Here is a 115,343-nt window from a genome sequence, read left to right on the forward strand (position 1 = left end):
CGTTGTTCCGTGAGAACATCGGCTAGAGGCCGTTACGAGAACGGTGCGTGTCCGGAAGGTGTTTGCCGTTATGGGCTTAGTCGTCAGACTTGGTCTTCTTGGCGGTACCTGTTTCGCGGCGGAACACAGCGACGACGTCGTCGACAGGGACCACAAATAGCTGGTTGTCGGTCTCGAAATCGACCGGAATCGCGTCCTTGGGGTGGAACAAGATCTTGTCGTACTGACGAAGTGGGAAGTCTTCGTTGTTTTCGATCTGGGCGGAAATCGCCACGATTCGACCGGTGATCGTGGGGATCTCGGCCTGATCCGGCAGCGCAATGCCCCCTTTGGTGGTCCGTTTCGGTTCGTCCTTGCGGACGAGGACACGGGCACCGATCGGTTCGACATATTCAATCGCTTTGCTGCGGGTCGTTTTGGCCATGAGCTTTGAAAAGTCAGGGATTCCAGAAGACAAGAAAGGACATTCTGCTCAATTGTTCTTAAAGAATGAGGATAAGCAATCCCCCGCAAAGTTCGCAGCTGGTGCGATTGGGTGACTACCGGGCAGATTATATCGATCACAAAGGGAATACAAATAAATCGTAGCCTTGTTTGGGCTTAGGGTGACTCGCTGCTCGAAAATTGCGGAAAACTGCTCGATCCAAGTTCTGCCGATTTCACTGAGCATTTTCGCCTTCATTGAATTCCGCTTGACACGAAATCGCGCCAGAGCCTTGGTTTGGACTTGTCAACGGCGAAGACTTTGGCAAAATAACCAGTTTCCAAAATTACGAAGCTGGTCGTTAGGGAGCATTTGCTCTTTGGCTGGTCTGCTATCGATAAATACGAACCGGCCTAAAGCAGATTTTGCCCGGTCGTCCCAAGACAACACTTACTGACTGCGGAACTAGTTTTCATGGCCGAAACACTCAAAGCCACGAAGCGAGAAAAGACCGGCAAGCTCGCAAACCGTAACCTCCGCCGCGAAGGACAAATTCCAGCGGTGCTTTATGGTGCGGGCCAGGATGTGATTCATTTGGCGCTGTGTGCCGAACAGTTCGAGGCAATTGTTCGCCACGGCGTGAAGAACATTACCCTGGAAGGAGACGTTTCCGAAAGCGTCGTCATGCGAGAGGTCCAGTGGGACACTTTCGGTGTCGAAGTGCTGCACGTCGACTTCTTCCGACCTGGTAACTAAGTCGGTTTGGTTGCCGCGGTTGTGCTGATTGACTGGATGTGATGAAACTCGTCGTCGGGCTCGGAAATCCAGGAAGTAAGTACGACGGAACACGGCATAACGTCGGATTCGACGTGCTGGATGCGTTGGCCAAACGGCATAGTGCTCCAGTTCCCAAAGCCAAGTTCAACGGTCAGTTAACTGAGATAGGCGTCGGTGGTGAGAAGCTTTTTCTTCTCTGGCCCCACACCTACATGAATAAAAGTGGAAACAGCGTTCGTCCTGCGTTCGATTTTTATAAATTGACGCTGGAAGACGTTTTGATTGTCTGCGATGATTTTAATCTTCCTCTGGCCAAATTACGGCTCAAAGGCAAGGGATCCGCAGGCGGACAAAACGGACTGGCCGATGTGATTCAAAAACTCGGCTCGGATGAGGTGCCCCGGCTTCGCGTCGGAATCGGGCCACCACGAGAAGGAGCCGACGTAGCCGGCTATGTCCTGAGCAGCTTTGCGAAGGTCGAAAAGCCGGAAATCGATTTGTGCGTGGAACGTGCCGCTTCGGCGGTCGAAGACTGGGTTGCCCAGGGAATCACGCACACGATGAATCACTACAACGGATAGCAATTCAATTACCAACGTGGTTGGTCGCACGCCCCAGCAAAGCGGCGACTGCCACCCACCGACTATTTTGACGTCGACATTCGAGGAGTAGAAACCTTGGCGGCTTACGTTTACGAGGGGATGTTCATTCTGGACTCCAACCGGTATGGAAAGGATCCCAGTGGGGTCTCCGGTAAAATCAACGCCCTGGTTGAAAAGCTGGGTGGCGAAATCCTGGTTAGCCGTATGTGGGCCGAACAGCGCCTGGCGTACCCGATCAACGGGCAACGTCGTGGCACTTACTGGCTGACCTACTTCCGCCTGGACAGCCTGAAGATGGACGAGTTGAACTACGCATGTAACATCAATGATGACATGCTGCGGTTCCTCTTCATCAAGCAAGATCCACGTCTGGTCGACATGCTGATCGCTCACGCCGAAGGGCATGAGTTCGCTGGCGACGAAGATTCGGACGACAGCGGATCGGACGACTCGGACGAAGAAGAATCGTCGGAAGAAGAACCAGTCGAAGCTGCAGAGTAACTTCTGCACCGACTTGCGTCAGCAATTAACCAGTCGATTTCGATCTAGCCCTGTAGGAGCGTCACCATGGCAAGTTTCAACCGAGTTATTCTGGTCGGGAACCTGACACGGGACATCGATTTACGATATGTCTCCGGGGGCGGAACGGCCGTCACTGAGCTGGGCCTGGCGGTCAATGATCGACGAAAGACTCAATCGGGCGAATGGGTCGATGAAACGACCTTCGTGGATGTTACCCTTTGGGGACGCACCGCGGAAATCGCCAGTGAATACCTGAGCAAGGGCTCGTCCGTTCTGATTGAGGGGCGACTCAAGCTCGATACGTGGGAAACGGACGGCCAAAAGCGGTCCAAGCTCCGTGTCGTTGGTGAAAAGATGCAGATGCTTGGTGGACGTGAAGGACAAGGCGGCGGCGGACCAAGCCGTGGCCCTTCGCGACCGCAGCGTCAGTCGCAGCCTCAAGGAGGCGGCGGCGGTGGTTACAACCAGGCACCTGCCAACGATTACGACTCCTACGACGACGGCAGCTTTGGCGGACCTGGGTCCCAACAAGGTGCTGACGACGACATCCCATTTTAGTGGCTGGCGGTCGACACAAACGTCGACGTCACCCCCGAAGTAAGAAACGATCGCCAAACCACTGGCAATTACTGGAAATAGCAACACCATGCCAACTCGATCTGAAAAGCATCTTGCACGTCCCTGGAAGCGTTTGCCGAAAGGTAAGCACGGCGGTATCGAACTGCTGTTGATTCAATCGGTCGATCACCTCGGTAAGCCAGGTGATGTTGTCGAAGTCCGTCCTGGCTACGCCAACAACTACCTGATTCCGCAGGGCCTCGCCACCGTCGCCACCACCCACCACAAGCGGATGGTTGATAAGCACAAGGCGAAACTGGCCGAGATCGAAAAGTCGCGTTTGGCTGGTTTGCGGGCGATCGCCGATCTGCTCAACCGCCAGAGCGTTACCATCGAAGCCAACGCCAACGACGAAGGTCACCTGTACGGCAGTGTCGGTCAGGTCGAAATTGTCCATGCGTTGAAAGAACAGAACTTCACCGTCACCCCAGATCAGGTTCGCCTGCAGGGTCCGCTGAAAGAACTCGGTTTGTATACCGTCAAGATTCACCTTCATGCCGAAATCGAGTCGGAATTGAAGGTGTGGGTTGTTCCGACCGTCTCGGGCGATTAAGTTTCGCCCCTGAGGTCTGTGTGCGTTTCACGCACTGAGTTAATCGTGCCTCCACGACCGATTCGTTCGGGACCGTATAGCACGCTACGGCAAGTCTCTTGAGCCGACCTAATCATGGCTCGAGGCTTGTTGGTCTTAGTAAGTCGCACTCCCTTTTTTTCCGCCGGTGACGGAGCTCGGTCTGCTCTTTCGATCCAGGGCTGACCTGAAGACATATCCCCCGCGGACATCAAAAAAACTCCTCGGCCTCCCCGAGGAGTTTTTTTGTAGCTGGACCTGGCTATCTTGTGATTTCCGAGTCTTTTGGCCGCGATATCTGGCGAGTGACTGGGAAGGCTCGCCCGGTGCGGTACGATGGTAACCGCGACTCGACAACCTTCTCGCAAATTAATCGACGGAGCATACCCTTTGGCCACTGGCGGCAACAAATCCAAGAAGCGTCGGTTCGACGATCGAGAAGAAGTCACCACGAACATTCTCGATAAGCAACCGCCGTGTAGCATCGAGGCCGAGCAGTGTGTCTTGGGCAGTATCATTCTTCTGCCCGACTGCCTCGACGACGTGATTCTGATTTTGCGTCCGGAAGACTTCTACGACGACGCGAATAAGAAGCTCTTCGAGCACATGATCGATCTGCACAACAGTGGGCGAAAGATCGACGTCACGCTGCTCAGCGAGCATCTACGCGATGCTGGAGATTGGGAGTTCGTTGGCGGTGCGGCTTACCTGGCCAAGGTGGCACGAAGTGTTCCGCATGCCGCCCATGCTGCCAGCTACGCCGAGATCGTTCGTAAGAAGGCAACCAGTCGGAACCTGATCATTGCGGCGACCGATATTCTGCAAGATGCCTACCAGGAAGCAGGCAAGCCGGAAGAACTGATTGGTCGTGCGGAACAGAAAATCTTCTCGATTCTCGACGGTCGCGACAGTCGCAGTATGGCCAGCATGCGAGAAATCGTCACCGAGGCGATGGAACGCATCGATGCGCGATTGCGGGGTGAGGCGAATGAAGATGGCGTGCTCACCGGATTTGCCGACCTGGACGAAATGACCAGCGGTTTTCATGGCAGCCAGCTTCTGATTTTGGCCGCTCGACCGGCGATGGGTAAAACAGCCTTCGCCATGAATATCGCCGAAAATGTTGCCGTGCACGACAAAGTGCCGGTGCTGTTCGTCAGCCTCGAAATGGGTTCGGTCGAACTTTGCGATCGTTTGCTTTGTAGCGTGGCTCGCGTCAACGGTCACCGACTTCGTAACGGCACGCTTAGCCATGAAGACCGTGCTCGTTTGATCGAGAAGTCTTCACTGGTGGGGGAAGCGCCTTTGTTTGTGGACGACTCGCCGAGCCGAACCGTGGCCGAAATCGCGGCCTCAGCCCGACGAATCATTCGTAGCGAACGCCGTCTCGGCTTGATCGTGATCGACTATTTGCAGCTGATTGAACCTGACAATGCCGACGATCCACGTCAGGAACAGGTCGCCAAGATCGCGCGACGATTGAAGGGTTTGGCTCGTGAAATGAATGTGCCGATCCTGTGTCTGGCACAGCTCAATCGTCAGGCCGAAGCCTCGAAGGACAACAAGCCCAAGCTGAGCCACTTGCGTGAATCAGGTGCTATCGAGCAGGATGCCGACGTCGTGATGTTTGTGCACCGTGAAGAGTACTATCACCACGGTGAAGAACGCGAGCAGCACGCCGGTCAGGCCGAAATTATCATCGGTAAGCAGCGTGCAGGCCCCGTGGGCGAAGTGAAATTGACCTGGCTCAAAGACTTCACCCGATTCGAGAATGCCTTCGATCGCGAGCCCGACGATTTCTCGGCGTTCAACCAAGGCGAAGGTGGCTTCTAGTCGCGTGCCCAATTAACCAACGTCCGGTTGCCAGAACGCAGCCGGACGTTTCTATTTCTTGCCTCGGAAGCTGCGGAATTCCTCATCACACTTGCCCAGCACTCAGGCACCCAGCCCCGCCCCCGAAGGGACGTTGCGCAATCCGCCATATTTGGCCGGCAAACTTCTTTCAAATCGGCCAAAAGTAAAGTGCCAAGATGCAGTTTGGCTAAATTGTGTTGTCGCTTGACTTGCGACGTCTGCTGCCAGCCTGCGATGGCCTTGGCAGGCACGAATTCGGGAGATGCCGCGTCTGTGGCACACAAAACACGCTTTTTGGACCAGAAATTGCTTGGTAACGCGAGATATCTTCCCGTGCGATCGGGGGATCCGGAATTATCAGTCCTTTTCTGTTTCGAGAACGGAGTTGTCAGACTATGCCGCATTTCAATCGTCGCTTCAAGGCTTTCACGCTGGTCGAGTTGCTGGTGGTGATTGCGATCATTGGTGTGTTGATCGCGTTGCTTTTACCTGCCGTCCAACAGGCCCGCGAAGCTGCCCGGCGAATGCAGTGTTCGAACAACTTGAAGCAGCTTGGTCTGGCCATTCACAACTACCACGATACGCACGGCTGTTTCCCGATCTCGCACTATCCAACGCCGACGAACCGCAAGCCCGCGAGCTGGATGGTTCGAGTTCTGGCCTTCATGGATCAAGGGGCTGCCGCCGGTCAGATTACCTACGACGACACCGATTTCGCGGCCGATTCGCTCGATCGAAACTGGCAGATCACACAAAACTTGTACATGGAATCGGTCCGCTGTCCTTCGAACCCGATGGATGCGATGCATACCCAGGCAGTTTCCAGTGAAACGCAGAACCTGGGTGCGCCCGCAACGGCCGAATATCAAATTGCCGACTACACCGGCCTAAGCGGCGCCTACAACGCTTCGTCGCCAACTTTCTGGAATGGATACCGCGGTCGCAAGGACTACAACGGCATTTTTGTTGCGGTCGACGACGTGAACGGGGATACCTGTTCATTCCGCCATGTGGCCGACGGCACCAGCAACACGCTGGCAATCGGCGAGCAATCGAACTATTTCCGCTACCTCGATAGCAACGGAGAAATCCAACAGGCCGATCATCGTTCGTGGTTGAGCGATGCCGGTTTGTTCGGCGGCGGTGGTGGTGGATCGAAGTCCGAGGCACGAAGCTATTGGAAAGGTGTTTCGACCATTCGTGCTGGGATCAATGTCGTTGCTCCTGGCGTCAACAATCCATTCGGCGTCGGGCTGATGTACAACCGTCCGCGACACAATACGCCGTTTGTTTCCGCACATCCTGGTGGAGCGATGTTCACAATGACCGATGGCTCGGTGCGTTTCGTTAGCGAACACATCGTATTCAATACCCTAATGGATCTGGCCAACCGCCAAGATGGCCGAGTCCTAGGCGAATACTAATTCGCTGAGGGCCCGTCATGCCTGTCGCTTTGTTGGATACGGAGTTCAATACAACCATGGAACGAATCGCTAGTAGCTTGGTTCTTCTCGTCGCGGTCGCTTTTGCCGGGTGTGGTGCCCACGACGGTCCACAGCTGGCGCCGGTGACCGGAAAAATTACCGTCGATGGCCAACCGCTAGTCGGAGCGACGATGGAGTTCTATCCACAGCAGGTGGGGGCTCCTTCGTATGGTCGCTCCAACGAGAATGGCGAATTCACGCTTCGTTACTCCAACGGTCAGATGGGGGCCGTCCCAGGAGAGCACCGCGTGAATGTGCTCGGCGGTCATGTGAAGGGGAAGGCCGAGAAGAAAAAGAACAACGATCCCAACTTCCAAGAAAATCCAGATCGTCCTCGCAAGGGAAAGCCTTCCCGAAATGATATCCCGGTTACGATCGAGCCCAACGGAAAAGAACCCATTGAAATCGCGTTATAGGCGGTAATTCAGCGAACAACTTGTTCGGCAGCTTTGCAAAAAAGAGCCCTGCGCAATCCCGATTGTGCGGGCTCTTTTTTTGTGGCTTCCCACGCCGAAGGGTGCCCGCACTGGATTTGAGACGTAATGCAATAGGATTGGCCTGAAGTACGCCCTACAATTATGTAGAGACGATATACGGTTTAAGTCGTCGATCCTTGTCGGGTGGACAGGGGCAAGCGTGGTTTTCGGTCGCTGCTTTTCAGCGGGGCCTGGGCAATGAGGACCCAATGGGCGAAGAGTATGGGGCAAAATTTATTGACGTCGAAGAGACGTGTCCCTACCTGCCTGACCGGCTGGCTGTGCTCCCGTTTTATCTAAGCGACTTTCGCTCCGAGCCAGCGGCCTTTGACTTGGTGCTTTCTGAAGGCGTTCGTCGTTCGGGCATTTTCATCTACCACACCGAGTGCCCAGACTGCACGGCCTGCGAACCGATTCGTATTCCGGTCGACGATTTTCAACCTCGCCGCCGCCATCGCCGCGTGCTGAAAAAGGGGGAAGATAATCTGCGAGTCGAGATCGGTGAACCTCGCGTCGACCTGGAAAGGCTTAATCTCTACAACCAACACAAAGTCGGTCGTGGTCTTGGTGAGCCAGGTAGCGAGATCGATATCAAGAGCCTGAAAGAGTTCCTGGGAATCACTTGCTGTGACAGTCGCGAGTTCCGCTACTTTCATCAAGATAAGTTGGTGGGTGTATCGATCGCCGATGTTGGCAAAGAAGCAATGTCGGCCGTCTATTGCTATTTCGATTCGAAGTTGGCTCACCTCAGCATTGGGACCTTTTCGGTCCTCAAGCAAATCGAAGCGTGCCGGGCCTGGGGCCTGAAATATCTGTACCTCGGCTTCTATGTCGCCGGGAACGATCACATGCGTTACAAGGCATCTTACGTTCCTCACGAGCGCCGCATTCGAGGCGTTTGGACGCGGTTTGACGAGCAGGACTGATATCGCAGTCCGCTTTCACAATAGTGGCATCTCGCGAGTCACTTCTATATCCTGGTCGAAGTTTCAAGTTGCCTGGCATCCCTTCGGCAACACCTTTCCATGCATATGCAAGTGTGGTGATCGCAGGTTTCTTCGGCTGGGCATCGATGATGGAAGAGCGCGCACCTGAACTCACTTCGCGGCAGTTTTCGCTAGGAGGCTTCTGGCTTTGGCTGACCCTGGTGCTGTTGCCGCTGGGCATGAACGTGACGTTCGTGCGCATGATGGCTGATGATCAAGGCGTGGCCGAAGCTTGGTACTGGATCGGCTCAATCGAGCAGGCATGGCTGACCGGCTCGTTCTTATTCTGCCTAATCGTTCTGGGGATCGGCATCGTCAAGCATCGCCCGATCGTGATGGAGCCGGGGACCGTCATTCTCTTGGCTGTTGGCATCGCACAACTGCCTAACACCTTAATGGTGACCTACGGCCTGATCTTTAATGCGTCTGATGTTTCGGAGATGCACGACCTGGCGACGGACTATCTGATTTGGGGAGTCCGGATAGCCAACTACCTGAAAACTTTCCTGTTCGTTTGGGCGTGTTGGAAGTTCCGACAAGAATGGCATTGGCTGGTCTGGTTCAGTTGGATGTTTACTTTTCGATTGCTTACATACATGGGGCTATCGGTAATGCGGCCAGTCGTTTTCGGGCACGCTCTGGATGGTGTCTCTCGCTTGATGAATTGGGAGGTTCCTGCCGTGATTCTGGTAATCGCGGTTTGTGTGGACATCAGTAATAAACGAGAACGCACGTGGCTGCATCGTCTCGGAGTGGGGAGTTGGTTCTTGACGTTTCTGATGGCAATTGCGATCAGGTTCATCGTCCTCTAGTCGCCTTGTTGCCAACTGTTTGAAACCAGAGCCCTCGTCAGGCTAAAATGGGAGCCAACCTACCTGCCCCCTCCTTTCTTGCTTGGCCCCACCTCGATGAAAACGCTTGCTTCTTTTGCCGTTTGTGCCGCAATCTTCTCGCTTCTGCTGATCCCGGTGAAAACGGTTTACGCCGAGACCCGTTCCGCCGATGTCATTGTTTATGGTGCTACGCCGGGAGGGTTCTGTGCCGCGATCGCCGCGGCCCGCGAAGGGGCATCGGTCATGCTGATCGAGCCGACATCGCATGTCGGTGGTGTGAATACCGGCGGGCTCAGTTTCAGCGACTCGAACCAGACGGTGCGTTCGACCGTGATGGGTTTATTCGACGAATGGCATCATCGTATCGAAGCCGACTACCAGGCTCGTGGTGTGCAGCTTCCTTACGACGTCAGCGTGAAGAACAACGCCACGTGGACCTATGAACCTCACGTGGCGATGCGCGTCACGATGGCGATGCTCAAGGAAGCCAACGTCGAAGTCCTTCCCAGTCATATCCTTCAGTCGGTCAAAAAAGATGGACCGACGATCATCGAGATGAAGACCGGTCAAGGTGCCTTCACGGCGAAGACTTTCGTCGACGCAACCTACGAGGGCGATCTGTTGGCGGCCGCTGGCGTCGCGTGGACGATCGGCCGGGAAGGTAAAGCGGAATATGGCGAATCGCTCGCCGGGAAACGCTATCCCAAGCAGACGATGAAGTTCTCTGGCTACGACGACGCCGGAAATCTGTTACCGCTCGTGACGACTGATCAGCCAGGCAATGAAGCGGACGGCGACGATCTGGTAATGGTCTATAGCTTCCGGCTGTGTCTGACAGAAGACGAGAACAACCGTGTCGAGATGCCCAAACCAAATCAGTACGATCCGGCCCGGTTCGAGGCACTGCGTCGCTACATTCAATCAGGCGGAACCCAGTACGGGATCGACTTGTATCCGCTGCCAGGCAACAAGTTCGACGGCAACAACTCGATTGGCGGGCAGTTCTCTTTGGGACTGGTTGGGGCCTGCAATGGCTGGAGCGAAACTGATCAAGCGGGCCGTGACAAGATTTTTGAAGCCCATAAACAGTACACCCTCGAGTTCTATCACTTCCTGACGACTGATCCGGCGGTGCCGAAGTCGATTCGTGATCGCTATGCCCGACTTGGTCTGTGTGCCGACGAGTTTCCGGAAACGGATCACTGGCCGCCGCAACTTTATGTTCGCGAAGGTCGCCGGATGGAAGGGATGTACGTCGTGAGTCAGAGCGACATTCTGGAAGCCCCAGAGAAAGCGGATCCAATCGCCGTCTCTTCTTTTCCGATCGACTCGCACGACTGCCAACGGGTCGCGTTTGCCGATGGAACGGTCAAAGATGAAGGAACGATTTTCCCGATTCGCATGCCAGGACGTCGCCATGGTTACGCGTACCATATTCCGTATCGGTCGATCCTGCCGAAAGCAGCGGAGTGCGACAATCTGCTGGTGCCGGTTGCCATGGCGTGCACCCACGTGGGGATCTCGTCCATTCGGGTCGAGCCGACATGGATGATCATCGGACAAAGTGCTGGCATTGCTGCCGCGATGGCGGCCCAGCAACAAAAGCCCGTTCAAGATCTCGACTATCCACAGCTCCGCGAGCAGTTGCTGGCACAAGGTCAGGTCTTGGAGCTGCCGAAGCTGGAAGACCTGCCGTCGCCGCCGATGGCGAAGGTCAATGTTGCTTCAAAGACGCTCGCGGGCGTGGTGCTCGATGATGCTTCGGCCAAGCTGAAAGGGAGCTGGCTGCGGTCGACCAACTTTAAGCCGCATATCGACACCGGCTACCTGCACGATGGTGGCGAGAACAAAGGGACCGCCCAAGCCACGTTTCACTGCAAGGTTCCCAAGAGTGGTAAGTATGCGGTCCGGATGGCCTATTCGCCGCATCCGACCCGCGCCAAGAATGTTCCTCTGATGGTGACCCAGTCGGGTCGCACCACCCAGTTGATGGTCGATCAAACGAGGCCGCTCGCCAATGGGGAAGCATTTCGCACAGTTGGCGAAGTCGAGCTTTCCGCCGAGGCAGAAGTGACGATTGTCGTCGGAACCGAAGGGACCGAGGGCTTCGTAATTCTCGACGCCATCCAGTTGCTGCCAGCCCCCTAGGGGTGGCTTCTCTTAATCGGAAATCTGGGGACAACGGCAGCATCGCTAGCGTCCCGTTTCGCCTGAACCTTCAACTTTTCCGATGCGTATCCCTAAACAGCGCAACTCAAGGGCAATATTCGTCTTGCCAGGAGCATCGCGTTTCAGTATTTCTCCACATTGCGTTCCAAAAGCTCGCCCGAGTTAGGGATGCGATGGTAGGCACGGAAGCCAGCCAGCTTGTTGATAAAGGGATTTACCAAATGCAGTGGACTTGCCACGGGCTATCGAGCACCGTCGTCACGACCGCGCTATTGTGCCTGGGATTGGCCGTAACGCCGTCAAACGCACAAGACATCATGCCGGAATTGGTTGCACCTGCGCCCATTTCGCCATCGAACCCGACGCGCCCTCTGGTGACCGGGATTCGATTGCAAGGGAACAACCAGACGGAAGAAACCCGTATCCGGTCGATGGTCAAAACACGTGTTGGCCGTGAATTCGACCCAGAACAGATCCAATCGGACGTGCGTCGATTGGCCGCCTCGGGACTCTTCCGTGACGTGCAAATTCTGACCGATAAAACGGCGGAAGGAATTGCCGTTACCTTCGTGCTGGAAGAACGTCCTCGCATTGCCTACATCAAGTTTCTGGGCAACGAATCGGTTCGCGACAAAACGCTGCTGAAGAAGTCGGAAATGAAGGTCGAAGGGACCCTCAATAAGTACGTCATCGAAGAAGCACGTCTGAAACTGGAAGACTACTACCACACGCGCGGTCACGGAAAAGCGACCGTCGAGGTTGTCGAAGGGCTCGAGGCCAACGACAAGGGTGTGGTGTTCATGATCCATGAAGGTCCGCTGGCTCGAATCGGTAGCACGACGTTTGTCGGCAATTCGATTGCCTCGGACGGACGTTTGAAAACACAAATCAAAAGCAAGCCCGGCTGGTTCTACATCCTGCAGGGGCAGCTCGATAAGTCGCAAGTCGAACAAGACGTCGATAGCCTGACCGCCTATTACCGAAGCCTCGGCTTCTTTAAGGCGAACGTCAATCGCATGATCAAGTACAGCGACAGCGGCCAATGGGCTTACATCACTTTCGTGATCGACGAAGGCCCACGCTACGAAGTGCGAAACATCTCGTTCGTCGGGCATACCCGCTTCGAGACCGAACAGCTCTTCACCCAAATCAACATGGAGCGTGGCGAGTTCTTCGATCAAAAGAAGATGAACGCCGACATTCGTTCGATCTCGGACCTGTATGGTTCGCAGGGCTACATCCACGCCGACGTGAAAGCGGAACCTCGCTTCCTGGAAACCCCAGGCACGCTGGACCTCGTTTACGACATTCGTGAAGGGGACCAGTACCGCGTCGGTAACATCAACATTGAAATCAGTGGCGACATGCCACACACCAAGCATGCCGTGATTATGAACCGCATGTCGCTGCAGCCTGGTGACATCATCGACATCACCAAGATTCGCGACGACGAACGACGTATCAAAGCGTCGCAGTTGTTTGTGAACGAACCGCATCGAGGCGTGACGCCATCGATCACGGTGGCTCCGCCGGAGTTGAGTGAAGTCGAGACGCAGGTCGCCGAGCGTGGTCGCCAGACCTATCGCGGTCAAAGCCCAGTCGCTGGCGAGCCTCAGTATCGCCAGGTGCAACAGCCATCGGCGCAACCACCTCAGTATCAACAGGCTCAGATGCAGCCTTATGGGCAGCAGCAACAGCCTGTCTATCAGCAGGTTCAGTATCAGAAGCCGCAGGCCTACCAGCCGCAGCCGCAATACCAGGCCCAACCGCAACCGTCGTACTACGAACAGCAACAAGGCTATTCCCAGCCACAAGCTGCTCCAGCGACGACTCAGCGGACAAGCCGCTATTCGCAGCCGACGTACCGGGAAGCTTCAGCAGCGATGCCGCAGCAAAACCCGACTTCCGTTTATTCATCCATGCCGAACAACTAAGAAGCCCTGGTTCAGCTCGATTTCCCCCCCGAGCACCAACGCTGAATGAGGACCACTAGGTGGACAGAAGCGGACAACTGCTGAATATAACCCTGGCGTTAGGGTTCATCGCGTGTGTTTGCACCAGTTGGACGACCGTCTCGGCTCAAACGATGAGTGGCGGTTATGGCCAACAGCAAATGCCCGGATGGGAAAGCCAAAACAACGCCTCGGGATATCCCCAAAGCACACAGAACTGGGATTCATACGGCCGGTCTGCCTACCAGGCGTCTCCCGGCAATCCGAATCAGTATCGCAATGGCATGCCAGCCTCGGGTGCTCCAATTGGCACGGTCGATCCGTATCAACAGCAGTATCCTGGCCAACAGGTGCAGTATCAGCAAGGTTTTCCTTCGCCTGATAATCCGGAAACCGGGATGTACAACGTTGACCCGTCGGGCAATCCGTACGACTCGCCGCCGCTGCCAGCTCCGGTTGGTGGAGGCCCTGGCTATGCTTATCCTCCCGTAAATGGCCGTCCCTTGGGTGGTGCTCGTATCTACGATCCACCGCTGGGCCCCGATGCGATCATCACGCCGAATCCGTATTACGATCCTGGCCGTACGGCTGACTTGACCATCCGAGCTGAAGAAGCCCAGACTGGTCGTTTCCAGTTTGGTGTCGGTATCAACTCGGATGCGGGTGTGAACGGTTCGATCGTGATCGACGAACGCAACTTCGACTGGCGTCGGTTTCCGACCAGCGTCGACGACATTTGGAATGGCCGCGCCTGGCGAGGTGCAGGGCAGGGCTTTCGTATTGAAGCGATGCCAGGTAGCCAGGTCCAGCGTTACATGGTCAGCTTCAGCGAACCGTACTTGTTCAATACCCGCGTCAGCATGAACATGAGCGGTTACTTGTTCAATCGAATCTATCGCGACTGGGACGAACAGCGTATCGGCGGTCGCGTTGGTCTTGGCTATCGTTTGACGCCTGACCTTTCGACGGCGGTCAGTCTGCGAATGGAAGACGTGGGGATCAGCGATCCGCGCGTGAACAACGTTCAAGAGCTGAACGAAGCGGTCGGGCATCACGACTTGTACACGGCCAGTTGGAGCATCACCCACGATACGCGTGACATGGCGTTCTCGCCGACCGAAGGGCACTTGTTCGAGATCAACCTGGAACAAGCCTTTGGCGAGTACGACTACTCCCGCGCGGAAGTCGACTTCCGGCAATACTTCCTGCTGGGCGAACGTCCCGACGGTTCCGGTCGTCATACGCTCGGCTTTTCGACCCGAGCAGGCTTCTCTGGTGCGGAAACGCCAATCTTCGAGAACTTCTACGCGGGTGGTTTCTCGACCTTGCGTGGTTTCGACTTCCGTCGCGTCGGTCCGAAGTCGGGCGACGTGTACGTCGGTGGTCCGTTCCGAGTTCTCGGTTCGGTCGAATACATGTTCCCGATCACTGCCGACGACATGGTCAAAGGCGTGATCTTCACTGACGTTGGTGCGGTGGAAGAGTCGACCAAGATCGTCTGGGATGACTTCGACATCGCCCCAGGTTTCGGTCTCCGAATTTCGGTTCCGGCTCTGGGTCAGGCACCAATTGCCTTGGACTTTGCTTTCCCAGTCAATCGTGCCGATACCGACCAGACTCAGGTCTTCAGCTTCTTCGTCGGTGCCGCTCGTTAATCGAGCGACGCCTGACGGTTTGACTTAGCGGAAGGTCCAGTCGACGTAGGTATTGAAATAGCCGTGATGAAATCCGGCTTGCCGGTAAGGATCTTGAACACCAAACCAGCCATAAGAATAGCGAGTCTTCTGGCGCGGAATTTGAATCGGGGCCGCCGTCGATTCTGGGGCGATGATCCAGTACTGAGCAGGTCCGGCGGCTTGCGCGGATGAACCAGCCAGCGAGCTTGCCAGCAGAGTCAATGCGAATAGCCAGTTACGCATGCTATCACTCCCTCGTTGAGATCTTTCGTGTAGACAATATCGTTGTCGACCATCTACCAGTGATAGCACGCAGCGAAAATCAACCTTCCAGGTCCATTCCCAGGGCATAGATCTCTTCCGCGTTCAAAACCAGGTCGTTGCGACTGAAGAGATACTCGATCGCGGCCCGGTGGATGGCCATCTTCGTCACGCCAACGCCAATCGCGCCGTAGCAAATTTGGCTTCCTTGTTCAGCCGCTTTGTCCTGCGAACCGATCCCTTCCAGTCCGACTGGGGGAACCGCATTCAAATCGATCGCCACTTTTAGATCGGCTGCCTGGCGACGGACTTCTTCAGTCACCAGGGTAACGCCAGCCGCCCCTGCGGCGATCAGCAGTTGAACGCCTTCCAGCGCCGTAGCGACCGATGCGTCGTCGCTAGTTGCCAGAGGTTCTGGCGAGCCGATTTGAACATCGTCGGCGATTTGCTTACAGATCGCGGTGGCCTTTTCCAGCGATCGGGAAGCGAGGCGAACGTTGGCTCCTGCCCGAATCAACAGTCGCGCGGCACGCTGACCGACGGGGCCTGTTCCGCCCAGGACCAAGGCGTTGGCTCCTTCCAGATTCAAGTGACGTCCACCACAGATTACGGCGGCCGAAGCGGTTGTGTTGGCACCGTTGGCATCCAACATGACCGAGACCCGCATTGGGCCATAGAAGCTTTGGGTAACCGATTTCAAGAGTTTCTCGGCTGCGTCGACGTTGGATCCGCCGACATAAATGGCCGAGTGGTTCAATTTGCTGGGGGCACGGGTGAAGATCAGCCCATGCACCAGGCCGGCTACTTGATCTGGCGTGACGCCACCATGACGAAACATTACCTCCGCTCCAGAATCGATCGCCACCACGGAATCGAACGTGCTGGGTTGAACATCGGTATCGAGTTGCAGAAGAATGTTTTTCATGGCGAATTGCTTTCGAGAATAAGAGATATCTGACGCGAATTTTCTTCTATCGAAATTCCGGCCGTAAGCGTGTTCGCGAAGGATGAACTGCAGGCATAAAAAATCCCGCGAGAGCCCAATTCAGGCAAGCACGCGGGACTTGATTTTCAGCGTCAATCGAAGACGTTCGACTAGAAACCGCGGAACGGGTGAGCAGCTTGTTCTTTGCCTGCGATGACTTCGTCAGCGGTTGGCTTGCCGGTCATGGCATTCTTGATCGACTGCAGAGTCGCTTCGTAGTTGTAGTCGTAGATCTTCTTATCGTCCTGGGCTTCCCAGTGGATGAAGACACCACACACGATGACCAGATCTTCGCACTGATCCTTAGGAATCACGCCTTGTTCGACAGCGTCAGCAACAGCCTTGGCGACGGCGGCCTGGGCTGGACCGAACATCTGGACGGCTTGCTTCGAGTTCTTGATCGTAACCTTGGTGATGGTCACGGTGGCTGGCTTTACAGCCAGATTTGGGGTCAACACAGCCAACAGGTTGGAGTGACCGGCAGTTTGATTGACCAGGGCGGAAGCAAACGCATGGCCAACCGGGCCATCCTTCGAACCGATCATCAGATCGATATGAGCGATTTCGTTGCCATCCCCAGCCAGGGCTTCTCCGATATACATCGACATCCGGGTTTCTCCGCTTGTGAACTATGGAAGATTCGGGGTGATACCTGTGTGACAGTTGGTTGCAATACTGCGTCGCACAGGCGATTTCGATCCGTTCAATGTAACGGGGCGTCAGGGCACTCGAAAGCCCCCGAAAATCCCGACAAACCAGGACTTTACGCACGCTACAAGCGAAAACGATAGCAGACTTCGCCCGAATTGCAAGTAGATAAACGGCCCGAAGAATCTGGCTGGTCTGGCCCCTGGCAAAGGAGGGGAGGCATTCGACCAGCAGGGCGTTCGCAAGGCAAGAAAGGAGAAGAGGCCGTCGCGCGGGCAGCGATGCACGACGGCCTCTGGCGGGAAGAATTGTTATCCCACGTGCGACCTATTGAACCAGTCGCAGTGGGCGGTATCCGGCGATCTGCTGGAAGACTTCGGTCAGTTCTTCCGCATACTCTTCCCCGGTCTTTCCACCGGGAATGTTGAAGTGAGATCCCTTGGTGATGTCGGCGACCTGTTGCATCAGGTTCTTATCCGCACCGGCACCCATGCTGATCGTCACGATCACGTAGCCACGGTCTGCAGCGAGGTAAGCTTCTTCGAGCACCGCATTGCGAGCCGCCGAAGAATTCACACCACCGTTGTTCCAGTTGGCCTGACCGTCGGTCATCAGCACGATCATCTTATAGGCACCGGCCCGAGCCCGGACGTCGAGCTCTTCTCGGGCGACCGTCATCCCACCGGCGATGTTCGTGTAGTTGTGATAGTGACCTGCCTGACGCTGATTGGCTTGAGCAATGATGAAGCCATAGTCATCCGCCAGGATCGATTCGAGCACCCCTTCGCCATCGGGGCCGTTGTAGACCGCCAGGCCCATCTGGTCGTCCGAGTCGGCCTGTTGGATGAAGTTGACGAACATCGTCACGGAAGACTTCAAGGCGGTGATCGGCTGGGCACTGGCCTTCCACATGTCTGGCATCTGGCTATTCAGCGAACGCTGATCCAACCAGAAGACGATCAAATTCTGGTAGCCGAACTTATAGCGGAAGCCTTTGGAGTTGTTCTGATTGCTGCCGGACATGCAGTAATCGAGATACGAGTTCCAGTTGCCACCGTACGGATAGTTGACCGTGTCGAGTCCCAGTGCCGCCTCAAAGGTTGAACGCTGGGTGAAGTTGAAGTAGTGAATCTGGTCCGAACCGTCGGCGTTCTTACCACTGTAGACCCAGACTTCGCGAACCTGGCTGCCAGGCGAAAGCGTTGCTTCGCCGCTGCTTGGGTAATAGGTCACGATGTTGTTGTCCGCCCGACGGACTCGCACGCGGTTGTACGACTTGGTCGAGTTGACGACGATCTTGTTGTATTGGTACTCGACAGAGACCTGGGCGTGCGAATCACGCGTTGGAGCTGGTCCTTTGGCGGTAGCCCACTGTGGCGTGAACTCGAGATTGCCGTAGATTGGCGAACCCAGTTCCTCGTACATCTGGTATTGATTGGCCGTCACGTGAGCGGCGCCCAGCGTATTAAATGCGTTGAATTCGCTGTCGTCGTTCATCGAACCCGACAGGTCAAGCACCACCATGATGTCACGTGGCTGATAGGCGGCGGCACTTTCGGCCCGGATGCTGAACGATTCGCGGCCCAGCAAATGCCCAAAGAAAAAGGGCATGTTGTCATATCGCATGCTAACTTTGACGGTCGACGCAGGACGATTTGATGGCACGATTTGCTTCGTGCTATCGTCCCAGTCGCCGTAGCTGACATCCAAGCCTTGCGAGTAGTTGGTCAGGAAGTGCTGCACACTTTCGCTGACTGGCTGGTTGTCGTATTCTTTCCACTGCGTGCCAACTGGGTTGCGAACGAGGTATTCGTGGATGGCGTCGGTCGAAGCGGCTTCGCCATCAATCAGACTTCCGGCACCGGCCAGTGTGGCGGCGTCGACACTACGTTGAAGCTGCGACTGCATGGTATACATGTAGCCGACGTCGATACTGAAGGCGAGCATGGCCATCATGACAATCATCATCACAGCGGCGAGAACGACGATGATGCCTGGCTTGCGGCCGAAACGTACCTGAGACATTTCCTCATCCGGCGAAGCAGATCGGCGAAGCATAAACTCTCTCCTGACAAGTGTGAGAAACTTGGATGGGGTCGCGGCGTACCGGAAGGTTGCCGAGCTGGCCGACTCGGGGGGCGACGCCAGTATTCAAAAGGGTCCGAAACGAGATTTAGGGAGTTCGCTTCCACCCAGTCATGTTGCGTTTTTTCAACAACAGCACCAAGCGGGTTTCTGCGGCAAACCTCTCTTCAGAAGAGAGTGACGAGTGTCCTTGCTAATTGAAAACGTAGGTCATACGGCATTAGGAGGCTGGGATTTTCTTCCAGTTTGCGCGGAATAGGGCGTTGCCATGGAACCAGGCCAGCGAAGAACGATTGGAGTGGTCGGCGCCAGTTGCCGCGCGATGGCAGCTTCGTTGATCCGAGCCGATTATCAAGTCACTGCCGGCGACCTGTTTGCAGACTACGACACCCAGCAATTAGCTGCCGCGACGACGCTCTCCAAATATCCGTGGTCGGCACCAGATTGGCTTAGCAAGACGACGGTTGACGCGTGGTGCTTCACCGGAGGAATCGAGAACTATCCGCGGCTCGTTCAGCGAATGTCGCGGCATGCTCCGCTCTTAGGTGCGACGCCGGACGCACTCCGCAAAGTGCGAGATCCATTTTGGCTGGCTGACGTCGCAAAGCGATATGGATTCCACTTCCCTGAATCAAAACGTCTCGACGAAGCATCGTCTTCAACAGTCTTCAACGAGCCATGGTTGAAGAAGCCATATCGATCGGCCGGAGGACTCCGAATCGAAACGGTGCAGGAGCCGCCAGGTTGTTCTTCGCAGTTCTTTCTGCAACGCCAACTGTCAGGGACACCGATGTCGATGGCGTTGCTTTCCACAAAAAAGAAAGTGCACGTCGTCGGGTTATGTCGATTGCAGATCGGTTTTAACTTCGGTGCCCCTGGGATGTTTCTGTTCGCTGGCGGGGTAACATCGCTGCAGCCAGTCTCGCAAGAACTTAGGGCGATCGCGGAAGCGATCCATGCTGAAGCGAAGATGCTTGGCTTGTGGGGAATCGACTTTCTTCAAACGGACAAGCCAACGGTCCTGGAAGTGAATCCACGTTGGACCGCATCGATGGCCCTGCACGATCGTCGCAGTGCGATCGCCTTGATGGGGATGCACGTGGCGGCGTGCGAAGGAAGGGAAGTCGATGCGTTGTCGTTGTCAGATGACTCGGCCGCTGCGTTTCGGATTTTATATGCGCGGCAGCCGATCGATTTCCGGCAGGAAGTCTTCGAGCAGATTGCCGCAGCGTTTGATCTCTCACGCGAAGCGACCATCGCCGGACCAGAGTTCGCCGACGTTCCTTTCCCAGGCAGTCGGATCGAAACAGGATTCCCGGTGTGTACGCTCTACGCAGATGGAGCCACCGAAGAAGAAGCAGAGGCTTCGTTGGCCGCCAAGATCGAGCGAGTTGAATCGCTGCTCTATTGAGCGTCGCCGCTAGTTCTCGGGATGCGACGAATTTGTGTCGCTGTTCGTTGGAGTGTCCACTTCGGAGTTGCCGGTTTTCCACTGCTTGCCAGCCAGCTTCGGCTCGAACTCTGGGTGACCTGCCAAGCGAGCGATTTCTTTCGCGGCGGCCAGTATCATCGCTTGATCGCTGTCGAACGCTTCGGGATAGATCAATTCGCCCAGGTAAATGTCGACGGTGGCACGCATAAAGAATGGACTGGTCACCGTGCCATTGAAGGGAGCTCCTTCGATATAGACCGGCAGGATCGGTACGCCTGCCTTGCGGGCCAGTAGCGCCGCGCCTGGTCGAACCGGCAATAAAACTTCGTCGGTTTGATTAATTCGACCTTCGAGTAAAACACCAACCCAGCAGCCAGATTGCAGCAAGCGAACCGCTTCGCGGACCGATGCGTTGTCGATGCCACCGCGACGTGTTGGGATCGCTCCGGTCTCATACAAGAACCAGCCGAACCATTTGTTTTCACAATACTCGCGGGCTACCATCCAACGTACGCGGCGTTTGGCGGCTCGGTGGATAAAAAATGGGTCGACGCTGCTACGATGGTTGGCGACGATCACGGCGCCGTCGGTTCGCGATAGCGGAAGTCCGCAGGGGGTCTTAGTCTTCCACACAAATCGCAATAAGATAAAGGCCAGTCGATCCAATAGATACTGAACCATCGTGTACTCGGTCCGCCGGGCCAGCAGCCAAATCGCGGCAAATGCTGCCAGGCCAATCAAGGCAACGATTCCGAGTACGTGTAGAGCGTTCAAGATGCGAAGTTTTGAAGGATAGAACGAGTGCAGATTGGAGTAGTCAGCGACACGCATGGGCACAGCGATTTTGCCCAAGCGGCTGCATACATGCTAGAGACGTTCTCAGTAGAACAAGTTTTGCACTGCGGCGATATCGGGAGCACTGGTGTCGTGCAGGTTTTTTCCACGTGGCCAACGCATTACGTATTTGGCAACACGGACGATGCCCGCGATGTTCTACGTGACGAAATCATGGCGTGTGGTGGCACCTGTCACGAGACGTTCGGTGATTTCCGAATCGATAATCGTCGTATCGGAATGACGCATGGTGACGACGCCGCCTTGCTGATGCGGATGATCCGTTCGCACGACTTCGATTTAATTTGCTCAGGCCACACGCATCAGATGCTGGTGCGTGAGGAAGGCCCCACGCTGGTCTTAAACCCAGGGGCCCTGTATCGAGCACGACGTCATACCATTGCCATCGTCGATCTGAAGACGATGGAGCATGAGATCGTCGAAGTCTAAGCCAAATAGCCGAGCTGCTTAGCTGGCCATTCGAGCGATACGATTGACCGGGGTGAATCCGCCTGCTTCCTGCTGCTGCTTGTACTGCATCAGGTAGGCATCTTCGGTCGTGTCCTCGTAGAAGTCCTTCAGAAGCGAGATCGCTTTGAAGTCGAGGCTGCGGAAAAACTTCTGAGCGTTGAGGTTCGTCTCGCGAACTTCCAACAGAATCTGGCGGCGACGACGGTGGGTCAATTTCGAGACCAGCTTGCCGATCATCTGACGACCCACGCCAAAGCGTCGCATTGAAGGAGCCACTGCCAGGTTCAACAGATGCAGCCGAGTGTTGAGAATCTCGTAGATCATGTAGCCGGCGATGCGATCTTCATGCTCGGCAACCATGCCGATGCAATTTCGCTCGCGAAGGCACTTCACGAACTCTTCTTCGCTCCAGGCATATTCGAAACTGAGACTTTCAATATCGAGAACCTCTTGCATATCGCGGCGAATCATCCAACGGATATGAACAGGTAAGGTTCGTTGACTGACTTGACTCATGCCGGACTCCTTCCGAAATAGCCAAAGCTGAAATTAGCCGAGAGCGTTTATCGCTGATTGCTTGGCTGCCTTCCACTTCTTCGTTGATAGGCATCCTCCTCGCAACCAGCTCGGATTGTCTGTCTGAGGAAGCGGTAACCTATCAGAATTGCGGAAAGGTGCCAAGTCGAAAGAGGCCCCGAATCGCGTGAGGAAATCCGCGAAGGGACGCTAGCTGGTAAGTGGCGTAAACTGCCACGACCATGCCGTTAGTTTCGACCTAAGACAGCAGCCGATCGCATGGGCAAAGAAGCCCATAAAACCGCGGCAATCAACAGCAAGCCAATAAAATGGGGAGGTAAGAACAACCACCAGAATAATCCGGCCAAAACTCCGCAAACTTGTGGATTGCGAACCATCCAATGGCTCGCTTGCTGACCCAGACGATTCAAAATTGGATGCCTGAAGAAGATCAGTCCGATACCCAGTAGTGCGAGCATGCTTGTGGCGATGGGTGGCCAGTACGAATAGCTGCGCGAAGAAGCGACGCGAATCGAAAGTGTGCCGAAAGGATTTGTCTCGCGGAAGTAGTGGAATCGTTCCGAAGCAACTTCATCGGTCGCATCGGTTAAGGAGACCGGTATGGCGCTCGTATTGCTACGATCCGAGACTTCCCAGGTTTCGACATCACTCGCGTTGTCACCCAATAGCGAAGCAATTTGCTCGCGGGTGTTCTCCGGCGATTCGCCTCGCTTGCGAAGCAGTTCCTGATAGTTGAACAACGCAGCGAACGCTTGTTCCATTCGCAACTGATTCCAGCGTTGGATTTCGACTGAGCTGATGCCTGATTGCGTATCGCGAGAAGCATCCTTCAAGCGAAACGCTGAGGTGACTTGTTGTCGGCTCCAGGCCATTCGATCGAGATGCGGCACGTTTTCAATTGTCCACTGCAGCGGCAAGCTGACGCGGAGCAGTTCTTCGGTGCCGTTAGCATCGGTGAGTCGCGGCCGATCGAGATTGAAGTGCAAGTCTTTGTCCGGAATCAACCGGGAGCGGAACGCCAGCTCGACCATCTGCGGTAAGCTGCTCGACTTTAGGGGAATCGTTACGACTCGATCGGCCCGGGGTTCAATGTTCCAGAGCCGGGTATAGTCGACCGAGGCCCCCATCACATCAACGGTTGGTGGCAAAGTGAATTCAACGCTGCCGTTGCCTTGCGGTAAGATTGCGGCACGTATCACGCCGAGTGCGTTCCCCTGGCGGTCGACGTGGATCGTCGTTTCCAGCGAATCGACCAGTGGGTTCCCTGTGGGATTGGCTCGTTGAATCAATTCGCAGGTATAGTCAGGCCGCGTTGCGATCAGCAGTTGATGCGTGTCGGGCGTGTTCGCCGTCAGCCAACGCTCCGAGGGCGTCGTCGCTCGCAGCACTAACGAAGACCAAAGGATCTCTTGCTGGTCCACTTCGCGCGGAATCGCAGCCAGTTGTCGTAAATGTGGCTGGCCAATCAGCAGCAGCGGAGCGAACTGCACACGACGACCTGGCGAGGTCTTCAGCTTGCCACTCCAATCAAACGAGAGGTAACTGCCCAGCTGTTTTTGAGGAACCAAGGTGTAAACAAACGCCGACTTGTCGGGCAGTTCGCGAACATGAACCTCGAAGTCTTCGATCGAGTCAACGTCGAGTTCCACCTCTTTCGGGACGAGCCACTGGAGATAGCCAACGCTGCCGCTTCGAATCTCGAGCTTGCCAACCCAGTTCAACTTCCACGCGCCATCAACGCGGTCGGTGATGGTTAGCATGTCGCCCGAAATGAGCACGTCGTTGGGGATGACTTGCCAGTCAATCGGTAGCGACGAGTCGACCACTTCCCACTGACCAACTTGAACGAGCTCGTCGTTCATTGGGTCTGCCGCTTCATCCTGGAGAGGAATCAAGTTAGTGGTGAGCATCGGGCGAACAAGCACCGAGTGGTCACGCACCAGTTGCACGCGGCAAGACTGGGTGTGAACATCGCGGATCTTAATGGGCGGAAGGCTCACATCGGTTTGATTGACCGGCAGCCATTTACGACCATTGATGGAAAGTTCCTGCAGGCCACTCACGTCGGAAAGAAGCATCACTCCGAGTTCGCCGCTGGCGGCATCGTAGTGCCACTGCGTCGGGCGAAGCAGGCCGTCAACCAGGTAGCCGACCGATTGGATTTCGCAGCCAGGGATCATCTCGACGACGTACTGCTTGGCCTGGCCTGAGTAGGTTTCGATCTGAGCTTTCAGATCGAAGTTGTAGCCATCGGAATCGAACTGCAGGCGATATCGCAAGTCAGCATTGCCGCGCGTCGCAATCGGTCGCGTCGAAATAAGCCAGTCGAGCGGTTCGACCGTAGCCACCGCGACCGCGAAACGGAAGTTCGGCTCGTCCTCGTTCCATTCGCGAAGGAAGTCGTCTTGCGACAAGATGTTGACCCGCGATTGGGCCTGGCTGCCAACTTGCAATTGGCTGTTGGCGGCGACCGCCACCCAGCGTCGTTGCAAGGTTCCATTGGCCACTTCCACATTGGGGAACCGAAGTTGTCCCACCTGTTGCGCCCCATCCAAAGAGAACCGCAAGTCAATCGCGTCGATTGGCGTCGCGCCTTCCAGCAGGTTGATGGCATAGGTTCGCGTGGAAGCGGAAAGACTGTTCGACTTCACTTCCGCAGTCCAGCCGAGTGACTGCTGCATGTCGAGCTTCAGTCGTGAGTCGACGTTCAGCAGGATCGGTCCGATCTGCGGTGAACGGTTGGTCAGCATCAAGCGGACACGTAGCTCGATGTCATCTTCGGTGAACTGCAGGAGGTCGAGTTCGCGGAACTCGAATCGGGCTTGAAGTTCCGAGGAACGCCACTGCAGATCGAAGCCCTCGACCATGCCAAGCGGAATCGTCTGGCGAATGTTGGAAGATTCGAGAGAAATTTCGCGATCGTTGAATTGGATTTTCGGTGAACCCATCCGCATCGAGTCGGCGATCGTTACGGCCGTGCTGACCTGGGGAGGTGTTTCGATGTGCAGGGCCAAGGGCATGTCGCCCGGTTTCGAGACCGGCAACAAGCTCTTGATCACGATCGTGTGTTGCCCAACTTCTTTCAGCGGCAAGACCAGTTCGCCCGTCGTCACGCTGTAAGGATTGGGCAGAATGCTGCTGCTGGCGTCGACTCCAGAGTTAATTTGATCGACCGCCGTGCTCAAGCTGACGCCGAGCTGGGCATCGAAAGGCAGTCGAATGGTTTGGTTTGTCTTGGTGGTCACCACGTTGATGTTGGTAGTGACAGCAATTTCCGACGCCAGCTCGACCGAATCGATCAGCGAAATCTCGTAGCTCATTCCTTCGATAATCGAACGGGGAATGTCGTCATCCGGTTGTTCCGCGACCGCATTCAAACGTTCATAGAATGGAAGGGGCAGATAGGCTTGACCCACAGGCTTGCGGTTGGCATCGATAGGAATCAGCACGGGATAGACCGTCACCGGTCGTGCTGCCTCTTGAGCGGCTACCGGGGCAACGCTCTCGGACATCCAGCCAGCGGCCAGGGCGAGCAAAAGGCTGGTCACGGTCAAAGTGGAACCCGCAGCGTAGGTCGGGGACGAGACCGTGCGAGGACGCATCACCAGGCCTGCGATTCCCCCCAGGGCAATCCCCAGGAAGCTGGCGGATGTGAGCGGTGCGAACAAATCCGGAAGCCAGGGCACTATCGCCACGAGCCCCAACAGGCATGCCACCAAGTTCCGCGGGAAGCGAGGAAACAAGATTGCGCCAATGCAAATCGCTACCACGAACAGGAAAATACTGATCAGGCGTAACGAATCGCGGTGCACAATCCAAAGGGTGCCAGCAGGCAACGCTTGACTGGCTTCAAACGGGACCAGGTTCGGTTCGTCAGGATCGCTCAGGTTTCCCTGGAACATCCCAGACCACAATCCCAGCCGAAGTCGCTCGCCAAAACTTGACCAACGCGGGCTGGGATATTCCATGCGAACCAAGCGGCTGCCAAGCGTAAACGTTGCCTCTTCAGCGGAGGTTGGAAACGACGCGGTCGCGAATGACGGCCGAATCGCGCGCATGAGATAGAGCGTCGCCGGATCGATCTGGTAGTGAACTTCCAGATCGGCCGCCGAAGCTTCGTCGGGAATTTCGATGTCGATCTGCTGGCCATGTTGTTTCCAGCGAGACCAGGGCTGACCTTGCCATTGAATCAGTTCCAGCTCGGCATGTTCCGGCAGGGTAATCGAGGCATGCCCAGGTCCGTGCGAAATGATCGACCATCTCGAAGTCATCCGCTGGCGACCGTCGTTCTCGAGATTGATCGAATGCGTGGTCTTGGTCGCGAAAAGCTCGGGCAAGGTATCGGCCAGTTGCCAGTCGCAAGCGATCAGGCCACGGATGTTTTCGGCCAAGCGTCGGATCTCCAGCGGCCGATATTCGTAACGGGTCAGGTCGCTACCGGGACTTTGCGAACGAGCATCGAGGTAGACCTTTCGCAGCAAGATCGGATCGGCCGTGAGCTGACATGCCTTGGGGCTGGTCAGCGTCAGCATGCCAGACTGAGGCTCCGCGGAAGGAACCGCCAACAGCAGCGGCGAATTAAAATCCCCAGATTGCTGTGGGAAAGTGCCACGCAAGATCAATGGGAAGCTGCTGTCGGACGGAGGCGTCAACTCATAGATGTAATACGGTTCACGCTGGTTCGGATTTTCAGCGGCGGACGTAGTGATCGGTGTCCAGCGAATCGGTTCCAGGTCGGGCGTGGTCCACTTAACCTCGTTCGACCATCGCTGCGTCGACCAGACGAGCAAGGTTTCCGGCAGCAAGCCACTGCCGTTGAGTCGAATCGCGGCGAGTTCCCGGTACGCGTCTTTCTCGATCCGCACCTGAACGTCGATCTCAGCATCATACGTCGCACGCTTACGGGTAACACGAATCAGGTGCTGAAGATCGGATCGCCCGCGAATCTCGAAGGCAGGTGTTTGCCACTTCGAGCCGAACAATCGGATGATCTCGGCAGGGGCATCCTGAATCGCTTTGCGAGCGACTTGCCCTTCCGGTTCCAATCGCAGGTCGAAACCGGCGGCAGGTTTGACGGAGACCCATTCCAGATTCGCCACGCCCGGGGCGAGGGCGAACGGTCGGAAATCGGAAATTCGCAGATTGCCGAAATCATTCTCGCGAGTTCTTCGTAACGAGATCTGTAGATCGGAAATCGCGGAACGATTCTCGACCCGCAGCACACGTTGTTCGTCGCGTGCCGTTTCTTCCCAGCTTACTGCAGACTGGTCGGGAAATTGAACGACCGTTTCGACACGCCAACCAGGCGAAAGCGGCAGTTCGATATGATCGGTCGTTTCGTCGCTGTCGGCGATGTGAATCACGCTGTCCGACTGAATCACCAGGTCATTCACCGTAACCTTGTGCACCAGCGCGGTATGCAGGGACTCGCTTTGGCGAAAGAGCTGCAGCCCGATCTCCGCGTTCTCATCGAACAGTCGGAAGCGAAGGTTCGGCCGACCTAGCGAGTTATGTGGAACGTATTCGACTTCCTGGGCATTCTTCAGAATGCAGTACGAAAGATTGATTCCGGCGTCGAGTTCCGCCGCGACCACATGCGACTCGGTTGGCTGCGAACTAAGCACGACGATCGGCAAGTCGATTCGCGAATAATCGCCAATCACCATCGGGGCCATTCCCTGGATCGAAACGGTCGCCGTTTCAGCCGAAGGGAAGAGTTGCTGGGGAAGCTCCAGCGTTTGCTTACCGTCGGAAAGCTCTTGCAGGTCGAGAGGTTCGATCGCTTTTCGATTGACCGACGCGCCCGTGACCACCATCCCCTTGGGAATGGAGAAGGTCAATGCGCCCTGAGGTGGGGAATGCAACAAGATTTGCGAAGTCACTTCGCACAAGTTGTCGCGAACGTCGTAACGGGTCGACTGCGTTGCCGTGACGGTGTCGCTCTGAAAGAGGCGGTCGCTGGGAACCAGCGAGAAAGCAAGCTTGCCTTCCCATTGCGGGCTCAAATGCCATGTTTTCATGCCTTCCATCGGCGTGGCATCGGCATCGGGAACATCGAGCGTCACTCCCTCACGCAGATCCAGGTGCCACTTCGAGGGAAGGTCGAGATAGAAGTCGACCTGGGGCGCAAAGGTCAGATCGAGATCGATCGTCAGTTCGTCGGTCGATCGTAGCGAAGCCTGGTAGCTCCAATCGAGCGTAAACATCGATTGAAACTCGCGGAGGAAGACACCAACCTGATCTCCGTTGGCACCGACCCATAGATTGGGCATCGTCGATTGTCGTTGCAGCTGATCGTAATAAAAGAGGTTCGTTCCTTTCAATGAAACGAAGCCAGGTTCGGTCGATTCTTTCTCGCCCAGGTCGAACTGGGCCGAGCCTTGAAGTGTTCGCCCTTCGAGCTGGGCTCGATACGTCAAACTGCGAAGCGGCAACGCACGTTGTTCGATTCCCTGGCTGCGCGCGAACTGCGTGATCAGCTTGCCGAAGTCGTCGAGCTGCATTTGCGGCGCGAACTCGAATCCATACCGAGGCCATTCCGTCGGACGATTCTCAGGGACATAGATCTTCTGATATTCGATATCGTTCGGAACGGCTGGCTGCTGAGCGAAGAGCGTGGCAGCGCAGTACAGCATGGCGACGCTTGCCCACGCAAACGCCTTGAATAGGACGCCGTGCTTTTCGCGAAGCCATAAGGTCATCGAGATTGTCCGCTAGAGGCCGCGGTGGCTGGCATGGAGGTCGTCGAGATTCCGGCGGATGGCCCTTGCGACGCCGATGCTGATGTATTTGGAACCGAGGCCTGGCTGTCGCTGGACGAGCGAGCACGTACGGCCGACTTGACCGGAGTTCGCGACGACGCGAGGCGGTAGAGGGCGATGCCGAGGATGGCCAGCATGATGCCGACGATCGACATTTCACCCACCAACATGGCAAAGTCGGGATAGGCAACCGCGACCGCCAAGGCGACGATGGCCGCCACCCCAAAGACCAACACATGCCGCGTTTGCGGAACGTAGAACAGAACCAGCAACGCTGCGAGCGAGAATCCAGAGAACAACAGCATCAAGTAACTGATCTTGGCCGCGCGGATCGGAACGTTCTCGAACGAGCCGATCGTACTGTAGAGGGCACGATTCATTCCCTTTGGCAACTCCGACTTGGCGCTGCTCTTGGCCATCGTTTCCAATTGGTTTTGATTCAACCTAGGCGAACGACGGTAGGCACCATGTTCCCACGACCAGTCCATTTCTTCCGAAAGCCCTGGAGCGGAAAGTACCAGCCAATTGCCAGGGCTGACGATTTGCAGGTAGCTGTAGCCACCTTCACGACCTGGTTGGCTCGTGCCGAGTATCGCATTCGTAATGACCGGTGAACTGACATTCAACGAGGAACTCATGCCATCCCCTTCGCCATACTTGTACCACAGTTCCAGGCGATCTCGGCCTGACTCGTGTCGCTGCGGGATGTCGAGCTGAAGCTTGCTTTCGTTGAGCGTGGCCTGCATCTCGACACCGTTCCAGTAGGCTTCGACATCACTAACGCCACGAGGCAACGTAACCTCCAGGCGAGGTGCCGAGGTGCGGAGTGTGTACGCCGCGCGATCACGTCGATCTTCGGGCGTTAAGGCGACCTGCAACCAATGGAAGTCGACCACGACTCGGTCGTCCGTTTCGGGCGTTAAGAAAGGAGCAGCGAATTCGACCTGACGGGTATCGCCCCCGGGCAACTGGAAGGTCTGCCCTTGATCCGACATCGAAAGGCTTCGCCAGTCTTCGGTGGCTGAAAGGACTTCGACTTCGTGCGGTGCCTGGAAGGTCACTTCCAACGGCTTGAAGTCGACGTCGATGCCATCTTTCGTCAAGTCTTCCGATTTCGGAGACATCAGATCCATCTCGTAATGACCTGATTCCGGAATCGTCTCTCGCAGCGGAGCGTTGTATTCGACCTTGATGCGATAGGGTGGATTGGCTTCGGTCAGCGAGAACTGGATCGTTTGTTCGTCTCCCTGACCGAGAGCCTGACCGGCGACTTCTTTGTCGTTGATCTTGGCGACGGTGACCTGGAAGAAATAGATACTGGTCGGCAGATGAAACACTGCCTTGCTTGGCGAACTGTGGAACGGTTCGTAAAGGAACTCTTGCTGGACCAGGGCGTAGTCTTGTCCTTCGACCAGTTTGACATTCACTTTAGAACCGACGATCAATCGTGGAACAACCGGAGTCAGTTGCAGGCCGAGGCGCAGGTCTTGCTCGGTCGGAGCGGCTCGCAAGATGATGGTGCCACGTTCACCGGAGAGTTCCACCTCTTGACTGCGGCTACGGTCGAGTTGGAAGCCTTGGCTCTTCTCGGACTGGAAGCGGATCTCGAGATCGTTATCGGGGATGGCCGTCACGGTTGCTGAACCGAAGGGCTCTGCCAGAGGCACAATCCAGGGAAGCGAGATCTCGGCCGGATCGACCGTCAGGTGGTCGCGATGGGCACGGACCGTAACGACAATCGTGCGGTAAGGAGCGGTCGTCATCGCCTCGCCACCAGTTTCACCGGTCAGCGGCAACACGAGCTGGTCGGAGGTTCCGTCGGTCGGTTGCCAGGTGGCGGCACCGTTGGTATCGACACGATCGACCGTCCAGCCATTCAAATCGATCAGCAGGTCATCGGTATACGATCGAGGCAGTCGATACGAGAGGGTCGCAACGAGTTGCGAGTCGAGCTTGCCGACGTGCAGTTCGTAATCAGATTTCACACGGGCCGTCGATTGGATCGGCAGGGTGTGCATCACCAATGTGGCGGGTTGTTGGTCATACGAGAAACTAGCTCGGTACGACATGCCATCGGAGCCGCGACCCGATTGCTCCCGCAAATTGCGAGGCGTATACCACTGTACGTGAACGTTCTGCGAGGCGGAGATGCTGAGTGTCCCATCCTGAACGTCGCAACCTACCACGTCGAACTGTCCGACGGTGAATTGGCGTTTGCCACGTTCGCCGGGGACTGGATCGGTTTGCTTGGTGGTAATCGAGATAGTAACCGGGCCCTTGGTCGCTTCATCCAGTTCGACCAACAGCCGATTGCCGAAGGTCTGCCCGGTTGGTTCCATCGCTTTCACGGTGTAGCCAACGGTTGGCGTCGTCGGTGGAACGAATTCCGCGTCGTCGTCGATTTCGACCTCGAACGAGTCGAATGGAATCGTCGTGCTTTCCACTTGCAGGCGAGCCGTCGTCGTCACCAACTGTTCCGTCTCGACATTGGCGAGAAGTTGCCCTTTGACCTTCAGGGTGACCGGCTGTTCCCGCATGGCCTGGTCGTCGAATCGCCAGTTGAACGACAGGGGGCCGCCAGCGAATTCGTACTGATGCATGCTGTGCTCTTCGAGAGGAGTCTCGGTGAGCGTCTTAGGGACCATGCTTCCCTTGTACGAAACATTCGCACCGGGCTGTGGAATATCGAGCGTGACCTGGCACTTGGTATCCGCAGGGAGTGTCGTTTCCAGCGAGGTTTCCTCGCCGCGCGTCGTCAGCGGCAGCAAGGCAACTACCTTCAGCAGAATCGGCTCTGGTTCTAGTGGGGAAAGCAAGGCTTCCTTTGCCACCGGGAACTGGCACCACAATGCGTAACCATCGCTTTTGGTAGTGGCCTGGGGGCGATCGAGAATGATCGGTAGTTCAGGGCTGACTTCGACGTCGGAACGGAAGATCGCGTGATGCAGCCCCAGCGGAATTCGGACCCAGCCAGACGCATGCGGAGTGACTTCATACGTGACATGCAGCAGGGCATTGGTACCCTCGACATCGATACGAGCCGAGACCGTTTCCAGGGAGTACTTCGGCAGGTCTTTCGGATTCGTGTTGCGGTAAACGTCTTTGTACCAGATCCGAAACGAGTCGGCCGGGAAATCGAGGACCCGCTCAAATGGGCCACCTTCTGCGATGCTGCCATCTTTGATCGGAAGCAGGAAGATCTCGGGCCCGCGTTCTTCGATCTTGGTACCGCCAGCCGTTCCTTGGGCTACGGCATTCGATGAGGTGGCTGCCATCAGGATCAGCGCCAACACGAAAATGGCAGATCGAGACGCACGCGTCCAGCAACGGAGGCAGAGCCCCGGCAGTGCGGAACCAGGTTCGCGGCACGCGGCGTTCATGAGTTAAAGAATTGTCCGGATAAGGAGGAGGCGGAATCGACGCCCGAAAGATGAGAGGGCGTTTGCCTGGGACGAGAAAGCTGGTCAGAAATCGGTGTCCAGCATCGGCACAATGGGACTGATATCGTTCTCAGTCGAGTGTCCATTCCAATCGCTCGCGTTTCGTCTCGCCACAAGGCGTCGTAATGTAGTCTATTTAGCCATGACCGCTCGCCCTGGAAGGTTAGCGACTTTGACCTACGAAAACTGCGAAAAAAATTCCAGTCGCACCAATTATAACAGCCGCGACTGTCGGAGTAGTCTTGGGAAGGTGGAAAGATCCCCCAAAGTCTAATAAGTCGAGATTTGGGCCTGCATTTCCTCTTGTAGCTGCGGCGTTGCCGTGGCGACGATCTTGGGGTCGAAGACATCGAATGGCTGCCCCCCAAACCCAAGGACCGTTCCCCCTGCTTCTTCGACCAAAATTGCCCCTGCGGCGACGTCCCAGGGCTTATTAAAGGCGGCCCAATAGGCATCCATGTGCCCGGCCGCGACTGCCGCGAGATTTAAGGCCGCCGATCCGAGTCGACGGATGCCCTGGCATTGGGTCAAGACATTGATGAAATCGTCGATAACGGGGGACCCTTTGGCGACCGTCGTAGGAAAGCTGAACGCAATGAGCGATTCATCCAGTTTCTGAGCCGTGCTCACCTCGATTTTCTCATCGTTCAAAAAGGCCCCGCAGCCCGTTTCCGCCTTGAAGCAGCGGTCGAAGACCGGGTCGTAAACTACGCCAGTGATTACCTTTCCGGCTTCTGCCAGGCCAATAGAAACTGCGTAATTGGGCAAGCCATGAACGTAGTTCATGGTGCCATCAAGTGGGTCGACAACCCAGCAGAAGGGACTGCCCGTTTTTCGCGAAAGGCCAGCGGGACCTTCCTCGCCGAGGAACTCAAAATCAGGAAAATCTGCGGCCAAAATCTCTTCGATTACTTTCTGAGCGGCAAGATCCGCATCCGTAACCAAATCGGACTTCCCTTTTTCGCGAACGTTGAACTTCCCCCGCCACTCGATCAGAACTTCGCCAGCGGCTCGAGCGGCCTTTTCGCAACTTGTTAGATAGGAAGACATTGCGTGTTTTTCCTGGGGCTGAGGTGGGCGAAGCGAATTGAGATTTCGTGGCTGCGTTTTACCATGAATTGAGGGGAATTCCTACTTAGGCCCCCCTGCAGTCTATGGCGATCATCACGTCGTTAATACTGTTTTTGTGGTTCGGTCGGAATCTTTGCAGATTATTGTGGACACCATTCCGATTTTTGGTATCATCTACTACATCATCCACGGAACAGCGGTTAAAAACCGCACATACACGCTTCGCGGAACTCGATTTCGCGGGCAAAATCTGGCCTCTTCTCTGTTCCGGCCCCGTCGACTTACTTTGGTAGGCGACGGGGTTTTTTATTTCTTGTCTGTGGGGTTCCGAGTTTCCGGTCGATGGGAGAAAATCGTCCGCATGAGCAACTCGATCTGGATCTCCGATTACGACGTCATTCACCGCTGCAAGACGCAAAACTTTCAGCTTTCGGTCGCGGCACATCCCAACAAGATGAACGCCAAGTTCGTTTCCCAGCCTAAGAACTGGCAAGTGGCCCAGTGGGACCTGGAGGGGATTGGGCCACGCAGCGAATTCTATGTTCGCGGGCACGATCTGGTCGAACGCTATACCACCACGGACGAACAGCTTACGACCGAGGTTTACTCGCGAATCCTCCCGGACCAGGATGGAGTCGAACTGATTCTATCGCGACAGACTTCGCTACTCGATTCCGATCCGCAGTTGTCGCTGGTGTTTCAGTTTGATGACGCGAATTCGGTCAGCACATTCAGCAGCCGCGAAAGCTGGAATCCTCCCGGGCTCGGCCCCCAGAATTTCGCGTCCCTGTCCGATCCGATGGCGGTGGCGATAGGTTGCCTCGATGCGATTCAATATGCCTTGTTCGTCTATCCGGGCGACTGCGAAGAGATCAGCGTCGAGAGAACCAACGAGGAAACAGTCTTCGTAACCGTGCCGTTGTTTACAACGCATCTGGAAAAGGGTGTCATCCGTCGTTCGCGAATTCAGATGGTTCGTGCCGAGGGTAAGAATGCCATGGTTCAGTTGGCGGCGAAGTACCAGTCCTTCCGCGACTCGGAAATTCCTCTCACCACGTAAGGTGCCGTGAACGAGAAGCCTGAAAACCCGTTCGCTTCTCCGGCAACCGTCGCCGCAAAAGAGTACCGCGAGTTTTACGTGCTCGACCACGAGATCGCCACGCGTGAAAATTTTCAACTGCTGGTGGCGGCTATTCTGGTCGTGCTCTTCAGCACCATCTGGGGTTCGTTCGTTTTCTATGCCTCGGCAACGCTGTCAGGGGCATGGATTGGCAACGCTTTGCTGGCGTTTATGACCTTCAGCTGTGTAGCAACCGTGATGAACCATTGGATGCGGGCGCGTCGCGGATGGCAAAGATTTCCGCTGGTGATCGATGTCGATGGGATCCACGGAAAGTTTGAAGAGGGCGGGGACTGGAAACCAAGACGTTTCCGTTGGAACGAAGTGGTCTCGGTGAAGTTCGTGCCGCGAAACCGGATGGTGGTTTCGACGCTCGATGGTGCCGCCCATACTGCAGACCTTAGCCTGGTCCGTTCCGGAAAATGGCATCAACTGCGTGAAACGCTGAAGTTCTACTCCGACTCGATGGCCAAGCGATCGGCCGATTCTCAGGCGGAAACCAGCGCATAAAAAACGCCCCTGGGACTCGGAGGGAGAATCCCAGGGGCGCGGTCAACTCAATTCAATTTCGACGAAAGGAAGGATTGGGTCGCCTACACGGCGACCGCTTCCAGTTCTTCCATCTCCTTGGCCAGTCGCTTACGGGCGACGTGCAAACGACGCTTGATCGTTCCGATCGGAGCCTCGAACTCGTCGCTCATTTCCCGCAGCGAATGTCCATCGACGTAGAACGCGTGCAGCGTATCTCGGTCGAGTTCACCCAAACGACCCATGCTCACGGCCAGGTTGTCTCGGCGTTCCACTTCCAAGATGGCGTGCAACGGCGTTTCATTTTCTACGCAAACCGAAGCCAAGGCTTCCGGTTCGGTCGCGAAATCATTCGGTCGACGAACAGCTCGGTTGATCGCCATACGGGCAGCGATCGAACGCAACCAACCTGGGAACGCAGCCGGTTCACGCAACTGATCCAGCTTCTGCATTGCCTGGATGAAGACGTCCTGAGCCAGTTCCTGGGCTTCCCAGTAGTGACGCAAACGCTTCAAAGCGATCGCGAAAACGACCGGCTGGAAGATCTCAACCAGCTGACCGAATGCGTCCCGGTCTCCGTCTTGAGCAGCAAGGACCAGACCTTCGATCCGATCCCGATCATCGTTGTACAAGTTTCCGTTCATCATAGTTTCCAGACGTATATATCTAAGGCAGTTCTGGCAAAGTCAGAGTGCATAAAGCGGCAAACGACAGCTATGCACACGGCACGGGGAACCCAAAGCGACGAGTTGAGACCTGGAAACGGATGCGTAAGGAATAAGCGCATCACAGCAGGACAACTCGGGCTCTCGGGGGCCTAGCGTCTCAGAAGCTTCGCAAATTGTGCGGGGACAACCCTTGCGTTCAGGCTTGGGTTTTGTGTCCCTTTAGCTTCTGGGTAAGAGGCCCAGCGACTGCACTGGTAGTAGCAGACGCATCGAGAGCGACATTGACGGGCTACTGCCGGGAAGGCTGCCGCCAAGACATCGCATTGCATCACATGGCACGTCACGTTCCGGACATTCGGTGGTTTGTTTAAACCACGTGGTCGGTCCGTACTGCTGCCATGTATGGCCATAGAGGCGCAAACCGGAGGCGGATGCATTGCGAATAACATCAACGGCGACCACGGCAACGCGGGCGACGACGGCGGCAATATTGGCGCGAATGTTGATGATGTTGGAACGCATTGTTTCATCCTCCTACGCAGTTGCGCGCAGTGAGAGAACTATGAAATGGAAGTTTGAAATCCAAGCACCTTCCAAGTGCGAGGATCATGAATCTTAAATCGCCGAACTCAGCCGGGCAACAACAAAGATTCTCCCAGAGTGCGACAAAAATGCCGTCTGTGGGGATATTGGCTAGATGCCTGGCGGCTTCAAAAGGTTCACGGGGCGGTCAATAAATTGTCTAGAACGCGTCCGTTTTTTCGGCCGAAATTGATTGCGGGAATCCGCAAGGTCTTGTTGCATAACGACTTGCGTGTGTGTGGTGTCTTGGCGGAAATTCAGTGCGAGAACGAGAATTTCTTGCGTCGCCCGTCAAGAGGGCAGTCTAGTTCCACCCAACAAGCCCAAGGTCTGGCGCCCCGCAAATCTGCCAGCATTCCCTTTAGTGGATGCCCATAAGATGCAGCACGATCGGGATGGCAATTGCTGCCACCAGGGCGTGCAGGCCAATCGCGACCCCGGCAAAGGCCCCTGCCTCGTTGCTATCCTGGAAGGCTCGAGCCGTTCCGGCTCCGTGGGCACACATCCCCAGGGCATACCCTTTCCCTGCTTCCGAGAGCTTGCCGAAGATGCGACTGGCCAACGAAAGGACGATAGGGCCGGTCACTGCTCCGCAAAGCCCCGTGAGCATCACTCCGGTTGCAGCCAGCGATCCGGTCCCGCCGAGGCGTTCTCCGACCGCCATCGCAACGGGTGTCGTGACGCTTTTCGGCGCGAACGAGGCAATCAGCAAGGTCCCGGCATCATTGGCATAAAGGCAGACGACCGTAATCAGGATGCTGGTGACTGTCCCGGCGAGCGTGGCACAAAGGATCGGAACGATCGCCGACCAAATACGATGCCGTTGTTCATACAAGGGAACGGCCAGGGCGATCGTCGCCGGGCCTAGCAGGAAGTGGATGAACTGGGTGCCAGCGAAGTAGGTCTTGTAGTCGACTTCAACCAGCGTCAGGCAACCGATGATCATCAACACCGCCAACAGCAACGGATTGAATACCGCCTTGCGGCCAGACCAACGAAAGAGGGCTTCAGCGATTTCGTAGCAAACAAAGGTTAACGCCAGGGCGAAGATGGTGCTGTCGAAACTCATGGGGCCGGTTCCTCGCTGCGCGATCGAAACGAGTCGAATACCACAGCCGAGACAAAGGCGGTCATCCAGGTGCTAACCACGGTCACGATCAGCAGGAAGGGACCGCGGCTGGCAATTTCACCAAAGGTGACCATGATGCCGACGCTTGCCGGCACATAGAACAAAAGCATGTTCCGCAGCAGCGTGTGAGCGAAAGGGGCGATCTTGGCATGCAGCCCCGGGACCAAGCACAACGCGATGAAGAGCAGTACGGCCCCAACCACTGCACCGGGCAGCGGCAGCTGAAAGGTCGCGGAGATCCACTCACCGATTAACTGCGAGACGATTAGCGTCATTAAGGGAAAGAATGCAGATAGATTCATCGGCGAAAGTTGCTGGGAAACCCGTTGGCATTGGTTGCAGCGCATTCTAAGATGGTTGACATGGAAAAACAAGACGATGCGTCTCGTAAGTCAGGGCGGCCTGGACGCCCCCGAAATGAGGCGACCCACCAAGCAGTTCTCGAGGCATCGCTCCGGCTTACCGAGCTGAATGGCTATTCCCGTTTGACAATCGAGGGCATTGCGGCCGAGGCAGGCGTAGGCAAGCAGACGATCTATCGTTGGTGGCCATCGAAGGCGGCGGTCGTGCTCGAAGCGTTCGCCCACGATGCGCGCTCGGTCGTTCGTGTCCGGACGACGGGCGACCTGGAATCAGACCTGGCGGGATTTCTCGGGGAAGTGCATGCCCGCTTCAGTGGTCCGCGTGGAACCGTTTTACGCAGCCTGCTCGCCGAGATGCTGATCGACGGCGAGTTCGCCGAAGAGATGCTTCAGCAGTACCTGATCGGTCGGGTGGACGACATCAAGCTGGTCCTTTCCCAACGCAAGCTTTCCACGAAGCATCGCGAACAAGTTATCGAGATGATCTACGGTGCGATCTGGTTCCGGCTGGTGACACGGCAACCGTTGACCGCAGCCATTGCGAAACGGCTGGCTGCGATGGCGGTCACCATGATCGACGGGCTGCAAGCGACCGAGGCTGTCAGGAAACCAAAGAAGAAGGCGTAGCGATCGACTTCATGGCGAGCGGGCCAGACTCGCAAGAAACAAAAAAGGCTTTCCCAGGGAGATGGTATCCATCGGGAAAGCCTTCTTGTTTTGTCTAGCACTGACTAGCCGACGTGGAAGATCGTTTCCACGTTGCCGCGCAGGAGCTGGGTGCCCAGTTCAACGGCGGCTTCTTCGGACCAGTTGCGGTCGATGACGAAGTTCTCGGCGAGAACCTTCGCCAACACACGCTTGTACATGGCGAACTTCGGCAGCGCGAATTCCATCTTGTACATGTCGCTGTAGTAGCCGATCTGCTTGGTGCGTGGAATCGCTTCCAGGCGAGCCGCACAATCTTGCTGGATGTAGGTCGGCGTGTTGCTGTACCACCAGTGGCCATTGGCAACGACGTTTGGGAAGATCCACGAATAGCTGACCAGTTCCTGATTGGTGACACTGGCCAGAACCGAGATCGGGAAGGTCACGTCGGGGAAGGCGTTCAGCAGATCTTTGTACTGAATCAGCGACACGCGGCTGTCGTACAAGTCTTGGCCTTGGAACACGCCGGCAGGGAACACCTTGCGATTCACGCCGATCATCAGGTCGAACGGAAGCTTGTGCGTGCGGCAGTTTTCAGCCAATGTCCAGAAAATAAAGTTGCTGACGGCACGTTGATCCGCTTCGTCCGCTTCTTCCCCCTTGGCCAGCACGTTTGAGAGGGCGGTTTCGGCACGAGCGTCCGAAATATGAACAGGAGCGAAGCTAGGCGGCAGCGAGATCGCACAAGCCTTGGCGTTCTTGTTGGTGAAGTGCGTGAACAGCTTGCCGATTGCTTCGCGAGCCGTGGCAACGTCGCAGACGTCGACGTCGGTTGCTTCAAACAAACGAACCTTCGTACGAGGATTGGTCAGATGGAAGACCAGGTCGTCGGTTCGTAGGCAAGGGATGTAGCGCGAGGTGTCGAAGCCTTCCAACGGATCGTCGAAATCGTTGGTCAGGAAGACGCTTTCCAGGCGGCTTTCGCGGAAGACCGTTTCGGTCCAATCGTCGGCCGACATCTTCGCTTCTGCCGAGTCGTACAAAGCTTCCCAATTGCTGCTGTCGACCGAATCGCCCTCGAAGCCGAGGAGCTTCTGAGCCATTTCGATGAACCAACTGTATTGAATCGTGTTGGTGATCGGACCGAGGTTTTCGATCAAGCGTCCCACTTTTTCCTTGGGCGAAATCCCTTCCTCTTCAATCCGATCCTTCGGCATGCCTGCCGAATGAGAGAGCTCGGTGTAATAGTGATAGCCCAGAATATCCGCCAGCGTGTGGGAAGACGGGTCGAGCGCACTGATGTGAGTATGGGGATCAATCAGAACAAGCTGGTCGAGTTGCTCGAACAGGCGATTTCGGAGTTCGACAGACATGGCAGGGGCTTAGTCGGGTAAAGGGCTTCAGAATGTTTGAGTCTGTAATCTAGTTTGGTATATCAGATCAGTCGATGGATTTCATGGGGATGGGGCGGAATCTGTGTCGATTCCGCGTCGCAAACGGCATAAAATCCAGACTCTTCGTTCAATTTTGGCCCCCAAGGTGACCACCCGATGGAAAGTCCACAACAGCCTTCTGGATCGATCAATCCGTTCGCATCTCCTTCCGTTGCGGGCGAGATGGTTAACGTTGTGCCTGATGGATATCAGGTCGAGGGGAATCGTATCGTAGGGGGAGAGAAAATCGTCCTTCCGGAAATCTGTGCGAAGTGCTGCGACAAGGGGCACGAGACGCTGAATAGCAAGCGGCGCAAGAAGGACTTGTACTGGATCCATCCGGCCGTCTATATCTTGCTCTTCTTTCAGATAATCATCTTTTTGATCGTGTATCTGATTTTGCGGAAGAAATGCCAGCTCGAGTATTCGCTCTGCCGGTCATGCAGTTCTCGCGTGCGACTGAACTGGTTGTTCTTCACCATCTCGCTGGCCATTGCGATGTCAGGCATTGTCATCGCGATCGTCATGGAAACTCCCTGGCCGATCGTGATTTTCTTCCTGGGACTTTTCGCGATGATCTACTTCGCGGTATGTGCCAACGGGCCGCTTCTCGTGGCGACCTATTCGAATAACAAGTTCTACCTACGTGGTGGTAGCCCTGAGTATCTCGCCGCGATCGATGTTCATGTCGATGCGACATCACCGGTATCGGCCATCCTCGCGGAAGATGGCCGCATGGGGTAGCTCGTCTGCGTGGCGAGTTACAGCTTAGCCGATTCGCGGAATGGAATCGGCTGGCCGCCTCGATAGATGAAGACCTGATACAACTGAGCGATGAAGTTGGCGGCCATCAGCGTTACCACGCCGAGAGCCGGGATGTACCCGACGCAGAAAAGCAGCAGCCCGGCCATCAAGATGAACCAGGCCAGCAGCGAGAAGACGATTGCACCGACCACCATCTCTACCCACATCTTGCGGGCAAAGTCGCGAATCCAAGCCAGGTCGAACGCCGACGAGAAGTCGACCAGAAATCCTGCACGAAGCATCAGTGGTGGCATCGCCAGGAAGTTGATCAGGATCGCCAGCATGATCATCCCGATGTAAAACAGCATGCCGAGGACCATCAGCACGTCGTTTCGCATCGCCTGGGTCATGATCATCACCACCGCGCCGATTATCGAGATTGGCATCGTGCACAAATAGGCAACGAAGAAGACCAGAAAGACCCATGCACCACGCGTCAGGTAGGGACCAAGTCGGTTGAGGTCGACATCGGGGTAGACTTCGGACTTGCCATAGACCCGCGACGCGATCATTTCCATCAAATAGCCAAACGAAACCATCTGGCCAATAATAAAGACGATCGGAGCGATCCCCAGCAGCAGCGAATTGACGATCCAATTGGGGCTTTCAAAGACCCGCGTCAAGCAGCTCATGTAATCGATTGCTGCGAGAGGAACCACATTCTGGCTGTCCGTTACCGGCTGAGGAGCCAGCGATTCGCCTTGGGGGGATTCGTACGGGTTCTCTCCGGAAGTCGACATGCAGTTCACCTGGGCTTCGGTAGTTCGTGCGAAAGAAGCCAGTCGTAAACGTCCGGGTTGGAATAGGTTGCCGACCAGCTATCGTGCTCGACATTGTCATAAATCGTCAGCCGTGCGTCACCTCCATTCTTCTGAATGGCGTCAACTATTTCTTCGCTGCGCACCAGCGGAACGATATCATCGTCTCGACCATGAAAAGCCCAAAGCGGAACTTTGGGAAGCTGACCTAGGTTCAGCAAGTCGCCTCCGCCGCACACAGGAATAACCGCCGCAAACAGCTCTCCATGGGCAGCGGTTAACGCAAACGTGCCATAGCCACCCATGCTCATCCCGGTCAGATAAGTCCGCCGGGGATCGACGGGCAAATCGTCTTGCAGGTGCTGAACCAGTTGAAACAGCCCTTCCAAGTTTTCCCGATCGGCCCACCACTGTTCCGGTGGGCATTGCGGCGAAACCACGATCATCGGGAAGTCTTCTCCCTGATCAATTAGCTTCGGAGGGCCATGCTTGGTGACCAGCTTCAGGTCGGTTCCTCGTTCGCCGGCGCCATGCAAAAATAGAAGCAGAGGCATGGTGGCGTCGGCCTGGAAGTTACTGGGCTGGTAGCAAAGGAACGGAAGCGTTCGCTTGCTACCGGTCGAATCTGTCCAGGTAAACTCGTGCGAAGTCTGGCGCTTGCGGACCGCCTGCATGGTGCTGGTTCCTAGTGAGCCTGGCTGTGGGAAAGCTGCTGTCGTAGCCAATGAACTTCCTGAGCGATTCCCTCGGCGAGTTCGTTGTGCTGTAGTTCCTCCGGCAACACGCCCCATGCGTACGTTTCAACTTCGAAGTGTCGAATGTCGGGATAATTGCGAATCTCGGAGAGGAAATCGAAGATGTGGGCCTGGGTCGTTTTCAGCAGGCCGAACTGATCGAGATAAATCGGCATGTGAAAGTGAATTCGCCAGGTTTCGTCTTGCGGCACCGTTTGCGAGGCGGCTTCCAGGGCGAACGGCAGGTCGTTGTAGTAAGTCAGATTGCCCGCCGCGTCGCGAACGGTCGTCTGATGCATGTAGCGATCTTCCGCAAACTGCGCGACCTCGGCCAGCACCTCGTGGCGTTCGTTTTCGTTAAGATCGGCGAAGCGAATCTCGATGGCGGAAGAGATCTGCACCTTGCCGATCAAGATGCCTGCTTCGGCATACTTACTGAGCACGGTCGACTGATCTTCAAACATTACCGCCGCATGGCAAACGTCATGGCAGACACGCAGGTAACGGCGAATCTGATCCGGATTGCCTGCCGGGAAAAGGCGATTCTGGAAGAACTCGATCACGTCTTCGGTCGTGTCGAGAAGGCAGCCTGGTTCTGGTTCAATGCAGATGTAAATCAGCCGACCTGTTTGTTGTTCGAGCTGTTGCAGGTGATCGACCAGGTTCAGCAGATTGCTGGTGGCCAGCGACCATTGGTCTTCGGTTGGCTGGTCGGCACCCCAGGCCAGCGGCATCGTCGAGATGCTTCCTTCTTCGCCCGGTGCTAGAAGACGATCGAGGATCGTCACCAGGTTCTTGGTGTAGGTAAGGCGTTCGGTCTGCCACCAGGTCGGAAGGTAGACATCGAGCTTGACGATGTTCTTATGGAAGTCGCCGAAGGGAAACCCGTTGAACGTGTAGGGAATCCATTTCCTCGTGCGAAGATGTTCGTCGAAGGCATCCAGCTTGCCTGGTTCGACCAATGCTGCAGCGGTCGAGCTGGAAAGCCATAGCCCAATCCCCAGCGGTTGCTCTTTGCCCAGGATCTCTTGCACGCGAGCTGCGTGATTGTTGAGGTTGGATTCGGTTTGTTCGAGATTCGCACCGGCATGAACGTTGGTGCAATAGCCGGTCCACGATTGAATGGGCATGCGCTTACCTTTGACAGGGAGAGGATTCAGCGATTGAGTGTATCACTTGGATCGCGTTGTTTCAGCGGGGAGCATCAGCAGGGGGATAATCGCTGAAAGCCGTACCAGGGTAGCGACGACGAAATACCAGTTGTAAGCATGGGGATCCGAGCGATCGGCTGTCGAGACGAACCAGTCCGCAATCAGGGGACCGACCAACGCGGTAGCTGCGAAGACTAGACCGGTCCATGCGAAATACAAAGCCAGTGGCGGGGCGGCGCTGCGATCGGATCGGCCATCGACCACCGCAATTGGCAGGGCAACGTTGATAAGGGCATAGGCGATCCAGGCCAGGTTTCCGGCGATGTAGCCTGGTGTTCCAAAGCAAAACATCACCGGGCCAAGGGCTGTGATGACCTGACCGGTGATCATCACCCACTGCCAGCCGACGCGATCGATGGTACTGCCAACCCGGCGGCTGATCAGCGATTGGCCAAGCCGCATTGCCGCGGCGACGCCGAGCGGGACGAGCAGCGAGACTTCGAGCCCGCGATAGGGATAGATCGACAACAACGTCGAGAACAATCCGTTCGCGGCCGAGAACCATGTTCCATAAAGCAGAAACCAACGAGCCCGAGGCCCGGACCAGTGTTGCCAGTCATCCCACAAACTGTGCGTCGGTGGAGCGACTGCCTTCGGTTCCGGTATCGACCAAAGCGGAATTACTGAGACGCCAATCGCAATTGCTCCGTAGACCGCGATAAAGGGATAAGTGATCCACCGCATGTCGACTTCGAACGCATTGCGAAGGATCGCTCCCAGCGTTCCAGCGAACAGATAGCCAATCAGGTTGCCGGCGGTTTGCCAGCGTTCGCGATGCCCGAAGAAGCGACCGCGGATCGTGGGTGGGATTCCCTGCATCAGCCAGGCGATGAAGATGACATGTCCGAAGTATTCGGCCAGGTGATAAAGGCACCAGCAAACCACAATCGCACAAATGGCCGCCGTCGCGCTCGGCCACATATTGGGAACCGCACACAGTGGAAGCAGCAGCAGGAAGAACGTCGACAGCAAGAATGCCGCCGTGCTTGTCTTGCGATAGCCGAAACCGAGCTGCAATAAGTTCGGTGCGAACCACCGCAGTACGCCGACCAATTTCGGAGCCGCAATGATCCACGAGACCGAAGCAGATTGCGCTCCGAGACTTTGAGCGAAGTATGAGACCAGCGTTGTCGAGGCGAGTCCGTTGCCAAGCGCCCAGAGGCCACCATTTCGATTCGCTCCGCGCGAAGTCGCTTCGATGTCCGCTGAAGTTTGATTCACGGGGCGACTCTTCGGGAGGAATGCGGACCGGTGTTAGCGAACACCCACACCTTGCAGGTGATAGATGGCCATGTGTCGGCCGTCGGCGACATACTCTTTGACCGTGAACGTCCCTTCGACCGTTACCGGCAGGACGGTGTAGTCGACGCCTCGGCCATCCATGTCGACCAGAATGCAGTCGTAAAGAGCGGCCCCAGGACCGAAGCAGCATTCCATGTTGTCGCGGACGAGCACGAACTGCTTGATGTCACGCTGCTGGAACGCAGGCAGCATGTAGCCACCAATGCGAATCTTCTGGCCTCCCAGGTCTTCGATCGCCTGGGGCAGCATTTTGCGTTCGAATTTGGCGTCAGGCTCGATGTCGAACTTGATATCGTCGAAGGTCAGATCGAGCGTCTTGCCAGGCTGCGGCTTAGGCGTCGGGCGTTCTCGTTTCGGCGCGGCAGGATCTCGCGGAGGAGTCTTCGCCGGCTCGGCTGCCTCAGGCTGAGGATCGTCGGAATTTGCCTGGTTGTCGGTTGAAGCTTCTGCGGTGACATCCGCGGAAGGTTCCGCCTCTTCTGGCAAAGTGGTGTTCGAAAGAGCGACCGGGCTGGTTGAATTGGGATTGCCAGGGCTCACTGCAGGGCGGCAGCCCCACGAACCAGCGGCAAGCAGGATCAAACAGCAAACGAGGGCGAGCGGTTGGGAGGTGGGAGACATCAATCGACGTAGTCAGCTTCCAATTCATAAAAGACGCCGGTCAGGTCCTCGATCTTCTTAAGATCAGGATGGACCCGAAGCGTGCCTCCAATCTTCCGTCGACTGAAGGAAAAATCAACCGTCAAAGGATCGGCCAGGCGAACTTCGACCATGTCGGTCAGTTTCGGTTGGCCACCAAAGCAACAGGTATCAAAGTCAGGAACCATCACAAATCGAGTTAGCCCGGTCTTCTGAGCGTGCGGGTAAATATACCCACGCAGCAGAACCTGTTTACCGTCGAGAGCCAAGGCCGAGTCTGGCACCGGTTGGGTCAGCGACTGATCGGATTGCTGCAGCAGACCGAAAGCAACGACTTCGTAACCTTCGGGCAGGCTGAGGTATTCGTCGTACACGTAGCGGCTGGACCCAGCCACCAAAGCGAAGGTCGAAATCACGATGCCAGCGATTGCCATCCGGCTACCGGTGAGCGTTTCGCGATTCTTCCGAATGGCCGAGACCGCACAGATACCCAGCACAATCCCGGCGATGGCGACGGGAGCCAGGACGATCGCCAGCAACATTACCAGGCTGACCACGCTGAGCAGCAACGAAGTCACGGCCAGCGAACTCACCGAACGGTATTGTTCGTAGATGGCTGGATCGACGTCACCGGAAAAAGCGGCTTGGGATTCGGTTTCGCTACTCATGGTTGGGTTCAAAACAGTTCGCAGAAGAGGAGAACGGAACGGATGTCCCGATTTTATAGCGAGGTTTTGTTAGCTGGATTCCACAGGATGCCCGAGATGGCCAGCATTAACGCAAACGTCATAACCAAGGGGATCGCGGTCGACTGAATACGCTGTAAGATTCCTACGGCTTGAGCCGTCGAATCGTTCGTGTTCGGGTTGCCGTTAATCGCAGCGGCCAAGGCCCGATCACCGTCGCCGGTCGGCTCGTCACGGGTAACGGTGTGCTTGGCCATCGCGGTTTCTTGACCGCTTTTAGTGGAAGCAACATCGGCAGCGACCGGCGCCACGTCGGCTTTCGCTTCGGTTTCCTCTTCAGGTGGAAGCTGGTTGTCGTCGACGTCGGCCATTGCCAACATCTTCTCGGCGGCTGCCATTTTCTCGCCATCGGCACGCGTTGGCACGGCCTGGGATTGGAACGGGAAGAAGGTCTGGGCCCGCTTCATTGCATCGGGATCGATCTTTTCCAGTTCGATCAGGTACTCTTTCGCTTCGGGCTTCGGGCAAGCCATCAAGTAGCGAATGACCGGAACGCGAACCCAACTGGTTTCTTCGTTTGCTTCTTTGAACAGTTTGACCAGCTTATCCATCACCGACCAGTCTTCCCAACGGGCGAAGTCAGCGATCACCAGGTCGGCCAGCGAAGGGCGATCGAGCATCAACTGCAGCGATTCGAGCAGACGTTCCTTCAGAATGATGTCGGTTTCGGTGCCATGGAACCGGAGGGCCATGATCGCTGCGTAGGTGTCCGCGTATTCGGCTTCCTTATTGGCGAGGTATAGCTTTTCGATGGTTGGCAAACCATCGGCACCCGCCAAGGTCAAATAGCAGCCGATCATCGCGTCGAGGCCAGCCTTGTCGGTGCGTTCCGGGCTCTCCAGCATTGTTTCGAGCATCTTCAGATCGTCTTTCGATCCGCAGACACCCAGCATGGTGAAATACAAGCGGCGACGGTTGGCGGCGATATCGGGCGTCTTCAGCCACTTCACCAACTGATCGTGTTTCATCTTTGGCTTGAGATCGTGCAGAGCACTGTAAGGAGCGTTCGCGAACTCGTCGTAGGCATCGCGAGCGAGCATTTCGTCTTCGTCTTCCAGGTAATCTTGGAAGAAGACATAACGGTCATTACCGGTCGCCGGCAGCTTGACGACATCGTTGATGTATTTGACGCCCCGTTCGGTCAGCAGGGTCGGCGTCGACCACATCATGTTTTCAGGTTCGGTGCCCAGGATCAGGAAGTCGCGACCCTTGCGGCCTTCGCCATAGTAGAGCGACTTGATCGACTTGGTGTCTTTCAGCAGGTCCTTACCTTTGATGATCTGCTTGATCTCGAAGGTCGCTTCCACGCCGGCACCATCGGCCGAAGGTTCTGGAGCTTCGACTAGGGTGGCGATGACCGCCGCGTCCATCGATTCGATTTCCTGCGAGAACGTTTGCGAGACCGCCGCGCAGAAAGGACACGCCAATACGGACGTCAGCAAAGCGGAAGTCGCAAGCAACGCTCCGCCAAGAATCATCAGCCGCGTGAGCATAAGAACACTTCTCATCAGTTCGAGACAATAGGCGAGAACGAAATCACCCAGGGGCGGTGATGATGGTTACCCCCAGGTTCAATTGGTCCCCGTGCGATTCGCCCTTAAGGAGACGAACTCAGGGCTTCCGCGACGTCAGTTCGATACGCGGTATAAGCCGGCAGGAAGCCGACCAGCACTGCCAATAGGATCAGGGAGGGGACAATCAGCAACTCTAGACTGAAAAAGGGGCCAATCCAGTCGTTTTCTATTATTGCTGCTGGCACTATTACTTCAAGCCTTCTTGGGAGCGGAGCCGTATCGAACAGCCCAATCTGGACCCCGGTTTGGGCCTCGATGGTCGGGCTGGCACAAGCCAACAGGATATGGGCGCCCATCCAGCCTAAAATACCGCCTCCTACAGACAGGATGATTGATTCGGTCAGCACAATCCCCATCACCGTCGTGCGACGGGCCCCTAGGGCTCGCATGACGGCGATCTCGCGTTTGCGGTCGTTCATCGAGTTGTAGATGCTCACCAGAATCGAGATCCCGGAGACAATGCAGATCAGGACCGTAATTACCAGGAGAAGGGTCTGGATTGGCGTAACAATCAACTCGAAAAGGCTGGTAATCTCCATCACCGGCATAACGATTTGAGCGACATTTCCTTCGTTGACCCGGTTCTTGATGATGATCGGCGAGAACGGATCGGAAGTGCGGACCAGCACGGCGGTCACTTCCCGCTGCTTGATCGGCAATGGCTGGCGACGCTTGACGGCGGCTCCACCGATCTCGGCACCTACCTTCTCGTTCTCTTCCACCTTGGCATGTCCCGACATCAGGTAGAAGCCTTCCATGTTGATGAACACGGCCCGGTCGTTCGGGGTGCCGGAAGGATCCAGGATGCCGACAATTGTGAACGGCGAATCGGTATGCACATCGTTCGGATCGCCCCCGTGCGATGCGGCGATCTTGTCACCAATTTTTAGACCCGTTTGCTTGGCGACCACGTAGCCAACGACCGCTTCGTAATAACCATGCTCTTCGTCCCAGGCCTTGAAGTTGCGGCCTTCGCGGAAGGTGTAGCGAGGATCGGTACCGTTGCCCGCTTTGAAGTCTTCAAAGAACTTGGGCAGGGTACCGACGACGCGGTAGTTCTGGTAGTAGTCACCCAGGCAAACCGGAATGGCGAATTCGGTGTTCTTGGCGTAGGTGCCATCTTTCAGGTCGCCACGCTTTTCTGGCGCCATCAACGCGAGCTCTTTTTCCTGCTCGGCCTTGGTGAGGAACTCTTGATAGAACGTGTACGGAATGTTTTCGACTGGTTCGCTGAGGTAGAAGGTGGTGTTCAGCACCAACTGCAGCTTCCCGCCTTTGGCCCCGGCAATCATGTTGTAGCCCAGGTCTTTGATGTCGGTGAACGACTTCGAGACCATCCCATGCACCAATAGCACGGCCGTCACCAGCAGCACGCCTAGTCCCATCGAGAACGAGGTCAAACCGGAAGCAAGGGCTCGTTGGCGAACGCTTCGCCAGGCAATTTGAAAGATGCTCATGCGTGTGCCTTTCGTGCCTGGGCCACCAGATTCAATTTCTCCAAAGGTTCGACTCGCTGGAATTGCTCGGCGACTTCCATCGCGTGCGTCACCATCACCAGGGCGATCTCTTCTTCCTGACAAGTTTCACGGATCAAGTCGACGATCGACTGTTGGTTCGCTGGATCGACGTTCGCGGTTGGTTCGTCCGCCAGAAGCAGTTTCGGACGGTTGGCCAACGCCCGGGCGACCGCCACACGCTGCTGTTCCCCAACGCTCATCGTGCGAGGATAGGCATCCAGTCGATGCGAAAGACCGACTCGCTTGAGCAGTTCTTTGGCTCGGTCGCGATCGACACGACCTTTCGAGAACGACATGCCCAGGACCACGTTCTCGAACGCGGTGAACGCCTGCAGCAAGTTAAAGGTCTGGAAGACGTAGCCCATCACTTCCGCACGGAAGCGATCGCGGCCTTCTTCCGACAAGCGAGAGATATTCAGGCCGTTGACGTTGATGTCGCCCGAGTCTGGCCGGCCGATCCCAGCGATCAGATGCAGCAGCGTCGACTTGCCACAGCCGCTGCGACCAACGATCACCATTTGCTCGGCGGCGGCGACATTAAACTGGGGAACATCCAAAATCGGCATCCGCCCGCCATCGGGGCTGCGGAACGACTTCTTCAGGTTCGTGATTTTAAGCATGGCCACTTAATAGGCATGAGGAGAGACAAAGCGAACTTCGCGAGCATCTATTGAAATATGGGCCAGGCTCGGCGCCAACCCCTATGTGCAAATGAGTTGCGTCTGCGTTTGGTTCGCATGTTTGCGTTAAGATCCTAATCGCTAAACACGTTACGACATGTGCTAGCGATTGGTTCGGGCCATCCGTTCCCAAGCATGGGGCGGTTAACCGCGTTTCAGGGCCCGATCGATATCGCGTTTGGCGACATCTTTCTTCAGCTTTTCCCGTTTGTCGTGCATTTGGCGACCCTTGCCGATCCCGAGCAGGACCTTCGCTCGGCCTTCTTTGAAGTACATCTTCAAGGGAACGAGCGTGAGCCCTTTCTCTTCGCTCTTGGCGGCGAACTTGGCGATCTCACGCTTGTGCAGCAGCAGCTTTCGTTTACGACGGGCCTCGTGGTTCAGAAACTCGCTGGAGTTCGAGTAAGGCGAGATCTCGCAGTTCACCAGGAAGACTTCACCGTTGACGACGTGCGCAAACGATTCAGCCAACTGAAGTTTTCCGTCGCGGAGGCTTTTCACTTCGCTGCCGGTCAGTTGGATGCCACATTCCAGGTGTTCAAGAATCTGATATTCATGGCGAGCTTTCCGGTTCTCGCCGATCGTTTTCTCGTTCTTGTTTTCTTCTTTTTTGGCAGCTTTTGACTTCTTAGCCACTTTGGTTGCTTTCTCGATGAGATTCTGTCAGTCCCTAAGGCGTCCTGCGGGTGGGCCTGAGACGAATGGCAATGCCAGCATGTGGAGGGAGTTTTTCTTAACTTCGACCTAGGAGGAAATGGGACCTCCTGCTAATCTCCCCCCCTCCAACGAAGACCTCGCAACGACGACTTTCAGGTATATCGATCGCGTGGAAATATTTGAATTTCAGTCTTCCGATCCTATTCGGCCACGACCTCAGCAAATCGACTTCCATTACATGGGAATGGTCGATTTCGATGAATGTGTCGCCTTCCAAAAACGTCTGGTTTACGAAGCAGGCGGGCGCGACGATGGTCATATTACCTGTCTGCTGTGCGAACACCCACCGCTCATCAGTATAGGCCGTGCCGGTTCGCGGCGACATATCCGCTTGACCACGCAAGAGATGCGTCGTCGCAGGATGGAGCTGCGCTGGATCGGTCGTGGTGGTGCCTGCGTGGCACATACGCCGGGACAATTGGCGATTTACCCGATTGTCCCTCTCAAGTACTACGGTTGGTCGGTCGGCGATTATCTGCAACGTCTGCAGAATGGTTTGCTGGACACGGTTCGCGAGTACGAGGTTCCCAGCTACAAGCGTCCTGGCCGTTTCGGTCTGTGGGGGCGCAGTGGCATGCTGGCCGCGATCGGTGTGGCGGTCCAAAACTGGATTACCAGCCACGGAGCCTTCCTGAATGTGACCTGCTCGCCCCTCAGTCAGGTGGGCGTTGAGGCCAATCCGGCAGAGCTTGCCTCACCCGGAGATCATGCCACTATGAGCAGTCTCCTGGAAGAAACAGAGTCGTGCCCTACAATAAGGGAGTTCGCCCGCAGTGTGGCGTACCATTTGGCGCACCGGTTCGAGACTGCCAACTCGATGTGGCACTCGGGCCATCCTCTGTTCTCTGAAGTAGTCAAGCAAACACGTGATCGAACCCGCCAAGCAGCCAGTTGAGCTTCCGATCGTCGATTCCTCTGATATTCCGTCGCCTGATTCCGGGCGACGGCTTCCTCGCTGGCTGAAGCGGAACATCCCCAAGGGAGATCCCGGCCACAAGACCACCAACTTGATGAAAGAGTTGGGTCTGGAAACGGTCTGCGAGGAAGCGAAGTGCCCCAATCGTATGGAGTGCTATTCGCAGCAAACGGCGACCTTCATGATCTTGGGCGCCATCTGCACCCGGGCATGCAGCTTTTGCTCGGTTTCTCGCGGGGCTCCGCAGGCTTTGTCCGACGACGAACCAGAACGTTTGGCAGAAGCTGCCTTCCGTTTGGGGCTGAAGCATGTGGTGATCACTTCGGTCACGCGTGACGATCTTCCGGATGGTGGAGCGGATCATTACTACCGCTGCATCGAAGCCGTTCGTGAACGAACCGGCGCCACGATCGAAGTGCTGACGCCTGACTTCATCGAGTCGAAGGAAGCCTTGGAACGCGTGCTGGCCGCGAAGCCGGAAGTGTTCAACCACAACACCGAGACCGTGCCCCGACTTTATCGCCGGGTGCGTGGTCCGAAGTCCGAATACAGTTGGACGCTCGAACTGCTGAAGCGTGTAAAAGAGATCGCTCCGGAAACGAAGACCAAAAGTGGCCTCATGCTCGGGCTGGGCGAAACCCGCGAAGAGTTACTGGACACTTTGGCAGATCTGCGTGAAGCGAATGTCGATTTCCTGACTTTGGGACAATATCTGCAGCCCGACCAAAAGAAGTACCTGCCAGTCGTGCGATACCTTCGTCCGGAAGAGTTTGTCGAACTGGGCGAACAGGCCAAGCAGATGGGCTTCGTCAAAGTTGCCAGCGGGCCATTTGTTCGCAGTAGCTACCACGCTCGCGACATGGCCGAAAGCTTCTAAGCTCAAGCGAAATTCCACGAAGCAAATCACAAAAAAAGGCTACACGATGCGTGTAGCCTTTTTCGTTTCTTGATCCAGCCTAGGGAAGCTTAGCGGTCGGTATAGACCGTGGTGCTTTCTTCCTTGGTGATCGGGTCTGGAATGCCGTCGGTGCGGACCTGAACCCGAATTCGCTGATCGCCTGGCATGGTGCCTTGGGCCTGGATGCTCAAGCGAATAGTCTGCTTGGGATCGAGGCGGGCGATTGGCTGGAAGATGATCTGGTTGCCTTGCAGCGAACCAGGCACTTCACCGTCGGCGGCCATTGCTTGCATACCTTGCGGCAGCGTGGCAGTGACCTGAACGTTGGTCGCTTCCTTCGAGCCTTGATTGACAACCTTGATGTCGTAGGTAGTGTCCTTGCCCACTTCGATCGGGTCGGCCTGGTCGGCGACCTCGAAGAAGATCGCGGCGAGGCCTTCCACATGAATCGTCGACTCGTCTTCGGCCGTCAGCCCCTTGTTCGCTGAGCCTTCAACACGCAGACGCTGATCGCCTGGTTCGATGGGCAGGGCAACAAGTTCGACGGTGCCGGTCTGCGAAGGAGGGAGTTCCTGGAGGCTCCAGAAGACGGCGTGACGCGTGGCATCGTATTGGCCGGCGTTGTTGGCTTCGACAAACTTCAAACCCTTCGGCAGGTACGTGACCAGGTCGATCTCGTGAGCTGGCGCGGTGCCAGGGTTGCTGATTGAAACGGTGTATTTGGCTGGGCGTTCGAGGTAACGCAGTTTCGGGCCCGTCATCGCGACCTGAAGCTGTGGGGCGACCACTTCCAGGGGAAGGGCATGTTCTGCAGTCAGGTTGCCATCGGCACGAGCCCGCAACATGTTTTGGACATTTCCAGCCGCAACGGCGTTCAGCACCAGGTCGAGCTGACGCGATTCACCTGGCTTCAAAGTACCGACTTCAAATTCGAGTTCTTTGCCGGCAGGATGCGTGAAGTTGCCTGGGACGTTTTCTTCCAGGACGACGCCGGTAGCGGCACCGGTGCCTGGGTTGGCGATCGTGATGGTGATGCCGAGTTGGTTGCCGGCCAGAACGGTGGCGGCACTCGACTGCGAGATGGTCAGCTTCGGGCGAGTCACGATCGAGCGAGCCGATGCCTTGGCGGCGAACGAAACGCTGGCGACACTACCGATGTTGCCTTCTTCCAGCGGAAGAATCTCGAGTTTGATCGTCTGACGCTGCTGCGGACGAAGGGTACCCAGGTCCCACGTCAGGCTGCCATCGCTGCCCTGCTGGGCTTGAGGGTTGCTTGAAACGAGCTTGGTACCGGATGGGACCATGTCACGAATCATGACGTTCGAGGCTTCGACCTGACCGTTGTTTTCGACGTGCAATTCAAAGATGGCGACTTTACCAACTTGAACTTCCGGAGGAGCGACCTTTTCCAGGCGGATGCTTGGCTGCTGGTCACCTTCCAGATGCGAATCGCCAGGGCGAGCCGAAACGAGCATGCCGGTCGGAGCCCCCACTGGTGCACGCGAGGCAATCGCGGTTGGCTGTTCGCCACCGAAGCGAGGCTGTGGCTGGGCTTCGGGCTGATAGGTCGGACGCGGGTCTTCTGGCATGGTGGCTGGTGGAGCAGGCGTCGCCGAAAAGCCGCGAGTCTGGCTGAACGATGCGGGAGGAGCCGAACCAATCACGCTTGGCTGTGGCGTGGAAGGAGCGGATGGGTTCGATGCTGCCGGATTCGAGCCTGCCATATCGGTTGTCGAAAAGCGACCGGTTGGCGGCGGGGATGGCATCGAAGGTTCGGGCGAACCATAGCCAGGCATAGCTGGCTGAGGGACCGCAGCCGGCGTTGGAGTGGCCGTAGCACTGAAACCAGACGCCATGGGATTGGGAGGCGGCAGATGCGAGTTCACCGCGTTGCCGACTGCTTCGGCTTGTTCGCGAAGGGCATTGCTGGCCGAACCAGCCATCGACGAGAACCGCGAGTTGGCACTATCGACGGCACCTTGAATGGCTGCAGAGGCTTCCGAGGTGGCGGCATTGGCGTCGGCAGCGATGCCGTTGGCGGTTTCTTTGATTTGTTCGGCGGCCTGACCAATGGCTGAGTTATCGCCCATCTGGAAGCGAACTGGTGGCGCCGGAACACCGCCTGGAGCGGCGGGCGTCGGCTCGGCATCCGAGGCGAAGCTTTGCGGACGAGGAGGCATACTCGGAGCACCACCGGCGGCAGGATTCGCCGAGGTGGGCTCTGGCGAACTGTCGCCGATGCTGAAGCGATTGCCGCCAGCAGGAGGTGCCGCAGGATTCGACGTTCCAGCAGCTTCGGAGTCGGCAGCCGTTGGCGGTGCTGGGAAGCGACTAAAGCGGCTTGGAGGCGAGTTGTCGCCACCGACCGTCGTGGTGCTGCCAGAAGCAGGGTTTTCCGTGGAAACCGGAGTCGCGGCTTCGCCCGAGTCGGAAAAGCGGAAGCGCGAGGCAGGCGTCGGAACAGCCGGTTGGGCTGGTGGTTCTGACGCGGCGGGCTTCGCTGATTCCGGTTCGGCAGGCGTATCGTTCGAAGCGAGAACGACCTGCGATTGCGGGAATGATGCGGACGCAAGTTGTGTCGGCTCGCCCGGTGGAATTTGCGAAATTTCGATCGGTTCTGGATCGGCGGAACCACGCGATGCCATCATCGATTGTCCGATTGCGGTGGCGCCCAAAGCAACCACTCCACCAATCACGGCCAAACGCAGGTAAATGTTTTTCATGGCATCCTTGCCTAACATGCGAAACTCTTTCTGGCATCCATTCTCAAGAAAATAGTGTCGGCTCGGAAATTACTAGCAAAATCCCGGTTTCGGTAAAAGATCAGTTCAAGTCAGGATGCGCGTTTGCCGACACCCAAGCCTGCTAGCAAAAACAAAGGCCACCCCAAACGAGGTGGCCTTTTTGTGTTGCTATGCGAGTCGAAGCGTTACTTCGAGATCGCCTTGATTGCTTCGGCGGCGGCTTCGTTGCCAGCGTCTGCAGCAGCTTTCAACTGTGGCAGAGCCGACTTGGCCTTCACACCGAACATGGCCAGGGCCTGAGCGGCTTCGCTAGGAATGTAGTCCTGCGTGTTGTCATTCAGGTGCTTGACCAAAACCGGAATCGCCTTGGCGGCGACGTCTTCGTCTTCAGGAGCGATATGCGCCAGCGACCAGGCGGCAGCGAACTCGGTGAAGCCGTCTTCACTGGTCAGCAGAGCCATGACATCTGGCTTGGCCGAGACGGCACCGTTACCGATGCGGCCCAGGGCATACAACGCATCCAACTGCAGCGTTCGCGAATCAGACTTCAGAAACGGAATGATCGATTCCAGGGCACCAGCCGACTTTTCGCCGATTGCACCCAGGGTCATCAGCAGTTCGGCTTGGAACTGAGGATCATCAGAAGCGGTCAATGCTTCGGCCAGCGGAGCGACTGCTTCTGGAGCAGCTTCACCCCAGCGACGAATGATCGTTACCGAGACCCAACGCATCTTTTCGTCCTGCAGGCCCTTGGCGACCTTGGGCAGGATCTGCGGACCCATTTTCACGATGGCATCGGTGATGTTGACCACCACGCGAGGATCGGCATCGTTGAGGGCATCGGCGATGATGGGCTGAACGACAGACGATGGAGCACCCAGGTTCGCCAGACAGCGTGCGGCTGCGGCACGAACGTTGGGGTTTTCATTCTTCATCGCTTCGACCAGGAAGGTCGCGGCGGTGGCCATCTTCTGCTTGTCTTCTGGATGCAGCTTGGCCAGAGCGTAGTAGCTCATCAGGGTCAGAAACGCGTCTTCCCCTTCGGCAGCCTTCTGAAGTGCGTCCGAAGCTTTCTGGTCTTCCATCGCCGCCAGGGCGAAGGCAGCCGAGTACTTCACGGCTGGGACCGGGTCGCTATCGAGTGTCTTGATAACACGATCCAGGGCCGGCTTGGCTTCTGGACCGATCTCGCCGAGGGCGATCAAAGCGTGCATGCGGGTTTCAGCGTCTTCGTTATCCAGGACCGCGGCCAGTTCTGGAACGATAGGAGCCGCTGTCTTGCCCATTTCGGCAGCGACCAGACAAGCCCAGTAAGCGGCCTTCGGATTCTTCAGGGCCATCTTCAAGCGAGGCAGAGCCTTCTCGCCCTTCTCGGCCATTTCGGTCAGCACTGGCAGAACCATACCTGGTTCAGCGTTTTCCAGAACCTTGACCAGAATCGGCAGCGAGACGTTTGGATCGACGTCCATCTCGAGCATCGCTTCCAACGCTTCATGGCGAACCATGGCGTCTTCGTCGGTGATCAGTTTGATCAGTTGCGGAACGACTTTGTTGCTTCCGGTATCGATCTTACCGATGGCGTAGGCGGCATAGGCTCGCACTTTCGGCAGCGGGCTGTCGAGCAGCTTGACCAGCACTGGCGTGGCGCTGCTGGCTTCTTTGCCGAACTGGGCGATTGCACGAGCAGCACGACGCTGCAGTTCTTCATCGTCGCTATCGAGGGCGGCTGTCAGGGCGGGAATTGCTTCCGCGGCAGGGGCGTCGGCAAGGTCATCTGCTGCTGCGTAGGCTTTATCGCCACCTGCCTTCAGGTCGGCCACCAACTGCTGCGTGTCGGTCTCGGCCGCAGATAGGGTGCCGCAGAAGAGCATCGCGGCACACAAAAACATCAAACGGGCACTCATCGCCGTCTCCAGTTTCGTATTCATAGAGAAGAGGTTGTGTTGCAAGTCAAAGGTGTCAGGATCAAATACGTCGGCCCGCTTAGCTGGATGGGAACCGGACGTCGTACGACAAGGCTTCCATGAAGCGATTGGCGTCGATGTACTGCTGCGGTTCGTAGTCACGAATCCGCTTCTTCAGCTCGTCGTACATCGAGTCGACAGCTTTGACAACTTCCTGGTGCGACTCGTAAGTCGAGAACGACCCCTTCTGCGAACGCTTCTGGAAACCAGAGTCGATTGCTTTGCGGTAAGGTTCGTAAACCATCGAGGTCAGAATGAACGGCCAGTGCAGTTCGCCAGTGACCGGATCGATCTGGTCATCGTTCAAACGCTTCGGAGCGCGCTGAGCGTTGATGCGGAAGATCTGCTCGCTGGTAACCTTCGGGCCCGCTTGTTCAGCGCGGAAGGCATCGTTGCGGCGACGCATGTCGAACCAGACTTCCTGGGCGCGGTTGCGGTTTTCGATGTAGGCCGCGTTCGCCTCCTCCTGGTTAATATTGGCACGCGACGTTTCGAGGTTGTACATACCCTGCGAACGAATCACGTCGGCCAAACCACGCTGGTAGCCTTCTTCAGCAGTCGAAGCGTGGTAGCTGTAGCCACCCCAAGGACCGCCCCATTGTGCATAGCAGGAACTGGCGAGTAGCGGCATTACAAGGGCCGCTAGAAGTGATCTTGAGACCATGACTCTTTCCATCGTTGCAGGAAGCTGTAAGGAAACCCCATCGGAACCTTGGTTTCGTGGGAATGTATTTATACTTTGGTAATCCTACCCCAGTAAAAATGATAGTTAAGTCAGAAATCGGATGCCAAGAAAAACAGACGAATCCGCCGGTAAAGCAATGCCGACATTCCTGAAGGTTTTCGTTTTGATTGCGGTGGCTTTGGCCATTCCGATCATCCCCTTCGTGATCTGGGGGCACGATATCGAACAGGCAGCCGCCGCATGGGAGGAAACCCAGACCAGTCCTGGACTTATGGCGATGGTGCTGTTCCTGCTATTGTCTCTCGACGTGTTCCTTCCGGTCCCTTCAAGCCTGGTAAACACCCTCGCTGGAGCCAAGTTAGGCCTGCTTGCCGGCGGCGCGGTCTGCTTTGCAGGCCTTACCGTGGGAGCCGCGTTTGGGTTTGGCCTCGCTAAATTGGCGGGGCCGGCACTGCAAAGGCGTTGGATGGCAGAAGAGGACGTCCGAAACCTCCAGAAATTTGCAAATGACTGGGGAGTGGTCACTTTGGTCGTGACCCGTGCGCTGCCCATCCTGGCCGAGGCCGCCGTCGTCCTCCTAGGTGTCCAGGGGCTTTCGTGGCGTAAGTTCTGGCCGCCCGTCCTGTTGGCCAATGCCGGCATCTCAGTCGCCTACGCTGCCTTCGGCCAGGTTGCCGCGGAACAGGAATGGCTGGTGATCGCACTGGCCATCTCGGCTGGCCTGCCTTTACTGCTTACCTTCTTCGCCCGGCGTTGGTTGCAGTCGCAGCGAACCGAAGAAGTGATTTAGCAAGAAAAAGCGAAGCGGATTTCACCATGCCCCGATGCTGCGAGCAGCACGCGATGAAATCCGCTTTCGCTCTTGGTCTGATTAACGCGTTTCGCCCGGCAATTTGCGAGGGAAAGGCGAGCTTTCGACAGGCGGCAACGGCTCGCCTGTTTCTTCCAGCCAACCTTGGCGTTCTTCTTCCGAAGCGTAATAGCGAAGCCAGGTTTCCGGGTCGCCATCGGGCTCGGCACAGTTGAAGTAGATGCAATGGCTCGTCAGGTCGACCATCTTCTCTTGCGAGGGCAGGATGTCTCGCACCACCAGGCGATACAGTTGGGCATCGCTCAGATGATCGGTGAAATCGAGGTAGATGCGACGCGAGGCGAGCTTGTCGATCATGTCCCAGAGGACTTCGTGCAGTTCATCCGCCGAGAGTTGATCGGCTCGGGGAGGAGCAAGGCTCGGGCTGAACCACTGCGAGATCGGCAGTACAGGGGCACGTTCCCAGGCGAGAATCGCACTCAGAAACTCGTTTTCGACGCGAATGGGTACGCGACCGCTGTCGAGAATCTTCATCGATTCGTCGAAGAACGGCTCCAACTCGTCACGCAGCTTGGCGTTCAAGAGTAGCTGTTCTACGTCCTCGGGATGGGGGCGACGAAACCTGACCACTGCTGGCTAACTTTCCGAAAAAGACGCGAAGCACGGCGTTGCAAAAACGAAACGTGCGTTTCCGATGACTGTTTAAATGACTCTATCAACAATCGATCTCGCTTCAAGATTTTGAGCTGCGTCTGACCGGTAGAAAAAATGCAGAAATAGGCCAGAAGCGATTGCGACCGTTACAAACGGAAAAGCTTGCCGGGAATTTTGGAGATAATCGGCGCAAGCGGACCACATAGCCCAAAAATCAAGCTAGGAATTGGCGGAATAAATAAAGCAAAAAGGGCGCTGCACCGAAGATGCATCCGCCCTGTAGGTCCTGCGCTTTTTAAGAATCAACCGCGATTTATTCGCTGTCTTTGGAGAAACGACGCTCAACGTCGGTAATCTTGTCGACCCGTCGCTGGTGGCGGCCTTTTTCAAATTCGGTCGTGATCCACAGTTCGACCATGCGGTCGATCAGCCGTTCCCCCAGCAGGTCAGCCGAGAGGCACATGACGTTCACGTTGTTGTGGCGGCGGCTCATCTCGGCGGTCAGATCGTCGTGACAGGTCGCGGCTCGGACGCCTGGGAACTTGTTGGCGGTGATCGCCATCCCGATGCCCGATCCACAGATCAGAATGCCCCGATCCACGGCGCCGTCGACAATCTTTTCGCTGACGGCGGTGGCGATATCGGGGTAGTCGATGCTATTGCAATCGTGGGCTCCGCAGTCGACCGCCTCGTGCCCCAGTCTCTTCAGGAGCTCGATGATCTTCGCTTTGACCTCGTAGCCACGATGATCACTTCCGATTGCGATTTTCATGTTTGTCACATTCTGACATGCGATAAAAACCACCGTTTGCGGCCGCAGGAGGTACGACCGTCGACGTTGGCAGGATAAGACTAGGAGGGCAGAAGGCTGTCCAGGTCCAGATCTTTGACGCGGAGTTTGATCTCCGATTCGATCTGTTCCAGGCACTGGCGATATACGTCTTCCGAACCGCCAATTGGATCGGCAATGTCACGACCGTCGCAGCTCAGCGTTTGCACGCGATCTCGGGCATCAGGCCAGCGGGCCAAAATCGCGTCACGATGGCCAGCGGTCATGGTCAGGATCAAATCGGCCTGTTCCACAAGGCGATCGCTCAGCGGTTGGCTGGCATGCGGAGCCAGGTCGAGGCTTCGCTCGGAAAGGATATGGATCGCTTCCGGGGCGGCACGTCCGCCAGGATAGGCGGCAATCCCAGCCGAAGCGACCAGAATACCCTTCTGATCGAGCTGATCGATGGTGGTTCCGACCTTATCCGCCAGATGTTTCTGCATGATGACTTCCGCCATCGGGCTGCGGCAGGTATTGCCGGTGCAAACGAATAGGACAAAGTAGCTGCTAAGGTGATTCAAAACACTCTCCGAAACGACACCTTGACGTAACATCTGGAAGTGGTTGCCTTCCACTTTGACGACGCTGGAAGGTTGCCCATACCGGCACTTTCCATCGTCCAAAATCAATCCTACCCGATCACCAAGGGCTTCCACGACCTCTTTTCCGTGAATCGCGTCGGGTGTGCCCGACAGATTTGCACTGGTCAAAGCGAGCGGTCCCGGCAGGAAATGCATCACTTCCGAGATCAAATCGTGTGCCGGGACGCGAAGCCCGACAAATCCACTGGGTGATACCGCTTGCTGTACCTCTGGCGAAAACTGCGACACGACCGAGCCTTCATCGCATGGCATCACCAGCGTCACCGGACCTGGCCAACAGCGTCGCGTTAATCGTGCCATCAGGGGCGTAGCGTTTGGCACATAGTCCCACAGCGTGTCAGCACCCGGGACACAAAGGCTGAACGGGTTGGTTTCGGGGCGACCCTTGGCATGCCGCAGATCATGCACCGCTTGTGGATTCAGTGCGGAAACGGCCAGCCCATAGACGGTTTCGGTCGGAAACGCCACGATTTCGCCCTCGACCAAGGCCTGAACGGCACGATGGACGACATCTCGGCGATCATCAGCGGTTTTGACTTCGATAACTTTGGCGGGCACGAACCGGTTCCAGGATGGTCTTCAGGTGTCTAAAAGCTGTTTTCAGTACTTGTTATCTATTCCGGTTTCATTCCGAGAAAAGATCGTCGAGGCTAAATCAGTCCCCTTAGATCCTATAAATCGGCACACGAGCGAGGGATGTTTCCTCTCTCTGCTGAAAACTGAACCTTAGAAACTGAAAACCCTTTCCGCGAGGCATTCACAGAAGTTATTATTTTCAAAGAGGTTACTATACGAAATGGGGGGATCGCCTCACAAGTCGTTTCCCAAGTCGATCTACCCTTAAACATACTGTACCGTGATATTCTTTGCCCCTGACTCCTCCCGGTTCCTCGCTTTTCGGTCGCTGATCTGGTGCGCCCTGCTGGGGCTGCCTGGGTTGGCAGGCTGCATGCCCGCCGCTGGGCCATCCACCGAACCGGAAGTCGTCTGGGGCCGACGGGGCGTTTCAGACGGTTTATTTGAAAAGCCGAGGGCTGTCGCGATTAGCCCGGACGACGAACTTTACATCGTCGACATGACAGCCCGGATTCAGGTCTTCGACCTCGATGGCAAGTTTCTGCGATCGTGGCAGATCCCTGAATTCTACAAGGGACGCCCCTCAGGGCTATCCTTCGACAACAAAGGCAACCTGTTGGTCGCTGATACCCATTACAACCGCATGCTGGTTTACACGCCCGATGGCAAGCGGCTCGACGAGCAAACCATTGGGGGTGTCGAAGGCTCGCAGCCCGGCGAGTTTGGGTTCGTCACCGAGGCGGTTCAAGACTCGCAGGGAAACTACTACATCTCGGAGTATGGCCAGCACGATCGCGTGCAGAAGTTCGACTCGGAAGGGAACTTTCTTTACCAGTGGGGTGGCCATGGAAGCGAACCAGGGCAGTTTATCCGGCCTCAGAATATGGTCATCGACGAGCATGACCACATCTGGGTCGCCGATGCCTGTAATCACCGAATCCAGGTCTTCGACGCGACTGGCGACGATGCCAAGTTGATCAAGATTTGGGGCATGCATGGCACCGAGCCTGGCGAGTTGGGGTATCCCTACGATCTTGTCCTCGACGGGGAAGGACATTTGTACGTGGTCGAATACAGTAATCACCGGGTGCAGAAGTTTGATCTGGATGGAAATTCGCTCGGGACATGGGGCTCTTCCGGGCATGACCCAGGCCAATTGAACAGTCCGTGGGCCTTGACTCGCGACCGCTACGGCCGCATCCATGTGATCGATTCCGAGAATCACCGAGTCCAGCGGATTCGACTCTAGCGGAAGTCCGGCGAACCTCTTGTTCGCCGCGAAGGTCTCTCGCAGGGGGAATGATCCCCCAATCCAACCAAGGAGACCGAAAGATGCACCGCGAGTCGTTGTATTACGACTACGTTTACGTTATCCACGACTTTCTGACCCCGGATCAGTGCGCGCAGTACATTGCGATGGCGGAAAGCGAAGGCTTTGTCGATGCGCCGATCACGACCTCGGAAGGCGTCGAGATCCGGAAAGATGTTCGCAACAACCTGCGTGTCATGATCGATCGTCCAGAAGTGGCCGACGAACTTCGGCAGGGGGCGAAACCGTGGGCAATTGATCCTTGGCGGGGACGAACTGCGATCGGGCTCAATGAACGGCTCCGGTTCTACAAGTATGAACCAGGGCAAGCGTTCGCACCGCACTTCGATGGCCGCTACCGTCGCAGCGAAACCGAAAAGAGCGACTTCACGTTGCTCGTTTATCTGAACGACGACTTTGCAGGGGGCGCCACGCGGTTCTTCAAGCCTGAAACCTTTCGCGTTGTGCCACGTACTGGTTCGGCTTTGTTCTTTCACCATCCGCAGCTTCACGAAGGCGAGGTGATCGAGTCCGGCACCAAGTATGTTCTGCGGAGCGATGTGATGTATCGCAGTACGCTGCCCGAGAGTGCTTAGGGCGGGAAAAGAAAAAGGGGATGAGTCCATCTCATCTCGCGAGTTAAGGCGGCTCGCGTTTTCGTGCCAGGCACAAAATTGGACTCATCCCCTTTTAAGCGGATGCCAGGGAAGGTCGGCGAGTCCCTGGTCTTTTGTTGCGGCAATGTGAGTCTGTACGATATTGCGCTATCCCCACTATAGCCGAGAAAACGTGGGTGAAACGTGTTATCTAAATTTGGTCGAAGTTCTTCAATTTCGAAAAACGAGTTCTAACTCTGCAAATCGCAATTGGTTTCGCCACGTTTTAGAAAGATCGGCCGGTCTTGATGGCTGCGGAAAGTGTGATTCCTTTGGGGAGTGGCGGCGTTGTGCGATTGGGGGTGCGGTGATTTTCAGATTCTCGTGATCGAAAATATGGGCATGCCACTTCAAAACCGTTACCATGTAAGGACTTCTCGTAACGGCAGGCGGAGATATAGTCTTTCCGCATGACTTCTCGTCTCAGAGACCAACCCCCGACCGGAGACTAACCTCCACATGTTTGGCGTCGATGTCGCGTTCAACAAGCCGTGGTACTTGCTGCTGTTGGCGGGCCTCCCACTGCTGTGGTACTTCAGCTTCCGCAGTATTTCGGGCCTGGGGCGTGTGCGTCGATTCTTCGCGTTGGGATTGCGTTCGCTCGTCTTCGTGCTGCTGGTCTTCTGCCTCGCCGAGATTCAGCTTCGCCATACCAGCGAACGGGTCACCGTCATCTATGTGCTCGATCAGTCCGAGAGCATCCCGCGTGATAAACGTGCCGCCATGGTGCAGTACGTGGTGAAGGATGTCGTTGAACATCGCAACGCCGCGCGAGGCGATCGCGCTGGCGTGGTGGTCTTTGGCCGAGAAGCCGCCATCGAAGTTCCTCCGTACGACGATTCGCTGCCGATCCAGCAAGGCCGGCTCGAAGCGATGATGCAAGTACGTTCCGATGCGACCAATCTGGAAGGGGCTTTGAAGCTGGCCCAAGCTTCCTTTTCGGAAGACACCGCCAAGCGAATCGTGATCGTCACCGACGGCAACGAAACCCTCGGCGACTCGCAAAACATTGCTCGTCAGCTTTCTGAAAATGGTATCGGGATCGACGTGGTCCCGGTGGCGCTTTCCAGCCGAGCAGAAGTCGCGGTCGAGAAGATCACCTTGCCCAGCGATATCCGCAAGGGGCAGCCAGTTCAGGTCAACGTTGTGCTGAACAACATGACTGAAGCGACTACCGAAGATGATGGCAAGGTCAAAGGCAAAGTGATTGTCGTGCGAAAGCATGGCAAACGCGAAGACGTGCTGATCGAACAGCCTATGGAGCTTGAGCCGGGCAAGAAGGTGCTGACCTTCGAGCACGCGATCGACGAGCCTGATTTCTACACCTACGAAGCCCGCTTCGTGCCAGACGATCGCCTCGACGATTCGATGGCTCAAAATAACCTGGCGACCGCTTTCGCTCATGTGCGCGGCGAAGGAAGCGTGCTGATTATCGAAGATTGGGAGAACGTCGGCGACTTCGATTTTCTGATCGAACGACTCCGGGCCAATAACATCAATGTCGAAACGATGCCCAGCAACGGGCTGTTTACCTCGCTGGCCGAACTGCAGCGATACGACTGCGTGATCATGGCGGACGTGCCTCGCGCCAGTGGGGGCGGGGCAGGCGATATCTCTAGTTTCAGCGACCAGCAAATTGAAATGCTGGTGCGAAACACGCAGCAGATGGGCTGTGGTTTGCTGATGATTGGCGGGCCTCGTTCGTTTGGGGCGGGTGGCTGGTCGAATACCGAGTTGGAAAAGGCCATGCCGGTCGATTTCAACATCAAAGACGCCAAGGTGGTACCGGTCGGTGCCCTGGTGATGATGATGCACGCCTCGGAACTGGCCCAAGGCAATTACTGGCAGAAGGTGGTGGCCCGGGAAGCACTCAAGGCATTAGGCCCGCAAGACTACTGCGGTCTGATCCATTGGAGCGGAACCGATCAATGGATGTGGGGCGTGCCGGATGGCTTGCTTCCGGTCGGACCAAATCGCAATCAGATGGTCGCCAAGCTGAACCGCATGACCCCTGGCGACATGCCGCAGTTTGATCCGGCGATGCGAATGTCGTTGGCGGGCTTCAACGCAATCGATGCCCGCGGAGCGAATGTCTCGATTCGGCACATGATCGTGATCAGCGACGGTGATCCTTCGCCACCCAATCCGCAGACCGTTCGAGCTTTCATTCAGTCCGGCGTCAAAATTACCACAGTGGCCATCGGTACCCATGGCCCGGCCGGCAGTACGCCGCTGCGGCAATTGGCGGCTCAGACCGGTGGTAAATATTATGCGGTGACCGATCCGAAGGCGTTGCCACGTATCTATCAGCGCGAGGCCCGGCGCATTGCTCAGCCGCTGATCAAAGACAGCCCGGGTATGCTGCCGATTACCTACCCGCATGAAGTGCTGGAAGGGATCGATGGGTTTCCGTCGTTCGACGGCTACGTGATGACGACGCTCAAAGAGAATGCCCTGGTCGACGTTGGCATGGTGGCCCCCGTTCCACCAGAGCATCCCGAGAACGCGACCCTCTTGGCAACATGGACATATGGAGTCGGCCGTTCTGGTGTGCTGACCACCGATGCCGGCAAACGCTGGGCGAACAAGTGGACCGCCTGGGAAGGGTACGACAAGTTTTTCACCCAACTGGTCCGCTACTCGATGCGTCCGACCGACAGCCAAAGTAACTACACCGTCGCCAGTGAAGTGAAGGATGGCATGGTTCGCGTGGTGGTTACCGCGACCGACGAAGACGATCAATATTTGAACTTCCTGAAGTTCTCTGGGACCGCGATCGATCCGGACATGGAATCGAAAGACTTCCAGCTCGAACAGGTCGCCTCAGGGCGTTATATCGGGGAGTTTCCTGCGGACAGTTCGGGAAGTTACTTTCTATCGATCTTACCCAGTACCGGCGGAGCACCGATTCGTACCGGGGCGAATGTCCCCTACTCGGCGGAGTTTCGTCAACAACGGCTCAATTCAGCCTTGGTCGAAGGACTGGCATCGCTGACACCAACTGGCGGCGAGGCAGGTACGGTGATTGATGGCGACTTCGCGATTGGCCGCGTCGAAGAACTACTTGCCGTCGATACGTTTCGGCATACCCTTCCTAAGGCGATCAGCAGTCAGCATATATGGCCCATTTTGCTGGTATTGTGCGGACTGGTTTTCTTCGAGGATGTATTCGTCCGCCGAGTTACCATCGGAACCGAATGGGTTGGACATTCGTATCGATGGATGCATGCCAAGATTTTCGGTGCCCCGGAAACGGAAGGGGAAGAAGATCGGATGGAACGACTTCGGATGATCAAAGAGCGAGCCACCGCCGACTACGACGACCGCAAGGCGACGTCGCGGTTTGAAGTGGGGCTCGACCATGCCAATGGTCCTTCCGCGGTCGACGAAGAACTTGCCGCCAAAACGCCAACCAGCCAAGGGCCCCCCAAGAAGGCCCAGTCGATGAGCGAAACACCCGAAGAAGATTCGTACACCTCCCGATTGTTGAAGGCCAAGAAACAGGCCCGTAAGCGAACCGGTGGCAGTGGCGATGAAAATGAAGGAACCTAGTCGCCAGACTCGACAACGAATCTGATTTTTGAATTACGATGGACTAGGACGCAGCTCGCTGCCAGCTCCTTGAGAGATCACTACCCGAATCACACCCGAGAAAAAGTCGCAGCAAGGAAATCGCATGAGTGTCGCTGAATCGATGCAGCAGCAAGCCGACGAATTTCGTAATCGTTACCACGCCGTTAAAGACCAAATCCAAAAGGTGATCGTTGGTCACGACGATATCGTCCATGGAGTGCTCACCTGCTTGTTCGTTGGCGGTCACTGCTTGCTGGAAGGGGTGCCTGGTCTCGGTAAGACGTTGTTGATTCGGACCCTTTCCCAGGCCCTCGATCTCAACTTCAACCGCATTCAGTACACGCCTGACTTGATGCCGGCCGATATCCTTGGCACCAACATGGTGATGGAAACCCCGGAAGGCAAACGCGTGTTCGAGTTCCAAAAGGGACCGATCTTCACGCAGATCTGCCTGGCGGATGAAATCAACCGTGCCACGCCCAAGACGCAGTCCGCCATGCTTGAAACGATGCAGGAAGGATGCGTGACGGTGGCTGGCCATCGTTATGTGCTCGACAAACCGTTCTTCGTTCTGGCGACGCAAAACCCGATTGAACAAGAGGGTACCTACCCGCTGCCGGAAGCGCAGCTCGACCGCTTTTTGTTCAAGCTCGTTGTCGGGTATTCGACCGCTTCCGAGTTGGGAACGATCATCGATCGCACCACCAAGGGAACCAAGGTCGAAGCCGAGAAGGTGATGGATGGTTCCGAAATCTTGAAGTGGCAGCAGGTCATTCGCGAAGTGATTCTGGCGAAGCACGTTCAGGACTATATCGTCCGACTGACATTGGCGACCCATCCGGAAGGTCCGCTCGCACTGCCTATCACCAATCAATATCTGCGTTGGGGCTCCAGCCCGCGTGGTGCCCAGACGTTGGCACTGACCGCCAAGGTTCGAGCCTTGCTCGATGGCCGTTACAACGTCAGCTACGAAGACGTTCGCCGCGTGTTTCTGCCGGCGATGCGTCACCGCGTGGTCTTGAACTTCGAGGCCCAAGCCGAAGGACTCGATACCGATCACGTGTTGTTGGAACTGCTGGAGAAGGTGCCTGAAAAGGCGGACGACGCCGTACTCGCGTCGCCAGCCAACTAGACGTTTCCCCACCGATTGAATCTTTGTCAGGTAAGAAGCGTCGATGGCGAAAACAAACATCGTTTCCGATCTCCTTTCTCCCGAATTGCTGGCTCAGCTCGAACGCATGGAACTGGTCAGCCGGAAGATCTTTCGTGGACGCATGAAAGGGGAGCGTCGTAGCAAGCGGAAAGGGACCAGCGTCGAGTTCGCCGACTTTCGTCCCTATGTCGCCGGAGACGATCTGCGCTTCATCGACTGGAACATGTATGCCCGACTCGATCGCATGTTCCTCAAAATGTTTCTGGAAGAGGAAGATCTGCACTTCTATACGCTGATCGATGCCAGTACCTCGATGGAATTCGGATCGCCCAGCAAGCTGACGTACGCGAAGCAGTTGGCGGCGGCACTCGGTTTCGTTGGTTTGTGCCGGACCGACCGGGTGCGGATTGAAACCTTGGGAACATCGCTGCGCAAGCCAGGCCCGATTTTGCGAGGCCGTCAGAGCGTGTGGCGAATGCTTGACTACCTGAACGGGATCGAAGCAGGCGAGAACGTTCCGCTGTTGGAAGGTGCGAAGAACTTCTGTCTGCGGAATCAAGGCAAGGGCATCCTGGTGCTGGTAACCGACCTGATGGACAAGGCAGGCTTCGAGCCCGCTCTGCGTTTTCTGTCGACGCAGCAAATGGATGTCTACGTGATTCAAACCTTGGCACCGGTCGAATTGAATCCTGCCGAGCAGATCAAAGGAGACTTGAAACTGGTTGACTGCGAAGATGGCGACATCGCCGAGATCACGGTCAGCCGTCCACTGCTGGACCGCTACAAGCGAACGCTTGATGCGTTTGTCGATGGTGCCCGAACCTTCTGCTCGAAGCGTGGCATGGCCTATATGCTGGCGAACACCGAGATCCCGGTGAGCCACCTCGTTTCCAATTACATGCGGCAGCGAGGGCTCTTGCGATGACCAGCTTGTTTATCAATACCTTGGGGCCGCTCGGCTGGACGCTGCTGACGTTGGTGCCTCCAGCGATCATTGCTCTCTATTTCCTGAAGCTTCGACGTCAACCGCTGGAAGTTCCCAGCACGTTCCTTTGGAGCCGGACGATTGAAGACCTGCACGTGAACAGCTTGTGGCAGAAGATGCGGCAAAGTTTGCTGCTCCTTCTGCAACTGTTGTTCGTGCTGCTGTTGATCCTGGCGGTCCTTCGCCCAGGGATGGAAGGGGAACAGAAACTGGTTGGCGATCGCTTCGTATTTCTGATCGACAACTCGGCCAGCATGGGAAGTAAAGATGCCGAGGGGGACCAGTCGCGGCTCGATGAAGCTAAGGCCCGCGTGCTGGAAATGATCGACCAGATGGACAGCGGCGACGTCGGCATGGTCGTCACGTTTTCGGATCGGGCCAACGTCGTTCAGCAGTTCACCGACAACCAACGCGTACTGGCGAGTAAGGTTCGTTCGATCGAGGCGACCGAGCGAACGACCGATATCCTCGAAGCGTTGCGGGTCGCTTCCGGTTTGGCGAACCCCGGCCAGTCTTCATTTGAAGAAGGGGACATCCAGGTCGCCGAGGCGAAACCAGCGACCGCGTACATCTTGAGTGACGGACGCTTCCAGACGATCACCGACTTCTCGTTCGGCAACTTGCAGCCGGTCTATATTCCGCTGGGAACCGAGGCCTCGAGCAACGTTGGCATTTTGGCCTTCAGCACGCAGCGGAACCCGGACAAAGACGATCAACTGCAAGTCTTCTGCCGGATCGCTCGCTTTGGCTCCGAGCCGAGCGAAGTCACCGCGAACTTGTATTTCAACAACGAACTCCTCGACGTCGCGCGAATCGCCCTCGATCCTGACGATGGCACCGGCGGTGCCCAGTTCGATTTGGGAAGCCTCGATGTCGGACAGCTACGTTTAGAGATCGAGCACGACGATGTCTTCCCAGCCGACAACATTGCCTACGCCGCAATCAACCCGCCGGAACGAGCCCAGGTGCTAATCGTTTCGGAAGGAAACGATTACCTGCGATTTGCTCTGGCCACCGGAGAAATTCGCCGGATCGCCGATGTGAAGATCGTTTCGCCGGAGTACCTCAATGGAGAGGACTATCCGAAAGAAGCGGCCAGTGGTCGGTTTGATCTGATTGTCTACGACAACTGCGTTCCGAAGGTGATGCCCGAAGCGAATACCGTTTTCTTCGGCGGCAAGCCTCCGATCGACGAATGGGTCTTCCAAGAAGAGCAGGTCTTGCCGCAGGTCATCGACGTCGCCCAGAGTCATCCGGTGATGAACTTCGTGAACCTGGGAAACGTTTCGATCTACAAGGCAAACCCGATCGAAGCTCCGCCAGGGGCGACCGTGCTGATTGAGTCCGATCAGGGAGCCCTCATGACGATCGCACCTCGCAAGAGCTTTGAAGACGCGGTCCTCGGGTTCAGCTTTCTGGTCACCGAAGAGGATAAAACCTTCTTCAATACCGAGTGGACCAAGCGGCTCAGTTTCCCGGTCTTCATCAAGAATCTCGTCGAGTACCTCGGTGGAGTCCGAAGTGGCCAAGGCGAGATGAGTATCCGCCCTGGCGAGAACTACACGTTCCGTTCCAGTGGCTTTGCATCGGAAGTGCACATTCGCCCACCTTCCGGCCGCGTACGAACGATCGTGCCGACGGCCGACAACTTGTTCAGCTTCGGCGAGACCGATCAACTCGGCACTTATGAAGTTCGCGAAGGAAGTTCCGACGAAGTGTCGCGTTACTTCTCGGTGAACATCTTCGACGCCGAAGAGAGCGAAATTCAGCCGAAGCTCGAAATCGAAACCCAGTGGGAAACGATCCAAGGGCAAGAGACCTGGCTGCCGATGCGGCAAGAGTATTGGAAGTGGCTGGTTGTGCTCGCACTGATCGTGCTGCTGATCGAATGGTACATCTACAACCGCCGCGTCTACATTTAATCGGCTTAGTCGTAGAGGCGGAACAGACGCTTCAGGGCATCCAGCAAGCCGCCTGGGGCGCCGCTTTCCATGTCGTCGCGAAGCGATTCGAGCGGCGGGTGCAGCAGCTTGTTGACCAGGCGATCGAAAGAGCGTTCGATCTCGTTCTGAACCTTTGGATCGAGATCGGTCATCTTGTTCATCAGACGACGAAGTTCGTCTTGCTTGATTTCGTCGGCAGCTTGCTTAAGCCGCTTGATGGTTGGGCCAGTCGCACGGTGGTGTAAATCCGCCATGAACTTGGAGGTCTCGACTTCGACAATCTTCTCGGCCTTGGGCCATTCCAGTTCGCGTGCCTTGCGGTTCTTCTCGCACGCTTTCTGGAGATCGTCGATCGAGAACAGATAGACCCCGACGCAAGTCCCGATCTTCGGATCGAAGTCGCGGGGAATCGCCAGGTCCAAAATGAACATCGCCTTTTGAAACCGCTTGGTTTCGACTTCCAGGAACTGATCGTAGGTCATGATCGGCTCGGTGGCCCCGGTCGTGCTGATGACGACATCGGCCCGCACGAGTTGCCGAACCAGTTCGGTCCAAGGAAACGCTTCGGCGTTGAAGGCTTCGGCCAGCTTCTGACCCCGTTCCAGGTTTCGATTCACCACGCTGAAGTCGCGAACGCCCATGTCGCGGAGATAGTTCAACGTTTCCTCCCCCATCTCGCCAGCACCGATGATCAATACCTTCTTGTCGTCGAATCGGTCGAAGATGCTCGAGGCGAACTCTCCTACGGCGACGCTCGGAATGCTTACCCGTTTCTGATGGATGTTGGTCTCGTTGTGGACCCGTTTGGCGACGTGGATGGCTGCCTGAAAGATGCTGTGGGTCAGCGTTCCGGCACAATCGGCATCGGTCGCCATCTCGTAGGCCTGTTTGACCTGCGACAGGATCTGAGCTTCTCCGACCACCATGCTGTCCAAGCTGGCCGCGACGGTAAACAGGTGCCGGACGACATCCTCGCCAGTTCGCTCCAGGACATTGTCGAAGATAGCTTCCGACTCAAGCTGATGAAACTGAGCCAGGAAATCGACCATCTCGTGATGCGATGGAAACCGAGTCGGATCGACCGAAGCGGTATACAACTCCGTCCGGTTACAGGTCGACAGGATCACCGATTCGGTGTCGGGGAAGTGTTCCCGCAACATCAGCATCGCTTTGCGGGCTTGCTCTGGCGTAAATGCCAGACGCTCGCGAACTTCGACATTCGCGTTGTGGTGGCTGCAGCCAATCATGTGGAGCTTCATTGGAAGAGGCTCCTTGGCGAGTCGACTCCCTGCGATACCTCAGAGGTGTCGTCTTTCTCGGTGGTCGTTTCGCTGTTGCGGGCATGCTGCGAGGGACCGAACAAGATCAGACCCAGTACCAAGGCCAGGAACATGAAGTTCGCCATCGTCAGGTAGGCCACCTTCTGACCTCGACGAGCCGGACGATAAACCAGCTCGAAGATCATGGCGGCGACCAGCCACGAAAACAGGATCGCGGAACTCCAGATCACTGGATCGGTCCACGGAAAACTATTGTGGTTCAGTTTCAACAGGATGCCAGCGAAGAGCCCCCCAGCCAGTAAACACGTCGAGATCACCAAGGCCCGGCGGTTGGTCATTTCCAGCCATTCGAGGCTCGGCAGCTTGAAACCTTCGGTCGACAGCATCTTGTGCTTCAGCCGATACGATTGGATCAGGTACATGATGCCGGTGACAAAGCCCAGCATCACGATCACCGTCCCCGCGAGCAGGGCTGTGCCGTGGATAACTCCCCAGGTTTCCGCGGAAGTGGTCGTCGAAAAAGGTGCGACCCGGTCCATTAGATAGGCGACACCGACCAGCAGCAGTACCAACGGCAACAAGAACAGGCCGAGGGAGGTACCTGGTTGAGAGAACGCGGCGATCACGTAGAGCGAAACCAGAACCCAGGCCGCCATCAGGCACCACTGATGCCATGACGAAATGGGTCCCGATTGGATGACACCTTGTTGTTCACCCACCAGGTAGAACGTGTGAGCCGCCAGGCCCAGCACCGCGAATCCCAGTGAGAGGACTGCCCGGGAGCGAGCCCTGACAAATATCCGCGCAATCTCGAGCCCCAGTGTAATGGCATAACTGGCGGCGAATATCAGCAGCGTGATCCCAGATAGCATGACCGTTTCAATCGGACCTTCGCGAAGAGAAGGGGACTCGTTCCTCGTTAGTGGGATCGGTTGGATAGGCCGGAAGCTTCATCGCAATGAAGGCCTTCGTCCCGGCTTCCTGGAAAGGTGGGTAATGTCGACTCACTTATTTTAGTTGTGAGGGCCCGCTAAGGGTAACTCCCCCTCGTCATGGTCGGGGGCGGAATCCAGGGCAAAGAAGGACATTTCGCCCGAAACCAGCCGATTCGGACCGCTTTCACGAGGGGGCAAAACTTCTTATAGTAGGCGTTTACGCTCTAGACTCGGGGTTCTTTCATGCGCCCGACACCTAGGGTTTGCCAATTGAATCTCGCATCCCACGTTCGTCGCCGACGGGTTTCTTTCGGGTCGGCCACCCCCTACTGTGACGTGGGCCAATCGTTTTCGACCGCAGGATATTGAATGAAAACGCTCATTAAGAATGCCACGGTGATTTTGCCGGATGGACCTCAGAAGACTTCCGTCCTGATCGACGGAGCTCAGATTGCCGAGATCGATCCGGCCGAATCGGTGAAGGTGGACGAAACGGTGTACGCCTACGGCATGACGCTGATGCCGGGTGTGATCGACGCCCACGTTCATATGCGAGATCCGGGCCTGACCAGCAAAGAAGACCTGCGCAGTGGTAGCCGGGCATGTGCCAAGGGTGGGATTACCACCTTTCTGGAAATGCCGAATACCAATCCAGCGACCGTTTCCCAAAAGCTGCTGGAAGAGAAGCTGACCCTGGCGGCCAACAAAAGTATCGTCAACTACGGTTTCTTTGTTGGTGCGACCCTGAACAACATCGACGAGTTGAAGAAGGCGACCCGCACCCCAGGGATTAAGATCTACATGGGGAGCAGCACCGGCGATATGGCTTTGACCGATCCTGGCCTGCTGGAAGCGATCTTTGCCGAAACCAAGCTGCCGATCGCCGTCCATGCCGAAGACGAATCGATCATCGAAAAGATGAAACTGGAATGTGCCGGAACACGCAATGTGATCGACCATACCAGGATTCGCAGCGTCGAAGCGGAAGTTGCGTCGGTGAAGAAGGCCTGCGCGTTGGCTCGTGAATACAAGCATCGTTTGCACATCTGCCACGTCAGCAGTGGTGCCTCGGTCGACATCTTTGAGGACCATGGCGATGTGATCACGGCGGAAGTCTCGCCGCATCACTTGTTCCTGAACGTGGACGACTATTTGAACATGGGCACGCTGGCCCAGATGAATCCTTCGCTGAAGACGAAGGAGGACAATGAAGCGTTGTTCCAGGCCCTGCTGGACGACAAGATCCAGATCGTTGCCACCGATCACGCCCCGCATACCTGGGAAGAAAAGTGTGCGAAATACCCTGATTCGCCGAGCGGTGTTCCAGGCGTCGATACTGCCTTGCCGTTGATGCTGGACATGGTTGCCAAAGATAAGTGCACCCTGGAAGACGTTGTGCACTGGATGTGCGAAGGTCCTGCCCTGGTGTGGGACATCTTGGAAAAAGGCCGCATCGAAGTTGGTTACGATGCCGACCTGGTGCTGGTCGACATGAACAAGACTCAGGTCATTCGTGGTCCGCACATGGAAACGAAGTGCCGCTGGACCCCGTTCGAGGGTCGCGAAGTGACGGGCTGGCCGGTTCGGACTTGGGTTTGCGGTAAAGAAGTCTACCGCGACGGCAAGTTCGACGAGTCCCGCATGGGCGTCGAAGCAATGTTCGACCACAGCCGCGGCGGTTACTGGGAAGGTGTCGAGGACTAATCGACTCCTCTCAAGCGAATGCAAAATAAGGGCTCCGGCGACAATGTCGGAGCCTTTTTTATTGCCTGTGAACACGATCCACCAACGTACTAAGCCGTACCAAGCATGTCTCTAACAGAAGACTACCGAAAGCTGCTGGAGATCTGGCGTTCCAATTACGGACGCGAGCATGGATGGTACGTGGAATACGATGACGTGTGTGTGGCCAAACTCGTGGATTGTGAGTTCTTCGAGATGTTTTGGGACGCATACCGCGTTGTCCCGGTAACGAACGCTCTACGCGTGGAAGAGGCCGATCTGAAGGCCCCTGAGTTCTGGGAAGAGGTTGACCGGTTTCGCTATCGAAATCGCTTTACCGGCGACGTCGCGGAAGATGCCTTCGCCGCGGCAGATCCGTTGACCGAGACAGGCCAGCTGGTTGTGCGGGGCCTGTATTTCGACGTTCGCTCACCCAATCTCATCGATCGATGGATCAACTGGGCGTTGGGCGGAGAAAAGATCTAGCGGGCATTTCTGCCGCTAGACATCTTACAGATACATGCCCATGAAGCTGTCGCCCGATTCACTTTCGGCTTTGATCTTGGCGATCCGTTCTTCGGTCTTTTTCAGGTCACCGGCTTGGATGTAGCGATCGAATTCTACGGCGACACTCCGCTGGACTGTTTCCTGGAACCAGTGGACGATCGGTTCCGAGAGCCACGTGCAGGTCTCTTTCACCAATTCCACTTCCAGGTCGTTACCCCGAGTTTCCATGTCGTTTTCGTCGGTAATGACGGTGCCATGGAACTTGAACTGGATCATGCCGTCCTGCGGATGGTTCAGCAGGTGATAGGTGCACGTCGCGTTGTGCAGATAGTAAGTGTTGTGCGAGCCATGCTTCTCCATGGCCGACTTCACGCGAAGGCAATGCTGCTGGAACTTCGGCGAGGCATCCATCGGAATATCCATCCGATCGATCGAACGCAGCGGAAGACAGTCGAACTGGATTTCTACCCAACGTTCCATGTGGGCTCCTTCGCGAGTCTGGCAGGGAGAATCGTGCGGCGAAAGCTGTCGCCGCACGGCAAACCATCGTCAGGTTGCTTCAGCCCTTACTCTACCACAGAAGTGGTTTCTGTCGCAGCAGCTGGTTCTGGCTGTGGGGCTTCCAGACGCCAGGTCCCGACGAACCAGCCAGGGGTGACCGACAGGGATGAGATGCGAAGCGTGCCAGCGTCGGCCCATTCCCCTTCGAGCTTGATCCCTTCGCCGACAATCTCTGGCTTGAAGACCGCTTCAAACTTCTTGCGAAGGAAGGTCTTCGCCGTCAGGTCCAGCGGACCGAGGCGTTCCTGCGTAGGAAAGTCGACCACGACGTCGCCGGTACGAGTCAGCAGGGTGCCGTTCTCCCCCTTCTCGATCTTGTAGTCGGCGCTAATCGCGATGGTGCGATTCACTTCGTTATCGCCACGGGTGAACTGGCGACCGCGGATCCCAATTTTGACCGTGTCGTTATCGAAGACGACCTGGATGGGGCTCTTGTAGTCGAAGGTGATCGACCAAGGATCGGTCTCCTCAGTGATCTTCAGTTCGTCAGGAATCTCGGCGCCACGTTGGTCGAGGATCTCGACCAGGCGTTCGTCGGTCAGTTTGACGCCCGCCAGGAAGACTTCGCCATAGTTGTGGATGATCGATTCATGCAGCTTCAGCGTGAGGTCCGCTTCCTGGTCCTCGGCAGCAGGAGCTGGCGACGAAGCAGCCAGTTGCCCCTGACCAGAGTGCATCACTTCCAGATGCAAGGCATCCGCCGTGGTCGAAGCTTTCAGGTGATCTGGAAATTCGTCACGACCAATCAAAGCTCGGAACAGCTTTTCCTGCAGACGCGAATTGGCGTCGTGAACGAGATCTCTCGTTTCGTTATCAAAGCTGGCTTCGACCTTCGATTCGGTACGCTGCGAAGCGATGGCCTGAGCCTGCCCCTTTTGCTGATAGGCTCGCTTGGTGGCGATCTTCTGGATCAGCTTCAACTTGGCACAGATCGCGTCAAAGGTGGTCGTTGTCCAGGCCTGGGCCGTGGCTGGCTTGGCCGACAGACCGCTCTTATCGAAGATCAACTCTTTGGCGGCGGCGATCTTGCTGTAGCCGGTCGAGTAGATCGTGGCGGGACCGTTGACGCCAACGTTCTTCGAGGTGACTTCGCCTTCGAGTGTTAGTTCGATAATCGCCTTGGTTTCACTTGGAACCAGTTTCACGTCGACATTGCCCTGCATATGAGCGGTGCCGGTGACGTTGGTGCCCAAGATCACTTCACGAACCGGAGTTGTTTGATCGACCGGGCGGGCGATTCCACCGGCGATCAATTCGCGGGAAACCGAGGCATAAAGGTTCGGCTGATCGAGCTCCGAGCGAATCTGATCGATTAAATCAGGAACTTGATTGCCTTGTTCCAGCCAACCCAGGATTGGACCGATCACGTAGGCATCTTCGCTAGCCGACGTATCTTGGTATCGCTTGACCGCATCGGCCAGGGTTTTGAGCTGAATTTCGTACATCTTGGGGTACTGGTCGACCTGAGAGAAGTAGGCCAGGTTGATGTACTTGCGCAGGGCCTGACGGGCCGCCACGGTCTTTGGTTTGTCAAGACCGGCATACGATCCACGGTATTTCAGATAGATTTCTTCTAGCGTTCGCAGGTCCGGTTTTTCCGCGGAAAGCTGTGTCTGAAGATCGTCCCACCGCAGATAAGCCTTCCATGCCGCTTCGTTTTCGGAAGTCCCATTGGCGAGGAAATTCTCGAGAGTGGCGAGCTTCGACTCTAACGTCTTTTTGGCTGCAGCGACTTCCTCGGCCGATACGGGCTTGAACTTCGCTTGTGCATCGGTGACAGCCTGCGAGAGATCGCTGGCCGGAGCAGATTCCTGAGCGGAAGTTTCCGAGCTGAAAATCAGGAAACCTGAACCAAGAAATAGAAGACTAAGGGCTGCCGTGCGCCATGGATTGCAGATCATGATGTTCCTCATCCGTGCTGGAGGGGCCGTTTACGGGGTTCGCGGTCAGGGCAATCCACAAGATATACCGTTTAGGAGGTCTCGTGAAGCTTTCATGGGCGTCATTCCCCTGGAAAGATGCCCATTACGCAAAGATTTCGGAGCTGACACGTATTTCCTATAGTTCGCACCTTACCTGTGTTGGCATCCCGGCAAAGATCCGAGGAAATTGGATCTCTTGAGGCGGGAGGCTGAACTAGTAGATTGACTGCTACAACTGGCAGTTTTACCCTTACTTAATCGACTTTACCGGTAAAACCTGTTTCGACAGTGTAAACGCCGAAGTTTGTTCCCCCCAGCTTACTTTCCTCGAACCTCCCCGGGCTCCATGAACATGTCGCTTCGTACCCTATGCGTGCTGACCAACGTTTTGCTTTTCGCAAGTTGCTCGAGCATGGCATTGGCCGAATCTACCGAGCAGCAATGGCACGACAATTACTCGAGTGCCGTCAAAGCTGCGACCGCGGAAAAGAAGATGTTGCTGATTGTCTTTGATGATCAATCGGCGGCCGCCAAGCAATTCAAGCAGCAAACCTTGACCAGCCGGCGGGTCGCCGAGTTGCTGGCCAACTATGTCGTCGCTGATCTGGGCGTCGACGCTACCGTGACCGTCGACGAAAAGCCGACGCGTATTTTGAACCACGCTGCCTTTCAGTACATGTATGGCACCGGTGGTATCGCCATCGTCGACTACACCAACAATGACCCAACGCAGTTGGGACAGGTGGTCAGTCAGTTCAACTTCAAAGGAACGCATGGTCGAACCACGACCGAGATGGAAGTCATCCTGACGCTCCCTCCTGGTTCGCTCACCCAGCGAACACTGATCTACGCTGTGCGAATGCACCCCGAGAAGCCACGTAGCACCGGTGGTATGTTCCGTCGATTGCTGGCGTTGGAAACGTTCCGCCACAGTCGCAATCAGGCGAGCATGCAACTGCAAGGGCATCACCAGTGGGAATCGCGTTTCCACCAGATCAGCGCTCAACTGCCAGGCGGCCTGGTGCCAACGGAAGTGTGTGCCGAAAGCTGGCCAGGCCAGCGTCTGGAAGACGCCGCGATTGAATGCGTCCGAAGCTGGCGTCATTCGTCGGGTCACTGGTCAGCAGTCAGCGACGCCAACGTTTACTATGGCTACGACATGAAGCGTGGGCGTAACGGAATCTGGTACGCGACCGGCATCTTCGCTCGCAACCGCTAAGTATCAGGGCCAGAGCAGCCCACGATAATCAAAACCATCGACACGACCCGTGCGGAACTTACAACCGCACGGGTCGTGTTGTTTTTTCCCAACATCCCATGATGAAAAAACACCGCATGTTGCCTAACCGCGTGCTAAGTTTTCACGGCTTGTCATTCTGGGCAAGCTACGTCGGGAACTCCACGTCTGCGTTATGGATAGAGTCATGCGGTGGTCAACAAGCACGAAGCGAATGTTGCTCCTTGCAATCCTCTGGGTTGCAATCGCCGGCTCGGGGTGCGCTCAGATCAATGTGCCTCGGATCGACCCAACCGGACAGCGAATCTTCGCCCGCGGCGACTCGACATCAGTAGACTGCAACCTGGGTTGCTTCAATCAGCAGCCAGCTTTCCAGCAGCCTGCTCCCCTCTCGCCATGTCCCGCCCCTGGTGTCACACCGTTGACGCCGCTGCCAGAACCACCGAAAGACCTGGCCGAGGCTGAAGCCTTACAGCTTTCGCCATCGCGAGTGGTCGCTCCGGTTGGTACGGAAGTCGTGCTTGTCGCCGGTTTGAACCGTAAGCGTCACCTTCATGAAGCAGGCCGTCCGGTCAATTGGATTTTGTCGCGAGAGAGCGTCGGCTATATCACCGAAGTCGGTAAAGACTCGAACATGTTCGATCTGGTCTCGAACCGAAACTACGGTGTCCAGGGACCAGACTTTGCAACGAGCAGTACACTGCTGTGCGATAAGACTGTCGACCGCGGTACCGAGCTGCCCGGCGACGACGTGCGTGTGTTGCGTGGCCAAACTTGGATGTCGGTCAGTTCGGCCGCTCCTGGCGTCAGCCGTGTGACCGCTCTGGCACCGACCTTCGAAAATTGGCCCGCTCGTCAGCAAACCGCGACGATCTATTGGGTCGATGCGCAATGGCAGTTCCCGGCTCCCGTTGTGGTTCCGGCAGGTGATAAGGCTGTGCTCAGCACAACCGTCTTGCGACAAACGAACCGTCAGCCGGTGGCGGATTGGGAAGTAATGTACGAGGTGCTCGATGGCCCGGCCTCGGCATTTCTGATCAATGGCCGCACCGCCGAACAAGGTGTGCCGGTCAAGACGAAGACCAATGCCGATGGTTTCGCGACGGTCGAACTGGCTCCCCTTTCCAATCAACCCGGGACGGCCCAGGTTCGCGTGACGATCGTTCAGCCGAACCTTGACCCTGAAAGCAATGCCGAAAACCTGATGCTTGGTTCAGGCGTGACGACCGTGACCTGGAGTGCTCCGCAGCTTGCTGTCGACATGACCGGTCCACAAGTCGCCGAATTCAATGCCCAGGCGGTTTACAATATCAACGTCCAGAATGGTGGCGATGTGGCTGCTCGAAATACGATCGCTACGGTTGTCCTTCCCCCGGGATTGACCTACGAATCGAGCACGCCTGCCGCCCAGCAGGAAGGGAACCGACTTGTGTGGCAAATTGGTGATCTGGAAGCTCGAGGCTTCCGCCAGATCACCCTCAACACGCGAGTGAACCAGTCAGGATCGATCCAGAACTGTGTGACCGTCCAGGCCGAGCCTGGCCTGCAAAGCCAAGACTGTGTCGACACCCAGGTGATGGTCGATGCGATCTATCTCACCATGGAAGGCCCAGAAGCGGTCATCGTGGGTGAACCGGTCGAGTATGTCGTCACTATCCGAAACACGGGCGACCAGCCGCTCGTGGGCTTGAAGCTGGAAGACATCTTCGATCAAGGTCTTGTCTTCCCAGGTGAAACGAGCCCGATCGTCAACGATCTGGGGACCCTTGCGATTGGTCAGGCCGTAACGCGTCGGCTTTCCTTCCAGACCCAGACACCAGGCCGATATTGCCATCGCTTGACGGTGACTGCCAATGGTGTCCAAGGGAAGTCGTCGACGGCGTGCGTGTCGGTGAATCCACCTGCTCCAGAGCCTACTTTTACCTTAGAAATCCGAACCAAAGAGGTTCACGAAGTCGGTCAGGACGTGTTGTTCCAGGCCGTGCTGGTGAACACCGGTTCCACGCCGCTGACCAATGTCCGTGTCGAAGAGAGCGTCGACCCTGCCTTCCAGATTGTCGGCCGCACGAACCCGGCCCGCGACGTCGCCAACGGTGCCGTCTGGACGTTCGATCAGATCATGCCGAACCAGCGAGCGGTAGTCGAAGTGATGGTTCGCTCTGATCGGCCGATTGGATCAGCATGCAATACGGTCACCGCGACGACCGACCAAGGGGTAACCGAAAATGCTCGAGTCTGCACGCAGATCGTGCCTCAATCGGCCCCAACGGCAGAACCACCTCCGACGGTTGGCCAGCCAGGCCAAGGCAACCTGGGCGGCAACCAGCCGGTTACGGGGCAGTTGGAAGCGTCGCTTTCCGACCTGAACGAAGGTGTGCGAGCCGGTAGCAACATTCGCTATGTGCTGACGATCAAGAATGGTCGCAACGTCATCGACGAAAACGTTGCCATCACCTTGCGATTGGATGCCGGAATGCGGTTTTTGCAGCTGACCGGGCCAGTGAGTCCTCAGGTATCGCAGTCGCAAGATCTGCTGACGGTGGCCATTCAGCCGCTGCAAGTGATGCGTGTGGGTGAGCAGGTCAGCCTGACCTTCGATGTTCAAACGTCGACGCCTGGCAAGAAGACGATCCGGGCCGAAATACGAAGCCAGGAATCGCCGCAAGGCGTGGTCGCAGAGCAAAGCACGACCGTATACTAACGGACATGCCACGTTTCGCGATTCTGCATCATCGAACTCCGTCACACGCCTGCAAGCCGGATCACTACGATCTGCTGCTGGAAGATGGCGATGTATTGAAGACGTTCACGTTGTGGGAATTTCCCCTGGTGAACGAGCCAACTGACGCGATCCCTGACTTTGATCACCGAATGATGTACCTCGACTACGAGGGACCCATTTCAGGAGATCGTGGCGAAGTGACCCAGGCCGATCGTGGAAGTTTTGCCTGGGTGATTCGAGAAGCCAATCAGATCGAGGTCGAACTAGCGGGGGCAACGCTGGTTGGCCGCTTGATCATGCGGCTTCAAGATTCAGAAATGCCGGGGGCAGGAGAGGCCTCTTCGGCGACCGACTGATCGGTCTCGGTTTCCTGCTGGACTTCCTCGGCGGTCTTGATGGTCTCGCCAGAGAGCAGGATCTCGCCATCCTTCAGTTCCAATGCATCGATGCGAATCTCGCCATCGATTTCGCTACCGGAATCGGGAATGGTGATCAACGCGACTGGATCGCCATTGCGCTGCTGCCAGCGAATCGGGATGTCGGCCTTGTCGGCGTAGGTATCGATCTCAGTTAGCAATTGGCCAATGGGTATCGGCAACGAACCGGCAGTGACGTTATGAAGCTGAATGCCGACGACGTTCGCTTCTCCTTCCACCAGGAAGCAGTCGAGCGAAACCGCGAGAATCGAATTGAGCGACTGGCCGTTGTATTTGCAGCCAACCAGCAGCGTCTTGCCTTTCACGGCGACACGTGGGTCTTCGATGTATTCCGGCAGTAGTCCTGGAAACTTCTCTTTCAAGTCCGAAGCGAGCCAGCCATTGATTTGCTGATCGGTCAGACGCAACGACCAGCGACGCGGCTTTTTCACCTGATTGGTGAACGCAAAGACTTGCTCTTCCAGAATCTCGCCGGTTTCATCGGCGAGGGTCGGTTCGACATGCAGGGCCTGATCGTAGAACTCGGGGATGTGCTGGCTGGCGTTGTAAACCGAACCGGTCACCGCCGCGATAATTGCGACCGCTACCACAAAAACCACGATAAACGTCTTTTTGGACCGCGCCACCGTCGACCTGGGAAAGAGGGAGTTGGCCCCGCTGTTGGTTGGGGGCCACTGTCGGAATCGTAGGGACTTCCCAGGTCGGCGTCAATTTGAATCAGCAGCCGCTAGCAATCTGCGGGTTATTCGCCGGCAAACCGCAACAAAGCGTACTTCTTCTTGCCGCTTCGCAGCACCATGACCGTTTCACTGGCCAGGTCGGTCGTGCCAAGCATCTTGTCGGTCTCTTCGATGCGGCGATTATTGACGTAAGCCCCGCCCTGCGAGACGGTTCGGCGGGCATCTCCCTTGCTTTTGCAGAGGCCTGATTCGACCAATGCATCAACAATGTTCAATCCACCATCCGCTGCCAGGCGATCGCGACCCAGTTGCTGGCTCGGCACATCGGCGAAGATTTCGATCAACTGCTTGTCGCTGAGATTGTCGATTTCTCCTCCGAAAAAGATCTCGGTCGCCCGCTGGGCACTTTCGACGCCTGCCTTGCCGTGCACCAGTTCGGTCAGGGCCTCGGCCAGACGCTTCTGGCTTTCGCGCTTGTGAGGTTCGTCAACGCGAGCCTTATCAAGGGATTCGATCTCTTCGCGTTCCAGTTCCGTGAGGAAGCGGAGGCACTTCCCGGCGTCTTCGTCGGCGACGTTGATCCAGTATTGGTAGAAGGCATACGGGCTGGTCCGCTCGGCCGATAGCCAGATGGCGCCTGACTCGGTCTTGCCCATCTTGGTGCCGTCGCTCTTGGTCAGCAGTGGGCACGTCATACCGAACAACTGAGCCGAACGCATCCGTCGTCCCAGGTCGATCCCGGCGGTGATGTTGCCCCACTGATCGCTGCCGCCAATTTGCAGCGTGCAGCCCAGCTTGTCGTACAAGTGGACGAAGTCGTAGGCCTGGAGCAGCATGTAGCTGAATTCGGTGTAACTGAGCCCGGCGTCGTCACGCTCGAGACGCCCTTTCACCGAGTCCTTGGCCATCATCACGTTGACCGGGAAGTTCTTCCCGATATCACGAAGGAAGTCGAGGTAGCTGAAGCTTTGCATCCAGTCGAAGTTGTTCACCAGCACCGCGCCGCTGCCAGCTTCGTCGAAATCGAGAAACTGGTGCATCTGCGTTTTAATGGCGTCAACGTTGGCTCGCAGTTGGTCGACCGACAGCAGATTGCGCTCAGCACTCTTACCACTGGGATCGCCAATCATGCCGGTTGCACCACCGACCAGGGCAATTGGTTTATGGCCAGCGGCTTGAAACCGTCGCAGCAGCATCAGCGGGAGCATATGCCCGACGTGCAGCGACTCGGCGGTGGGATCGAAACCGGCATAGACGGTTCGAGACTGCTCGTTGAGCCAGGTAGCGAACGAGTCGTCACCGGTGGTTTGATTGATCAGGCCACGCCACGAGAGTTCTGCGTAAATGTCTTTCATCTGCCGAAAATCGCCGCCGTAAGAGAGTTATCGAAACCATTGGGAAAGGGGCATTTTATGAAAAATTGCCTCGTTTCACTACGGGACGACACCGAATCGGCGGCGACGGTTCAACTTCTTTCGGAAAGCAACCTTTGGGCAACCACCAGGTCGTCCTGGGTCGTAATTTTCAGGTTGTTTAACGAACCCTTCACGACCGTGATCGGGTGACCGAGGCGTTCGACCAGGCTGGCATCGTCCGTGGCAGGTTCGTCGCGGAACTTCTCGTAAGCCTCGAGAATCACCGGGCGTCGAAATACCTGGGGAGTTTGGGCTTCCCAAATTCCATCGCGAGGGACCGTTTCCGAGATGGTCCCTTCGGCAGAAACCCGCTTCAGCGTACCTGGAACTGGCAATGCCAGAATCGCCGCTCCGCTGGCGGCCGCTGCGTTGAAGACCGCATCGACCATCGCATTGTCGATCCCTGGCCGAGCGGCATCATGGATCGCGATAAAATGGCTCGAACTGTCGAGAGCGTCGATACCATTGGCGATCGAGTCGGTACGTGTTTCGCCGCCAAGCACGATTTGAACGCCAATCTCTTGGCAGACTTCGCCGAAGTTCTCGCGGAAATAAGCTTCGTCGTCAGCCGAGATCACCACGACCACGTCACTGACGTCTGGCCGAGCCGCGAACAGCCGGGCACTGTGAAGCCAGACCGGCTGACCGAGTAGCGAAACATAGACCTTTTTAAGCTCGCCGCCGCCAAAACGTGTGCTGCGACCGGCGGCGGGAAGAATGACACTGAACTTGATCAATGATGAGGTCCTTCGTAGGCGATAGGTAACCAGAGGCTACTTATCATATCGCATCATGATTTCGTCTGGGGGCACGTCGACGCCCGGGAAGTTTCCTTCCGCGACCATGCCCCCGACTTCCGAAACGCGACGGAAGTATCGATCGCTGGGGGCCGTCAGCAGAACCTTCCGCTTCAGATCGCGGCAAGCGATATCGGCGGCAGCTCGAACGGTTTCGTTCTCGTGCTTGGCGGCGTAAAGTGCAGTTGCCAGCATTGTCATCAGGTTCTGCACGTTCTGAGACAGATACGACATGCGGCACTGACGATCTGCCAGCTTCAGTTGATGCTTTCGCATCGTGCCGGAAATTTGCAGTGGCATATCCTGCAAATGATCGGCCGCGAACTGAGCGTGAGCCTTCAAGTTATCAGGCATCTGCGGAAACTTCGGTTTCGGTTTGCCCCCCATGTACTCCTTCATCATCCACGACGCGTAAGGAGCAATCACTCCCTTTAGCGCCCATGCATGAGCCGGGTTAAGTGGGTTTGGCTTCTTAATCCCAGCGGCATGCAATGCCTTGCCGATGGGTTCAAAGAACTGCGTACCATGCTTCTTCACCAGCGATTTGAAGAACGCCATTCCGAGCATCTCCCCTTCCCCTTCATAAATGCATGGGGCCAGGTACTCGTGGACGTTGTCGCCGAACATGTGACCATGCAGGAACGAACGTCCGCCGTGGGTCTTCATGAATAGCTCGATCGCGGCTTCCTTCTGCGACTCGCTACCGAAGATCTTGGCGATGATACACTCCATCTCGCCGCGGTACCCTTCGTCGATCAGCGTCGAACACCACGCCACCAGGGCGTCGGAGGCTACGATCATCCCGGCCAGCTTGCCGAGACGACGCTGGACCAGTTCCCGCTTGGCGATCGGTTCGCCGTACGTTTCGCGGAAGTGAACCCATGGGATCATGCTGGCCATCATCAACCGCATCGTCCCGGCGGCATTGGCACACAGGCTGATACGTCCGAGGTTCAAACCATGGTAGGCGATCGTCAGTCCGTTTCCTTTGCCGGGAACCAAGAGGTTTTCTTTCGGGACGCGGAAGTTGTTAAAGATGATGCCTTGGTTGTAGGTGTGCTTGAGCGCCCACAAACCGTACTTCCGCAATTGGAACTGATCGTTCTCTTCGTCCGGTAAATCGACCACCAGCACCGCAGGCACGTCGTCGATCAAGCAAACCACGCCGATCGTTCGTCCTGGAACAACATTGGTGATGAACAGCTTCTCGCCATTAAGCACGTACGAATCGCCATCGAGCCGAGCCGTCGTCTTGAGCGCCGTCAGGTCGGAACCTGCACAGGGCTCCGTCAACGCGAACGCCGAAAGACGTTCGCCGCTGGCCAGCTTCGGCAAGTAACGCTGCTTCTGCTCTTCGTTGCCGAAGGTACTCACCGGATCGACCGCGCCGATACAGCCATGCACCGAAGCCAGCCCGGCGAGGGTCGGATCAATCATCGCCATCTGGGTCAGAAAGGGCGCGAACGAGCGAAAGGGCGTGCCGCTACCGCCATACTTCTTGTCGACCAGCAGACCCCAGTAGCCCGCTTCACCAAGGGCTTTCAGGACTTCGTCGCGGATCTTACCTTTTTCGTCGGTGATCGTTTTGCTGTTGCGAAAACCTCGCACCACCTCCAGGCTGTCGTCCATCACCTTGCGGATCTCAGGAGGCGTTTCGAGTGGGTTCGACTCGAACAACTCGACCGGGATTCCTCGATCCCACACAGCACGGTGCGCCGGGCTATTGGCGGTTTGATATTGTGGCTGAAAGAGCTTTTCGACCTGGTCGTCGGCTGAGTCGATCGCGCCGGTTCGACGGGCCTCGTCCGCGCTCTTACCACCCAGCTTCAAAGCGGTTTCGGCAAAGGAAGTCTCTTGTTGTTCCGTCGCCGGAGTTTCTGGTGCGGTCGAGTTCGTTGTATCGCTGCTCATCGTTGCTGCTCCCGCCATGAGAAGTGGAGTGTTGTCTTAACGAGGAATATGCCCCCGTTAAATAGGCATCCAAGCTAATTAACTCTACGCTATGTTTTCGTTCAAGGCTCGCTCTGGGCGGAAAGTATTTGCCGCAAGTCCTAATTTAACAAAGGATTATGGCAACCAAGACCGCCACCAGGGACGCGACACCTGAGCGGGCTCGTACATCTGCTGGATTGTGGCATCGTAGTTCTTCAGGATTTCACACCGCCGCAAGCTGAGCTTGGGGGTCAGTTCGCCGCTGGCTGGTGTGAATCCTTGCCCCAGAACTGTGAAGGGCCCGACCTGTTCGTAGTCGGAACGATTGGCCAGTTGGCAGTCGAGAATGTCGCGGAACCACTGTCGTACGGTGGGATGCGCGAGCGCTTGTTGCTTCGAGAAAACCCATAGCCGAGCCTCTTGGATACGTTGGCGTAGCAGATCCGGGTTGGGCACGATCAAGGCAGACAGGCATTTGCGACCTTCGCCGCAGACCATGACCTGGGCGACCAGGGGATCGCTTCCAATGGCTATCTCGAGGGCTTCTGGATTCACGTTGCGGCCGGTTGAGAGGACGAGAATCTCTTTCTGACGACCGGTAATCCAAAGGAAGCCTTCGCCGTCGATCATGCCAAGATCGCCAGTCCGCAGCCACTCGCCATCCATGATTTGGCGCGTGGCTTCGTCGTTCTGGTAATAGCCCTGCATCACATGCGGTCCGCGGGTTTCGATCTCGCCAGCTTCGGTCGCGCGGACTTCGACGCCTTCCAGCGGCTTCCCAACACTGCCGGGGCGATGGGCTCCTTCGGTCGAAACGGTGATCACCGGCGACGACTCGGTCAGGCCGTAACCTTCCAGCAGCGAGATTTGCTGCTTCTCGAAAGCATCGATCACCCACTTCGCCAGCGGAGCACCCCCACTGGCACACATGCGGATCTCACCACCAAAGGCTTTCTTCAGCGAGCCGCGTTCGTCGAGCTTGCCACTCAGCTTCAAGCCTTCCACGACCTTCTGATAGAAGTATGGCACTCCGTTGATCAGCGTGGGCGTGGTGGCCTGACAGTCGCTTAAGATCGTTTCTCGCGAGAAGGCCAGCACTAACTGCGATCCGCGAGCGATCCAGGTATAGACGTCGCATGTCCGGGCATACAAATGGCTGAAGGGCAAAAAGCTGAGCCGTTTGTCGACCGGCTTTTCTTCGTAAGCATGCACAGTCGCTTGGGCGTCGAAGGCTAGATTTTGATGGCTGAGCATCACTCCCTTCGGCTCGCCGGTCGTCCCAGAGGTATAAACCAGCGTGCAGGTCGAGTTCGGATCGATGCGTGCAACACGGTCTTCCAGATGCTGTAGCACGTCATCGGTGCTTACCTTGGACGCGTCATCGGTTGAGAGAGACGAAAGCGTAATCGGTATCTCGCCAAAAACGGCAGCGAGTCGGTCGCGGAGTTGCGGTGTGGCGACGATGATCGACCTCGGCTGGCAATGCTGAATGGCTGAAACCATTTGATCGAGAGCCAGGTGCGTGTTGAGGGCCACATGCCAGACGCCCAGCATCATCATCGCCAGGTCGAAAGTGATCCACTCGCGACTGTTATCGCGGATTTGTACGGCTCGATCACCAGCGACGTAGAGTCCGGCTTCTTCCGAGCTGCGCACGATCGCGTAGACATCGTGCAGCAGATCTTCCCAGGTCGCCGACTGAAACGGAGCGTCTGCCGATTTACGATACCAGAGGGCAGGCAGATCGCGCCCTGCCCGAACCCGATGCAGAAACATCGCGGCAATCGAGCTGTTCTCGGCAAGCTCTTCCCTCGTATCCATCCGAGATCTCCGGGCTGGTTAGTCGAGACGCTCGAAGATGGTGGCAATGCCCTGACCGACACCAATGCACATCGTTGCCAGGCCATACTTTGCACCGCGTTCTTGCATCGCGTGCAGCAGCGTGGTGCTGATACGTGCTCCGGAACAACCTAGGGGATGCCCGATCGCGATGGCACCGCCATGCACGTTGACTTTCGATTCGTCCAAGCCGAGCCCGCGAATGCATGCCAACGACTGCGAGGCAAACGCTTCGTTCAGTTCTACAAGATCGATTTGATCGAGCGTCAACCCGGCTCGCTTCAATGCCTTCTGGGTTGCCGGAATCGGACCGGTGCCCATGACCGAAGGTTCGACGCCAGCCACGGCGGTTGCCACGACGCGAGCCATGGGCTTCAGACCCAGTCGCTTGGCCGAGGCATCCGATATCATCAACATGGCCGAGGCCCCGTCGTTGATCGGCGAGGCATTCCCAGCGGTCACCGTGCCACCATCGGGCATAAAGACGGGACGCAGCGCGGACAAGGCTTCCAGGCTGGTATCTGGTCGCACACATTGATCGACGGTCAGAAGTTGCCGGGCGCCTTCTTCTGTGCGGCCATGCGTCGGCACGATTTCGTTCTGGAACTTGCCGCTTTCGATTGCGGCCGCTGCTTTTTGATGACTGCCGAGGGCGAACTCGTCCTGGGCTTTTCGCGAAATACCTTGCGTTTGTGCCAGAAACTCCGCGGTGATCCCCATATGCAGCGCCGCTTCCGAAGTGTGGTGGTACAGCTTCGGATTGATGTCCAATGCGTGGTCCATCGGCACATGGGTCATGTGTTCGAGACCGCCGACGATCTGAACATCTTCGGCACCGGCCAGGATACTGTGGGCGGCCTGATTCAAGGCTTGCAGGCTGCTGCCGCAAAGCCGATTGATGGTCGCACCGGCGGCAGTCACGGGAAGCCCGGCCGTCAGGGCGATGATGCGGGCAACGTTCAAGCCTTGTTCGAGCGTTTGCTGCGTATTGCCAAACAGAACGTCTTCGATCTCGTTGGGATCGATGCCGGTTCGCTTCATCAAGGCTTCGACACAATGAACCGCCAGGTCGTCGCTTCGCACGTCGCGATAATAACCTCGCTCAGGATGAGCACGGCCAATCGGTGTTCGCACACAGTCAATGATTACGGCCTGATTCATGATGTTGCTTTCTATTATGACTTCGGCCACTGCCAGAACACTTGCGTCTTCCGGCAACGCACGAGGGGATGCATCGGTGAACTAGTTCGACGCTCGGTCGTAAAACTTGCTGTCGTTCTTCGCCATATCGAGCAGCATTTCGGTGGGGACAAAACGCTTGCCGATTTCTTCCAACGGCTTGAGCCATTCGACGAGGGTCTTCGCCCCGACCGTATCGGCCCAGAAGAGCAGCCCACCTTTGAACGGTGGGAACCCGATCCCAAAGATCAAACCTAGATCGACGTCGCGCGGATCGCGAACGACGCCTTCGTCCAACGCTCGTGTCGCTTCCAACAGCATTGGCAAAATCAAGCGATGTTCGATCTCGGCATCGGTGATTTCTCGCTGCGGCGGATCGACATAACGGGCAATCAGTTCCAATGCCATTGGATCTGGCTCGGGACGTCCCTTCTTTTTTTCGTGGTTATAGAAACCGTATCCCTTTTTCGTGCCAAGGCGTTCGTTTTTGATCAACGCGGGCAAGATCGGGGAAACGAGCGTGCGATCTGGGAAGGCGTCGTACATGGTTCGTCCGGCATAGAACGAAGTGTCGATGCCCACCATGTCGTACAAGGCGATCGGCCCCATCGGCATGCCGAACTTGACCGCGACTTTGTCGATCCGTTTCATATCGACCCCGTCCTGAAGAAGCTGCGTCGCTTCGTTCATGTAAGGGAACAACAGTCGATTCACCAGGAAGCCAGGGCCATCGTTGACCACGATCGGAAACTTGCCGAGACCCTTGGCGTAGGCGACGGCGGTCGCGGCCGTCTCGTCCGAAGTTTTCTCGCCCCGGATCACCTCTACCAGCTTCATTTTGCGAACTGGGTTGAAGAAGTGGATCCCGACGAAGCGTTCTGGGTGCTTCAGGTTTTCGGCGAGCTTGGTGATCGGCAAGGTCGACGTGTTGCTTGCCAGGATGGTGGTCTCGGGGAGGTTTTCTTCGAGACCGGCGAAGATCTTACGTTTCAGTTCGAGATTCTCGACGACCGCTTCGATGATGATATCGCTGTCGAGAAGTTCAGCGCTATTGGTCGTGCTGCGAAGACGACCTGCATACTCGATGGCTCGCTCGACACTCTTGCTGCGGGTCGCTTTGTCGAAGGAAACCTCGTCCAAAATCGCACTGGCACCACGCTGTAGTGCTTCCGCGTTGGCGTCGTTCAGCTTGACTGCCAGGCCACGTTTCAAGTTAGCGGCCGCGATCCCGCTCCCCATGATCCCGGCACCGATCACGCTGGCCGATTGCAGCTTGCGAGGTTGCGGCCCATCGCCAGCGACACCGCTATCTTTCTTATTGCGATCGGTCAGGAGGAAGACGTTGATGAGCGCCGCATTGACCGGGGTGCCGAACAGGTTGGCCATCCCCTGGGCTTCGAGCTCTAAGGCCGCTTCAGCATCGAGCATCGCTCCGCCGAGCAACGTTTCCAGAGCGGCCAATGGTGCAGGGTATTGCCCCTTGGTCTGCTGCTGAATGTAGGCCGATGCGGTCGCCCCCATGAAACCGAGTTCGGTCTCGTTGATCGAGATCGGCTGAACGCGTTGGGCTCGGTCTTGCTTGTACTGACCGGTCTTTTCTTCTTCGCGAATGATGCCGATTGCCGCCGCCAAGAGGTGCTCTGGCGAAACCATGTCATCCGCGAAGCCAAGTTCGAGAGCCTTCTGCGGAGAGACACTTTCGCCCGAGGTGATCATCTTCACCGCATTGCCCAGGCCGACCAATCGCGAAAGTCGCACGGTACCACCCCAACCGGGATAGATGCCGAGCTTCACTTCCGGCAAGCCGATCTCGGTCTTATCGTGCGTCGTGACCACGCGGCGATCGCAGCCAAGGGCTAGTTCGGTACCGCCACCGACACAGGTACCGTTGATGGCAGCAACGGTGATCCATTTGTTGGTATGCAGTCGCCCGAAGAGGGTTTGCCCCCAGCGGCACATCTCGTAGGTTCGCTTGGTATCGACTTCCATCGATGCAGCGAACTCGCGAATGTCGGCACCAGCAATGAAAATACTGGGCTTCGCGGAATCGAGAATCACGCCAACGATATCGTCACGTTTGGCAAGTTCGTCGAGATGGCCTGCCAACTCTTCCATCACCGGATGGCTGAGGATGTTCGCCCCTTTGTCAGGCAGGTCGAACGTAAGGCGAGCGATGTCCTTCTCGGGGAAGCTGAGCTTGATGCTGGAATTCGGGGCCATGTCTCCGTCCGTTTCGTCCCGGGCCTTCGGCAAGGGTATGCCATCTGGACCACGTAACACCATTAGGGGAGCGTAACATGCGGGGTGCTCCCGGACGAAGGAATTATAACGCGCCGAGGCGGGAAGGGTTGTGCGGAGCCAAGCCCTGGCACCGGAGAAATTGGCTTACTGGAACGAGGCCTGACGGTCGAACCAGTTTTTCCACGCAGCACACCGGGCATCCAGCGAATCGGCCGGAGAAATCTGCCCTGGGTGCTGTCCTTTCGGGACAAGACTGGACAGTCCGTCGAGAGCCGCACTGCGGATAGCCGTTTCGTCGTCCAAGGCTCGGATCAAAGTGGGGATATCCGAATCGTTGTTGCGGGCCGCGATCGATTGGACGGCCAGCAAGCGAACCGTCTTCGACGACGAATAGGTCATGCGGTTTAAATGGCTTGATCCGCGTGGATCTTGAAACTGATCCAAGGCCCGGCACGCAGCCAGTTGAACATCGATGTCGCTATCGAGCAGCATTTCGGCGAAACGATGACGATCGCCATCGCGCTGAAGCTGCTGCAAGGCTTCGATCGCCGCGATACGAACCGCAGGCATCTCATGTTCGAGGCCATCGCACAACTGCGAAGCAACATCCGGCAAAGGATATCGCGACACATGTTCATAGGCCGCGATACGTACTTGGGTAAGATCGGTTCCCAAGGCCCGACGAACGATCGCTTCGGCAGGGGGACGCTGATCATCGTGAACCATTTCCAACAGCACCGGCCATGTCATCGGTGTGAAGCGGTCGATGTTCCGGTAGATCCGCCAGACAACCAGTTCCGGCAAAGGATGCTGCGTGGCGTGTTGTGCCAATTGTCGCGCGGCGCCGAGAGCCAGTTGAGGGCGGTCAGAGATCGCTTCTTCCAATCGGCGGTAGAGCGGATCGCACTGGGGCAACAAGACCTGGAATAGGTAGTCGTTTTCGTAGTTGGCCAGTTGTTCGGCAGCTTGATCAACAGCGGTCAGCACTTTGGCTGGTTCCAGCAGCAACGTTTGCCGGGCCTTCACGCGCTGCGACTCATCTGCGGCATGTTGGGACTGGTCGATCAAGTCGAGTATGGTGATCGCTTCCTCGGGAGACAGTTCGACGCGTTCGATTGGCTTCGGCTCGTCGTCGGCGTCATCCGACTTTCGCGAAACCAGCATGCCTGCCCGGGCTTCGATCGCTTCGCGGACCTGGCGGCTGTTGTCTTCGCTGAGCTTCTCGATGGCGAACTGATGGCGAGGTTCGATCGGAATGAATTCGGCCACCGCCAGGCGAACTCGCCAAGAGGGGGCTTCCGCCAGGCGAGTCCAATGCAGGTGATCGTCCAGTTGAGCCCAGGCAATCACGGCAGCGACTTGCACAAGCGTCGAATCATTTTCGGTAATCGCTTCGAGGGCTTCCCGCGCTTCCTTCGAGCCTTCGCGACCCAGGCCGATCGTCGCGGCTTCGCGTGTGGGGAAGTCGGCCGAGCGCGTTTGTTCGAGCAGGCGATCAACCGGAGCGACCGATCGCAAATAGGCTGGCCACAGTCCGACACGACGAATTGCCTGGGTCGACATGGTGCCGAATCGTTGTTGAATTGGTTCCGGCACTTGGCGACAGTGAGCGACCAGGAGCAGATCGAGGATCGTTTCCTGAATCTCAGGCTTCTGCTGAGCGAACGCATCAATGAACTGCGGATCGTCTTCGATCTTCTGCGATACGGCCGCCAATGCGACCCAAAGCTGTTGTTCCAGCAGGGTGACCGCGTCTTCGCCTTCGATCTGAACCGAAGAGAGCAACGCCTCGCGTCGATCGAACAAGCCAGCCACGACAGGTCGAGCTATTTGCGTTGGTTGCAGGACGATGGCTTCCAGCAAGGCAGCTTTCGTGGCGGAAGTGGTCGTTTCATCTTCGACCAACTGGCCGAGTGCCGCCGGGTCGACCGACTCACCCAGGCGAGCCAGTCCGATCATGGCCGTCGATTGAACTTCCGCATCGGTAGACCGTGTGCCAGCGAGGAGTGTGTCGCAAGGTGATTCTGGCTGATCCAGCAGCCGTTCGAGGGACTGATGTCGCCACAGATGCGTGCCGGTGGGAATAGCCCGGTAAAGAGGTGTTCCCGCGTCGTGATACCAGCCCCGCGACGAAATTTTACGAGGGCGAAAGTCGTTCTTCTTCGATTGAATGACATTCGCCGCGAGGATCGCTTCAGCCTCGGTCACGGCAACGTCAGGCTTCGCCGCTTCGTCCATTGGCGTGGATGTGAGCTTGCCGGGAAGCGACTTCGGTTGCTCTGGGGACGGTTCGCTGGCCAAGGTTTCGAGCGCATGATCATCGCTGACGACGCTACGGCAGCCACTTCCACAAAGAAGGGTGACCGCTGCGGCGAGTGCTAGCAGCGAAGCAAGAATCGAGTTGGCCCGAACATAATTCTGGATCATGCCGCCGCTTTTAACGGGCGGCGGCTGTCGGGACAAGATCAGTCAGGCGATTGCCCAGGTCGAAAGAACTACCCAGGCAGGTCGCTGCCCGTCGGAGGCATCGGAGTCGATCCGGCACCACCGGCTGGACCACCAGCAGGGGGCGCTGGATTGCCAGGGCCAGCACCAGGGCCACCTGGAGCAGCAGGACCACCAGCACCCGGACCACCCGGTCCAGGAGCGGCCGCTCCACCGGGCACATCGGCCCCACCTGGAAGGTCAGCACCGCCAGGGACATCGGCTCCACCTGGAACGTCCGCACCGGCAGGCATCGCGGGAGTACCACCGGCTCCTGCGGCGGGGCCAGCACCAGGACCGGCACCAGGAAGGTCGGCTCCGCCTGGCATATCGGGACCGGTAGGCATCGCACCGCGGCGAGGACCTGGGGCAGCACCACCAGGAACATCGGGACCGACCGCTTCGTCTTCTTCGTCATCCTTATCCGGAGGCGTGATTTCGATGGCAGCCTTCGCGGCCAGCTTCTGAGCGGCCGTGGTCAGGTTTTCCAGACGGGTCTTCGAGTTCTTCAGTAGTTCAGCTTCCATCAGTTCGTCGTCATCGATGGTGGCCAGCATGGCAATCATCGCGTTAGCCAGGGCCACGATCATTTGACGATCTTCGGCTGCCTTGGCGTAGCGAATCAGACCTTCATTGATGTTCGAACCATCGCCCGAGATTGGCTGCGTGGTGTTACCCACCAGGCCTTGCTTGGCTTCGTCGAGATGGGTCTTAGCTTGACGACGGAACAAGGTTTCCATGCGGAGGACGACTGGATCTCGCTGGATTTCCTGCTGTTCCATGCCGCCGCCGAACTCGCCACCTTCCATCATGCCTTCGTCGCGGGAACCACGTCGACTGTTTCGACGACCGCCGCCACCAACTGGACGACCTGCCGATGGGGAGGATGGCCCGGCACCACGACCGAAGCCAGGAGCACCGCCTCCCATGCCGGGAGCACCCATGCCAGGCATACCCATGCCGCCGCCATATTCGCCGCCGCCACCTGGGCCCAGCATGACCTTGTAGTATTCTTTGATCGCGTCGTCGTACCAATCGACGTCGGCGGCAACTGCTTCGAGGCCGACCTTGCCGATTTCAGCCGATTGCTTCACGACATCCATCTTGCCGGCGGTCTGCGGATCGAAGGTCATCTGGCCCTTGGCAGCAATCGCTTCGCAACGCATGTTCATCGGCAGCGACTCGTCGAGAATCACGGTGTCGAGTGCCTGGGCCAGGTTGCCATTCACCCCGGAGCTTCCGATCGACTTGGCAACATCGATAGCGCGCTTCCGCATCCATTGATGTGCGTCGGGGCTGGAATCCTTCGGGACTTCTTTCGCGTTGATCGTTTTGACGACCAGACCGAGCACTTTGCCTTTTTCTGCATTCGGCATCGCACCGAGATTGATTCCGTAAAGCTGGGCGTGATCCATCAGACCAACCCAAGCACCGATCTTGACGGCATCGCTTTGGCTTGGATCTTCAATGATACTCACCAGCATGGCCGTGGCCGGGGCGTAAGGAACGGACGGCGTTCCGGCTAGCGTGTCCATTTCTTTCGAGCGCAGGTCACCCAGCAGCAAAGCAGCGTTATAACGCAGCACTGGGTGATAGGCTGGCTTGATGTACTCGCGCATGAACTCGACCATGATCTCGTTCAGCATCGCTCGGGCTGTCGGATCGGCGTAGTTCGGCGAGTAATAGGTGCGGAGAAACTCTTGGCGTTTGGCACCGGCCTGGGATGCGTTCTGCTTGCGCGTCCAGCTTTTCAGGTAGGCATCGCGGAAGAATTTACGAATCGCCGTGCGGCCCGATTCGTCCATGGTCTTCCCGCCGAGGTATTCGCGAACGACCGCTTGTGCCTGGCCAAACCGGATACGGGTTTGGGGGTCGCGGGAGTCCGGATCGATATCGGTGGCGGTGACATCAATTTCCTTGTACTGCGCCCAGGCAGATGGTGTGGCAATCGCCATCAGCGCGAAAACCAGAGACCAAATTGCAAGTCGTTTCATGCCACGATGTTCCTATGGGTAGATACGTGCGAACCTCGGAATACGTGAGGCTCGGCTTCGATGAGACTGGCGAGGGTAGTTTAGGGAAATCTTTCCCCCGATCGACGAGTTATGTAATCATACCCTCTGACTTCGCCAAGGTTAAGAATAGTTGCCTGAAGCGGAGAGTGTCAACGAATTGGTGGATTCCCCCTGAGAGGGTAGGTAATGGATGAAAAGAACCTGCTTTATTACGACGATCGTTTTCTTCAGCACAAAACGACCTCGCACCCAGAGTCCGCGGTCCGATTAACGACCTGTACCGAGCGTCTTCAGGCCGAAAAGACGTGGGAATCTTGGGTTCTCCCCCCATTCGAGCCGGCTAATAAGTCGGACTTATTGCTGGCTCACGACGCCTCGGTGGCGGAAGGAGTTGAGAAGTTTTGCCAACAGGGGGGAGGTCGAATCGAAGTCGATACGCTGGTCTCGCCTGAATCGTACGAGGTTGCCTTGCTGGCGGTCGGCGCGGCGATCGATGCGACCCAGAAGGTTGTCCAAGGAGAAGCCGACAATGCCTTCTGCCTGTTTCGGCCGCCGGGACACCATGCGACCCCTGATACGAGCATGGGGTTTTGCTTGTTCAACAACGTCGCCGTGGCGGCATCGTACGCGGTGAAGAGGCTCGATCTATCCCGGGTGCTTGTCGTCGACTGGGACGTGCATCATGGTAACGGCACGCAAGACATCTTCTGGCGAGACGAGACGGTCGGGTTCTTTTCGATGCACCGCTATCCGTTCTACCCAGGCTCCGGCGATCATCACGCGACAGGCGAAGGACCGGGGTTGGGGCTGACCCACAACCTGCCGATCACCTATGGAACCGATCGGTTCGAGATCTTAAGCCGGTTCGAGCATCAACTGCAGAAGTTTGCCGAACGAGTTCGCCCCGAGTTGGTGCTGATCAGCGCTGGGTTCGATGCCCACAAAGACGACCCGGTCGGAGACTTGGGCCTGGAAAGTGAAGACTTCATCACGCTGACGCAGCAGGTCCAAGAGGTGGCCAACACCTGGTGTGGCGGAAGAATCGTCAGCCTCTTAGAAGGAGGCTATAACCCGGCCCGACTGGCCGAGTCGGTTCAGCTTCATCTGAACCAACTGGCCGCGGATTCTTCGGGGGAGTAGCGATAGGTCGCGACTATCGTTCGAGCGGGTCGATACCCTTTTCGGCGACATCATCGGCAACGCTTAACATCTTCAGCAGCACCACAACGTAAGGTGTTTCTGGATGCGGCTGAACGGGGAGAGGTCGCGAGAACGATTCCAGTTCCAGGCTGGTTGGGACGTTCTTCTTAGGCCAACGGAAGTGATCAACGTTGCAGACCATCAAGGCGACTTTCTTCAGTTCATGAGTCGGAAGGGAGAGGATGGCCGTGTAACTTGCAATGCGAGTGCCAAAAAGTGCCAAACCGCCTTCGAAATGATTCAAGTCGATGTTTATCGAGGGTTTTGAATTTGCCCTCGTGGCGGCAAACTTTACCCTGTTTTCGCGAGTCCGATAGCCCTCAGACTCGAAGGAAGAATTTTCAAATCACCTTTGCAAAAGCTTCCAAACGCCTACTTAGCGGCGTCTTGAATCGCTTCGATGGCCATTTGCAATTGTGGGTCGGTAAAGTCGAGCAAGGCTTGTTCGTCTTCCGAAATCTCACGCTTGTCGGCGGAGGAAGGATCGGCGAAATTCGTTCGGTCGACATCGTGCAGCCGACGCGAGCGGATGACTTTTGCCAACGTCTCGTCGTCTAATTCCAACTCCCAGCTTTCGTCAGGGGTGACACCCCAATCGTCATCATCCTTAGAATCAGGAAAATGATGAATGTTGCTGCCGCTCGGCCGCCAGTACGTCGCGGTCGTGATCTTCATGGCTCGGCGATCTCCATCTAATGGAAAGATGCTTTGCACGGTCCCTTTGCCGAACGAGCGTTCGCCGACGATCGTGGCTCGATGATGATCTTGCAGGGCGGCGGCGAAGATTTCGCTGGCACTCGCGCTGAAGCGATTCACCATCACCACCACTGGCAGGTTCTTCGGAACGATTGTGCCGCCGGACGAAGCTTCGTAAACGTCGCGGATCTGGTTGTTGCGGGTACGGGTTGTGACGATCTCTCCCTGATCGATAAACATATCGACCATTTGAATCGCCGCGGTCAGATAGCCGCCAGCATTCCCTCGCATGTCGATGATGATCCCTTCGACCTTGCCATCGATCTGCTGAAGTGCGGCCTCGAAGTCGGAAGCGGTCCGATCGCCGAATGAATCGACCCGGACATAGCCAATCTTAGGATTCTCGGCCAGCACGTAGTTCCACATGCCATTGGGGCCGTGGGTGTCTCCCATGACCGATTCGACCATGATGCTGGCCCGGTTCATGGTAATATCGACTGGCTTCTCCGCTCCGATATGCATCACGGTCAAGGTGACCGGAGTTCCTTTTTCGCCATGCAGCCGCTTGAGCGAGGTATCGAAGTCCTCGCCGTTGAGCTTCACGCCATCGATCGCCAGGATAACATCGCCTGCTTGAACGCCCGCTTCATAAGCCGGCGCGCCTGCTAACGGCGTGATCACCAGCATCTCGCGGGTTTCTTTGTTGAAGTCGACATGCACGCCAATGCCGCCGAATTCCTGACCTAGCTCTCGGCGGAAATCAGAATAACGGGGCGGGGCGATGTAGACCGAGTTTTGATCGAGAGGCGCCGTCAGGCCTTCCATCGCGGCGTTGAATAGATCTTCGTCATCGACCGGACGCACGTAGAACTCGGAGATGGTCCGCATCCCTTGCTGGAACAGCAAGGCATAGCGAGATTGTCCCACCGACGCGTAACAAATCATCGCCACGACGAAGGTGACGCAAATCGTAATCAGGTTTCCACGCGGCATAAGGCACTACGACGTAATAGCAGGTCTGCGAGCAATCGGGTCCCTCTATCGTACCCCGTGCAGCAGGATGGTCCTAGTAGCAAGGCCTTTGCCTAGCTTCCCAGAAATGGGACCGGAACGAGAAACGCGTGCTGTTCCAGCAGGCTATCTGCCCCGCGCCACGAGATGTAGAGAAACAAGTACATGAAGAAGATATACGACACGACGACCGGAATCGCAGCCAGTCGACCCAGCCATCGCCAAACGAAATGAGCCGGTTTCTCCCGCTTCTTAGCCACGGCCAACGCCCAGCCAGAAAGCATCCGGGCCGGAAAGATGAACACCACAAAGAACAAGCTCGGAAGCCAGGCGATCTCGCGGTCGATCATTTCGATCTTCAGCAAGTAAAGCGGCAAGGCAAACAGCAGCGTCGTCAACAAAGCCAACCACCATGCCAGCGGAGCCTGACGAAAGAGGCTGCGAACCTTTCGCACTTCAAACAACGCCTTGAACCGGTTCTCGGCCGCGAAGTGGGCTTGCAGAAATGGCAGGTAAAGTAGCACGAAGGCGAACATCAGCATTCCAGGCAAGCTCACCACGAATGCGGCCCCTGGCTCGGTAATCTGCCGGGCACCTATCATCCACAGCACCGGAATCGCCAGCCAGGCCAGCGTCCCGAAGAAACCGCGCGCTCCGAGCGAGAAGTAATGCCACAGGTGAAGTTCTCTGATAAACGCCAGCGTTCCTTCCCGGGCATGAGCATACATGCCGCCGTGGAAGATCGTCTTGAAAAACAAGATGGGAGCTGGCCAAAGGAAGTGGCGGAAGCGACCTCCGCGATAGCATGCCCAAGCGACATGCAGACCAACGGCCACGGTCGCGATCATCGTGACCGTCCACAGGTTTCGCGTTTGGGGACTGTTCGGATCGATCAGCCAGGCACTTTGCCAAGCATCGGAAAGGAACCGCAGCGGCAGAAACATCAGCCACGCTCCGGCCACCATGCTGCCGATCTTCGAGGCCTTCCGGATTCCGACGAATCCTTGGGTGAACTTCCCCGTGCGGCCGATCCGACCGGCAACTTCCAGCAGATAGCCGAGGCTCATCAGGTTCAGCACCGGCACGGTCGCCAGAAAAGCGAGGATCACGACCATCGAGACCACGCCGAAGCACCAGTCACCGGCACTCAGCAGGCCAGAGCCAATCCGCCAGAAGATTGGCGTCTTGGGAGGTATGCCCACACCCTGGTCTGGCGTTTCGGACGACGAAGGTGGATCGCCCAGCGGTCGGACGATTTCCTCCGCGGCAATCAATTCGTCGGTAGGCCAGCTTGCATTGGCAACAGGCATGGATGTTTCCAGGGGTGACGAGACGAGATCGTGGAAAATCTGCGTAGGTTCTTTTTTTACCCGGACAATTGGGCGGGTGGTTTTGAGAAATCGAAGAAATCGCCAAGTTTTCTCTGCAATGGGAAACTTCCACCTGGGGATATTGGTAAGAATGGAGTCGAATCGCACCTTTTCTCGTCTGACAGACTTCGTCACGGACCAACGCATATGTGGCTGAAGAACATCGCATTTATCGCTCTGGCGACGATTCTGTTCGCTTCGCTGGCCAACTGGCTGCTGGCTCCGCCGAGGGTCGAGGCCATCGATACGCCGCTGATCGTGGCCGATGCCAGCATGTTGAAAGCCAAGCAGATCATCGACGCCCAGTTCGCCGAGATCTGGGAACGCGACGACCTGAAGCCTGCTCCGAAAGCGGACGACCTGACGATTGCTCGCCGCATTTCGCTAGGACTGACCGGTTCGATTCCTTCGCTCGAAGAGATCCGCCTCCTCGAAAATCGCCCCCAAGAAGACCGCCTGGCATGGTGGGTCGATCATTTGCTCGAAGATCGCCGATACGGCGATTACATGGCCGAGCGTCTCTCGCGAGCCTATGTCGGAACCGAAAACGGACCGTTTCTCATCTTTCGCAAACGGCGATTTGTTACCTGGCTCAGTGATCAACTAATGGCCAATCGTCCGTATGATCAACTCACGAAAGAACTGATTGCCGAGTCAGGCCTGTGGACCGATCATCCAGCGGTCAACTTCATCACGGCGACCGTCGATCAAGATGGCACCAAAGAGCCTGACGTCGCGATGCTGGCCGGACGTCTGGCGCGTGCTTTTCTGGCGACTCGTATCGACTGCGTGCAATGCCACGACGACAACCTGGGGGGCGATCTGAAGCAGAGCGACTTCCACGAGTTGGCCTCGTTCTTCAGCGAAGCGCAGAATTCGTTCGTCGGCATCACCGACAAAAAGGGACGCCCTTACGAGTTCAAGTATCTCAATGCGGAAGAAGAAACGACGGTCCCTGCCCAGGTTCCGTTCAATCAGCAACTGTTGGCAGAACAGAGCGGAACTCTTCGCGAGCGACTCGCCGGCTGGGTGACGCACCCCGAGAATCGCCCCTTTGCCCGAGCGTTGGTGAATCGAGTCTGGGCGGTGATGACTGGCCGGCCGCTGGTTGAACCGGTCGATAGCATCCCGCTGGAGGGCAGCTTCGAGCAAGGAACCTATCCGCCAGGGCTCGAGCCACTGGTCGACGAGTTTATCGCCAGTGGTTTTGATCTCAAGGAACTGATTCGCTTGATCGCTTCGACCGAGGCTTTTCAGCTTGACAGCCGGGCCGAACATGAAATCACTTCCCGGCACGAACAAACCTGGGCGGCATTTCCTGTCACGATGCTTCGGCCGGAACAAGTTATCGGCAGTATCAATCAGGCGACGTTTCTGCAAACGTTGAACGCTGATAGCCATATCCTCACGCGGCTGATTACGTTCGGCGAAACGAACGACTTCCTCAAGCGTTATGGCGACGCAGGCGAGGACGAATTCAGCATGGATGGTGGGACGATCCCGCAGCGGTTGTTGATGATGAATGGCAACCTGGTCAAAGAGCGGACCAAGCAAAACTTCCTCCGGAACTCCGCTTCCCGCGTGGCGGCACTGGCCCCCAGCGATGAAGTCGCGGTCGAAACGGCGTTCTTGTGCGTGCTGACGCGACGACCAACCGAAATCGAGCAGCAGCACTTCGTTGCTCGCCTGAAAGATACCGAGATCGAAGCCAATCGTATGCAGGACCTGGAAGACATCTACTGGTCCCTGATGAACTGCACCGAATTCGCCTGGAACCACTAAGGATTTGCCATGAATCGCTTTCCCAACATGCTGGGGCCGGAAGGGTGCGGCACGGCGGCGCATTTCTCGCGTCGAACCTTATTGCAAGCCGGCGCAGGCCTGGCCTGGCTGACGCCTCTTTCTCGCCTGCTGGCCGCGTCGTCGGAACAATCGCCCGCGGCACGCCGCCGGCCTAAGTCGGTGATCGTGCTCTGGATGCAAGGTGGTCCCAGCCAACTGGAGACCTGGGATCCGCACGCCGGCAAGCTGATCGGTGGCGATGTGAAAGCGATCGATACGTCGGTCTCTGGCGTACAACTGGCCGATACGATGCCATTTACGGCCGAGATCATGGATCAGGTCTCGCTGCTGCGATGTGTCACCAGTAAAGAAGGGGATCACGAACGGGCCACCTACAACATGCAGACCGGGTATCGCCCTGACCCGACGCTCGTTCATCCGGCGATTGGTGCGGTGATGTGCCACGAGTTGTCGGTCGATGGTGTCGAGATCCCGCGTCACATATCAATCTTCCCAAGCGAGTTCTCGCCGAAAGGTGGTTTCCTGGGGAACAAGTACGACGCGTTCCGGATGTACGATCCGATTGGCCCGCTGCCAGATCTGCCCAAACGTGTTGGCGAAGATCGGTTCGAGGCACGTATGGCTGATCTGGATATCCTGGAATCGAGCTTTGCCCGTGGTCGAAGAGCCGACATGGAAGCCAACAAGACGCTTCACCGCAAAACGGTCGAGCGGGCCACCACGATGATGACCTCGGACCAGATTGGTGCGTTCAACATCGACGAAGTCCCTCAGGCCATCAAAGATCGATTCGGAGACAACGGCTTCGGACGTGGCTGTCTGTGTGCGACGCAGTTGATCGAGACTGGCGTGCGATGCGTTCAGGTCACGCTCTCTGGCTGGGATACGCACGCGAATAACCATCAACTGCAATCGGCCCGGGCCGCGCAGCTCGACGCCGCCTTCAGTGCCACGATCAAGTATCTGCAAGAGAAAGAGATGTTCGAGGACACCTTGGTGCTGTGTGGTGGGGAATTCGGACGCACCCCGAAGATCAATCCTGCCGCCGGTCGCGATCACTGGCCACACGGCTTTAGCGTGGCTCTCGCCGGGGGAGGCATCCGCCGCGGTGTGGTGCTGGGAGAGACCGACCCAGAAGGGGGCAAGATCACTGCCGACACCAAGCATGCCGTTCGGGTCGAAGACATCCACGCCACGATCCATTCTGCCTTGGGAATCGATTTCACCAAGGACTATCAAACCCCGATCGGTCGTCCCATGGCTATCTGCCAGGGAGAGCCTATCTCGCAGATCATCGCCGATGCTTAATGGTCGCTATTCGATCGGTCGCTGACGCTGGAACTCGAGAATGGCGTCGAGCGTCATGTTCGATTGTTCGTATTCGATGACGACCAATCGCGGCTGCTTCATCAACTCCCCGATGGCGGCATTGGTAACCGGGGTGTTGGTGAGACCGATCCCGACCAGCTTCGGCAGAACGGGCAGCCGCTTCAAATCGTCGTCCGTCACCCGGCAATCGGCCAAATTCAACTGCTCCAGGTTCGGTAGCCCTTCCAGCAATCGGAGGAGCTCTGGGCGGTAGTATTTGCTGGGGATCTCCACCGCGTAGATCGGTTCGCCTGCTTCACGCCGCAAGAGCTTCGCTCCGCCACGCCGCAGCAGGAACATGGCTCGCCGGCTGTCGATTTCCACGCCGGCGATCTCTTGATCGGAGTAAAGGATGAACTCTTCGCGGGTGAGCGGCTTCAGGTTGCCATCATCCAGCTTGATAAAATATTGATCCCCCAGCCAAGGACGGGGCTCGCTGATATGTAGCTTCGAGCCGGCAGGGGCCGAATGCTGAAAGTAATTGCGAAACAGTCGCCGTTCGTTGGGAAACGGAACGTGCAGGTCGCCCCAGCCCAGGATCTTCTGCGAGCCTTCGGTCGTCGTGATAATCCCTTCGGGCAAATGGTTCGAGTACAGCACGCAGGCAATTCCGTGATCGACCACACCAACATAAAACCCCAGCGGATAAAGCAGTATCGCCGCCGCCACGATCCATTCCCAACGAAACTGGGGCTGGATGCTCGCTGTGTTCCACATCACCCAGAACCCTATCGTCGCGGTCGCCAGGTTCCATGGAACAACGCTCACGTTGTGGTTGTAGAACAGCGGCGACAGGAAGATCACGATTCCCACATGCATCAGCACGCAGGGAATCGCCGCCCAGCGAGGCCGGAACACCGCCAGCAATCCCGCCGCAAGTTCTCCCAGGCCAACGCCCCAGGCAAACAACATCTGAAACTGCTCGGGATCGACATGCAGCGAGCTGACCATGTTCCACGAGCTAAACGAAAACCAGTCAGGCGAGAGCAGCTTATGCGTGCCGGCCCAGATCCAGAGCGACGCCAGAAACCACCGCACGATCACGATGCCCAGATCTTCGACCACGGCCAGCATTAAGATCACCATCACGATGACCTGGGGCTGGGTGCGGTATTGATCGAAGACAAAAGAGATCAGCAGCGAGATGGCATGGATCCTTAACCCCAGTCGTGGCTTGACGAGCACCAGCACCAGGGTCGCCATTATCCAAAGTCCAAATGGAACTTGGGGCATCTCGAATAGCGGCATATGGACTGGCGTTTCGCGCACTTGCCACAGCGGCCAGGTAATCAGAATGGTTGCGGCCTGGCCCAGAACGGCGACAACCAGCAGGGCATAGCGAATCGGCGGCAACCCCAGCAGGCGCGGCGTGGTCGAAAGGTCCGAGGATTCGAGCGGAGTGGCGATGGTCATGAATCGATGGGCCGCAGGGAATATTCGCTACAACCCACAACCATAGCATACCAATAAAAAAGGACGCATCCCTAGGTGGGGACGCGTCCTCGATTTTTCGTTTTGTCGATGGCTGATTACGGTTTAGGAATCTCGAAGTCGACTTCGGTTCCATCTGTTGGAATGTTCACTTCGGTCTGGTAAGCGGGAAACAGAGCCTTGCCTGGGCTGTTCGCCGCGGCTTCCGTCGAGGGATCGACTTTCCCATCGTAGCCACGAATGGTGACCGTATACTCTCCGCCGACAATCCCTTTGCCACCTGGGGTCTCATAACGCCCATCGGTGATTTGACCAATCGTGCCTGGCCCCGAATTTCCTTTTGCGGAGTTCGGTTCCAGGATGACATCTCCGCGAGGGATCGGCTGGCCATCGAAGGTCACTTTGCCACGCAGTGGCTCGCCATAGCCGGAGTTGCCACCACAGCCAACGCTGCCGACCAGCAACAAACCGACTAGTAAGAGGAAACGCATGTTTGACTCCTTGTTCGAGGATCCACTAGTAGCCGCCCAGCGGCAGGCCGTCGGAACGCTTGGCCAGGTTCTGCGAGATGGTCAGATCGGTCGTTTCCGCCAGAAAATGAACCGAGCCATCATTGAAAACAAAAAGGGCTCCGCCGGGATGATCGCTACGGAAGGCGCTGGTGAAGCTTTCCCAGCTGCCGGTTGGATTCGTGTTCAATTGATAGCGGAATCCCGTCAAGCAAACCGGCAGGCCGTTACCATCGTTCTTTCCACTGGCAGCCCACGAGAAACCAACCGAATCGTGCGGATGGTTGTTTTCGCCAATCAGCATGACATTGGAAGTGCCGTCGGTAATGTCGGCGAAACGTGTTCGCGAGTTCACGTACAGCGTGCCGTTGGAATAGAAGCGGCGAACGTTTGACGAATGACCCTGGCATGAAGAATCGCTGTCAGGCCCACCACCTTGTACGCCACGATAACTGGCTCGCAGGTCGTTCTCTGCAATCTTCGAGTCCGAGGGGCACTGATAGGCAGTCATCGGAACCAGGACATCCTTGTTCGGGCTGGGCACATCCTGCCCGCCTGGATCGAAGAAACGTTGCTGATACACATTTCCACCCCAGGCGAACTGGTCGTACATGTTTTGCTGTTCGATGAAAGGCAGCAGCATGACCGTCCACGGAGCATGGCCCCCATGGACCGGCGTCCCCATACTGTCGCACCAGTTGCTGGCGTTGTAATTGATGTTGGTCTTAGGCGAGATATAGCCCGAGGTGAAGCTACCGAAGGTATCGTGATAGTTGTGCATCGCGATTCCCATCTGCTTCAGGTTGTTGCTGCAGCTCATCCGTCGTGCCGCTTCGCGAGCCTGTTGTACGGCTGGCAACAACAGGGCAATCAATACCCCAATGATCGCTATTACGACGAGCAGTTCCACCAACGTGAAACCTCGTTGAAATCGTGTGGACTTCATGGTCGGCTACCTCAAACTAATGCGGAAAAGTTTTAAATAATGTTGACCCTGTTTGTGAGCATATTGACCCCAGTGTCCCCCTACAACGGATTGTGGGTTTTCATAGGGCAGATGACACGAAATGAAATTAAGGGCATGACAAAATGAAAATCCACGGACTCAATTTCTTTGGGAATCTTTGCTGAACGGCTTGATCGTGGGGTTTGTGGTCTCGCAGAATGGGGGTGTCCGTGATGTACATAGAGACGACAACTGGTGATGAAGGTTCTTTGAAATGCTGGCTCAACTACGTACCTACTCGATGGCAGGAATCGAGGCGATTCCGGTTGAGGTCGAGGTCGATGTTTCGCCAACGGCGCTTCCTAAGACGGTGCTGGTCGGCCTCCCTGAGGCCGCGGTGAAGGAGAGCGTCCACCGAATCGAACGGGCCATCGTTAACTCCGGCTTCTTCTGCCCCAGAGACCGCATTGTGATTAACCTGGCCCCGGCCGAGCTTCCCAAGAATGCCGCTTCGTTCGATCTGCCGATCACGCTGGGTATCTTGCTGGGAAGCGGGCAACTGATGAGTGAACGACTCGATCAGTACGCGATCGTAGGAGAATTGGCTCTGGATGGCATGACACGGCCGATCCGGGGAATCCTTTCCAAGGCGATCGAAACCGAGAAGCAAGGATTGGCCGGCATCATCGTTCCGGCCGAGAATGCTCGGGAAGCGGCCGTCGTGGAAGGGATCGAAGTGATACCGGTCTCGAGCCTGGCGGAAGCCGTGGGGTTCCTGGCCGGGCAACTCGATATCGAACCGGTCCCGCCTCAGATTCAGTCGCTGTTGGAAGAACATTGCAACTACGAAGTTGACTTCGCGGACGTACGCGGCCAGGAACTTGCCAAGCGAGCCGCCACGATCGCCGCCGCCGGGATGCATAATCTTCTGCTCGTTGGGCCGCCCGGCTCAGGCAAGACGATGCTGGCCAAGCGAGTGCGGACGATCTTACCGGGGCTGACGCCAGGAGAATCGGTCGAGACGACGCGGATCTATAGTGCGACCGGGAGGCTGGCGACGAATCAGCCGTTGCTAGCGACTCGTCCGTTTCGTTCGCCCCATCATACGATCAGCGAAGCAGGCCTGGTGGGAGGAGGCAGCAACCCGGCTCCGGGGGAGATTTCGCTTTCGCACAATGGGATTCTGTTTCTCGACGAATTGCCAGAGTTCAATCGGCGCACGCTCGAATTGATGCGGCAGCCGCTGGAAGATCGCCAGGTGACGATCAGCCGGGCACTACGAAGCGTAACGTTCCCGGCCGACTTCATGCTGGTGGCGGCGATGAATCCGTGCCCGTGCGGCTTTCGAAACGACCCGAGGCGAGACTGCCGTTGTAGCGTTCCGCAGGTCGAGAAATACGTGGGCAAGATCAGCGGACCTTTGCTCGACCGGATCGATATCCAAATCGAAGTGCCGGCCGTGCCATACCAGGAACTGGCCAGCACGACGGAAGGAACCAGCAGCGAAACGCTCAAGCAGATGGTGGTCGCGGCCCGGGCCATCCAGACTCGGCGATTCATCGGCAGTCGCACGCGGTACAACGCTCAAATGAGCAGCCGCGAGGTTCGTAAGTTCTGCCATGTTGAGGAAGAAGCCGCAACGCTGATGAAACAAAGCATCAGCAACTTCGGCCTCTCGGCCAGGGCTTACGACAAGATCCTCCGCTTGGCTCGAACCATCGCCGACCTGGAATCAGCCACTACGATTACCGCCGATCACGTTTGCGAGGCGATCAACTATCGGATGCTGGACCGGAGCTTGGTGGGATGAGGAGCACTTGATATTCCTGAGCTTTGCTCGAAGCTTACAGAGTTTCCACCACGCGACACTGGCTTCTATCTTAATTCATCGATTTTTCTTAGATGCCCTCCCCATTCCTAGGATAAGGGGACAAACACGCCAGCATCGACTTCGAGTGGAGGCCAAAGACCAGGCACACACGAAGGGGGAACGGTTTGGTGCTAGCGGCACATCTGTCTAAAATTCTCGCTGAATTGCCGTGACTGTTGATTGGCTATTATCTAACAGAATTGCAAGAGTGAATTTCTTTGATAAGTAACACGGAGAAGTCTACAGGCTCGCAGGGAGAGCTTGGCCCGGTTCGCGTGTGGGCACTAGCTGCCGGCGGAATGGTGGGTGGGGGGATCTATATTGCCCTGGGGGTTGTGATCGCGGTAGCTGCACAGTGGGCATGGCTCAGTTTCGTGATTTCGGGCGTCATTGCCGTTTGTACAGCGTACTCCTATGCCCGAGTTTCAAATCACTACAAGAGAAGTGGGGGAGCTTTCGAATTCCTGGAGGAAATGGATCGACAAGGCATTGCCGGAAGTCTTTCGTGGCTCTTGATTCTCGGGTACACGCTGACAATTGCTGTGTATACATTCGCCTTCGGACACTATCTCGCCTATTCAATCGGTGGGGGCCCTGCTGTAATTCGAGCCTTCGCCATTGGGATTGGTATCGCACTGATCGGGTTGAATCTTGTCGGTATTGGCAAGATGACAGCGGTCGAGGTGGTGATTGTCACCGCCAATCTGGTCGTCCTGCTAATTCTTGGACTCATTGGGATCTGCAATTGGGATAGTACTCAACTTCTTGCCGGCATCGAGCCTCGAACACCTTGGTCTGCCAGTGTGGGTGCGGCCGCGATCTTTGTGTCGTACGAAGGGTTTCAGCTCTTGACGTATGAATATGAGAAGGTCAAATCGCCGGAAAAGTACTTTCTGCCCGTTCTCGTTTCCGCGGCCATTTTCGTCGTATTTGTCTATGTTCTTGTTGCACTAGGGGCGACGATGTTGGCTGGTGCCCTGGCGATTGTCGAAGAAAAACAAGTGGCCCTATCGATCGCCGCTGAAAATGTGGGAGGAACTGCTGGGCTCGTGGTGATGACGATCGCTGCCGCCTTCGCTACCGCGGCGGCGATCAATTCGACACTCTTCTCCACAGGAAAACTCGCGGCTCGTGTCGCGCGCGACCACGAATTACCAGGCTGGTTTTCTCATCAGAACCGCTTTGGTGTGCCTGATCGACCCATCATCGCGATTGGTATCGTGGCAACCCTACTATCGGTTCTTGGTTCGCTATCGGCACTGGTCGAAGCAGCAAGCCTCGTCTTTCTGGCGGCCTTTTTCATAGTGAACCTGACATGTTTTCAATTAGCTGATTCGAACCGATGGATTCCGCTTACGGGGATTATTGTCGGTGCGATGATTGGCGTCGTATTGGTTGCTCGGCTAATTGTGACTGCTCCAATTTCTCTCGCGGTGCTCGTATTGCTAAGTTTGGTGGCAACATTGGGCCGTAGTGCGATCTTGCGTTGGCTGAAAAGCAAAGAAGAGTAATCGATGGCACAGGAACATGAACAGCTACCCTGGGGGCTAGGCCTCTTCCTCACAGTGGCCTGTGCGCTTTCAGGGTGCCTCGGCAGCGATCCGTCCCATAAAGCGGATCTTTCTATACTTAACGTCAGTAATCCTGCGGTTCCCTTGGAAGTAACGGCGCATCGCAGTTCAGACACCGAGCAGCGGTTCGATGAAGTACTTCCATTCGGGCAACTCGTGAATGCGAAATCACTGGAATCGGGTGTGTGGAATTTCACACTCGAAAATCAAACGCGGATGCCTGCCGAACAGTTCAGCTACGGACTAGGGAAGGACGCCAACTACCTTCTAATTCTTTACGGATTCAACCAGGAAACGCCCTTTGCTGATTCCGGCTCGAGCCCTGACCTCTGGAAGCAGAGTTTCTATGAAGAGGCGAAGTCGTTTCTCGGCGGTATGGAGGTCGTGACCGCGAAGCACTTTCTTCTTCAGCAAAAGTTGCTTCGTTTGCCCTCAGCGAAGCTTGATGACTCCCCGAAACTCCGACTCGCCGTTTTTTCGCCAGGCAAAAATGAATTTATCGTCGACCTGATCGACAAGGCTGGCACCCACCATCAATCACCGCGGCAAGGGTTCTCCGAAGTAAGTGATTGGCTCAAACCAAACGCAGGCGAGACCGAGTTCTCAGTACGCTATGCGGACAGCCCAGCCCAAGTCGGGAACGGGACAATCGAACTCCCGCAAGGAAGCGTCACAACCATGATTGTGGCAGGGCAATCCCCCAGCGGCCTACAGGTTCTCGTTCATCAGTGGAAGGACCAGGAAGCCACCATGATTGATGCTGGAAAATCCAACAACTGAGGGCCGAGATGACGTCAGCGGATATTGGCGGCGAGGCGATCAACGATCGGTTGAGGGATCGAAGCCTCGTCGGATAGCCGGCCTTATTTGGCCAGCGAGGTGACTTCGATCTTTCGGATTTCAGCACTGCTTTGCCACGCAGAGAAACCGAGTGGCTGCGAAAGAGTGACCTCGTTGCGGGTCGAGATCTTCTTTCCTTCGATGTTCGCGTCGACGACCTGTTTATCGTCGATCCAGGCCTTGATCTTCTTGTCCGTGACCCGGACTTTGAAGCGGTACCACTTGTTGTCGTCGAAGGCGACGTATTGGGTCGTTTCGTTTTCGGAGGCATCGACGCCGTCGATACTGCTCAGGCCGACCACCGCTCCACCCCATCCGCCATTGATAAAGCTGCAGTGGCTATCCTTCACCGGGAAGGTAGCGGCGGCGAAGAAATCGATCCCCATCGTGCGACGGGCTTCCCAGGTCAGCTCGTAGTTATTGCGGGGAAGGTCATTGTTCTTATAGGTGATGCCGGTCAGCATCACCCCTTGGCCCATGGTGATCACCCCTTCTTTCAGGGCGACTTCACCTTCGCCACCGAACTCGGGCACATTCCACAAGTCCATCGACTTGCCGTCGAACAGCGAACGCGTCTTGGTCTTAGTTTCTTCGGCAGCCAAGGGCCAAGCCAGGAGGGCAATCAGCGTCCAGCAGGCCAGCATTGAAAAGCAACGCATGAGGTCAATTCGCTTGTGGGAGGGAAGGGGGGAAGGTGAGCCTGGTGGGCGGCGACATGTTCAGCCTATCAAGACCGCCGGCGAGATTCCATTAGCCGTGCCAGCTTCGGTACCAGTCGACGTATTCCTGGATGCCATCTTCGATGAGCACCTTCGGGGAATAACCGAGCAGCTTCTCGGCTTTCTCGAGATTGGCGTAGGTCACCGGCAGGTCTTCCGGGCGTTCGGGCAGATAGTCGATTACCGCCTTCTTCCCGAACGATTTCTCCAGCAGTTCGATCAGCCGACGCATCTCGATCGGATCGCTATGCCCCACATTGATTTCTTCCCCCACGACCCCATCAGCCGTGAGGGCGGAGATGAAGCCTTGGCAGATGTCGCTGACGTGAGTGAAGTCGCGACGGATGCTGCCATCGCCGAACAAGGGAATCGGAGTCCCTTCGTGGACAGCCTTGGCGAAGATCGTCAAAGCGAGGTCAGGGCGAAGGCGTGGTCCATAGACACTAAATGGCCGCAAACAGGCCGTCGGCACGCCATGGAGCTGATGATAGGTTAAGCAGAGCAGTTCGGCGGCACGCTTGGTCGCACCATAAGGACTGGCCGGGATGCCCAGCGGGGCGTTCTCGCAAAACGGGATGCCAGCACCTTTACCGTAGACCGTCGACGACGAGGCCAGTAGGAATCGTTTGACGGGGTGATGCCGGGCAGCTTCCAACAGCGAGAGCGTTCCGCCGACGTTGGCATGTTGATACATCTGTGGCTTCTGGACGCTGATCCGCACGCCGGCATAGGCCCCCAAATGAACGACCTGATCGATGTCGTGTTCGTCGAACAGTCGCTTCATTTTGTCCGAATCGCAGAAATCCCCTTCGATCAGGGTAACTCGCGATTCGTTGGCGACTGGCTTCACGTTCTCCCGCTTCAGGGCGGGATCGTAGTAGTCGTTGAAGTTGTCGAGCGTAACCAGTTTTTCGTCCGACTGCTTCAGCAGAATCTGCGTCAGGTGACTACCTATGAAGCCGGCACCGCCGGTAATCAGAATGGCCATGCGTATTTCACGCCTTGTGGGTTGATGAATCGGGAGAGTTGCCCAGGACCTATAATCGTTAGAAACCATACTGGATCCAAGCCCTTTATCGCAAGGCACGCCATGGTTGTTTGGGAATCTGGCGTCGATTAGGCTGGAGGCTGGTTATTGCTACCCTGCCGGGATCCCTTTATGTCGCTGCGAAAACTGCCCCTCTTGGCTACCATCGTCTTGGTTGCGTTGTGGGCGATCGCATTTACAGCGACCCATTGGCCGCTGCGGCAGGAGCCCAACGAGATTCTGTTTCCTCATGCTGACAAGATCGCTCACATGACGATCTATGCGGTGTTGGCTTTTGTGACGCTGTTAGCGTTGCGGGCCTGGAACTATCGCTGGACGCCTCTTTTGGCAGTGCTTGTCGGATTGGCGATGGTGGCGTTGGGGATGTTCGATGAGCTGACACAGATGCTGGTCGCAGGGCGAACGCCTGACCCTGCTGATCTGCTGGCTGATACGATTGGTGCCGCGTTAGGCATTGGCGCTTATGCTGTGGCGCGGGCCTGGTATGCCCGGCAAAATTACTCACCGAGTGAACCTCGCTAGCATGAAAGTCGGCATGGATGGGCCTATCGGACCTCAGACAGGTAGTCGAAGCGTTTCAGCTTCGAATCGCTGATCTGCCAGAACTGCTAACCGGATTACTTCAGCAAGTACCGGCCGGCAAAGTGACGACCTATGGCGATCTGGCCAAGGCCTTAGGCGATTCGGTCGCTAGTCGCTGGGTGGCAACGTGGCTTCTGGAGGCAGACTGTCCCTTAGGAGAGCTTTCGCATCGGGTCGTCCGATCAACTGGTGACATCGGGCTGTACTTCAGCGGCGACGTGCAGCAAAAGATCGCACGGCTGCAGGCCGAAGGGATCGAAGTCACTGAATCGAAGGTCAACTTGAAGCAGCATCGCTTCGCCCTGACCAAGGGTTCGATGCCACTGCTGGAACTGAAAGGTTGGCAGACGAACTTCGTTTGTCGAGCACGGCCGCCAGTGATGCTGGGCGATATTCGCACGATCGCTGGGCTCGATGTCTCTTATGCCGGCAATCAAGGCATTGCGGTTTGCAGTCGGTTCGACGTCGATGGGAAGACCCTCATCAGCCATGCTTCGATCTGCCGGCCGGTTTCGTTTCCGTATATCACCGGCTACCTTGCCTTCCGTGAACTGCCACTGCACCTGGAGTTGCTCGCCACGATGCAGGAAGAAGGGACGCTCCCGGATCTTTTGTTGGTCGATGGAAACGGACGGCTTCACCCGCGAAGATTAGGGATCGCCACGATGCTGGGAGCACTCGCCGGCATTCCTACGATTGGGATCGCGAAGAAACGAATCTGTGGAACCATTGCCAACGATCTGCCAGAGGTTGGCGTCTGGGAGCCGATCGCGGCGAGTCAAACCGAGCCGAACGATCTGCTGGGTTACGCCATCTTGCCCCACGCCAAGACGAAGCATCCCCAGTACGTCTCGCTGGGCTATGGGGTCGACGACCACCTGATGAAGACGATGGTCACGCGTTGCTTTGCCGGGCATCGCTCGCCAGAACCAATTCACGCGGCCGACCGCGAAAGCCGGCGAATTGCTAGCACTATCATCGCGACCGGCGCGTAGCGATGATTCCTCTGGACTCGGCTCGCGGAAATTAGGTAAGGTTCGGGCATTCGTCCCAATCTTCCCTGAGAAACTTTATTCCCAGAGCCGATTTGATCGTGAAAACTGCAACTCTGCCCACCGCCGTTCTTGCTGTTTGGTCTTCGCTGGTTTGTGTGAGCAACGCTGCCGATTTTCAGGTGGCGACTTCCATCTATCGTGGAAACGAACGATCGCCGGTGGCGTCTTATCAGACGGTTTTCAAAGGGGACAAAATCTACGACGTCGTGATGACGCCACCACGCCAGGTGACGATCATCGACTTCTCGACCGGGCAGATCACGATGCTGGACCCTGGTAAGGGACAAGACACCGCGGTCCGGACCACGATGTCGACCCAAGACGTCCTGCAGCATGCCACCTATTTCAAGCAGTACGGCGATTTGCCATCGAACCCATTGTGGGATTTCCTGAAGGATCCCTCGTTTCAGACCAGCTACGATCCGGGAACTCGGGTTCTCAAGCTGTCGGGCGATCCTTTGATCTATGAAGCCGATTTGCAGAAGATCGAGGACCAGCCGCTG

The 115,343-nt window shown here is 56.6% G+C and carries 95 protein-coding genes (2 of these 95 only partly in view); 43 read left to right on the top strand and 52 right to left on the bottom strand.

Translation table 11 applies throughout. The features are described 5' to 3' along the window. A protein-coding gene (locus ABD890_RS16500) for a ribose-phosphate diphosphokinase (RefSeq protein ID WP_345092020.1) crosses the window boundary here: on the top strand, positions 1–26 show its final stretch. Its footprint begins 931 nt before the window's first position; only the last 26 of its 957 coding nucleotides appear in the window; the start codon falls outside the window, past its left edge; its stop codon occupies positions 24–26. Between the two features lie 50 nt (positions 27–76). Here ABD890_RS16500 and ABD890_RS16505 read toward each other — a convergent pair whose 3' ends face one another. Next, on the bottom strand, positions 77–424 hold the full coding sequence (locus ABD890_RS16505; protein WP_345092022.1) for a co-chaperone GroES: 348 nt from the start codon (positions 422–424) through the stop codon (positions 77–79). A 474-nt stretch (positions 425–898) separates the two neighbouring features. Between ABD890_RS16505 and ABD890_RS16510 the strand changes: the two genes are divergently transcribed. The 13 genes from ABD890_RS16510 (at position 899) to ABD890_RS16570 (ending at position 14,923) form a co-directional block, all read left to right on the top strand. Next, a complete protein-coding gene (locus tag ABD890_RS16510) occupies positions 899–1,180 on the top strand; it encodes a hypothetical protein (RefSeq protein WP_345092025.1) in 282 nt (93 codons plus the stop codon). A gap of 41 nt (positions 1,181–1,221) precedes the next feature. Next, positions 1,222–1,782, top strand: a complete 561-nt coding sequence (pth, locus tag ABD890_RS16515; RefSeq protein WP_345092028.1) for an aminoacyl-tRNA hydrolase — start codon at positions 1,222–1,224, stop codon at positions 1,780–1,782. A 96-nt stretch (positions 1,783–1,878) separates the two neighbouring features. After that, positions 1,879–2,304: a 30S ribosomal protein S6 gene (rpsF, locus tag ABD890_RS16520; protein ID WP_345092031.1), complete on the top strand. Its 426-nt coding sequence runs from the start codon at positions 1,879–1,881 to the stop codon at positions 2,302–2,304. A 66-nt stretch (positions 2,305–2,370) separates the two neighbouring features. Continuing rightward, on the top strand, positions 2,371–2,883 hold the full coding sequence (gene ssb, locus ABD890_RS16525; protein ID WP_345092034.1) for a single-stranded DNA-binding protein: 513 nt from the start codon (positions 2,371–2,373) through the stop codon (positions 2,881–2,883). Between the two features lie 88 nt (positions 2,884–2,971). After that, the gene (gene rplI, locus ABD890_RS16530; protein WP_345092037.1) at positions 2,972–3,496 is read left to right on the top strand and encodes a 50S ribosomal protein L9; all 525 of its coding nucleotides are present in this window, start codon (positions 2,972–2,974) and stop codon (positions 3,494–3,496) included. A gap of 354 nt (positions 3,497–3,850) precedes the next feature. Next, positions 3,851–5,347 (top strand): replicative DNA helicase, encoded by a 1,497-nt coding sequence (dnaB, locus tag ABD890_RS16535; RefSeq protein ID WP_345092039.1) that lies wholly within the window; start codon positions 3,851–3,853, stop codon positions 5,345–5,347. 416 nt (positions 5,348–5,763) lie between these two features. After that, the gene (locus ABD890_RS16540) at positions 5,764–6,792 is read left to right on the top strand and encodes a DUF1559 family PulG-like putative transporter (protein WP_345092042.1); all 1,029 of its coding nucleotides are present in this window, start codon (positions 5,764–5,766) and stop codon (positions 6,790–6,792) included. Between the two features lie 56 nt (positions 6,793–6,848). Then, positions 6,849–7,268, top strand: coding sequence for a carboxypeptidase-like regulatory domain-containing protein (locus tag ABD890_RS16545; RefSeq protein WP_345092045.1), 420 nt, complete (start codon positions 6,849–6,851; stop codon positions 7,266–7,268). Between the two features lie 269 nt (positions 7,269–7,537). Further along, positions 7,538–8,254: an arginyltransferase gene (locus tag ABD890_RS16550; protein ID WP_345092048.1), complete on the top strand. Its 717-nt coding sequence runs from the start codon at positions 7,538–7,540 to the stop codon at positions 8,252–8,254. Positions 8,255–8,322: 68 nt separating this feature from the next. Next, a complete protein-coding gene (locus ABD890_RS16555; protein ID WP_345092051.1) occupies positions 8,323–9,126 on the top strand; it encodes a hypothetical protein in 804 nt (267 codons plus the stop codon). Between the two features lie 96 nt (positions 9,127–9,222). Then, positions 9,223–11,295, top strand: a complete 2,073-nt coding sequence (locus ABD890_RS16560) for an FAD-dependent oxidoreductase (protein WP_345092054.1) — start codon at positions 9,223–9,225, stop codon at positions 11,293–11,295. A gap of 194 nt (positions 11,296–11,489) precedes the next feature. After that, positions 11,490–13,250 (top strand): BamA/OMP85 family outer membrane protein, encoded by a 1,761-nt coding sequence (locus ABD890_RS16565; RefSeq protein WP_345092057.1) that lies wholly within the window; start codon positions 11,490–11,492, stop codon positions 13,248–13,250. A gap of 59 nt (positions 13,251–13,309) precedes the next feature. Continuing rightward, positions 13,310–14,923: a BamA/OMP85 family outer membrane protein gene (locus tag ABD890_RS16570; protein WP_345092059.1), complete on the top strand. Its 1,614-nt coding sequence runs from the start codon at positions 13,310–13,312 to the stop codon at positions 14,921–14,923. Between the two features lie 24 nt (positions 14,924–14,947). Here ABD890_RS16570 and ABD890_RS16575 read toward each other — a convergent pair whose 3' ends face one another. From ABD890_RS16575 to ABD890_RS16590, 4 genes are all read right to left on the bottom strand, one after another. Next, entirely contained in the window at positions 14,948–15,187 is a 240-nt protein-coding gene (locus tag ABD890_RS16575) for a hypothetical protein (RefSeq protein WP_345092062.1), read from the bottom strand. Between the two features lie 79 nt (positions 15,188–15,266). Beyond that, entirely contained in the window at positions 15,267–16,130 is an 864-nt protein-coding gene (locus ABD890_RS16580) for a methylene-tetrahydromethanopterin dehydrogenase N-terminal domain-containing protein (RefSeq protein WP_345092065.1), read from the bottom strand. 170 nt (positions 16,131–16,300) lie between these two features. Further along, a complete protein-coding gene (gene fae, locus ABD890_RS16585) occupies positions 16,301–16,798 on the bottom strand; it encodes a formaldehyde-activating enzyme (protein ID WP_345092068.1) in 498 nt (165 codons plus the stop codon). 367 nt (positions 16,799–17,165) lie between these two features. Continuing rightward, the gene (locus ABD890_RS16590; RefSeq protein WP_345092071.1) at positions 17,166–18,896 is read right to left on the bottom strand and encodes a VWA domain-containing protein; all 1,731 of its coding nucleotides are present in this window, start codon (positions 18,894–18,896) and stop codon (positions 17,166–17,168) included. 325 nt (positions 18,897–19,221) lie between these two features. Between ABD890_RS16590 and ABD890_RS16595 the strand changes: the two genes are divergently transcribed. Beyond that, entirely contained in the window at positions 19,222–20,334 is a 1,113-nt protein-coding gene (locus ABD890_RS16595) for an ATP-grasp domain-containing protein (protein ID WP_345092074.1), read from the top strand. Positions 20,335–20,343: 9 nt separating this feature from the next. Here the strand turns inward: ABD890_RS16595 and ABD890_RS16600 are convergent, their stop codons facing one another. Further along, positions 20,344–21,129 carry a lysophospholipid acyltransferase family protein gene (locus ABD890_RS16600; protein ID WP_345092077.1) on the bottom strand — a complete coding sequence of 262 codons (786 nt, stop codon included), beginning with the start codon at positions 21,127–21,129 and terminating at the stop codon, positions 20,344–20,346. Positions 21,130–21,156: 27 nt separating this feature from the next. Between ABD890_RS16600 and ABD890_RS16605 the strand changes: the two genes are divergently transcribed. Continuing rightward, complete coding sequence (locus ABD890_RS16605; protein ID WP_345092080.1) at positions 21,157–21,639, top strand: YfcE family phosphodiesterase; 483 nt, start codon at positions 21,157–21,159, stop codon at positions 21,637–21,639. A gap of 18 nt (positions 21,640–21,657) precedes the next feature. Here the strand turns inward: ABD890_RS16605 and rimI are convergent, their stop codons facing one another. The 4 genes from rimI to ABD890_RS16625 all read right to left on the bottom strand — a co-directional run bounded on the left by rimI (position 21,658) and on the right by ABD890_RS16625 (position 33,448). Continuing rightward, positions 21,658–22,176: a ribosomal protein S18-alanine N-acetyltransferase gene (rimI, locus tag ABD890_RS16610; protein WP_345092083.1), complete on the bottom strand. Its 519-nt coding sequence runs from the start codon at positions 22,174–22,176 to the stop codon at positions 21,658–21,660. A gap of 248 nt (positions 22,177–22,424) precedes the next feature. Beyond that, positions 22,425–28,898: a hypothetical protein gene (locus ABD890_RS16615; RefSeq protein ID WP_345092086.1), complete on the bottom strand. Its 6,474-nt coding sequence runs from the start codon at positions 28,896–28,898 to the stop codon at positions 22,425–22,427. Further along, positions 28,895–32,233: a hypothetical protein gene (locus ABD890_RS16620; RefSeq protein WP_345092089.1), complete on the bottom strand. Its 3,339-nt coding sequence runs from the start codon at positions 32,231–32,233 to the stop codon at positions 28,895–28,897. The genes ABD890_RS16615 and ABD890_RS16620 overlap by 4 nt, the downstream gene beginning before the upstream one ends. 435 nt (positions 32,234–32,668) lie before the next feature. After that, positions 32,669–33,448, bottom strand: coding sequence for an inositol monophosphatase family protein (locus ABD890_RS16625; RefSeq protein ID WP_345092092.1), 780 nt, complete (start codon positions 33,446–33,448; stop codon positions 32,669–32,671). Between the two features lie 382 nt (positions 33,449–33,830). On the opposite strand from ABD890_RS16625, the gene ABD890_RS16630 reads away from it, so the two are divergent. Continuing rightward, the gene (locus ABD890_RS16630) at positions 33,831–34,529 is read left to right on the top strand and encodes a hypothetical protein (protein WP_345092095.1); all 699 of its coding nucleotides are present in this window, start codon (positions 33,831–33,833) and stop codon (positions 34,527–34,529) included. 6 nt (positions 34,530–34,535) lie between these two features. Next, positions 34,536–35,099 (top strand): hypothetical protein, encoded by a 564-nt coding sequence (locus tag ABD890_RS16635; protein WP_345092098.1) that lies wholly within the window; start codon positions 34,536–34,538, stop codon positions 35,097–35,099. A gap of 83 nt (positions 35,100–35,182) precedes the next feature. Here ABD890_RS16635 and ABD890_RS16640 read toward each other — a convergent pair whose 3' ends face one another. The 4 genes from ABD890_RS16640 to ABD890_RS16655 all read right to left on the bottom strand — a co-directional run bounded on the left by ABD890_RS16640 (position 35,183) and on the right by ABD890_RS16655 (position 37,798). Next, positions 35,183–35,764 carry an RNA polymerase sigma factor gene (locus ABD890_RS16640; protein WP_345092101.1) on the bottom strand — a complete coding sequence of 194 codons (582 nt, stop codon included), beginning with the start codon at positions 35,762–35,764 and terminating at the stop codon, positions 35,183–35,185. 240 nt (positions 35,765–36,004) lie between these two features. Then, positions 36,005–36,307 (bottom strand): hypothetical protein, encoded by a 303-nt coding sequence (locus tag ABD890_RS16645; RefSeq protein WP_345092104.1) that lies wholly within the window; start codon positions 36,305–36,307, stop codon positions 36,005–36,007. 421 nt (positions 36,308–36,728) lie between these two features. Continuing rightward, entirely contained in the window at positions 36,729–37,436 is a 708-nt protein-coding gene (locus ABD890_RS16650; RefSeq protein ID WP_345092107.1) for an LrgB family protein, read from the bottom strand. Then, positions 37,433–37,798 (bottom strand): CidA/LrgA family protein, encoded by a 366-nt coding sequence (locus tag ABD890_RS16655; RefSeq protein ID WP_345092110.1) that lies wholly within the window; start codon positions 37,796–37,798, stop codon positions 37,433–37,435. The genes ABD890_RS16650 and ABD890_RS16655 overlap by 4 nt, the downstream gene beginning before the upstream one ends. A gap of 60 nt (positions 37,799–37,858) precedes the next feature. On the opposite strand from ABD890_RS16655, the gene ABD890_RS16660 reads away from it, so the two are divergent. Continuing rightward, entirely contained in the window at positions 37,859–38,485 is a 627-nt protein-coding gene (locus ABD890_RS16660; RefSeq protein WP_345092113.1) for a TetR/AcrR family transcriptional regulator, read from the top strand. 104 nt (positions 38,486–38,589) lie between these two features. Here ABD890_RS16660 and ABD890_RS16665 read toward each other — a convergent pair whose 3' ends face one another. Further along, complete coding sequence (locus ABD890_RS16665; RefSeq protein ID WP_345092116.1) at positions 38,590–39,876, bottom strand: amidohydrolase; 1,287 nt, start codon at positions 39,874–39,876, stop codon at positions 38,590–38,592. Between the two features lie 177 nt (positions 39,877–40,053). Here ABD890_RS16665 and ABD890_RS16670 point away from each other — a divergent pair, with 177 nt between their 5' ends. Further along, positions 40,054–40,680 (top strand): hypothetical protein, encoded by a 627-nt coding sequence (locus tag ABD890_RS16670; protein ID WP_345092118.1) that lies wholly within the window; start codon positions 40,054–40,056, stop codon positions 40,678–40,680. Positions 40,681–40,697: 17 nt separating this feature from the next. Here the strand turns inward: ABD890_RS16670 and ABD890_RS16675 are convergent, their stop codons facing one another. The 10 genes from ABD890_RS16675 to smpB form a co-directional block, all read right to left on the bottom strand. Continuing rightward, entirely contained in the window at positions 40,698–41,480 is a 783-nt protein-coding gene (locus ABD890_RS16675; protein ID WP_345092120.1) for a DUF4013 domain-containing protein, read from the bottom strand. Positions 41,481–41,485: 5 nt separating this feature from the next. Then, positions 41,486–42,172: a carboxylesterase family protein gene (locus tag ABD890_RS16680; protein ID WP_345092123.1), complete on the bottom strand. Its 687-nt coding sequence runs from the start codon at positions 42,170–42,172 to the stop codon at positions 41,486–41,488. 11 nt (positions 42,173–42,183) lie between these two features. After that, positions 42,184–43,362 carry a metabolite traffic protein EboE gene (gene eboE / locus ABD890_RS16685; protein WP_345092126.1) on the bottom strand — a complete coding sequence of 393 codons (1,179 nt, stop codon included), beginning with the start codon at positions 43,360–43,362 and terminating at the stop codon, positions 42,184–42,186. Between the two features lie 42 nt (positions 43,363–43,404). Further along, positions 43,405–44,664: an MFS transporter gene (locus ABD890_RS16690; protein ID WP_345092129.1), complete on the bottom strand. Its 1,260-nt coding sequence runs from the start codon at positions 44,662–44,664 to the stop codon at positions 43,405–43,407. Positions 44,665–44,697: 33 nt separating this feature from the next. Continuing rightward, on the bottom strand, positions 44,698–45,366 hold the full coding sequence (locus ABD890_RS16695; protein ID WP_345092132.1) for a DUF3299 domain-containing protein: 669 nt from the start codon (positions 45,364–45,366) through the stop codon (positions 44,698–44,700). After that, positions 45,366–46,052, bottom strand: coding sequence for a DUF4190 domain-containing protein (locus tag ABD890_RS16700; protein ID WP_345092135.1), 687 nt, complete (start codon positions 46,050–46,052; stop codon positions 45,366–45,368). Before ABD890_RS16700 ends, ABD890_RS16695 begins: the two co-directional genes overlap by 1 nt. A gap of 53 nt (positions 46,053–46,105) precedes the next feature. Next, on the bottom strand, positions 46,106–47,623 hold the full coding sequence (locus ABD890_RS16705; protein ID WP_345092138.1) for a hypothetical protein: 1,518 nt from the start codon (positions 47,621–47,623) through the stop codon (positions 46,106–46,108). Between the two features lie 104 nt (positions 47,624–47,727). Beyond that, the gene (locus ABD890_RS16710) at positions 47,728–49,161 is read right to left on the bottom strand and encodes an ABC transporter permease (RefSeq protein WP_345092141.1); all 1,434 of its coding nucleotides are present in this window, start codon (positions 49,159–49,161) and stop codon (positions 47,728–47,730) included. Then, on the bottom strand, positions 49,158–49,841 hold the full coding sequence (locus ABD890_RS16715) for an ABC transporter ATP-binding protein (RefSeq protein WP_345092144.1): 684 nt from the start codon (positions 49,839–49,841) through the stop codon (positions 49,158–49,160). Before ABD890_RS16715 ends, ABD890_RS16710 begins: the two co-directional genes overlap by 4 nt. A 204-nt stretch (positions 49,842–50,045) precedes the next feature. Continuing rightward, positions 50,046–50,537 (bottom strand): SsrA-binding protein SmpB, encoded by a 492-nt coding sequence (gene smpB, locus ABD890_RS16720; RefSeq protein WP_345092147.1) that lies wholly within the window; start codon positions 50,535–50,537, stop codon positions 50,046–50,048. A 190-nt stretch (positions 50,538–50,727) separates the two neighbouring features. Between smpB and ABD890_RS16725 the strand changes: the two genes are divergently transcribed. Continuing rightward, positions 50,728–51,513: a lipoyl(octanoyl) transferase LipB gene (locus tag ABD890_RS16725; RefSeq protein WP_345092150.1), complete on the top strand. Its 786-nt coding sequence runs from the start codon at positions 50,728–50,730 to the stop codon at positions 51,511–51,513. Between the two features lie 7 nt (positions 51,514–51,520). Then, positions 51,521–52,411 (top strand): lipoyl synthase, encoded by an 891-nt coding sequence (gene lipA / locus ABD890_RS16730; RefSeq protein WP_345092427.1) that lies wholly within the window; start codon positions 51,521–51,523, stop codon positions 52,409–52,411. An 89-nt stretch (positions 52,412–52,500) separates the two neighbouring features. Here the strand turns inward: lipA and ABD890_RS16735 are convergent, their stop codons facing one another. The 3 genes from ABD890_RS16735 to ABD890_RS16745 all read right to left on the bottom strand — a co-directional run bounded on the left by ABD890_RS16735 (position 52,501) and on the right by ABD890_RS16745 (position 57,804). Continuing rightward, the gene (locus ABD890_RS16735; RefSeq protein ID WP_345092153.1) at positions 52,501–55,155 is read right to left on the bottom strand and encodes a CARDB domain-containing protein; all 2,655 of its coding nucleotides are present in this window, start codon (positions 55,153–55,155) and stop codon (positions 52,501–52,503) included. A 206-nt stretch (positions 55,156–55,361) separates the two neighbouring features. After that, positions 55,362–57,104, bottom strand: a complete 1,743-nt coding sequence (locus ABD890_RS16740; protein ID WP_345092156.1) for a HEAT repeat domain-containing protein — start codon at positions 57,102–57,104, stop codon at positions 55,362–55,364. A 55-nt stretch (positions 57,105–57,159) separates the two neighbouring features. Beyond that, on the bottom strand, positions 57,160–57,804 hold the full coding sequence (locus tag ABD890_RS16745; protein WP_345092159.1) for a hypothetical protein: 645 nt from the start codon (positions 57,802–57,804) through the stop codon (positions 57,160–57,162). A 121-nt stretch (positions 57,805–57,925) separates the two neighbouring features. On the opposite strand from ABD890_RS16745, the gene ABD890_RS16750 reads away from it, so the two are divergent. Beyond that, positions 57,926–58,615 carry a TVP38/TMEM64 family protein gene (locus ABD890_RS16750; RefSeq protein WP_345092162.1) on the top strand — a complete coding sequence of 230 codons (690 nt, stop codon included), beginning with the start codon at positions 57,926–57,928 and terminating at the stop codon, positions 58,613–58,615. Positions 58,616–58,696: 81 nt separating this feature from the next. Here the strand turns inward: ABD890_RS16750 and ABD890_RS16755 are convergent, their stop codons facing one another. The 3 genes from ABD890_RS16755 to ABD890_RS16765 form a co-directional block, all read right to left on the bottom strand. Then, positions 58,697–59,218, bottom strand: coding sequence for a hypothetical protein (locus ABD890_RS16755; RefSeq protein WP_345092165.1), 522 nt, complete (start codon positions 59,216–59,218; stop codon positions 58,697–58,699). Between the two features lie 385 nt (positions 59,219–59,603). Further along, positions 59,604–60,062 carry a ribose 5-phosphate isomerase B gene (gene rpiB / locus ABD890_RS16760; RefSeq protein WP_345092168.1) on the bottom strand — a complete coding sequence of 153 codons (459 nt, stop codon included), beginning with the start codon at positions 60,060–60,062 and terminating at the stop codon, positions 59,604–59,606. 80 nt (positions 60,063–60,142) lie between these two features. Further along, a complete protein-coding gene (locus ABD890_RS16765) occupies positions 60,143–61,279 on the bottom strand; it encodes an L-threonylcarbamoyladenylate synthase (RefSeq protein ID WP_345092171.1) in 1,137 nt (378 codons plus the stop codon). A 391-nt stretch (positions 61,280–61,670) separates the two neighbouring features. Between ABD890_RS16765 and ABD890_RS16770 the strand changes: the two genes are divergently transcribed. The 6 genes from ABD890_RS16770 (at position 61,671) to ABD890_RS16795 (ending at position 70,895) form a co-directional block, all read left to right on the top strand. Then, positions 61,671–62,546 (top strand): NHL repeat-containing protein, encoded by an 876-nt coding sequence (locus ABD890_RS16770; RefSeq protein ID WP_345092174.1) that lies wholly within the window; start codon positions 61,671–61,673, stop codon positions 62,544–62,546. Positions 62,547–62,629: 83 nt separating this feature from the next. Continuing rightward, complete coding sequence (locus ABD890_RS16775; RefSeq protein WP_345092176.1) at positions 62,630–63,202, top strand: prolyl hydroxylase family protein; 573 nt, start codon at positions 62,630–62,632, stop codon at positions 63,200–63,202. A gap of 519 nt (positions 63,203–63,721) precedes the next feature. After that, complete coding sequence (locus ABD890_RS16780) at positions 63,722–66,814, top strand: VWA domain-containing protein (RefSeq protein ID WP_345092179.1); 3,093 nt, start codon at positions 63,722–63,724, stop codon at positions 66,812–66,814. A gap of 124 nt (positions 66,815–66,938) precedes the next feature. Next, positions 66,939–67,967, top strand: a complete 1,029-nt coding sequence (locus tag ABD890_RS16785) for an AAA family ATPase (protein ID WP_345092182.1) — start codon at positions 66,939–66,941, stop codon at positions 67,965–67,967. A gap of 43 nt (positions 67,968–68,010) precedes the next feature. Next, a complete protein-coding gene (locus ABD890_RS16790; protein WP_345092185.1) occupies positions 68,011–68,913 on the top strand; it encodes a DUF58 domain-containing protein in 903 nt (300 codons plus the stop codon). Next, positions 68,910–70,895: a VWA domain-containing protein gene (locus tag ABD890_RS16795; protein WP_345092188.1), complete on the top strand. Its 1,986-nt coding sequence runs from the start codon at positions 68,910–68,912 to the stop codon at positions 70,893–70,895. Before ABD890_RS16790 ends, ABD890_RS16795 begins: the two co-directional genes overlap by 4 nt. A 5-nt stretch (positions 70,896–70,900) precedes the next feature. On the opposite strand, the gene hemA is transcribed toward ABD890_RS16795, so the two are convergent. Together hemA and ccsA are read right to left on the bottom strand one after the other, a co-directional pair. Next, on the bottom strand, positions 70,901–72,175 hold the full coding sequence (gene hemA, locus ABD890_RS16800; protein ID WP_345092191.1) for a glutamyl-tRNA reductase: 1,275 nt from the start codon (positions 72,173–72,175) through the stop codon (positions 70,901–70,903). Next, complete coding sequence (ccsA, locus tag ABD890_RS16805; protein ID WP_345092194.1) at positions 72,172–73,068, bottom strand: cytochrome c biogenesis protein CcsA; 897 nt, start codon at positions 73,066–73,068, stop codon at positions 72,172–72,174. The genes hemA and ccsA overlap by 4 nt, the downstream gene beginning before the upstream one ends. 432 nt (positions 73,069–73,500) lie before the next feature. On the opposite strand from ccsA, the gene ABD890_RS16810 reads away from it, so the two are divergent. Continuing rightward, entirely contained in the window at positions 73,501–74,835 is a 1,335-nt protein-coding gene (locus tag ABD890_RS16810) for a dihydroorotase (RefSeq protein WP_345092197.1), read from the top strand. A 105-nt stretch (positions 74,836–74,940) separates the two neighbouring features. After that, positions 74,941–75,339, top strand: coding sequence for a hypothetical protein (locus ABD890_RS16815; RefSeq protein ID WP_345092199.1), 399 nt, complete (start codon positions 74,941–74,943; stop codon positions 75,337–75,339). Positions 75,340–75,363: 24 nt separating this feature from the next. Here ABD890_RS16815 and ABD890_RS16820 read toward each other — a convergent pair whose 3' ends face one another. Together ABD890_RS16820 and ABD890_RS16825 are read right to left on the bottom strand one after the other, a co-directional pair. Next, positions 75,364–75,840, bottom strand: coding sequence for a hypothetical protein (locus ABD890_RS16820; protein WP_345092202.1), 477 nt, complete (start codon positions 75,838–75,840; stop codon positions 75,364–75,366). A gap of 86 nt (positions 75,841–75,926) precedes the next feature. Beyond that, positions 75,927–77,822 carry a hypothetical protein gene (locus ABD890_RS16825; protein WP_345092205.1) on the bottom strand — a complete coding sequence of 632 codons (1,896 nt, stop codon included), beginning with the start codon at positions 77,820–77,822 and terminating at the stop codon, positions 75,927–75,929. 373 nt (positions 77,823–78,195) lie between these two features. Between ABD890_RS16825 and ABD890_RS16830 the strand changes: the two genes are divergently transcribed. The 3 genes from ABD890_RS16830 to ABD890_RS16840 all read left to right on the top strand — a co-directional run bounded on the left by ABD890_RS16830 (position 78,196) and on the right by ABD890_RS16840 (position 82,158). Beyond that, complete coding sequence (locus ABD890_RS16830; protein WP_345092208.1) at positions 78,196–79,062, top strand: hypothetical protein; 867 nt, start codon at positions 78,196–78,198, stop codon at positions 79,060–79,062. A gap of 232 nt (positions 79,063–79,294) precedes the next feature. Continuing rightward, positions 79,295–81,781 (top strand): COG1361 family protein, encoded by a 2,487-nt coding sequence (locus ABD890_RS16835; RefSeq protein ID WP_345092211.1) that lies wholly within the window; start codon positions 79,295–79,297, stop codon positions 81,779–81,781. A gap of 5 nt (positions 81,782–81,786) precedes the next feature. Next, positions 81,787–82,158, top strand: a complete 372-nt coding sequence (locus ABD890_RS16840) for a DNA polymerase ligase N-terminal domain-containing protein (protein ID WP_345092214.1) — start codon at positions 81,787–81,789, stop codon at positions 82,156–82,158. Here ABD890_RS16840 and ABD890_RS16845 read toward each other — a convergent pair. The 9 genes from ABD890_RS16845 to ABD890_RS16885 all read right to left on the bottom strand — a co-directional run bounded on the left by ABD890_RS16845 (position 82,107) and on the right by ABD890_RS16885 (position 96,800). Beyond that, positions 82,107–82,838 carry a hypothetical protein gene (locus tag ABD890_RS16845; protein ID WP_345092217.1) on the bottom strand — a complete coding sequence of 244 codons (732 nt, stop codon included), beginning with the start codon at positions 82,836–82,838 and terminating at the stop codon, positions 82,107–82,109. The two genes, ABD890_RS16840 and ABD890_RS16845, sit on opposite strands and share 52 nt — an antisense overlap. A gap of 143 nt (positions 82,839–82,981) precedes the next feature. Next, on the bottom strand, positions 82,982–84,274 hold the full coding sequence (gene tyrS / locus ABD890_RS16850) for a tyrosine--tRNA ligase (protein WP_345092220.1): 1,293 nt from the start codon (positions 84,272–84,274) through the stop codon (positions 82,982–82,984). 110 nt (positions 84,275–84,384) lie between these two features. After that, entirely contained in the window at positions 84,385–85,071 is a 687-nt protein-coding gene (ispD, locus tag ABD890_RS16855) for a 2-C-methyl-D-erythritol 4-phosphate cytidylyltransferase (protein ID WP_345092223.1), read from the bottom strand. Positions 85,072–85,107: 36 nt separating this feature from the next. Further along, positions 85,108–87,042: an acyl-CoA dehydrogenase family protein gene (locus tag ABD890_RS16860; protein ID WP_345092226.1), complete on the bottom strand. Its 1,935-nt coding sequence runs from the start codon at positions 87,040–87,042 to the stop codon at positions 85,108–85,110. A 156-nt stretch (positions 87,043–87,198) separates the two neighbouring features. Further along, entirely contained in the window at positions 87,199–88,884 is a 1,686-nt protein-coding gene (locus ABD890_RS16865; RefSeq protein ID WP_345092229.1) for an AMP-dependent synthetase/ligase, read from the bottom strand. 18 nt (positions 88,885–88,902) lie between these two features. Further along, positions 88,903–90,063, bottom strand: a complete 1,161-nt coding sequence (fadA, locus tag ABD890_RS16870) for an acetyl-CoA C-acyltransferase FadA (RefSeq protein WP_345092232.1) — start codon at positions 90,061–90,063, stop codon at positions 88,903–88,905. Between the two features lie 81 nt (positions 90,064–90,144). Beyond that, positions 90,145–92,301, bottom strand: a complete 2,157-nt coding sequence (locus ABD890_RS16875; RefSeq protein WP_345092235.1) for a 3-hydroxyacyl-CoA dehydrogenase NAD-binding domain-containing protein — start codon at positions 92,299–92,301, stop codon at positions 90,145–90,147. A 165-nt stretch (positions 92,302–92,466) separates the two neighbouring features. After that, positions 92,467–94,749, bottom strand: a complete 2,283-nt coding sequence (locus ABD890_RS16880) for a HEAT repeat domain-containing protein (RefSeq protein ID WP_345092238.1) — start codon at positions 94,747–94,749, stop codon at positions 92,467–92,469. A gap of 68 nt (positions 94,750–94,817) precedes the next feature. Next, the gene (locus ABD890_RS16885) at positions 94,818–96,800 is read right to left on the bottom strand and encodes a hypothetical protein (protein ID WP_345092241.1); all 1,983 of its coding nucleotides are present in this window, start codon (positions 96,798–96,800) and stop codon (positions 94,818–94,820) included. Between the two features lie 207 nt (positions 96,801–97,007). On the opposite strand from ABD890_RS16885, the gene ABD890_RS16890 reads away from it, so the two are divergent. Next, positions 97,008–97,961: a histone deacetylase family protein gene (locus ABD890_RS16890; RefSeq protein ID WP_345092244.1), complete on the top strand. Its 954-nt coding sequence runs from the start codon at positions 97,008–97,010 to the stop codon at positions 97,959–97,961. A 13-nt stretch (positions 97,962–97,974) separates the two neighbouring features. Here ABD890_RS16890 and ABD890_RS16895 read toward each other — a convergent pair whose 3' ends face one another. The 3 genes from ABD890_RS16895 to ABD890_RS16905 form a co-directional block, all read right to left on the bottom strand. Continuing rightward, positions 97,975–98,163: a hypothetical protein gene (locus ABD890_RS16895; RefSeq protein ID WP_345092246.1), complete on the bottom strand. Its 189-nt coding sequence runs from the start codon at positions 98,161–98,163 to the stop codon at positions 97,975–97,977. 230 nt (positions 98,164–98,393) lie between these two features. Further along, entirely contained in the window at positions 98,394–99,710 is a 1,317-nt protein-coding gene (locus ABD890_RS16900) for a S41 family peptidase (RefSeq protein ID WP_345092247.1), read from the bottom strand. 92 nt (positions 99,711–99,802) lie between these two features. Continuing rightward, a complete protein-coding gene (locus ABD890_RS16905) occupies positions 99,803–101,038 on the bottom strand; it encodes a DUF4013 domain-containing protein (protein ID WP_345092250.1) in 1,236 nt (411 codons plus the stop codon). A gap of 207 nt (positions 101,039–101,245) precedes the next feature. On the opposite strand from ABD890_RS16905, the gene ABD890_RS16910 reads away from it, so the two are divergent. Continuing rightward, positions 101,246–102,880, top strand: coding sequence for a DUF1549 domain-containing protein (locus ABD890_RS16910; RefSeq protein ID WP_345092254.1), 1,635 nt, complete (start codon positions 101,246–101,248; stop codon positions 102,878–102,880). Between the two features lie 9 nt (positions 102,881–102,889). Continuing rightward, positions 102,890–104,209: a DUF1501 domain-containing protein gene (locus tag ABD890_RS16915; protein ID WP_345092257.1), complete on the top strand. Its 1,320-nt coding sequence runs from the start codon at positions 102,890–102,892 to the stop codon at positions 104,207–104,209. 6 nt (positions 104,210–104,215) lie between these two features. Here the strand turns inward: ABD890_RS16915 and ABD890_RS16920 are convergent, their stop codons facing one another. The 3 genes from ABD890_RS16920 to ABD890_RS16930 all read right to left on the bottom strand — a co-directional run bounded on the left by ABD890_RS16920 (position 104,216) and on the right by ABD890_RS16930 (position 107,155). Further along, positions 104,216–105,682, bottom strand: a complete 1,467-nt coding sequence (locus ABD890_RS16920; protein WP_345092261.1) for a DoxX family protein — start codon at positions 105,680–105,682, stop codon at positions 104,216–104,218. A 116-nt stretch (positions 105,683–105,798) separates the two neighbouring features. After that, positions 105,799–106,191 carry a hypothetical protein gene (locus tag ABD890_RS16925; protein ID WP_345092264.1) on the bottom strand — a complete coding sequence of 131 codons (393 nt, stop codon included), beginning with the start codon at positions 106,189–106,191 and terminating at the stop codon, positions 105,799–105,801. Between the two features lie 25 nt (positions 106,192–106,216). Further along, entirely contained in the window at positions 106,217–107,155 is a 939-nt protein-coding gene (locus ABD890_RS16930; protein WP_345092266.1) for a DUF1559 family PulG-like putative transporter, read from the bottom strand. A 274-nt stretch (positions 107,156–107,429) separates the two neighbouring features. Here ABD890_RS16930 and ABD890_RS16935 point away from each other — a divergent pair, with 274 nt between their 5' ends. From ABD890_RS16935 to ABD890_RS16945, 3 genes are all read left to right on the top strand, one after another. Beyond that, positions 107,430–108,965, top strand: coding sequence for a YifB family Mg chelatase-like AAA ATPase (locus ABD890_RS16935; protein WP_345092269.1), 1,536 nt, complete (start codon positions 107,430–107,432; stop codon positions 108,963–108,965). Between the two features lie 278 nt (positions 108,966–109,243). After that, on the top strand, positions 109,244–110,536 hold the full coding sequence (locus ABD890_RS16940; protein ID WP_345092272.1) for an APC family permease: 1,293 nt from the start codon (positions 109,244–109,246) through the stop codon (positions 110,534–110,536). Positions 110,537–110,539: 3 nt separating this feature from the next. Continuing rightward, a complete protein-coding gene (locus ABD890_RS16945; protein WP_345092275.1) occupies positions 110,540–111,376 on the top strand; it encodes a hypothetical protein in 837 nt (278 codons plus the stop codon). Positions 111,377–111,459: 83 nt separating this feature from the next. Here ABD890_RS16945 and ABD890_RS16950 read toward each other — a convergent pair whose 3' ends face one another. Then, complete coding sequence (locus ABD890_RS16950; protein WP_345092278.1) at positions 111,460–112,095, bottom strand: 3-keto-disaccharide hydrolase; 636 nt, start codon at positions 112,093–112,095, stop codon at positions 111,460–111,462. Between the two features lie 91 nt (positions 112,096–112,186). After that, positions 112,187–113,143 carry an NAD-dependent epimerase/dehydratase family protein gene (locus ABD890_RS16955; RefSeq protein WP_345092281.1) on the bottom strand — a complete coding sequence of 319 codons (957 nt, stop codon included), beginning with the start codon at positions 113,141–113,143 and terminating at the stop codon, positions 112,187–112,189. 171 nt (positions 113,144–113,314) lie between these two features. Between ABD890_RS16955 and ABD890_RS16960 the strand changes: the two genes are divergently transcribed. The 3 genes from ABD890_RS16960 to ABD890_RS16970 form a co-directional block, all read left to right on the top strand. Then, on the top strand, positions 113,315–113,725 hold the full coding sequence (locus tag ABD890_RS16960; RefSeq protein WP_345092284.1) for a VanZ family protein: 411 nt from the start codon (positions 113,315–113,317) through the stop codon (positions 113,723–113,725). A gap of 17 nt (positions 113,726–113,742) precedes the next feature. Next, positions 113,743–114,780 carry an endonuclease V gene (locus ABD890_RS16965; protein ID WP_345092288.1) on the top strand — a complete coding sequence of 346 codons (1,038 nt, stop codon included), beginning with the start codon at positions 113,743–113,745 and terminating at the stop codon, positions 114,778–114,780. A gap of 98 nt (positions 114,781–114,878) precedes the next feature. Further along, positions 114,879–115,343, top strand: the 5' portion of a protein-coding gene (locus tag ABD890_RS16970; protein ID WP_345092291.1) for a hypothetical protein. The gene runs 315 nt beyond the window's last position; 465 of the gene's 780 nt are visible here — the first part of the coding sequence; its start codon is at positions 114,879–114,881; its stop codon lies beyond the right edge, outside the window.

Source organism: Bremerella cremea, from assembly GCF_039541315.1.
Lineage (GTDB): Bacteria > Planctomycetota > Planctomycetia > Pirellulales > Pirellulaceae > Bremerella > Bremerella cremea.

Excerpts from the sequence above, each read along its gene's own strand:
- ABD890_RS16505 (WP_345092022.1), bottom strand. The coding sequence starts at position 424 with ATGGCCAAAACGACCCGCAGCAAAGCGATTGAATATGTCGAACCGATC.
- ABD890_RS16510 (WP_345092025.1), top strand. The coding sequence starts at position 899 with ATGGCCGAAACACTCAAAGCCACGAAGCGAGAAAAGACCGGCAAGCTC.
- pth (WP_345092028.1), top strand. The coding sequence starts at position 1,222 with ATGAAACTCGTCGTCGGGCTCGGAAATCCAGGAAGTAAGTACGACGGA.
- ssb (WP_345092034.1), top strand. The coding sequence starts at position 2,371 with ATGGCAAGTTTCAACCGAGTTATTCTGGTCGGGAACCTGACACGGGAC.
- rplI (WP_345092037.1), top strand. The coding sequence starts at position 2,972 with ATGCCAACTCGATCTGAAAAGCATCTTGCACGTCCCTGGAAGCGTTTG.
- dnaB (WP_345092039.1), top strand. The coding sequence starts at position 3,851 with ATGGTAACCGCGACTCGACAACCTTCTCGCAAATTAATCGACGGAGCA.
- ABD890_RS16540 (WP_345092042.1), top strand. The coding sequence starts at position 5,764 with ATGCCGCATTTCAATCGTCGCTTCAAGGCTTTCACGCTGGTCGAGTTG.
- ABD890_RS16545 (WP_345092045.1), top strand. The coding sequence starts at position 6,849 with ATGGAACGAATCGCTAGTAGCTTGGTTCTTCTCGTCGCGGTCGCTTTT.
- ABD890_RS16550 (WP_345092048.1), top strand. The coding sequence starts at position 7,538 with ATGGGCGAAGAGTATGGGGCAAAATTTATTGACGTCGAAGAGACGTGT.
- ABD890_RS16560 (WP_345092054.1), top strand. The coding sequence starts at position 9,223 with ATGAAAACGCTTGCTTCTTTTGCCGTTTGTGCCGCAATCTTCTCGCTT.
- ABD890_RS16565 (WP_345092057.1), top strand. The coding sequence starts at position 11,490 with ATGGTAGGCACGGAAGCCAGCCAGCTTGTTGATAAAGGGATTTACCAA.
- ABD890_RS16575 (WP_345092062.1), bottom strand. The coding sequence starts at position 15,187 with ATGCGTAACTGGCTATTCGCATTGACTCTGCTGGCAAGCTCGCTGGCT.
- ABD890_RS16580 (WP_345092065.1), bottom strand. The coding sequence starts at position 16,130 with ATGAAAAACATTCTTCTGCAACTCGATACCGATGTTCAACCCAGCACG.
- fae (WP_345092068.1), bottom strand. The coding sequence starts at position 16,798 with ATGTCGATGTATATCGGAGAAGCCCTGGCTGGGGATGGCAACGAAATC.
- ABD890_RS16590 (WP_345092071.1), bottom strand. The coding sequence starts at position 18,896 with ATGCTTCGCCGATCTGCTTCGCCGGATGAGGAAATGTCTCAGGTACGT.
- rimI (WP_345092083.1), bottom strand. The coding sequence starts at position 22,176 with ATGAGTCAAGTCAGTCAACGAACCTTACCTGTTCATATCCGTTGGATG.
- ABD890_RS16615 (WP_345092086.1), bottom strand. The coding sequence starts at position 28,898 with ATGACCTTATGGCTTCGCGAAAAGCACGGCGTCCTATTCAAGGCGTTT.
- ABD890_RS16620 (WP_345092089.1), bottom strand. The coding sequence starts at position 32,233 with ATGGCAGCCACCTCATCGAATGCCGTAGCCCAAGGAACGGCTGGCGGT.
- ABD890_RS16625 (WP_345092092.1), bottom strand. The coding sequence starts at position 33,448 with ATGTCTTCCTATCTAACAAGTTGCGAAAAGGCCGCTCGAGCCGCTGGC.
- ABD890_RS16630 (WP_345092095.1), top strand. The coding sequence starts at position 33,831 with ATGAGCAACTCGATCTGGATCTCCGATTACGACGTCATTCACCGCTGC.
- ABD890_RS16640 (WP_345092101.1), bottom strand. The coding sequence starts at position 35,764 with ATGATGAACGGAAACTTGTACAACGATGATCGGGATCGGATCGAAGGT.
- ABD890_RS16645 (WP_345092104.1), bottom strand. The coding sequence starts at position 36,307 with ATGCGTTCCAACATCATCAACATTCGCGCCAATATTGCCGCCGTCGTC.
- ABD890_RS16650 (WP_345092107.1), bottom strand. The coding sequence starts at position 37,436 with ATGAGTTTCGACAGCACCATCTTCGCCCTGGCGTTAACCTTTGTTTGC.
- ABD890_RS16655 (WP_345092110.1), bottom strand. The coding sequence starts at position 37,798 with ATGAATCTATCTGCATTCTTTCCCTTAATGACGCTAATCGTCTCGCAG.
- ABD890_RS16660 (WP_345092113.1), top strand. The coding sequence starts at position 37,859 with ATGGAAAAACAAGACGATGCGTCTCGTAAGTCAGGGCGGCCTGGACGC.
- ABD890_RS16665 (WP_345092116.1), bottom strand. The coding sequence starts at position 39,876 with ATGTCTGTCGAACTCCGAAATCGCCTGTTCGAGCAACTCGACCAGCTT.
- ABD890_RS16670 (WP_345092118.1), top strand. The coding sequence starts at position 40,054 with ATGGAAAGTCCACAACAGCCTTCTGGATCGATCAATCCGTTCGCATCT.
- ABD890_RS16675 (WP_345092120.1), bottom strand. The coding sequence starts at position 41,480 with ATGTCGACTTCCGGAGAGAACCCGTACGAATCCCCCCAAGGCGAATCG.
- ABD890_RS16680 (WP_345092123.1), bottom strand. The coding sequence starts at position 42,172 with ATGCAGGCGGTCCGCAAGCGCCAGACTTCGCACGAGTTTACCTGGACA.
- eboE (WP_345092126.1), bottom strand. The coding sequence starts at position 43,362 with ATGCCCATTCAATCGTGGACCGGCTATTGCACCAACGTTCATGCCGGT.
- ABD890_RS16695 (WP_345092132.1), bottom strand. The coding sequence starts at position 45,366 with ATGTCTCCCACCTCCCAACCGCTCGCCCTCGTTTGCTGTTTGATCCTG.
- ABD890_RS16700 (WP_345092135.1), bottom strand. The coding sequence starts at position 46,052 with ATGAGTAGCGAAACCGAATCCCAAGCCGCTTTTTCCGGTGACGTCGAT.
- ABD890_RS16705 (WP_345092138.1), bottom strand. The coding sequence starts at position 47,623 with ATGCTCACGCGGCTGATGATTCTTGGCGGAGCGTTGCTTGCGACTTCC.
- ABD890_RS16710 (WP_345092141.1), bottom strand. The coding sequence starts at position 49,161 with ATGAGCATCTTTCAAATTGCCTGGCGAAGCGTTCGCCAACGAGCCCTT.
- ABD890_RS16715 (WP_345092144.1), bottom strand. The coding sequence starts at position 49,841 with ATGCTTAAAATCACGAACCTGAAGAAGTCGTTCCGCAGCCCCGATGGC.
- ABD890_RS16735 (WP_345092153.1), bottom strand. The coding sequence starts at position 55,155 with ATGAAAAACATTTACCTGCGTTTGGCCGTGATTGGTGGAGTGGTTGCT.
- ABD890_RS16740 (WP_345092156.1), bottom strand. The coding sequence starts at position 57,104 with ATGAATACGAAACTGGAGACGGCGATGAGTGCCCGTTTGATGTTTTTG.
- ABD890_RS16745 (WP_345092159.1), bottom strand. The coding sequence starts at position 57,804 with ATGGTCTCAAGATCACTTCTAGCGGCCCTTGTAATGCCGCTACTCGCC.
- ABD890_RS16750 (WP_345092162.1), top strand. The coding sequence starts at position 57,926 with ATGCCAAGAAAAACAGACGAATCCGCCGGTAAAGCAATGCCGACATTC.
- rpiB (WP_345092168.1), bottom strand. The coding sequence starts at position 60,062 with ATGAAAATCGCAATCGGAAGTGATCATCGTGGCTACGAGGTCAAAGCG.
- ABD890_RS16770 (WP_345092174.1), top strand. The coding sequence starts at position 61,671 with ATGCCCGCCGCTGGGCCATCCACCGAACCGGAAGTCGTCTGGGGCCGA.
- ABD890_RS16775 (WP_345092176.1), top strand. The coding sequence starts at position 62,630 with ATGCACCGCGAGTCGTTGTATTACGACTACGTTTACGTTATCCACGAC.
- ABD890_RS16780 (WP_345092179.1), top strand. The coding sequence starts at position 63,722 with ATGTTTGGCGTCGATGTCGCGTTCAACAAGCCGTGGTACTTGCTGCTG.
- ABD890_RS16785 (WP_345092182.1), top strand. The coding sequence starts at position 66,939 with ATGAGTGTCGCTGAATCGATGCAGCAGCAAGCCGACGAATTTCGTAAT.
- ABD890_RS16790 (WP_345092185.1), top strand. The coding sequence starts at position 68,011 with ATGGCGAAAACAAACATCGTTTCCGATCTCCTTTCTCCCGAATTGCTG.
- ABD890_RS16795 (WP_345092188.1), top strand. The coding sequence starts at position 68,910 with ATGACCAGCTTGTTTATCAATACCTTGGGGCCGCTCGGCTGGACGCTG.
- hemA (WP_345092191.1), bottom strand. The coding sequence starts at position 72,175 with ATGAAGCTCCACATGATTGGCTGCAGCCACCACAACGCGAATGTCGAA.
- ccsA (WP_345092194.1), bottom strand. The coding sequence starts at position 73,068 with ATGCTATCTGGGATCACGCTGCTGATATTCGCCGCCAGTTATGCCATT.
- ABD890_RS16810 (WP_345092197.1), top strand. The coding sequence starts at position 73,501 with ATGAAAACGCTCATTAAGAATGCCACGGTGATTTTGCCGGATGGACCT.
- ABD890_RS16815 (WP_345092199.1), top strand. The coding sequence starts at position 74,941 with ATGTCTCTAACAGAAGACTACCGAAAGCTGCTGGAGATCTGGCGTTCC.
- ABD890_RS16820 (WP_345092202.1), bottom strand. The coding sequence starts at position 75,840 with ATGGAACGTTGGGTAGAAATCCAGTTCGACTGTCTTCCGCTGCGTTCG.
- ABD890_RS16825 (WP_345092205.1), bottom strand. The coding sequence starts at position 77,822 with ATGATCTGCAATCCATGGCGCACGGCAGCCCTTAGTCTTCTATTTCTT.
- ABD890_RS16830 (WP_345092208.1), top strand. The coding sequence starts at position 78,196 with ATGTCGCTTCGTACCCTATGCGTGCTGACCAACGTTTTGCTTTTCGCA.
- ABD890_RS16835 (WP_345092211.1), top strand. The coding sequence starts at position 79,295 with ATGTTGCTCCTTGCAATCCTCTGGGTTGCAATCGCCGGCTCGGGGTGC.
- ABD890_RS16840 (WP_345092214.1), top strand. The coding sequence starts at position 81,787 with ATGCCACGTTTCGCGATTCTGCATCATCGAACTCCGTCACACGCCTGC.
- tyrS (WP_345092220.1), bottom strand. The coding sequence starts at position 84,274 with ATGAAAGACATTTACGCAGAACTCTCGTGGCGTGGCCTGATCAATCAA.
- ABD890_RS16860 (WP_345092226.1), bottom strand. The coding sequence starts at position 87,042 with ATGAGCAGCGATACAACGAACTCGACCGCACCAGAAACTCCGGCGACG.
- ABD890_RS16865 (WP_345092229.1), bottom strand. The coding sequence starts at position 88,884 with ATGGATACGAGGGAAGAGCTTGCCGAGAACAGCTCGATTGCCGCGATG.
- fadA (WP_345092232.1), bottom strand. The coding sequence starts at position 90,063 with ATGAATCAGGCCGTAATCATTGACTGTGTGCGAACACCGATTGGCCGT.
- ABD890_RS16875 (WP_345092235.1), bottom strand. The coding sequence starts at position 92,301 with ATGGCCCCGAATTCCAGCATCAAGCTCAGCTTCCCCGAGAAGGACATC.
- ABD890_RS16880 (WP_345092238.1), bottom strand. The coding sequence starts at position 94,749 with ATGATCCAGAATTATGTTCGGGCCAACTCGATTCTTGCTTCGCTGCTA.
- ABD890_RS16885 (WP_345092241.1), bottom strand. The coding sequence starts at position 96,800 with ATGAAACGACTTGCAATTTGGTCTCTGGTTTTCGCGCTGATGGCGATT.
- ABD890_RS16890 (WP_345092244.1), top strand. The coding sequence starts at position 97,008 with ATGGATGAAAAGAACCTGCTTTATTACGACGATCGTTTTCTTCAGCAC.
- ABD890_RS16895 (WP_345092246.1), bottom strand. The coding sequence starts at position 98,163 with ATGGTCTGCAACGTTGATCACTTCCGTTGGCCTAAGAAGAACGTCCCA.
- ABD890_RS16900 (WP_345092247.1), bottom strand. The coding sequence starts at position 99,710 with ATGCCGCGTGGAAACCTGATTACGATTTGCGTCACCTTCGTCGTGGCG.
- ABD890_RS16905 (WP_345092250.1), bottom strand. The coding sequence starts at position 101,038 with ATGCCTGTTGCCAATGCAAGCTGGCCTACCGACGAATTGATTGCCGCG.
- ABD890_RS16910 (WP_345092254.1), top strand. The coding sequence starts at position 101,246 with ATGTGGCTGAAGAACATCGCATTTATCGCTCTGGCGACGATTCTGTTC.
- ABD890_RS16915 (WP_345092257.1), top strand. The coding sequence starts at position 102,890 with ATGAATCGCTTTCCCAACATGCTGGGGCCGGAAGGGTGCGGCACGGCG.
- ABD890_RS16920 (WP_345092261.1), bottom strand. The coding sequence starts at position 105,682 with ATGACCATCGCCACTCCGCTCGAATCCTCGGACCTTTCGACCACGCCG.
- ABD890_RS16925 (WP_345092264.1), bottom strand. The coding sequence starts at position 106,191 with ATGCGTTTCCTCTTACTAGTCGGTTTGTTGCTGGTCGGCAGCGTTGGC.
- ABD890_RS16930 (WP_345092266.1), bottom strand. The coding sequence starts at position 107,155 with ATGAAGTCCACACGATTTCAACGAGGTTTCACGTTGGTGGAACTGCTC.
- ABD890_RS16935 (WP_345092269.1), top strand. The coding sequence starts at position 107,430 with ATGCTGGCTCAACTACGTACCTACTCGATGGCAGGAATCGAGGCGATT.
- ABD890_RS16945 (WP_345092275.1), top strand. The coding sequence starts at position 110,540 with ATGGCACAGGAACATGAACAGCTACCCTGGGGGCTAGGCCTCTTCCTC.
- ABD890_RS16950 (WP_345092278.1), bottom strand. The coding sequence starts at position 112,095 with ATGCGTTGCTTTTCAATGCTGGCCTGCTGGACGCTGATTGCCCTCCTG.
- ABD890_RS16955 (WP_345092281.1), bottom strand. The coding sequence starts at position 113,143 with ATGGCCATTCTGATTACCGGCGGTGCCGGCTTCATAGGTAGTCACCTG.
- ABD890_RS16960 (WP_345092284.1), top strand. The coding sequence starts at position 113,315 with ATGTCGCTGCGAAAACTGCCCCTCTTGGCTACCATCGTCTTGGTTGCG.
- ABD890_RS16965 (WP_345092288.1), top strand. The coding sequence starts at position 113,743 with ATGGGCCTATCGGACCTCAGACAGGTAGTCGAAGCGTTTCAGCTTCGA.